Raw genomic sequence first — 114,439 nt, 5'->3', positions numbered from 1 at the left:
CACTCTCACGGTCAGATCGCTTAGCCAAATACAACCGGTTGATCCGCATCGAGGAAACTCTCGGCAATACTGCCCGGTACGACGGGTCCAAGTTGAAGATCTAGTGACTTTTTTTCAAAACAGACTTTCGTTTGGCCGCCGCGAGAAAGCAGTTTCTTCGCGCTTCATACCTTCGCCGCCGCTTTGTTGAACGGTAGCATTCTATGGGTGAGGACGGGTTTCAATTCCTCACGTTGTCCGGAAGTTCCAAAAGGCGCGCGTCGTCTTCGCTAACTGACGGCAATTGCTCAATTACCTCACGTCGCGCTTGGTCTTGGCACCGGAAGTACTGTTTGGCATCGTCAAAGTATGCCTCTGCGTCACCCCTTAACAGGTCATCATATGCCCTGACATCATCGGAATCGGTGGGCATCCAGGGCGGCGCAGGCGGCAGGCGACTGCCCGCAATAGCGGCAGAACCCCAGCTCAGAACGACCATAGCCCCCCATGTTTGTTTCAACGCATGAACGGCGCAACAACACAAATTTTATCTAGTGATTACTTGATTATTACTTTGTATCGGTTGGTAATCCATGAGGGACTGCCGGGCCAATGCACAATTCTGCAAGGCTCGATCCTATGAATTTGATGCAAGAAGCCCCTAATGTTGTCAGTGAAGACGGGCTGCGCACGCTGCTTGCCCAGGGTCATTCGGCGGATGCCGTGTGCCGGGTTACGCCCAAACGTACAGGTGCCCAGTGGTCCGGAGTTTGGACCGTGCATTGCGTCTCGCCAGATGGCGAGACGCGTCGCCTGCTCGTCACGGTACGCAACAACATGGCTGCGCGAGAGTTCAAGACAATCAACGGCCTATCCAGCTTCCTTGCCGGGCTTGGTGTCTCGATCGTCTCGATCCCGATGCTCGAAGGAAAGATCGCCTCACATCACCTTTACGACGAAGGCTAAACGACTTGCCGTCCTCGCAGCATTCCTTGCTGCCCCCGCCTATTCTGATGGCTTCGTTCTTTCCACGCAAGCCGATGGCCGACCGGAGACCAAAGCGCCCCAAACAGGCTTCGCACAAAGTTATGTCGACGGGATTGGCGCAAATCCACCTGAGCTGATCGTTTTCGCAGGGCCTGAGCCTGAAGCTCGCCTTCCTGCACCAACCCGCGCAGTTCCCCGCCCCGAAATCCTCACAGCCTTTGAAAGCACCGCCCATCGCCATGGCGGAGATGAAAACGCTCAAGGAAGCCGCAGAGCACAACACCCGCGTCACAATGTCCACCGCATCTGGCCGGAATGCGTCCGTCCTTTTCAGTCCGATAGTCAATTTCCCTTTGTGCAGTAAATGCCCTCAAAGGCGCGGCCCAAAACCGCGACAGGTCCAGTCACACCTGTGCGAAAACAGATGCCGCGCTGCGGTTCTTTCCAGGTTGTTCCCTGCCGCGGTGAGGCTTCGCTCTTACAAACTGCTGAAACGCAGGCATATATAAGGTAGCAAAAGCGACTCTAGCCGCTGCGCGAGATCTTCAAAAGCTCTGCAAATCGTCCAAAAATCGCCCGCGATAAGGTCGAAGCAGTGGCAAGATACTCTGGATGCCATTGAACACCGATGACCATGCCGTCGATTTCGCTTTCGAAGGCTTCGATGATGCCATCGTTCGACATGGCAACAGGCCGCAAACCTGCGCCCATCCGATCAACAGCCTGAACGTGGACCGAACTCACTGTGGCTTGTGTCGTGCCGATGGCGCGCCCCAATGACGTAGAGGCATCTACTGAAATCCGGTGCGCATCGGCGTATATCTGCTTTGGGTCATTGGATTTTTTGATCGGGGGATGGTCGTGAAAATCGGTTTTCCCGACAAAGCCCGCACGCAATGTGCCACCCAGCGCAACATTGATTTCTTGCATTCCGCGACAAATACCAAACAGCGGCCTCCCAAGCTTTATCGCCTCACCAGCCAGGTAAAGCGCCGTTTCATCGCGTTGTCTGTCAAATGGGCCCAGCCGATCCGAACGATCATTGACGCCATAGCGATCCGGCGCGACATTGGATTGATCCCCGGTCAGGATCACACCGTCTACGACCGCGAGAATTTCGTCAATTTCCGCAAATGAAAGCAGGGTAGGCACAATGATGGGAAGCGCGTCGCAAATTTCCATTGTTGCGGTCAGATACTTGTCATCAAGCGTTTGCACTCCTAATCCAGTCGCGCCATCCCGACCGGAATTGGCCATGATCGCGACTTTGTACATGGTACCCTTGGCGGTGATTTTGTCTGTTTGGACCGTCATTTTTAGCGGACCAGTGACTTGGCATAATGGGCTTCGATCTTTTTCTGAACAAGTTCCAGAACAATTGACATGATCCAATAGAGGACCGAGGCGGTGATCAGCATTTCCAATATTCTGAACTCCGAGCGACCAGCCGTGCGTGCGACGAACATCAAATCCCAGACCCCGACGACGCTGACCAGCGAGCTGTCTTTCAACATCGCAATGAACTGATTGCCTGTCGGGGGCACGATGACACGCATGGATTGCGGCAGGATCACCAGCTGGAAGGTGCGTAACCGTGACAGACCCAAGGCATCTGCTGCCTCCCATTGTCCGATCCCGATAGATTGAATGCCCGAGCGAAATATCTCGGTCATATATGCCCCATAGACCAGCGACAATGCCGTGATGGCTGCGGGGATCGGATCTACGACAACACCGATCTGGGGCAATCCAAGGTAAATCAAGAACAACTGCACCAATAGGGGCGTGCCCCGGAAATAAGAGGTATAGAATGCGCCGATACCCTCCAGAACACCGATACCCGACAATTTTGCCGTGGCACCGATCAAGGCGAAAATGAAGGCCAGGGTGATGGAAATAGCTGAAACATAAAGTGTCGTGACAACACCACGGGACACCAGAAACGGCAGTTTCTTTTCAATAAAGGCAAAGCTGAGATCAAAGGAATAGAACATCGAAAAAGCGAGCAGCGCCAAGCCCGCCCAGATGATGTAGGATTGGGCGCGACGGGACAGACCAAGCAGTACGTAAAACAGTCCAAAGGCAATCATAAACCCCATAACAGCGGTCGAAACCCTGCCCCACCATCCGGCCAAAGCCTCTGCGCTCATGGCCGGGCGTAACAATGATCCCAAAGTCAGCGTATTGGCGGCGATGAAAAAGAGTATGACAAGCACGGGAACCGCCAGAAACGCCGCAACCTTCAATCGCTCACTTCCGTGCGGAAACCGGCCCTTGAACAAGGTAACCATCGAAAAATCCATTCTTTTTGAATGATGTGGGAGGCGGGCATCGGAGGTGACGGGCTTTTATCAGCTATCGCTCCGATGCCCGGCCTGTGTCAGGGCAATAGAGGTGTTACTTCGTTGTGACCAGATCAACACCATGCCATTTGACGGACAATGCCGCCAAAGTGCCATCTTCCGTCATCGCTGTTACGACTTCGGCCAATCTGGCATTCATATCTGCATCACCCTTGTCCGTTACGACAGCCAGCGGTTCGTAAAATACGGGGTCTCCAAGCTGCTTGACGGGCAATCCCTTGTTGACGGCCTCTGTGACCACAGGCAGCGATTGCAGAACGGCATGAATGCGTCTTCCGTCGCCAAGAGACAGGTCATCAAATTCGTTGACTTCGGTATAGGTACGGATCTCTCCGGGCGTAACGTCATAGGTAAACTCCGGCATACCGACGACGTCGAGGTTAAGATCATGCTCCAGATAACGCTGATAGGTCGACGCGGAAACCACACCAACAACTTTCCCATCCAGGTCGCTGACCTTGGTGGCCGCTGAATCCTTGTGCACGGCAAAAACTGCGGGGCTAAAATAATACAACGCCGGAAAGTCGAGAACCTCGGCGCGTGCGGTTGTCGGGGTCATCGACCCAATAACCATATCCCATCGTCCCGACCAACGCCCTGCGGTCATGACCTCCCAACCCGGGGTCACGAATTCAACGTCAACACCCATACGTTTACCAATTTCCTTGGCGACCAATATATCGAAACCGTCCAGTTCGTTATTATCGTTCATGAAGGAATTTGGCGGATAATCAGAATTTGTCGCCACCTTCAGAACGCCCGAATTTGTAACACGGTCCAGAGCCTCTCCGGCGTTGGCGGTGACAACAGAGCAAGTTACCGAAATCACGGCTGCGAGGCCGGCAATCGCCGATCGTCTTGTTGTTAGCATTGTCTTTTCTCCCTGAGTTTTTGATTTTGATGCCACGCACCGTCCAGCAAACCATGTTACAGGACAAGTAGATTTACTTGAGCAAACTATCAGTAAACTCTATGGTTTGATCATGAAACTAGAACGACGATTCGTCCCCACCCCCCAGGAAACTCGGTCTTTGGAGGCGGTATTTCGCCTCAATTCCATCTCGTCCGCGGCCCGAGAGCTGAATCTCTCACAGCCAACAATTTCATATCATATCAGTAAATTAGAGGATAAGTGGGGTGTCAGCTTATTTCGCAACAAAAGCGGACGCATTGAATCAACCGAGTTTTTGAGATCGATTATTCCCGAAATCAGATCGGTCGCGCATCAGCTTGAGCATATCGGGTATTTGGTTGGCAGCCAGGGACGCAAGAAAGAGCTTTGCATCGGCATGCCCCCGGCTTTGGCATCCATCGTCCTGCTGCGACGGTTGGGTGATTTTCAAGCAAGCTTTCCCCAACTGAACATCCGAATCCGGGCCGCAAACCAGTTTCAAAACCTTGAACAAGAGCGGATCGACGTCACGATGCGGTTGCTCCCTCGTCCTGCCGATGCGCGTGCACAGGTTGAAACCGACTTTTTCACACCTGTCGCGAATGAACGAATGCGTCTGGTTTGTGCCCCAGACTATCTGGCGTCGATATCGGAGAACGGCAGTATACAAGAACATCGCGAACTTCTGTCGCGTGCCCAGTTGATTCACGAAGATGAAACCCAGCATTTTGCAAGGTATCTATCGACCTTCTGGCGTGATCAGGTCCTGGAGGAACGTTCAGTGCTGACGCTCAACAACGCAGATTTGATACTCCAGACTGCGATCGCAGGTCGCGGATTTGCCCTGGTACGGGAAGTCTATGTGATGGATGCATTGCGTGAGAATTTGTTGGTTGAACCTTTCCCGCATCGTTTGGATTGCGAACGGGTTTTCCATTTTGTTGCCCCTGAAGCCGTCGGTCTTGTGCCTTCCGCCCGTGCCTTCGTAATCTGGTTCGGTGACGAGCTCAGGAACATGATGCATGAACCGACCACCCAGCGTGCTGAGTAGTCTGATCTCTTATGACGCCCCCGATATGCTAGTGTTTGCGCACCTGGTGGACAGGTAAGTGACGATAATGATCTCAAAGGCATGCATGACTTTGGGCCATGCAGCTTCGGGGCAAATTCCTCTACCAGCCGCGAAAACGAGGCCAGACATCGATCACACCGCTTTCTCCTTCGACAACGTTGTAGTGGTCGAACTGCGCTGCCGTTGCGCAGGCATGGTTAGGCAGGATCCGCAGCAATGTACCAACGGGAAACACGGGTAGCGGCCCCGCTGCGCCGGGGCGCAGGGTGATAACCCCGTGTTCCTGATTGGCGCTGCCGACAATCAGATCGGAAATGACGCGCCCTTGTTCATCACAAACAACCCCGTACCCTTGATCAACATCCTGAACCGCGGTGCCGCGATCCCGTGACATGGCCATCCACCCTGCATCGATCATGATCCATCCTTTGGCGGTTTGATGCCCGATCACTGTGGTCAGAACGCTCAGCGCCAGGTCGTCAAGCGTGCATACGTCGATCCCGGCCATCACGAGGTCGAAAAATACATAGACCCCGGCACGCAATTCCGTAACCCCACTCAAATCGCGAGCGCCGTGGGCTGTTGGGGTCGAGCCAACACTGACAATCGGACAGGTCAGCCCGGCAGCACGCAGGGCCTGCGCGGCATCGATTGCGGCGCGGCGTTCTACTTCGGCATATGTTGCGTGTTTCTCGTCACCGCGCTGGGAATAGCTTGCCCCGGCATGGGTCATGACACCGCGCAGCATGCCGCCCCCTGCCAGAAGCTGACCAATTTCTATCAATTCCGGATCGTCGGGCTGCAGGCCACCACGGTGTCCATCGCTGTTGATCTCTATCAGGGCTGGCACGCCTGCCTCAACAACGGCTTGGGCCTGCGGAACATTATCAAGTATGACGGTCAAATCGCAGCCTTGCGTACGCAGCGCCTGCACCCGGGGCAGTTTTCGCGGCGCAATCCCGACTGCATAAAGAATATCCTTGTGACCCGCCGCGTGAAATTCTTCTGCTTCGGCCAATGTGGAAACGGTGATCGGCCCCCGCGTGCCGCCCCCGACACGCTTCGAGATTTCGGTGGACTTCGCCGTTTTGAGATGTGGCCGCAGCGTGACGCCCAGCGCTTGGGCGCGAGCATCCAGTCTGGTGATGTTGCGCATCATTTTTTGTTGATCAAGCAGCAGGGCGGGTGTCGTCAGCTTGTCGAGCCCGGTTTGGTCGGCGTTCATTGGGCACTCTTTCTGTTTGGGGCGATGGTTCGGATCATATCTATTTCTATGGTCAGCGCGTTGCGGTCTCAAGTCATTGCAGGCTTGTCCCGAAAAACGCAGGCTTGCCGGGCTTCTGGCACGCACCTCAGACGGCAAAGAGGTACCGGTGCTTCCCTGACCTGGACGCGCAGCGCAAAAGGCCCCGCTCAAAGGGAGATCCGTAAATACCTCCCCCGCTATTGCCAGAGCAAGAGGCCAAAAATGGCGGTATAGTTCAGAATTGAGCGCAATTGCGCCGATCCGTGAGAAAGCCCGCGCCAGCCGTTGAAAGCCTGGCCAACAAGCCCCATATCTGGATCATGATGATGTTCAGCACATATAAGAGGTTCCCGATTTACGCGGGACAACTACTGAACCGCCGGTAACCCCGGGCGGCGGCGGCAGGCATGCAGTCCACGCTCTGGGGTTTTTCGTATCAAAACAGCCATTTGTCATTGTATCGGTTTGCGCCGTGACCATCGGGAAAAACCGTTAGTCCCTGCACTTACCTCAACGATCTATATGGCATCCCCCCATTTGAAACCGGAGAACATCATGTCCGTTTACATCACCAAGAATATGGTCACCCCCAACTCAAAGCCCAGTCCAGCGCTCAAATCGATCAGGGCGATCGGTCGCATGTTTACAAGGATGAGGCATCGTTGGCTGCAACGTCAAATGACCATCGCATTGCATGAGCTGGATGACAGATTGCTCGCCGATATTGGCATCCATCGCTATGATATTCCACGCATTGTCGCGGGGTTGTCACCGAAGGAACTGCAAATGAGACCTGTCGCGCGCGCTCAACCTGCCGCAGATCCAGAGGATCAGCCCCTTTTGCGAGTCGCTTGAACCGCTTATCGCAGATGCCGCAAGCCGCAATCGTAAAAGAAAGAAAGGAACCGTGGTCGATATATCTTTCAGCTGCGGCGATCCCCAAGTACCCGGACGCGTTGACAACAAGCTATTTGAAAGCTCCGGTTCTACCGGGGCTTTTTCAACCTGCACTGCTGTCTAGGGTGCGCATGGCTACTACCCATAGGTAGCATGCAGACTGTTGGTATATGTTGTGCAATCCCCGATACAATCGGCGACCCATTCGGGGTTGTAATAGGTGTCGAGATACCGGTCCCCGCTGTCGCAGAGGAGGGTGACAATTGAACCCTGGCGGTTCTCGCGCAGCATGGCTTGGGCAACGCTCAATGCGCCCCAAAGGTTTGTTCCGGTGGACGGCCCTGCCTTTCGGCCAATCACCCCCTCCAGCCAGAGCATGGTGGCAACGCTGGCCGCGTCCGGCACCTGAAGCATGTGATCGATGACACCGGGTTGAAACGAATGTTCGACCTTGGGCCGACCGATACCTTCCACGCGGCTGGATTTCTTGGAAACAAGGCTGCGGTCTCCGGAGATGAAGCTGTCATAAAAGACTGAATTTTCCGGATCAACGACGGTGAGTTCGGTGTCATAGCCTTTGTAGCGGATGTAGCGACCCAGAGTTGCCGAGGTGCCTCCTGTTCCAGCGCTCATCACCAGATGAGACGGGATTGGATGTGGTTCGCGTGCCATCTGGGTAAAGACACTCTCAGCTATGTTGTTATTGCCCCGCCAATCTGTGGCCCGTTCAGCATAGGTAAACTGGTCCATGAAATAGCCGCCGATCTTGTGCGCCAGCTTTTCGGATGCGTCATGCATTTGCGGTGCTGCATCCACAAAGTGGATTTGACCGCCGTGAAACTCAATCAGTCTGATCTTGCTGCGCGCGGTGCTTTTGGGAACGACAGCGATAAAGGGAACACCGATCATGCGGGCGAAATATGCCTCCGACACGGCTGTACTGCCCGAGGACGCCTCGATGATTGTCGTGTCTTCCTTAATCTTGCCATTACACAGCGCATAAAGAAATAATGAACGGGCTAGACGATGCTTAAGACTCCCGGTGGGATGGGTGCTTTCGTCTTTCAGGTAAATATCGATCCCTTCAAGACGCGGCAGTGGAAGCTTGAACAAATGTGTATCCGCAGATCGATGGGCATCAGCGTTGATTTTCCCGACAGCATTCCTAACCCAGTTGTTCATTCTGTTTCCCCGTCCTGCATGAAAGCCAGCCCCAGTGGCGCTTGCTAACCTGCATACCGTTGCGCGGTGAGCCCTTCCATCGAAATTTCGGGCGTCTTGCCCAGCACGACATCGGCAACCGCCCGGCCAGAACCGCAAGCCATTGTCCAACCCAAGGTTCCGTGTCCGGTGTTCAGGAAAAGATTGTCATAACGCGTCCCCCCCAGAACGGGTGTCCCGTCGGGTGTCATAGGGCGCAGACCGGTCCAGCCCTCAGCCTTGGAAATATCACCGCCCCTGGGAAACAGATCACCGATCACGTGTTTCACCGTATCGGTTGCATGCGGACCAAGGCGGTTGGAATAACCGGCGATCTCGGCCTGACCGGCGACACGGATGCGATCGCCCAAACGAGTGATCGCGACCTTATGGGTTTCATCCATGATCGTGGATTGGGGGGCAAAGGCATCTTCAGTCACAGGCAGTGTGACGGAATATCCCTTGACCGGATAAACCGGCAGTTTGATCCCGACAGGCCCCAGGGCGCTGGTCGCATAGCTGCCCATGGCACAGACATAGGCGTCACCGGTGATCCGGCCCGCGATTTCAGTATTGACGCCTGCGATCCTGTCCTTTTCAACGGCAATGGATTTGATCGACTGGCCGTATTGAAATTCCACCCCCAATTCGATGCACTTTTCGGTCAGTGCTATGGTGAACATCCGGCAATCCCCGGTGCGGTCCGCCGTCAGGCGCAGACCACCAACAAATTTTTCGCGCACCTCTGCCAGCGCCGGCTCAACCGCGATACAGGCATCGGGGTCCAGAACCTCATAGGGGCTGCCATATTCAGCAAGAATATCCTGATCGGCCTTGGATGCCTTCAATTGTTTCCTGGTTCGGAAAAGTTGCAATGTGCCCTGCTGTCGCCCGTCATATTCTATGCCCGTATCTGCAATCAGATCGGGCATGACATCGCGCGAATAGCTGGATACCCGGACCATCCGGCCCTTATTGATGCGATAGCTTTCTTCGTTACAGTTGCGCACCATCTGCAGGCACCATTTCCACATGGTCGGACTGATCAAAGGCCAGATGAACAGCGGGCGGCGTTTCATGAACATCCATTTGACGGCTTTCATCGGGATCCCGGGCGCGGCCCAGGGCGAGGTCATGCCGTAACTCAGTTGACCGGCATTGGCATAACTCGTCTCAAGTCCCGGACCGGACTGGCGGTCGATCACCACAACTTCTGCGCCTTGCTTGGCCAGATAATAGGCGGTGGTGACACCGATGACACCCGCCCCCATGACAACAACTTTCATTAAAAAAAAACCTTTCGCCCGCAGTCTCAGGTGTGGCTCATGCCCAGACCGCTGTTATGATGATCGCGAATGGGCACAATGCTGTCAGACCAGTGCCCATCGTTCCGTTTTGCGACAACCGCACCCTCTCAATGCTCCAAAGCCGGTTGCTCCACACTGATGATGGTCAACATGCGCCGTTGGTTTTCCCGTGTGTCCCAATAAAAGCTGGCCCCTTCAGCCAGTCCAAGTAGCGCGACACCGATGGGTGTCATGACCGACACGCGCAATTGGACTATATCGGCCTCTTCAGGATAAACCAGTGTAACCGATTTTTCTTGCCCCGTGCTTTCGTCCCGATAGGTCACGGTACTGCCCATGCTTACTACATTTTTCGGCATCTTTGCGGCTGCAACGATGCGTGCCCGTCCGATCTCATCAAACAGACGGTCCGCAAGAGCCGGCTGACGCTTCATCATACCATCAGCCAGACCTTCCAGATGGGCAAGGTCGTCCGCATTGATCACGATCTTGGGATTCCGTTTGGTTGTTTTTTTCAAGGTTTGAACGGAGGTCGTCATTTGGAAGTCTCCTTTGGGTTTGTCGTGGATTGTAGGTGTTGCCCGGTCTCAGACCGAACTTGCAACATCGATGACGCAAAGCCTGCCGATGGAGCCGTCTTCAAACAATAGCGGGGCGCGTTGTCCGGCCCGCATACCGATCAAGGTTGCACCCAGCAGCGATGCAACCGGGATAACGCCACTGGTCAAACCTGATCTGGCGCGATGGACAAGCAGACCCGTCTGAGGTTCCGCTGCATCAATCCTGTATGTGACGCAGGATCCGCCTACCACCAGATCGCTTTGATGTACGTCGTCAACCGGCCGGGTATTCATCAGTTTGTTCGCAAGCACATAGGCCAGCAGTCTTGAACTGGGACGCATGGCGCATTCGCAGTCTTCAAGGTGCTCTTGCAATTTTTGATGGTCCGCAGCGGGCAAAGTTAGCGGTGTATTCCGCAACACTCTGGACAGGGACCGGGTTGGGATGGATGGCTGATCGGATTGATTGAAATCGAACATTCGTTTCTCCTCGGGCGCATTACGCCGCTTTCACGTTTCAGATATGTGAGGAGACCCCGGGAGGTATGGTAGGCGCAGACGCGCCTAGACCGCCCGGGGAAACGGGCGGTTCAGCAGTAGAAATCGAAAATGATCTACATGTTCCATCATGCCCTCAAGTTAGGTACTGCAGTGCCACAGGTCAATCCTGACAGGTGAATTTCAGCGAACCGGCGCTTTCGTGACTTAAATGGCCCATTCAACGCAGGAGCGGTTTCAATCGCGCCCTTTTCGCCCCATTGCGTTGCAAGCGCAGGTTAAAAAGACCATATCTAAGACATGATGATGGTCCCCTATCATATGAGGGTTCTGCTTTTTGCAGGACAGACACTGAACCGCCGGTAAACCCGGGCGGGCGAGCATGTTTTGCCGCTTTGACCTCGGGATTTCACAGATCAAACTGATCTTTTGATAGACGCTGATTTTGCAGCCGCTGAAAGCGATCTGGAATAACTCACCTCTTCAACGGCCTCCACTGCAAAAACCTGACGTCAGGCTCCAGTAACCTTATAGTTGGAGGATGACATGCATCCTATTTTCACTCCACGAAACACAAATGCCCAGTGCGCAACACTTGAAAACCGGCCAGACAGGGGCCTGCGCCACCGGATCGGGCTGGCTTGCGAAAGCTGGAAACGCCGGCGCATGATCTCGGCCTTGCGGGCTGTGAATGATCATTGGCTCAAGGGCGTCGGGATCGAGCGGCACAACATAGAAGATCTGGTTGACGGAGTTGTGCAAACAGACCTTCCCATCCCCGCCGCATCAGGACCGGATGGTCATAACGAACGCTATTGGCAATCGGCGGTCTAACGGCCACGATGTCCTTTGCCTGCATCATTGGTAATAATTGGTGCAGGCGTTATTGTGCACTGACGCAATCGTATCGTGCCCCCTGGGAAACTCTGATGAACATCAAACACCACCTGCGCCACCTGTTCCTGCCTGCAATCGCTCTCTCTTCCGGCATTGGCCTTGCCTTGTATCAAGCCGAGTTGCCTGAATTCTTCTCAAACAGTAAAGATTTCTCGCTCTTGCTGACCGCGTCCATCTATCTCGCTGCTGCCTGGGTGGCGAGCCGCCTCGTGGCAATGGTCCTGGACCAGATAGCTGGCAACCGGCCTTATCCCCGATTATTAAAAGATCTCATTACCGCGTTTCTGTTCCTGGCCGCCTTTGTCGCGATCGGGTCTCTTTACATGGGCCAAGGTGCTTTTGGTGCGCTCGCGGGATCCACCATCATTCTCGCACTGATTGGCTTTGCTATTCGTAACGTGGTGGCAGATACGTTGTCAGGCATCGCACTCGCCGTCGAAGCGCCTTTCCGCATCGGTGACTGGATCGACATTGATACGCTGGCACAGGGCAAAGCGATTGAAATCGGCTGGCGCACGACACGGCTTCTGACTGTCGATGGCACCTACCTGATCCTGCCAAACAGCCAGATTTCACGCCAGCGGATTACAAATTTCTCCGCCCCCAAGAAAGATTTCCGCGCTCAGGTCAACATTACACTCGATCATGTATTATCAATCGGGAAAGCACGCGAAATCATGTCCGCCGCGCTGAAAGAAGGCAAGTTGATCCAACAAGATCCGGCTCCGGATATTCGTGTGCGATCCTATGAAGAAGGCGGAATCAGCTATACGGTGCGCTATTGGGTGCCACGTTTCGAACGCATGGTGGATTGCCGTGACGAAGTGTACAGTCTGATTGATGATGCGCTGCGACAGGCCGGCAGCGTTGCGCCCTACCGTCGGATACAATTGGTCAGTGCCGCCACTGATGATGGGAGTGCCGGTGCCAAGATACAGCTTGCCCAACCCGAAGCCGGATAAAAGGTGAAAGGTTGGTCTTACATCTTCGACCAACTTGCCTTCAAACAGGGAACCCAGTGACGTGACCCAGAAAACAATTCTCGCCGCGGTTGGACAGCTCCCTCTGGACATTGACGTTCTGGGGCGGGCCTTGGCCCTTGCAACAACATCGAAGGCAAGATTGACGGTCGTTCATGTTCTCGACCTGCCCGGGGAACTCGGTGAATTGGAAAATATCCAGACACTGCTGGGCCAGGCCGCTTATGCCGCGCGCGACAGGATCGCCCTGTCCTTGGCCGATCTGGGGGCAGCACCAAACGCGTATGACATTCTCATTCGTCTGGGATCACATGCGATTGCGCTGATCGACATTTGCCACGAAATCTCGCCTGATCTGATCGTCATGCGGGCCCATCAGCGGGGAAAGATCAAGGAACCACGCCTCGGTTCGACGACAGACCGTGTCATCGCAGCAGCCGGAACGCCGGTGCTGGTGGTGAAACAGGGATTCAGGAAACCCTGCGAGAAGGTGATCGTGGCAACCAATGGCACAGATCAGGCTTTGGAAGCCTCGGCATGCGTTTTCGCGCTTTTTCCCAAGGCCAGAACAAAACTGGTTCAGGTGGTGCAAATCCCCCCGCAACTCAAGGAAGCAATGTTGCGGGTTGGATCACGTCAGGACGATTTGAAAACGCTCCGTAAAAAGCTGGTCGCCGAGGCAAAAACCAGTCTACGGGCGACTGCAGCCAAAGTGGGACCACAACTGAAACCCAAGGTTTACAAAGGTGACCCAGCAAAAGTTCTGACGCGGCTATGTCATGTGAATAACGTAGATATGATCGTTCTTGGACAGGGGCATGCCAGCCTGGTGCGACGCGCCTTTATCGGAAGTGTCTCCAGGCGACTCTTGCGCGACGCGGTCTGTGATGTGCTCATCTGGTGTCCGAAAACGCCAACAAATACCTGAACCAGACCCAAGCGCCGAAGGTACCAGTCAAGCCGGTACAACATATGCAAAAGCAATGCCTTGGTGACGTTGGCCCAATGGCAGAAAGTAGGTCGCGGGACGGCCAAAGACGTTCAACATTCACATCGCACCCAGACGCGATCAGTCTTGCGCGGTTTTTCCGTCTGCGACAGTGGCGATTTTGCCCAATGATGCCCGAATTTTCACTTTGGCCTTCAGCGCGGCAAAACGGGTCGCGGTGCGGGTCTCAACCATATCAATCAAGGCATCTGCTGATCTGCGTCCCATTTTCTGATGCGGGACACGAACCGTTGTCAAAGGAGGCATAACGATCCGCGCCAGTTCAATATCATCGAAACCTGTGATCGACACGTCCTCTGGGATGTTCAAGTTCATTGCTTGGGCGCGCCCGATCGCCCCTACGGCCAAAACGTCATTGCCACACATCACCACCGTCGGCGGTGTTGCCGTTGCCATCAGTGAAGCAAAGGCCGCACCGCCGTTTTTGATGCTATAGGGTGTTTCCACAACGCTGAGGTTCTGCGGCGGAAGTCCTCTGTCCAGAAAGGTATCCCTGATGCCTTCGACCCGGCGCAGGGCGCGATCATTTCCTTTGGTGGTTGCTGAGATCACCCCGATCTGACGATGACCGTAATCCCACACCGTCTGGGCAAGCGCCCGCATGCAGGCGCGGTTATCAAAACCGATCGCCGGTTCTGGACGGTCACGCTCGTTCGCCCAGGCAATCAACGCAGGTACGTCCCGGGTCGCAAGGTAGTCATATATTGCTGGGTCGCGTTCGTAACCGATCAAAAGCAGACCATCAGCTCCACGCGCAATCAATGCGCGAATTTGTTCTTCTTCAAGTTCGGGTCGGTAGGAGGTGCTGGACACCAACAGGGTGTATCCCCGCTTGTGCAATTGTTCTTGAAAGGCCTGCAAACCACGGGCAAAGATCGCGTTGTTCATCGTCGGGATAATTGCACCAATGGTAGAGGTGCGCCGCGCCGCCATCGCACGAGCGCCAAAATTCGGCGTATAACCAAGGGTCTGCACCACAGTGAGCACGCGGTCACGAGTCGCCTTGACCACACGTTCCGGCGCGTTGAGACAACGTGATACAGTCGCCGTCGAAACCCCCGCCGCCAGTGCCACATCGTCAAGCGTTGGTATTGTGCGTTTTGCAGGCATGTCCAACCTTTGAACAATGTTCTTAGCCTATCCTTACCCTACCCTGTCGGATTTTGAAACAGATCAGCCAAGGGCCTGTGAAACATGACCTGCTGGCGGCAGCTTTGTTGAGTTGTAAGCGCTTGCATGGGGACATTTTAACATCTAGGACATGATCAAGATCGATGTGCCCAGCTGCGGCAAACCTGTCTCGAACAGGCGCGTTCAAGGGCGAAAATCACCGATAGGACTTGTGAAAATGGCCCGAGAATACCTCAAGAAAGCAAGCCGAACGGCCACATCAGAAGCATCCGAAACCCATGAAACGGTCAAACGCATTCTCGCAGAAATCGAAGCAGGCGGAGACGCCAAGGCATTGGAATATGCGCGCAAATTCGACCGTTACGAAGGTAACCTGATCCTTACCCACGAAGAAATAGAAGCCGCTTGCGCGAAGGTCCCGGACAAACTGAAACGCGATATTGAGTTCGCCCACAACAACGTCAAACGTTTTGCCGAAGCGCAAAAGACCACTGTATCCGATGTAGAGATCGAAATTGTGCCGGGCATGATTGCCGGACAAAGGGCCATCCCCATTGATGCCGCCGGCTGTTATGTTCCGGGGGGCAGATACAGCCATATAGCGAGTGCAATCATGACAGTGACGACGGCCAAGGTTGCAGGTTGTCATCACATCACGGCCTGCTCCCCCCCACGCTCAGACACCGGAGTAAGCCCCGCAATTGTATACGCCGCGCATATTTCCGGCGCGGACAAGATCATCGCCCTGGGCGGCGTCCAGGGCGTGGCGGCAATGACCTTTGGCTTGTTTGGTCTGCCAAAGGCGAACATTCTTGTCGGTCCGGGCAACCAGTTCGTTGCGGAAGCCAAACGTATTCTGTTTGGGCGCGTGGGCATTGACATGATCGCGGGGCCCACGGACAGTCTGGTGCTTGCTGACAAGACGGCTGATGCACATATCGTTGCCACAGATTTAGTCAGCCAGGCCGAACACGGGTATAATTCACCCGTCTGGCTGGTCACGGATGACCGGGAACTGGCCAAAAATGTCATGGAAATCGTCCCCAATCTGATCGACGCTCTGCCGGAAACCAACCGCGATAACGCCCTTGCAGCCTGGCGTGATTTTGCCGAAGTCATCGTCTGTAAAGACCGCGAAGACATGGCTTCCTGTTCAGACGCATATGCCCCCGAACACCTTACAGTGCAGGCGCAGGATATTGATTGGTGGCTGGAACGGCTCACCTGCTACGGGTCGCTTTTCCTGGGCGAAGAGACCACCGTCTCCTATGGAGACAAGGCAACAGGCACCAACCATGTGCTGCCGACATCTGGTGCGGCCAGCTATACAGGCGGTCTGTCGGTTCATAAATACATGAAGATCGTCACCTGGCAAAAGGCCACACGAGAAGGCTCGAAAGAGGTGGCCATAGCCACTGCTCGCATCTCGCGGCGTGAAGGGATGGAAGGGCACGCACGCGCGGCCGAAGTACGTTTGGCCAAATATTTCCCCAATGAAGAATTTGACCTTTACCCGGAGGACTGAGCCTCGGGTATCCAATCGATCGGCTCCATTGCCCCTTCGGTCACATGGCGCGGTCGACCCGCCTGCCCGCTGTGAACAAAAGACACAAGCGCGGTTGCGCCCTCGTGTCTGTTTTACCGCCTGAAAATGCCCGTACCTGACCCACAGGCTCTATGACCTTGCAAAAAATCAACTTTTTTTGCGCTGACATCTATACCTTACGGAAATTTCGCGATACTGCACTGGCAACCTTTGACGGACGGCCGGGCAATCCGGACAGGATTCCGACACCGACCGCTGTCCAACTGCGTAGAATTCTTTGTCGAATTACCGACAGGCTACTTTGCGCAAACTGGAAGTATACTGACCCCATGGTCCTTGTCGCACACAGTTTCTAACCCTGTTCAAGCACCCATCAAGAAAGGCATCCTTTAATGAACATCGACAAAAAGATCGTAGACGATCTTGTCGCAAATGACGTCTCCTTTGTGACCACCGTGCCCTGCAAGCAGCTCGCCGGTGTCATTGATGAAGTCGAAAAGCGTGACGAAATTTTCCACATCCCCTCCAACAAGGAAGACGAGGGCATGGGACTATGTGCCGGGGCCTACATGGGGGGCAAACGCCCAATGATCATCATGCAGAACACCGCTCTCGGTGTCACGCTGAACACACTGGCTACCTTGACACAGTTCTATCGGATGCCGCTGCCGATGTTGATCAGCTATCGTGGCGAGCTGCGAGAGCCTGTTGCCTGCCAGGTCGAAATGGCTGTGCATACCAAGGCGCTGCTCGCCCAGTTGAACATTCCGACCTACCACTTCCATTGGCAAAAGGATGTCGAGGAATTCGACAACATCCTCAAATACACCTTCATGTGCAACAAACCTGTGGCGATCTTGACCGACGCCAACTTCTGGGGAGGCTATGGCGACCAATGATCCGTTCTGAAATTCTGCGCGAAATCGCGCCCATCATCCGCGATCACCTTGTTGTTTGCAACATCGGCCTGCCCAGCCAAGAGTTGCATATGATCGACGATCAGCCGACCAATTTCTATATGCTTGGCACCATGGGGCTGTCATCCTCCATCGGATTTGGTCTGGCACTGGCACAGGACAAGGCAGTCATTTCCATCGACGGCGACGGCTCTGTTCTGACCAACCTTGGCACATTGCCAACCATCGCGAACAACCCGACAGGCAATTACACACTGTTGATCATTGACAACGGTTCCTACGGGTCAACCGGCGATCAACCGACCTACGCAGGCAAGAAAACCTCTTTGACCGCTGTCGCCAAGGCTTGTGGCTGTGAAAACGTGATCGAGGTGCAGGACAAGGACCTGGGACCGGTATTGCAAGAGGCCATCGACAGCGATGAGATGACAATCATCGTGTGCAAATGTGACAGTGGCAATATCAAACTGCCCGTTATCACCCTGGATCCCGTCGTGATCCGCCATCGCTTTATGGAAGCTGTAAAAGCCTGATCAACATCAGGCCGGGGCTGTGCGCATGTCGTGCAGCCCTTGTTGCATTCCCCGACTGCGGGCGGACACAGAATACACCCCGTATCTTCAGCCAAAAATGTTGATTTTATCCGGTTTCTCGCCTGAATAGCCCGTCGAGATACCGGCACAACAAATTGTTTTATTTAAATATCTAGAGGCATCGGGAACGGGCTGGCCAAGTATTTTCAGACTGGAGACTCAGCGCAGTGCGCAGACGGACTGTCGCATTCCTCTCTCAGGTCTGGTGCTGTGTCTTGATATATTCCATCACATCTGACCTTACCGACATTTCACCACGTGCTCTTGCCCTGTTTATCACGTCGCGCACCTCATCCAGATTGCACCGTCGCAGTAAACTTTTGACCGGGCCAATCGACGCGGGACGCATCGACAGACACCTGAATCCCATGGCGGCGAGACACAGTGCCTCGACGGGCCTTCCCGCATCCTCGCCACAGAATGACAGATCAGTGTTGGTTCGGTTGCAGCGTTCGACAATCCCCTCGAGAAAGGTCAGAAAGCTGACATTCAAAGTATCATAGCGACGGCGCACACGTTCGTTTTCGCGATCCGCGGCAAAGAAGAATTGTTTGAGGTCGTTGCCACCCACTGACAGGAATTTAACGTCCTCAAAGAACTTTTCGGGGGCGAAGGCCAGACTGGGTGTTTCCAGCATTGCACCGACCTCCAGCGCCGAAGGCAGCACATGACCCAGCTTTTCTTCTCGGGCCATCGCCTTGTCGACTTCCTTTTGGGCCGCGCGGAACTCTTCAAACTGAGCAACAAAGGGGAACATCACGGTCAAGGGTCGGCCATTTGCGCCGCGGATCAGCGCCTGCAATTGCATCCGCATCACGCCGGGCTTGTCCAGACCGACGCGGATCGCACGCCACCCCAACGCCGGGTTCGGCTCTTCGTTGGGCTTCATATAGGGCAGCACCTTGTCCGATCCGATATCGAGCGTGCGAAAGACCACCCTCTTGTCCCCTGCCGCGTCCAGAACCCGTGCATAAAGTGCCGACAGTTCCGATCTTTTTGGCATCTTGTTGCGCACCAAAAACTGCAGTTCAGTACGAAACAGACCCACACCTTCCGCGCCCGAACTGCGTAGGGAAGGCAAATCTGCCATCAATCCTGCATTCATATGCAGCGCAATCACCTGTCCGCATTTAGCCTGGGCTGGTTTGTCGACGATGGCACTATAGCGTTCCTGCGCCGCCGCCTGCATCGCAATCTTGTCACGGAAGGCATTGGCCACCATATCGTCAGGGCGCAGATGCACGATCCCCTGTTCGCCGTCCACCATGATGTGATCACCATTCAGCGCATCATTGGTGATCCGGCCCGCATGTACCAGCAACGGGATCGCCAGCGCCCGCGCTACGATCGCCGCATGAGAGCCAACCGAACCATTCTCAAGCACTATACCACGAAGGCTCCGGCCATATTCCAGCAGTTCCGCCGGCCCGATGTTACGTGCCACAAGGATCGGATCCGCAGGCATTTCAGCACCGGTATCGGCACCCTGGCCTGTCAGAATTCGCAGCAAGCGGTTGGACAGATCGTCCAGATCGCTTAGCCGTTCACGCAAATAGGCATCGGTCGACTGAGTCATCCTTGCACGGGCCAGTGACTGTTCCTTTTCCACCGCCGCTTCTGCCGACAGGCCATTTTCGATGTCTTCGAGCATGCGCCGCATCCAACCTTTGGAATTGGCAAACATTCGATAGGTCTCAAGGACCTGTTGTTGATCCTTGTCTCCATTCGCAGCCATGGTCAGCATTTGATCCACGCTCATGCGCAGGGCATCAACGGCTTCGGTCAGGCGCTCTGTCTCACGCACCGGATCGTCGGCAATCGGGTTTGTCACCACAACGCGTGGTTCATGCAGCCAGACATGGCCTTCGGCGACACCCTCCTGCGCCACGATACCACGCAACAATACTGATTGAGTATGACGGGCCGACATTGCTGCACCTTCGCCGACAAAGACGCCCAACTCGGTCATCTCTGCCAACACCATGGCCACAACCTCAAGCCCATAGACCTCATCTGCCGAAAACTCGCGGGCGATTTTGGATTGCACGACCAACACACCCAAGGTTTCGCCCAGACGCTGAACCGGCAGGCCCAGAAAACTGGAATATATCTCTTCACCGGTTTCAGGCATAAAGCGAAAGCCCAGGGCCTGAGGGGCGTCCGGCGTGTTGATCACACGACGAAATTTGGCAACCCGGCCGACCAGTCCCTCGCCCAATTTCATGCGGGTTTCATGCACCGCTTCGGCGTTCAGGCCTTCGGTGGCACATAGCTCCAGCGTATCTTCGTCGCGAAACAAATAGATTGAACACACTTCGCATTGCATCGAGGTTGCAATCAGGTGGGTGATCTTGTCCAAACGTTCCTGACCGGCCGCCGCGCCTGCCATCGCGTCACGCAGCCTGCCCAAGAGCTTGCGGCTCTCTGTCTCTTTACGCTCGGCCATCTCGCCGCATCCCCCTGCAAATCAATCACATCTTACACCACAGGTGGCGAAAAAGCGAAATGGCCGAATGCAGCTATGGGGCAGTTGTTGGCCGTTTCTTTTGACCAGGATACCCAAGACGGGTTCGGAGTGCCCAAGAATTAAGCGCAAGTGCATCATGGTGCGCCGCCACCTGTTTTTGATTTTAGCTTGCCGTTAAGGAACCAGAACGCTGCCTGCGGTTTAGGACAGGTCTTGCGCCCAGGTGCATTTGCCACCCGCACTGCCTGCCTGCCCCTGCCCTTTATGTGCTTTTCAGCGCTTCAGGCAGCCTTATCCAGTTCAAAGGCATCATGCAGGGCCTGAACCGCCAGCTCCATATACTTGCGATTGATCAGCACAGAAATCTTGATTTCCGAGGTGGTGATAACCTGAATGTTGATGCCTTCGTTGGACAGCACCTGAAACATCTTGGCGGCCACGCCTGTATGGCTGCGCATGCCGATACCGACAACGGATACTTTGGCAACATCTGTATCTGCGAGCAGATCGGAGTAATTGATCACTTCACTGGATTTTGCATCATCCATGGCTTGTTTCGCACGCGCGACCTGATCGACCGGGCAGGACCAGGTCATGTCGGTACGCCCTTCTTCCGATATGTTTTGCACGATCATATCGACATTGACCCCTGCATCCGACAGTGCGGTAAAGATCAGGGCCGCAATACCGGGGCGATCGGCGACCGATACAAGTGTCATCTTGGCCTCTTCGCGGCTGAAAGCCACTCCGGCGACTACATTGCTTTCCATGATTTCCTCCTCATCACAAACGAGCGTACCAGCATCGTCTGTTTGTTCCTCAAAACTTGACAACACCCGCAGCTTGACCTTGTACCGCATCGCCAGTTCCACCGAACGGGTTTGCAGGACCTTGGCCCCAAGTGATGCCAGTTCCAACATTTCTTCAAACGAGATCTTGTCGAGTTTGCGGGCCTTCGCTTCGACTCGTGGATCAGTGGTGTATACACCATCAACATCCGTATAAATATCACAGCGTTCAGCCTCAAAGGCCGCTGCAAAGGCAACTGCCGTTGTATCCGATCCGCCGCGCCCTAGTGTCGTGATCCGCCCTTCGGGGCTTACTCCCTGAAAGCCCGCTACAATCGCGACCTTCATACCCTGGGCAAACTTTGCATTGATGTTGTCGGTCGGGATTTCCTCGATCCGCGCTGCTGAATGTGCGCTTGTGGTTTTGACAGGCACCTGCCAACCCTGCCAGGATCGTGCAGGTACATCCATTTCCTGCAAGGTCAGCGCCATCAGGCCCGCTGTCACATTCTCGCCCGAAGAAACGATCGCATCGTATTCACGCGCATCGTACATCGGGGATGTCTCGTTCACCCAGCCTACCAGCTCATTGGTTTTGCCCGACATCGCCGAGACAATGACAATTACCTCATAGCCCTTGGCCACTTCAACGCCCACGCGTTTGGCTGCGCGGCGGATACGATCCAGGGTGGCCACCGAAGTGCCACCAAATTTCATCACAAGTACAGGCATTGTCCCTCGCCTCAAACAGTCTCGCGCCATGTACGCGAGCCATCTGCCACGTGCAAGCCGACATAGTTTTCTGGTCTTATTTCCTGTCGCATTCTGGGCTGTGCAACACGAGAGGCTTCAATGAAGCAATTGAAGTGAACAGGACATTTGTTCAAAAATCATGTGCACGGCCATCCCATGTTTCGAAACATCCCGATGTCTCAAGGTTCAAGGCTTCAAATCGTGCGGCCAAGCCTTCAACCGCCTGATCAACAGTAATATCAGCACCATCACCACCCATGTCGGTTTGAACCCAACCGGGGTGATATATCCCGACTGCAATCCCATCCTGCTTCAGGTCGGATGCCAAATTGCGTCCCAGATTCAAAACCGCGGCTTTGGAAGCCCTGTAAATATAGCTGCCCCCGGGGGCGTGAGTATCCGACGCCATCTGCGAAGAGATGATGGCGATTTTCGCGGACTTCGCCTGTTTCAGATGCGGCAGAAGGGCCTGAATGCTCAGGAAAACACCGGTAACATTGGTTGCAAAGCTTTGCGCCCAGAGATCAACACCGTATCCGGTTTCCAGATCATTGCCCTTGTCCAGATAGACACCTGCATTGCAGACCAGCAAGTCAATCGGATGCCCTTCCAGTGTTTCTGCCATTTCGTTCTGGCTGGCAGGACGGGTCACATCCAGTTGCAGCTGCGACGCAACAGAGCGGCCCGTTCCGACAACTTCGTGCCCGAGATCGCGATAATGCGCGGCCAGCCCGGCACCGATGCCGCGGCTTGCTCCGGTGATCACAATGTTCATGCGCTATCCTCTTTGGCTCAGGTCAGTTTCTGTTTGGGCCGGAAAGGCAGCGGCATCAACGGCACCCCTTCGTCGAGCAATGCTTTGGCCTGGTCCAGGCGTGCCTCACCGTAAATCGAGCGCTGGGGTTTTTCGCCGGCATGCATTGCGCGCGCTTCTTTGACAAAACTGTCACCCACGTAATCCGAGGTTTCCTCGACTTTCTTGCGCATTGCCGCAATAGCCTGCTCTGATTCTCCGGCAGGTTCACTCAACACAGGCACCTGTGGCGTCTCATGTTCTTCTGATCCACGCACACGGGGGGCCATAAGCGCCTTTGTCACCTGACTGCTGCCACAAACAGCACAGGAAAGATGCCCGGATTTTTCCAGGGCATCATAGGCATCCGCCGATTTGAACCAGCTTGTCGTGTTGTGGTTCGCTTCACATTTCAAGGTGTATTGGATCATTCGGTCCTACCTGTCTCATCCTTCAACGTGGGGGGCAATCAAGGTCAGGTCAAGATCGCTTGCGGCTGCGGGGAGGATCAAACTTCAGAATCAGTTGTGCCAAATCCTCCTCTGCCACCATCTTGGCCGCTTTCTTGCGCGACACCCAGCGACGACGGCGCTGGCCGCTTTCCGGAAACTTTTTGGCCAGTGATTTGACCAGCAAGGGGAAGACCATTACCAGACAGGGCAATTCATCCCCTTCCCCTCTATTCTTACCATATGTGTAAACCCCCAACGCCGTTTCATCGGGCTTGCCACGTACACCGGCCTCTTCCCAGGCTTCCGTCGCGGCCGATACCGCGGGAGTTTTCCCTTCCATTGGCCAGCCTTTGGGCACGATCCATCGCTTGGAGCGGCGCGAGGTGATCACCAGGATCTGTACCTTGTCCCGACGGATGCGATAACACAGTGCCCCAAACTGGGTGCGCAGTTCGCCCTTGCGTGCGCCAAGAAGTGAAAGCGGGAGTTGCTTGACCATGAATTGCCTGTGGGGTCGCTTTTTGCCAACATGCCGCGCCACAGCCCATACCGCAAGCATCACCTGTTCCATTGCGCTTGTAGGGTGGCGACGCATGACGGATAATACAACAAATGACACGTATCGCCTTCTTTCTGATCACCGTTCTCGGTTTCCTTGTTCCAACTGCGGGAAAAGCCGAACAGATTACCATTTTCGCTGCGGCCAGCCTGCGTGGCGCATTGCAGGAAATCGGTGATGCTTCCGGTCACAACATCAGCCACTCTTTCGGCGGGTCCGGTACAATGGCGCGCCAGGTCGCGGCCGGAGCACCGGCGGATGTTGTGATCTTGGCGAACAAGGCATGGATGGACTGGCTGACGGCACAAGAAATCACTGGCCTGTCCTCACCGACAAAAGTGGCCGCCAACAGGCTGGTCCTGATCGGGCCGAAGGGCGCCGCGCCATTGGCAGCCCCCTCTGAGATACCGACCCGCCTGGGCACAGGACGGCTGGCAATGGGACAACGCGACGCTGTCCCCGCGGGGACATATACGCGCCAATGGCTCGTTACGGCGGGCCTTTGGGGACTTTTGCAACGATCCCTGGCCGAAACGGACAATGTCCGCGCCGCCCTTGCTTTGGTTGCGCGGGGCGATGTGGCTTTGGGTGTCGTCTATGCCACGGATGCCCGGGCCGAACCAATGGTCGATATTGTTTTTCATGTACCTCCCGAAACCCATGCGCCCATTGGGTATTTCGCCGCCAGTCTTACACCTGCCGGTGCAGTATATCTTAGCGAACTGAATGCGCCGGCTGCACAGGCCATTTTCGGCAAACACGGCTTTGGCCAGGTGGTGCAATGATCCCCGATACCGCAGCATGGGAGGCTTTGCGCCTTTCGCTTTGGGTCTCTGTCTGGGCGACGGTTCTGGCCGTGCCGCTTGCGCTGTGGGTTGCATGGTTACTGGCACGGCATGATTTCTGGGGAAAATCGTTGTTAAGCGCGCTGGTCCATTTGCCGCTGGTGCTACCCCCGGTTGTCACGGGGTATCTGCTGTTGGGTGCATTCGGACGCAACGCCCCCTTGGGCCGTGCTCTTGACAGTCTTGGCCTTGGCTTGGCCTTTCATTGGTCGGGGGCCGTGCTTGCCGCTGTCATCATGGGCTTTCCCTTGATGGTGCGGGCGATGCGTCTTGCCATCGAAGCAGTCGATCCAAAACTGGAAGAAGCTGCCGCTACTTTGGGTGCGCCTGGCTGGTCCGTCTTTGGCCGCGTCACCCTGCCACTGATTGCGCCAGGTATTCTGGCCGGTGCCGTGATGGGGTTTGCAAAGGCCATGGGTGAATTCGGCGCGACGATCACATTTGTCGCAAACATTCCAGGTCAGACCCAGACCCTGCCCAGCGCGATATGGACCGCCTTGCAAATTCCAGGTGGAGAGCATCAGGCGTCGATCATGGTGATATTGGCCTGTGTGGTGGCAATCAGTGCGGTTGTCATCTCTGAAACCCTTGCCAGGCGCGTTGCGGCAAGGATCGCAGATCAATGACCCTCGAAGTGGCAATCGTTCATCAATTGGCGGGCTTTTCCCTGAATGTCACATTTCAGGCCAAGGCCGGAATCACAGCCATTTTCGGACGTTCCGGTTCGGGTAAAACAACGGTCATCAATGCCATTGCAGGCTTGCTGCGACCTGATGCAGGCCGGATCACCCTGGATGGTGACATCCTGGTCGACAGTACAACCTTTGTTCCGCCATCTGCACGGAATTTGGGATATGTTTTTCAGGACGCCAGACTTTTCCCTCATCTCACGGTCCACGACAATCTGAATTTTGGCACCCGTTATGCGCCTGTGAATGCCAGCGGACCAAAGTTCGACGATGTGGTTGATCTGCTTGGCCTTGAGGCCCTGCTTGATCGTCGTCCTGCGAAACTATCGGGGGGCGAAAAACAGCGCGTGGCGCTTGGCCGCGCGCTTTTGAGCAAACCGCGTATGTTGTTGATGGATGAACCATTGGCCAGTCTGGATGACCCGCGCAAGCAGGATATTCTTCCCTATCTTGAACGCCTGCGTGACGGCCCGCTACAGCTTCCGATCCTCTACGTCAGCCATGCGGTGGATGAGGTTGCGCGGCTGGCCGATACGCTGGTTTTACTCAGGGACGGCAGCGTGGCGCGTGCCGGACCGATCAGAGAGGTGATGTCCGATCCCGCTGCCGTTCCCTTGTTGGGGGTGCGCGAAGCGGGAGCCGTAATTGAAGCGACGATCATGCATCATGCTGCTGACGGGCTCACCTGTCTCAGGATCGATGTGGGCGAATTGCATTTGCCCGGGGTAGAGGCCGATGTCGGGGCAAAGGTGCGCCTGCGCGTCCTGGCGCAAGATGTGATGTTGTCACTGAATACGCCACAGGGACTGTCTGCGCTTAATGTGCTTCCGGTCGTTGTCGACAGAATTCAACGGGGCGATGGCCCTGGTGCCGCCGTCAGCTTGCGCGCCGGCAAGGATCTTCTGCTTGCCCGTATCACGGCGCGGGCTGTCGCTGAACTGGGCCTCGTCATCGGTATGCCCTGTTTTGCGGTGATCAAGGCCACCAGCGTCGCACCGGTGAGCATCGGCCGCTAGCTCCGGCCTTTCGGCAAGGCCATTCTGGCTTCGAGGCGGGCCAATAATTCTCCGTGCGCTACATCTGCATCAATCGCAAGTTTTCGCAGCCCGAAATGCACATGGGCGACATCCTCGTAATAGCTGGTATAGGCATAGTTTGTCGCTGCACCAGCAACGGCGCCCAATACTGGTACCGCCTGAGCGGCGAGTTTCTGGCCCAATACAATTGCCAGCTTGGGCGCGATTTTCGCGATCACTGCCTGCATTGCCTTGCCTGACAAGGCGATCCGCGCCGACAGAAAACCCAGATCAGCGCCGTCATCGCCGGCCAATGGTCCTGCCGCGGCAAAAACCTGTACACAATCAAATTGAACGTTTTCCGAGGCCGTATCAAACCCGTGTTCCGCCGCAACACCCTGAATCACGCGCAAAAGCAGTGTCGTGGTGACCGGCAATTCAGCAAGGGCGGTGGGCAAGCCGCCGGCCCCCCCTGCGGCCCCCATCGCGGTTGTCACAGTCTGATTAAGCCAGCTTGCCTGATCAGGCACCATGAACCGGCTTGAATGCGCTGCTTTCATCGCTTGTTTCAGCGCAGCAGTTGTCGCTGCTTCCAGATTTCGGCGAATGGGTGCAGGCAGGCGTTCAACAAGATTGTCTGCCGATCCGCCAATGATGTTCAATACATTGATGCCCAGACCGCCAGCCGCCTTGTATCGGCGTGCCAGTTTGTCGATTTCGGCATCTACATCTATCGGTACCGGCACTATCGTATCTATCTGCATGAAGGCTCCCTCTTGGACATATGTGGGTGGCAGGAAAGGGAATTTCAATCCGTCCAGCGTTCGACATCCCCTTTTACCTTGTCCCATGCCCCCTCAACGAGCGCACGACCCAACACCCGCTCCGGATTTGTCGGAGGTGGCATGACGACCCCCTGCAACAGACGAAAACCGAAACGGCCGTAATAGGGCGCATCGCCCACCAACATTACCCGATTCCACCCGAGAGGCGCGGCCTGGCGCAGGCTTTCTTCGATCAACATACGACCCAACCCTTCGCCCTGCCGTGTCGGGTGCACTGCAACCGGTCCCAACAACAACGCGCTGGCCTCGCCGATGCGCACCGGCCAATAGCGGATTGCCCCGCCTAAAATACCTTGAGAGTCCCGTGCCACGTGGCTCAGCCCTGCAACAGAATCCACTCCGTCACGCAATCGATAGGACGACAGGGCCTTGCGCCCCGGCGCAAAACAGGTGTCATAAAGTGCCTCAACTTCCCAATAGTCTGCCTTGGTTTCCGGGATCAACTGGTACACGTGCGACTGGCTTTCTGGTTTGCAGTGGCGTCCGCCCTATCATGGCGTTACCCATGGGTGCAAACCCACAAAGGAATTGCAAATGTTTTACCGCCCCGAAGACGGCCACGGTCTGCCACACAACCCGTTCAACGCCCTTGTTTCGCCGCGCCCTATCGGCTGGATTTCGACACGCGCAAAGAATGGTCGTGACAATCTGGCACCCTATTCCTTCTTTAATGCGGTCGCCTATGTACCGCCTCAGGTGATGTTTGCCTCTACCGGGGTCAAAGACGATGTCGACGGAACCAAGGATTCGGTAGCAAATATCCGTGAAACCGGCGTTTTCTGCGTCAATATTGCGGAATATGCCGCGCGGGAAGCAGTGAACCTGACCTCAGCGACCCTGCCCCATGATACAGATGAATTCGCCCATGCCGGCATCGACAAGCTGGACTGCGAGACAATTGAATGCGCCCGTATCGACGGCGCTCCGGCGGCACTTGAATGTCGGATGACACAGATCGTCGAGATTGAAGGCGACGCCAATTTCGTGGTCTTCGGTGAAGTGATCGGCGTCCATATGCGTGATGATTGCATGGTAAATGGGCGGTTCGATGTGACGCAATTTCAACCGCTGTCACGATTGGGCTATCGCGATTATTCCGTAGTGCGCGAAGTGTTCGAGATTATTCGCCCCGATGACTGAGGAATGTGACAGCGGTGGCCACGAATACGGGGCCGCCCATCACTGAAATGATTTCTTATTCCCCATAACCCTCCGTCGATCCGAAAACCGCAAAGGTCGGATGCCAGTTCAGCCTGATACCCCCTAATGCCCGCCCAGAACCCCGGTGCGCACGGAATAATCCACTGCCAGCTCGTAATCGGGGTCATCGTCACTATCAACAACCAGGTGGCCCGCCTTTGTCAGGAGCGTATGGCAATCGCGGGTCAAGTGACGCAGTTTGACGTTTTTGCCGATAGTCTCATATTTCAGGGCAATCGCTTCGATTGCCTGAAGGGCAGACTGATCCACCACGCGGCTGTCGGCGAAATCGATAATCACCCGCTCGGGGTCATCTTCGACCGTAAACAACTCGGTAAAGCCGTCCGAGGAACCAAAGAAAAGCGGGCCGTGAATTTCATAGACTTTCGCACCTTCTTCGGTGGCGGATTGCCGTGTCGTTGCATGGATACGCCTTGCGTTGTTCCAGGCATAGGCGAGCGCAGAAACGATCACACCGACAACCACGGCCACAGCAAGATCCTTGTACACGGTCACAACGGTCACCAGCAGGATCACAAAGGCATCGGTCAGCGGGACCTTGCGCAGGATGGTAAGCGAATTCCAGGCGAAGGTTCCGATCACGACCATGAACATTACCCCGACCAAGGCAGCTAACGGGATTTGTTCGATCAAAGGAGACCCGACCAGAATGAAGAGCAGCAGGAACACTGCCGCCGCAATACCCGCAACCCGCGTGCGACCTCCTGATTTTACGTTGATCATTGACTGACCGATCATCGCGCAACCACCCATGCCCCCAAAAAAGCCCGTGACGGTGTTGGCCACACCTTGCGCCACACATTCCTGCGAGGCACCACCACGTGTGTTGGTCATATCACCCACAAGGTTCAGCGTCAGCAGCGATTCAATCAGGCCAATTGCCGCGAGGATCACAGCGTAGGGCAGGATAATATAGAATGTTTCCAGCGTGAAAGGTGCCAGCGCCGTACCATAAAGCCCCAGACCATCGCCAAAAGGGACATGGAGCATGGGCAAACCGCCCTGGATCGAGGCCAGATCGCCCACACGCGGCACTTCCATGCCGGTAAAAATCACCACGGCAGCAACGATCCCGATACCGGCAAGAGGCGCAGGAATAAACTTGGTAATGCGCGGCATGACCCAGATGATTGCCATTGTGGCCGCCACCAGTGTCAGCATCAGATAAAGCGGCGTGCCGGAAAGCCATTCACCGCCCGACATTCCGTGGCCTGTGTCCACCATGGTACCCGGCACCTTGAACTGACTCATCTGAGCAAGGAAAATTACGATGGCAAGCCCGTTCACAAAGCCCAGCATCACAGGGTGCGGCACCAACCGGATAAATTTGCCCCATTGCATGACACCTGCAAAAACCTGAAGCAAGCCCATGAGGATCACCGTGGCAAACAGATATTCGACACCGTGTTGCGCCACAAGAGCGACCATCACAACAGCCAAAGCGCCGGTAGCCCCAGAGATCATACCAGGCCGCCCGCCGATCAATGCCGTGATCAAACCGACAAGAAACGCCGCATAAAGACCGACCAACGGATGCACGCCAGCCACAAAGGCAAAAGCAACCGCTTCGGGCACCAGCGCCAGGGCCACCGTGAGACCTGACAGCAGTTCGATCCGCAAACGTCCAGCCGAAAAGCCGTCTTCTGGCATCCACCGAAGATCTGTGACCTCAAGGTTCTTGGTGAAACTGTGAAAAATGGAACGCGCCATGGCTGGCATCCTGTCTTGGTTGGAGTGTGTGCTTGATTGGCTGGGATGCCTGCGCGTCCCCTATCAGGCAAGTGTTAAGATGAAAAGACGCAGGCAAGCCTTATTCCTTTCGCCCGGATGCACCACCAACGAGCGCCCAAGGTTCAGGTTGAACCTGGCGCGTACCTTGTCATCAATACAGGCGAGAGTTGACGCCTGGCACTGTGGTGTCTGTCACAAGGGATTGATGGTTTAGGGGCTTTCCATGACGCGGGGTGCGAGGCAGACTGGAGAAGCCCATTATCAACCGACAACGGGCATTGCGCACATTACACGAGGGTTTCATGACATCGACAAAAATTGCAGTGATCGGCGGCTCGGGCATCTATGACATTGACGGCCTGGAAGGGGCTGAATGGGTCACGGTCGAAACCCCATGGGGAGCACCCTCAGATGCGATCCTGACGGGAACGCTGGAGGGTATCGGCATGGCATTTCTGCCACGGCACGGACGCGGTCACGTCCATAGCCCAACAACTGTGCCCTACCGCGCCAATATCGATGCATTGAAACGGTTGGGCTGTAGCGATGTGATCAGCGTGTCAGCCTGCGGTTCTTTTCGTGAGGCCATGGCACCGGGCGACTTTGTCATTGTGGATCAATTCATCGACCGCACCTTTGCCCGTGAAAAGTCTTTTTTTGGCAGCGGCTGCGTTGCGCATGTAAGCGTCGCCCATCCAACCTGTCCACGCCTTGGCGATGCCTGTGAAACCGCAGCAAGAGAAGCAGGCATTACCGTGCATCGGGGTGGCACCTATCTGGCCATGGAGGGTCCGCAGTTCTCGACTCTGGCGGAAAGCAAGATGTACCGCGAAAGCTGGGGGGCGGATGTGATCGGCATGACCAACATGCCCGAAGCGAAACTCGCCCGTGAAGCCGAACTTTGTTATGCCTCTGTCGCAATGATCACAGATTATGACAGTTGGCATCCCGACCATGGGGAGGTCGACGTGACCGCGATCATTGCCACGCTCATGGGCAATGCCGACAAGGGGCGAAACCTTGTGAGGCGTCTGCCTCGCTTGCTTGGGCAGACCCGTGGCCCCTGCGCGCAGGGATGTGACCGCGCATTGGAACATGCGATCCTGACGCAGCCCGCTGCACGTGATGCAACCCTGATGAAGAAACTCGACGCGGTGGCCGGGCGGGTGCTGTAAATGCTTGTGCTCAGTCTCTCTGCCTGTTTTTGCTAACCGGACGATAACAGGAGACTCCGCGTGCCTCTCGACCTTTGGCTGACCTTTGTTGCTGCGACGGCTGCGATGATGCTGATTCCCGGCCCGACCGTCTTGCTTGTTCTCAGCTATGCGTTGAGCAAGGGACGCTCGGTTGCCGTGGCTTCTGCCGCCGGTGTCGCCTTGGGGGATCTGATCGCGATGACTGCATCACTTGCCGGTCTTGGCGCATTGGTGCTGACCTCTGCGGCCCTGTTCGCGGCCCTGAAATGGATCGGTGCCGCCTATCTGGTTTGGCTGGGCGTCAAACTCATCCGTTCTGCCCCATCCAGAGGTCTGGCGGTGCCGCGTGCTGAAGTCAGCGCACGCCATGTCTTTGGTCATGCGACGATGGTAACGGCACTCAATCCCAAATCCATTGCCTTTTTTATTGCCTTCGTGCCGCAATTTATCCGCCTCGACGCGCCGCTGGCACCACAGTTTTCCATCCTTATCATAACTTTCGTTACCATGGGCGGGTTGAACGCCTTGCTCTACGCCCTGCTGGCCGACCGCTTGCGCAGCATCATTGCAAGACCTCAAATCATTACCTGGATCACTCGCGCCGGTGGCACCGCGTTGATCACCATGGGCATCCTCACTGCCACCTTGCGCCGGAGCACGACATGAAGAAGATCGAAGACTATATCCGCACCATTGTCGATTTTCCCCATGAGGGAATTTTGTTTCGCGATGTGACAACCCTGTTTGCGGATCCCCGCGGGTTTCGCATGGCGATTGACCAAATGCTGCATCCCTATGCAGGGCTGGAGATCGACAAGGTTGTCGGCCTTGAAGCACGTGGTTTTATTCTGGGCGGGGCCATTGCGCACCAGCTCAGCGTCGGCTTTGTGCCCATTCGTAAAAAAGGCAAGCTGCCAGGCAAGGTAATCAGCCAGGATTATACGCTTGAATATGGTGAGGCGATTGTCGAAATCCATGACGATGCCATTCAAGCCGGTGAGAAAATTCTGGTGGTTGACGATCTGCTTGCAACCGGCGGCACCGCAGAGGCGGGCATCAAATTGATTGAGCGGCTGGGTGGTGAGATCGTCTCGACCTCATTTATCATTGATCTGCCTGAATTGGGCGGGCGCAAGAAATTGGAAGCGTTGGGTATGGAAGTGAACGCGCTTTGTACCTTTGACGGTGCTTAATCGCGCAGCACTGCACCGGGATTCATGATGCCCTTGGGGTCCAACGCCTGTTTGATCGCGCGCATTGCCGACTGCTTTGCAGGATCGCCGTAGCGTTCCAGATCATCTATCTTCAGCCGTCCAATCCCGTGTTCGGCAGAGATGGAACCGCCCATTTCATGCACCAGATCATGCACTCCCTTTTTGATCTCAGGATACTGATGCATGTGCTCGGAACGGGATTTTTGCGGCAACGGAAAGACGTTATAGTGCAAATTGCCATCCCCCACATGGCCGAAGCAATTGATGCGGAAATCGTCGATACGTCCAATCACCTCTCCCGCCTTGCGGATAAAATCAGGCAGTGCACCGAGCGGCACAGATATGTCATGGCTTGATATTGACCCCACCAGCCGGTTCGCTTCTGGGATCATCTCACGGATTTGCCAGAAATCCCGCGATTGTTGGGCGTTCTGCGCGATAAGCCCATCCACGACCAACCTCGCGTCATGTGCCCCAGCAAACAACCTCTCAAGCGCGGCTTCGGGGTCCAGATCTCCGCTCAGGCCAAGTTCAATCAACACTGACCATTCCGGCGTTTTTTCAAAGGGCTGGCGAATCGTGGGCAGTTTTTCCGCCAGGAAATCAAGGCCCTGACGGTGAATGAGTTCAAAGGCGCTGATCATTTCGCCCAGTTGGGATTTGGCCATCGTCAACAGCGCAAGCGCCGCATGCGGGCTTTCCACCACAAGCAGTGCAGTGCCCGACCGTGCGGGTTTTGGCATCAGTTTGAGCGACGCAGCCGTGATCACGCCTAGCGTTCCTTCCGCACCGATCAACAGATGACGCAGATCATAACCGGTGTTGTTCTTGCGCAGGCGCGATAAACCGTGCCAGGTTTGACCATCGGGTAGAACCGCCTCAAGCCCCAGACACAGATCCCGCGCATTGCCATATCGCAACACGCCGGTCCCTCCCGCATTTGTCGACAGATTGCCACCGATCCGCGCAGAGCCTTCGGCAGCGAGAGACAAGGGGAACAACCGTTCGTTTTCGTCCGCTGCCGACTGTACGTCGGCCAGGATCACTCCTGCTTCGGCGACCAGAACGTTCTCATCCGGATAGACCGCGCGTAATCTGTTCATCCGTTCCAACGACAGAATCAGCGGCGCCGGCCCCTGAGGCAGAACCTGTCCACCCACCAATCCGGTACCACCACCATATGGCACAACGCCAACCATCGCATCGCCCGCATGGCGCACCAGTGTCGCCACCTCTTGCACATTACGGGGCAGGGCCAATACCGCGTCCTCGCGTGAAAAGAGCCCGCGCGGCTCTTCCATATAGCGCTGTTCAATCGGGCGAAAAACCTCTTCAGGCAGATCGGCAGCAAGGCGGGCCTGAAAGGCGGGGTCAGCGGGGTTTAACTTCATGGGTCATTGATCCACCCTAGGGCAACGGGATGCAAGATGCTAACCAGCAGCTGTCTTACCGCGTCTGTCGCTGCGCAAGGATGCATAGAGAACATGGGTACGCCAGCGCCCGTCGATTTGCAGATAACTTTGCGCAACGCCTTCGTATTTAAAGCCCGTTTTTTCCAACAACCCGCGTGAGGCCGTGTTTTCCGGCAGACAGGCGGCTTCGATCCTACTCAGATCCAACCGGGTGAAAGCCTGATGCACGACAGCATGGATGGCTTCGCGCATATAACCCTGTCGGGCAAATGGCTCGCCTGTCCAATATCCCAGCGTGCCCGACTGCGCCGGACCGCGACGGATGTTGTCCAAAGTGATCGCCCCCAGCAACATATCGTCTGCACGCCGGACCAGAAACAGCGGCAGGGCAGATCCGGCACTGATCGAACGCTGCGACCAATAAACCCGATTGGTAAACGCTTTTCGTGACAGATGATCGTCGGCCCAGGCGGGTTCCCATTTCGACAAATACTTGCAGCTTTTGGCACGCAGAGCCGTCCAACTGCGAAAATCGGCATGGACCGGAGGGCGCAGGGTCAACCGCTCTGTTTCAATTTTCAGTTTGCGTTTGAGCAGCAACATCAGGCGGCGCGGCGCTCCTGTAAAACCTCAAGTCCCGGTGCCTTTTCAACGGGACCATAAAGCGCCAAGGCCGCTGGTGCCTGTCCCGCCATGCGCTCGGCCAGATCGCGGACATCGCCGGTGGTGACGGCATCGATTTTTTCGATTGTTTCCCGGAGAGTCGGGATACGGCCCCAAATCTGGATCAACCGCGCCAGACGTTCAGCGCGATTTGACGGGCTTTCCAGCCCCATCAGCAGGCCAGCTTTCATTTGAGCGCGGGCGCGGGCCACTTCGGCGGGGGACATGTCGCCTGCCGCTCGCTTCATCTCGTCAATCGTGATGGTAGCAAGTTCCGGCAGTTGTTCAGCCGAAGTGCCTGCATAGATCGTCATCATTCCAGTATCGGCATAGGCCCCCGCTTGGGCAAAGATCGTGTAACACAGTCCGCGATTTTCACGAATTTCCTGAAACAGTCGCGAAGACATCCCGCCGCCAAGCGCCGAAGCATAAATTTGCGCTACATAGATGTCATCAGCCGTATAGCTGGGCGATTCAAACCCAAGCGCGAAATGCGCCTGTTCCAATTGTTTGGTCTGGCGGGTTTCACCACCCTTGAATGACGCAGCATCCATCTGGAACAATGGTTTCGCGGGCATGTCACCGAACAGGGTTTCGGCCAGTTTCACAATCTCGTCGTGATCCACCGCTCCTGCAGCCGCGAGCACCATCTGTTCAGGACCATAATGATCCTTGATAAAGCCCTGCAAATCATCGCGGCTGAAACTGGACACACGTTCGCTTGGCCCCAAGATCGTCCGGCCCAAGGCCTGACCCGGATAGGCCTGTTCCTGAAGCCAGTCAAAAATCACGTCGTCGGGAGTGTCGAGTGCCTGTCCTATTTCCTGCAGGATTACACCACGTTCGACCTCTATCTCACTGGCATCCATCACCGGATTTCGCAGAATATCCGCAATGACATCAAGCCCGAGGGCAACATCGTTTTCCAGCACACGCACGTAATAAGCCGTTACTTCGCGACTTGTATAGGCGTTGATGTAACCGCCAACATCCTCGATCGCCTCGGCAATCTGCAAGGACGTTCGGTTTTCAGTTCCCTTGAAAGCCATATGCTCAAGGAAATGCGCAATGCCGTTCTGTTGCGAGGTTTCATGGCGTCCACCTGCGTTCACCCAGACGCCGATCGATGCAGAGGCCAGGCCCGGCATGTGTTCGGTAACGATGCGAAAGCCATTGGAGAGGCGGTGTTCGTTCAGGCTCATAGGCCAAGCGCCCCTTTGATATGTAATTTCAATGCGTCAATGTCATTTGGTACGCGGGTCAGGCGCTCTTTGCGCTCAAACAGATCGGCCATGCGTGCTGGCAGCGGCGGGCGGATGCCTGTCGCCGCTTCGACCGCATCGGGAAACTTCGCTGGATGGGCCGTGGCGAGGGTGATCATCGGCGTTGTCTCATCGCGCTGTTCCTTTGCCACTTTCACCCCCACGGCCGAATGTGGACACAGCAGTTCACCGGTGGTTTTCAACAGGTTGGTAATGGTCGCGCTGGTTTCCGCTTCGCTGGCCCGTCCCGAGGTATAAATATCCTGCAAGGCCTGCATCGCTCCCTGACTGATGTCAAAACCGCCCTGCCCCAATTCCTGCATCAGTTGTGCAACCGCATTTGCATCCCGCCCATAGGCGTCAAACAAAGCGCGCTCAAAATTTGAACTGACCTGAATGTCCATCGAGGGACTGATCGAAGGTTCAACAACCCCCTTGTGATACCCTTGCCCCTTGAGGCAGCGGTCAAGGATGTCATTCTGGTTGGTCGCAACCACCAGATCCTTGATCGGCAGGCCCATGCGTTTAGCGATATAGCCTGCGAAAATGTCACCGAAGTTTCCCGTAGGCACGGTAAAGCTCACTTCCCTTGCGGGTGCACCCAAAGAAACAGCGGAAGAGAAATAATAGACCACTTGCGCCAGCACGCGGCCCCAGTTGATCGAATTGACGCCAGCCAGTTTTACGCCATCACGGAATTCAAAATCGTTGAACATATCCTTCAACCGGGCCTGACAATCATCAAAATCACCGTCGACGGCCAAGGCATGTACGTTGGCTTCGTCCGGAGTGGTCATCTGGCGGCGCTGCACCTCGCTGACGCGCCCATGCGGATAAAGGATAAAGACGTCTACATTTTCAAGGCCGCGAAAGGCCTCGATCGCTGCAGAACCTGTGTCGCCCGAGGTCGCGCCGACAATGGTGACACGCGCTCCTTTACGGCCAAGGGCTTTTTGAAACATCTGACCGATCAATTGCATCGCGAAGTCTTTGAAGGCCAGGGTGGGACCGTGAAACAGCTCAAGCAGGAAGTGGTTCGGTGCAAGCTGTACCAAGGGTGCGCGGGCCTCATGACCGAAACCGGCATAAGCATTAGCAATCAATTCGCGAAATTCAGCATCTGTAAATGTGTCACCAACGAAGGGGCGCATGACCGAAAATGCGATGTCTTCGTAGGATAGACCCGACATTGCGGCGATCTGGTCATGGGATAAGCTCGGAATTTCTTCGGGCACATATAGACCGCCGTCACGCGCCAGACCGGTCAGCATGGTGTCTTCAAAACTCAGTGCAGGCGCGTGGCCGCGTGTCGAGATATAGCGCATTTTTTCAGCTTTCGGATTTGGTACCGCGGCGGCGGCGTAAGAAGAGAACAGACATGGCCAGCCAAATGGCCGCCAATGAAAACCAGGTGATCGCATATTGCAAGTGGTCGTTCGGGATGCGGTTGGTGTCGACCGGCAAGGGTGTCACACCAGAACCATCCTGCGAAAGCTTGCGGGCGACAATCAACAGCGGTTCGGTTTGCAAAAAACCGGCCATGGCAGGAACGTCACGCGCAAACCAGATATTCCTGTCAAGATCCGGGTCCGGTGTAAAACCGTCTGACTCTTGTGGCCATTGCAGGTTGCCAATCACCTCAACCCGGCTCTGCGGAGTTGCCATGTTGTTGTCCTCCACCGGGATAAATCCGCGATCTATCATGATACGGCGGCCTTCTGTCTCGAATGCGGTTATCAAACGATAACCTGCTCCTGTCTCCTTTTGGGAAACAAGCACGCGCAATGTATCACCCGAAAACTCGCCACTGACCACAACCGGCAAATAGGCATCGGCGTCGCGGTCCGCAACGGCGGGCAATGTGACCGGGGCTGCAAAAATGCGCGCTTCAATACCTGCGATGATGTCTTGCTTCCAGCCAAGGCGTTGCACCTGCCACAACCCAAGGGAGACCAGTATCGCCGCCCCTCCGAGGCCGATGATGATGAGAAACAAGGCGCGGTTCATGGACACTCAAGCATAACAAAACACGCGAAGGGGGGTCTTCGCGTGTTTGGGTTTTCAGATATTGCGGTCGCAGATGCAACCCCGTGCATGGGGCTTATCAGCCGGGAATGCCAAAGACGTAAACGGCAAAGAACAGGAACAACCAGACCACGTCCACAAAGTGCCAATACCAGGCGGCGGCCTCGAATCCGATGTGCTGTTCAGGGGTGAAATCGCCCCGCATTGCACGGATCAGACAAACAGTCAGAAAGACTGTCCCGATCAGAACATGAAACCCGTGGAAACCGGTTGCCATGAAGAAGTTGGAATAGAATTCGTCGCCGCCAAACTCCCAACCGGAGTGCAATAGATGCGAGTATTCATAAGCCTGCAAGCCGGTAAAGGCGATGCCAAGGATGATGGAAATCGCCAGACCGGCAATCAGGTCCTTGCGGTTGTTTTCATGGACAAGGGCATGGTGCGCCCATGTCACCGCGCAACCGGACAACAACAGAATCAGCGTATTCATCAAAGGCAGATGGAAGGCATCAACCGGATAGACAAAAGGCGCTGTATACTCAGACCCTGCATAGTCCTCCATCGGGTACATGGCATGTTTGAAGAAAGACCAGAACCAGGCGAAAAAGAACATGACTTCGGAGGTGATAAACAAGATGACACCATAGCGAAGGCCAATCTGTACCACACGCGTGTGATCGCCGATCTTGCTTTCCAGCACGACGTCGCGCCACCAGCCGAACATCACATAGAGGACGGCAACAAAGCCGCCCAGAAACAGGAACGGCGTCACATCGTGCATCCAAAGCACCGCGCCAAAAAGCATGGCAAAACCTGCCAGAGCTCCCAGCAGCGGCCAACTGGACGGTGCGAGGATATGATAATCGTGATTTTTTGCGTGGGCCATGTGGTCCGTCCCTTACTAGTTCAGGTCTGTTGTTGTTTCTGCATCCAGGGCTGCATAACCCTCGGGCAGGTCAATTTCGTAGAATGTATAGGAAAGCGTGATGGTGTGTACATACTTCCCATCATCGTCATTGACGATTTCGGGATCAATGAAAAAGCTGACAGGCATTTGTACCCGTTCGCCGGGAGCGAGCACCTGTTCTGTAAAACAAAAGCAGTCGATCTTGTCGAAATAAGCGCCGGCAGCATAGGGTGTCACGTTATAGCTGGCCTGTCCTGCAATGGGTCGCGACGACGGATTGTAGGCCTCGTAAAATGCCAATCCCACTTCGCCGATACGCAATTCCATTTCGCGAACGACAGGTTTGAATTCCCAGCCCATGTGGCTGTTGACCGTTCCATCAAACCGGATCTTGACGGTCTGATCCAGAATTTCATCCGAAGCGGCTTCAACCTGTCCGGGTACACCGCCAAATCCGGTGACACGACAAAACCAGTCGTAAAATGGCACAGACGCCCAAGCCATGGCTCCCATGAAAACAACAACCGATACGGTTTGTACAACGGTTCTTGCAGGTCCAGATAAGGCCATCAATCTGTCCCCCCTGCAGTGCCGGCGGCCGGCGTAGTCGTGCCCGGCGAACGTGCAAAATCAGTCTGTGTGATCTTCACAAAGGTCAGAACCATGATCAGAAGGACGAAGCCGCCCAACATCAGGCCAACCCCCACATTACGCCCTTTGCGACGCGTGTGTATCTCGTGTTCAGCGCGCAACGCCATCACCAGCCCCCCAAACCGTAGGGCCGCAAGGTTGCTTCGATCAAGATCGCGCCGAAATGCAGGAACAGATAGAAGAGTGAAAGGCGGAAAAACTTGCGCTCTACCGCATAGTTATCTGCTTCGGCCATGACTTCGTCGCGTTGCCATATTCGATAGGCTCCCAGCAGGAACATGACATTCAAGACAACTGCGAAAGCCAGATAGACGTAGCCACCGATGGCCGTGAAACCAGTCCCAATGGCCAGCACAAACAAAAGGGCGGTATAGGCCAGAATATGACGCCGGGTCGCGGGGCGCCCATGGGTCACGGTCAGCATCGGCACATTTGCATCGTCATAGTCCGAGCGCATAAACAGGGCCAAAGCCCAGAAATGTGGCGGCGTCCACATGAAGATCAACGCGAACATCAACCATGCTTCGACAGAGAAACTGCCCGTTGCGATGATCCAGCCGATCACCGGTGGGAAGGCACCGGCGGCACCACCGATGACAATGTTCTGCGGCGTCGCGCGTTTCAGCCACATTGTATAGAAGACAGCGTAGAACAGGATCGTGAACAACAGCATGCCCGCAGCCAGTAGATTGGCACTCAGTGCCAGCATCATCACTGCCATGCCGGACAGGGCGACGCCGAGGGCCAAGGCCTCACCAGGCTGGACCTTGCCCGCCGGGATTGGGCGTTTAACCGTGCGTTTCATCACCGCATCAATATCCGCATCCCACCACATGTTCAGCGCACCCGAAGCCCCAGCCCCGATAGCAACAAATAGAATGGAAGCGAAACCGATCACAGGGTGCACGGAGACTGGCGCAGCCAGCATACCAACAAGCGCCGTGAAAACGACAAGCTGCATCACACGCGGCTTCAACAGGGCGAAATAATCACCAAGCTGTGCCTCGTATTCGCGCGCTGGGGTGTTGGCAATATCCGACATTTTGACCCGATGAAATGGAGAGCGGAGACCCCCCCGCTACGCTGTGATAAAAGGCGGGGTGATCCCCGCCCTACGGTCTAGTTCGACGCGACTTGGATCGCTGGCGCAATCCCTGCGTATTCTGCCTTGGCCTTGCCGATCCAGTCTGCATAGGCTGCTTCCGAGACAACTTTTACAGTAATCGGCATATAGGCATGTGCCTGTCCGCAAAGTTCGGAACACTGACCAAAATAGATGCCTTCCTCCTTTGCGCTGAACCACAATTCGGCCAAACGACCGGGCACCGCGTCCTGTTTTACGCCGAATGCCGGAACGGTCCATGCATGGATCACGTCAGAGCCTGTTACCTGAACCACGACGGTCTTGCCGACAGGTACAACAACCGCAGTGTCTGTGGCCAGCAGCCATTCATCGCGAGTGTAGCCAGCATTTTCCAGCTTTGCGACCATCACGTCGTTCAATACGTTGGCAACGGCACCGGCCTCTTCTTCTTCGGAGGTCAGGGTGGCCGGGGCACCGATCATGTAGCTGTCAAAACCGAAACCTTCGTCGACATATTCGTAAGACCAGTACCATTGGTTGCCGATCGCCTTGATCGTCAGGTCCGCCTGCGGGATTTCCTGCTGGCGGAACAGGATCGGCAAGGAATAGGCACCGATCAACACCAGAATCACGATGGGACCGATTGTCCATGCGATTTCGACCGGTGTGTGATGCGTAAAGGACGCAGGGGTCGGGTTACGCTTCGCGTTGAAACGGACACAGACCCAAAGAATCAGGCCGGTCACAAGAAGTGTAATGACCGTGATGATCACGAGAATCAGAAAATCCAGATCATGGATGTCCTGAGCAAGCCGCGTTACGGCGGGCTGAAAGCCCATTTCACCGTCGACCGGTGCCCCGATAACGTCAAGCCCCTCAATCTGCAGTGTATCCTGCGCCATTGCTGGCAAGGCCGCAAAGCTGGCCATAAACGCAGTCAGAGAAAAAAGATGTTTCATGTGTCGTCCTGATCTTGTGACCAAATTTGGCTATGATTTCACGTTAGGATGCCTGGTTGGCACCGCTCCCGTTGTCTTCCTGCTGCTTACAATCATATTCTAAGCTCAAGATAAAGTCTTTCGATTGCGTCAAACGGACGCGAAACAGCAAACTTATTTGCAGATACAGGATTGCCTAATGACCCAAACGCCTTTTTCGCCGTTCGAAAATGATCTGGATCGCGATACTGCGCTGATCGTTTTACGCGAAGCAACACAGGGTGCGGAAGATGGTGAGCTGTTCTTTGAACGCCGCCGTTCCGAGGCGCTGATGTTTGATGACGGACGGCTCAAGACCGCCAGCTATGATGCTTCGGAAGGTTTTGGCCTGCGCGCCGTGCGCGGAGAAGTCGCAGGCTATGCCCATTCTACAGAGATTTCCGAAGCGGCCTTGCGCCGGGCTGCTGAAACCGCGCGGCTGGCCGTCGGCAGCGGCGGTGGCACCTGGGCGGATGCGCCCGAGGGGACCAACCAGAAACTCTATACGGAAACGGATCCGATAGAGGGGGCCGCCTTTCCGGTAAAGATCGAAACACTGCGTGAGATCGACGCCTTTGCACGGGATCTCGACCCTCGGGTAGTGCAGGTCAGCGCCAGCATCGCCGCGAGTTTGCAGGAAATCGAGATATTGCGGCCTGAAGGCACATCGGTACGAGATATTCGTCCAATGACGCGGGTAAATGTATCCGTCATCGTAGAGCACAATGGACGTCGTGAAAGTGGCTCAGCCGGCGGGGGCGGACGTATCGGTCTGGTCGGGCTGTTGGCCGCCGCGGACTGGCAGGCCAAGGCCCGCGAGGCCCTGCGGATTGCAATTGTGAACCTCGAGGCGGTGCCCGCTCCGGCTGGGGTGATGGACGTGGTGCTTGGCCCTGGCTGGCCGGGTATCCTGCTGCATGAAGCCATCGGTCACGGGCTGGAGGGTGATTTTAATCGCAAGGGAAGTTCGGCCTTTGCCGGATTGATGGGCCAACAGATCGCGGCAAAGGGAGTTACGGTTCTGGACGATGGCACGATTCCCGATCGCCGTGGGTCGATTTCAGTGGATGATGAAGGCACCCCCTCCGCAAAAAATGTGCTGATCGAAGATGGCAAGCTTGTAGGTTATATGCAGGACCGGCAGAATGCCCGGCTGATGGGGGTGAAAAGCACGGGCAACGGGCGTCGCCAGTCCTATGCCCATATTCCGATGCCCCGCATGACCAACACCTATATGACGGGTGGTGAAACCGACCCGACTGATATTGTGGCCGGTTTGAAGGACGGCATATATGCCGTTGGGTTTGGCGGCGGACAGGTGGACATCACCAATGGCAAGTTCGTGTTTTCCTGCACCGAGGCCTATCGGGTTCAAGACGGTGTGGTCGGTGCCCCCGTCAAAGGTGCAACCCTGATCGGCGACGGTGCAACGGCGCTGAAACAGATCCGCGCTATCGGCAATGACCCTACGCTCGATCCGGGCATGGGGAATTGTGGTAAACAGGGGCAATGGGTGCCGGTTGGTGTGGGTCAGCCGACCTTGATGATCGGCGGATTGACGGTGGGGGGCTCGGCGGCTTGATCGCGCAAGGCCCGCCACTGCGACCTGCAAGATCGATTCCAAGCTGACGTGTATTTTCAGCAATCTGTTCATGCACTGTTAACCAGGTCCGCCTATACCTGATTCCAGCAACAGACGGAGCACCGGGATGACTGACAAGGAACTCGATCCTTCTTCCTCTCACCCCCCACTCCCACCCCCCCCGGAAGGCGAACAGTTTGCCCGTCTCCGACTGTTGCGCTCGCGCCGGGTAGGCATTGCGACCTACAAACGATTGCTGGCTGAAAACGGCACTGCACAAAAGGCTTTGGCCGCGTTGCCAGAGGTGGCCAGAGCCGCGGGCGTTGAAGACTACCGTCCCTGCCCTGAAGCGGTTGTAATTAACGAATTGCGCTGCGCCCGCGCCCTGGGCGCGCGATTGGTCGCCCTGGGGGATGCCCAATATCCCCCTGTGTTGGCCGAAATCGATGATGCGCCGCCGTTTCTCTGGACCTTGGGCAATCTTGCCCTGTTGGCGCGTCCGATGATCTCGCTTGTGGGGGCCCGCAATGCCTCGTCTCTGGGCACGCGCATGGCCAGGTTACTGGCCCGTGATCTGGGTGCCGCAGGCTATGTAGTGGTATCGGGACTGGCCCGTGGCGTGGATGCGGCGGCGCATCTGGGCGCGCTCGATACCGGCACACTGGCGGTACAGGCTGGCGGGATTGACGTAATGTACCCTGCCGAAAACACTGAATTGGCCCAATCGATTGCCAAAACCGGCCTGCGGCTGACTGAACAACCGATGGGCCTGCAACCGATGGCGCGACATTTTCCAACGCGCAACCGCATCATCTCGGGCTTGTCTCGTGCGACGATTGTGATTGAGGCCGCTGCGAAATCCGGCAGTTTGATCACGGCGCGTGACGCTTTGGACCAAGGGCGTGACGTGCTGGCCGTTCCCGGCCATCCCTTTGATGCCCGTGCGTCGGGATGCAATATGCTGCTGCGTGACGGTGCCACGTTGATCCGCTCTGCCGCTGATGTAATTGAGGTGCTCGGCACGCCCTCTGCCCCGCAACTCCCCCTTCCAACACCCAAAACCGCACCGGCAAAAAGAGGGTTACGCGAAACCGCAGCACTACATTTGCAGATTCTCGCCCGGCTTGGTCCCTCGCCCGTTGCTGAGGATCAGTTGATACGTGACCTGCGCGCACCGGCCGCCGAGGTGGCCCCGGTCCTTGTTGATCTTGAACTTGAGGGGCAAATCGCGCGACAGCCCGGTGGATTACTCAGCAAGGTCAGCTGAATCCCCGCTGCAGAACAGGCCTGTCGCTGGGACAATGCAAGGAAAGATTTCCGTAATTCATCCCAGCCATGCAGCTCTTTTGCATCGTCGATCTGCTGCGCCAGGGGGCATGTCGCTCACCTGCCGCATTGACAATCCCCCCCACAATCCCACATGTCACACCGCAAAGACCGCTCCAGTATTGATTGAAGGTGCCTGAATTTATGCCCGTAGTTGTTGTCGAATCCCCGGCCAAGGCCAAAACGATCAACAAATACCTGGGCGATAACTATACCGTTCTCGCTTCTTACGGTCATGTACGTGACCTGCCGCCCAAAGACGGGTCGGTCGACACCGAAAACGAGTTCGACATGAAATGGGAGGTTGCAAGCGACAGTAAAAAGCACGTCAAAGCGATTGCCGATGCTCTCTCCAGTGACAACGAACTGATCCTCGCAACGGACCCCGACCGCGAAGGCGAAGCCATCAGTTGGCACCTGCAGGAGGCGCTGACCAAACGCAAATCCATCAAGAAAGATACACCAGTCAGCCGCGTCGTGTTCAATCAGATCACCAAAAAGGCCGTGACCGAGGCAATGCAAAACCCGCGGCAAGTGGACATGCCGCTGGTTGAGGCATATCTGGCGCGCCGCGCATTGGATTATCTTGTCGGATTTAATCTGTCGCCGGTTTTATGGCGCAAACTGCCTGGTGCGAAATCCGCAGGGCGGGTGCAATCGGTCACGCTGCGTATCATCGTTGAGCGCGAGATGGAGATCGAAGCCTTTCGTGCCCGCGAATATTGGACCGTCAAGGCGCTGTTGACCACGCCCCGCGGTCAGGAATTCGAAGCACGGCTGACGACGCTGGCCGGCAAAAAACTGGAAAAATTTGACCTGGCCGATGCGACTCAGGCGGAAATGGCCGAACAGGCGATTACCTCACGCGATTTGAGCGTAACCAGCGTTGAAGCGAAACCGACGACACGCAATCCTTCGGCCCCGTTTATGACCTCGACCCTGCAACAGGAAGCATCGCGCAAGTTCGGCATGGGGGCCAAGGCCACGATGTCCACCGCGCAGCGCCTCTATGAAGCAGGCCATATCACCTATATGCGGACCGATGGCATCGACATGGCACCAGAAGCCGTGGTGATGGCGCGGGACGCGATCAAAGATCGGTATGGCTCGGAATATGTGCCCAAAGAACAGCGTATTTACAAAAACAAGGCCAAGAACGCGCAGGAAGCGCACGAATGTATCCGGCCCACTGACATGGCCAAGGATGCACGGTCGCTCAATCTCGCTGATGATCAGGCGAAACTGTATGATTTGATCTGGAAACGCACCCTTGCCTGCCAGATGGCCAGCGCGCGTCTGGAACGCACCACGGTCGAAGTGGGCAGCAAGGACGGCCAGGTTGGTCTGCGCGCGACGGGTCAGGTCGTTTTGTTCGACGGATTCTTGCGGGTCTACGAAGAAGGCCGTGACGACGTCGTTGACGAAGACGACAAGCGGTTGCCGCAGATCAGTGAAGGCGACAAGACTGACAAACGCTCGGTGACGCCTGAACAACATTTCACACAGCCGCCGCCACGCTATACCGAGGCAACACTGGTGAAGCGGATGGAAGAACTTGGTATTGGCCGCCCCTCGACCTACGCCAGCATCGTCACGACGATTCAGGATCGCGGCTATGTTCGGCGTGAGGGCCAACGGCTGATTCCGGAAGACAAGGGGCGGCTGGTGACAGCATTCCTTGAAAATTATTTCCGCAAATACATCGGCTATGATTTCACTGCTGACCTTGAGGATCAACTCGACCAGGTCTCGGCCAATGATGCGAATTACAAAGAGGTCCTGGGCCGTTTCTGGCGCGATTTCTCTGCCGCGATCGCAGAAACTGCTGATCTGCGCATCACCGAGGTGCTGGAAAAGATCAACGAGGTGCTGGAGCCGCATCTGTTTCCACCGCTTGAGGATGGCGGCGACCCCCGCCTGTGCCCGAACTGCGGAAAAGGACGGCTTTCGATGCGCACAGCACGATCAGGCGGGGCGTTCATCGGCTGTTCCAGTTATCCAGAATGTCGCTATACCCGTCCCTTTGGCCCGCCAAACCCCGAAGCCGAAGCATCTGCGATCCCGCCGGATGGCAAATTGCTGGGCGAGGACGACGGCGATGAAATCCGTGTATTCAAAGGGCGTTTCGGCCCCTATGTGCAACGCGGTGCCGTGACAGAAGAAAACAAGAAACCGCCACGCCAGTCGATCCCAAAGGACTGGCCACCTGAAGAACTGGATCTGGAGCGGGCATTGATGCTCTTGTCCCTGCCCCGCGAAATCGGACCGCATCCCGAAGATGGGATTATGGTCTGGTCCAATATCGGGCGCTATGGACCATACCTCAAACACGCCGCCAGCACCTCGGATCGTGGTGGCACCAACGCTAATCTGGCCGATATTGACGAGGTGTTCACCGTTGGCATGAACCGCGCCGTACAGTTGCTGGCCGAAAAGGTCGCGTCACGTGGTGGCCGCGGCGCAGCGGCCAAACCACTGCGCGAGCTTGGCGAACATCCTGTCGCCGGCGGAGCAGTGAATGTGATGAAGGGGAAATACGGCCCTTACGTCAAATGGGAAAAGATCAACGCAACGATCCCCGAAACGATTGACCCGGACGACATCACTATTGATCAGGCGGTGCATTTGATCGACGAACGTGCCGAAAAGGCAGGCAAGAAGAAGCCCGCCGCCAAGAAGAAGGCCACACCAAAGAAAACTGCGGCTAAGAAACCCGCCGCCAAAAAGAAGGCGGCGACGAAGAAGAGCGACTAAATGCCGCTTCATATCTTTGTGATTTGAAACGCTCTGCCCGCGGTGCGAGACCGGCCTGAAAGAAACGGTCGAAAGGCAGAGCAATGACACATTCAACTTTCACACGGCGCAGGATCATCGCGGGCGGCGCTGTTGCGCTTTTTGCGCCAACGCTGTTACGCGCAGAGACCGCCAACCAGCCAGGCGTCAGACGTAACGCCACCAGTTTTATCGCCCAGCGCTGGCAGGATCATTTCGACACACTGGGCAAAGGCGCAATTGTTGCGGATACCACCTCACGCGCATTGCATTTCTGGAACGGGGCGGGTGACGATTACCGCGTTTACCCCACATCGGTTCCGGCCTCTGAGGAATTGACCAAACGTGGTTATACCAAGATCGTGCGGAAAAAGGAGGGGCCGGATTGGACCCCGACCGCATCGATGATGGAACGCTTTCCAGACTATAAATACATGCCTCCCGGCCCGAACAATCCGTTAGGCACCCATGCAATGTATCTGAGTTGGCCTGCCTACATCATCCACGGCACCCATGACACACGCAAGATCGGACGGCGTTCGTCCGACGGGTGTATCGGTCTTTATAATGAAAAGATCGAGGAACTGTTTGCACTTTGTCCGGTTGGCACGCAGGTGCGCATCATCTGAAACCTGTTCCCTTGCGAAGGATTTGACACCGCAGCAATGCATCGTCACAAACATAAGAACGAAATTGACCTTCGAGAGGGAACAAGCCCATGAAAAAAGTCTATGGTTCAGCCGCCGAGGCGCTGGAGGGCGTGCTGGCGGATGGCATGCTTATTGCAGCCGGGGGGTTTGGCCTTTGCGGCATCCCCGAATTGCTGTTGCAGGCCATCAAGGAAAACGGTGCCAAAAACCTGACCTTTGCCTCCAACAACGCCGGTGTCGACGATTTTGGCATCGGAATCCTGCTGCACACCAAGCAGGTCAAAAAGATGATCAGCTCTTATGTTGGCGAAAACGCAGAGTTCATGCGCCAGTATCTGAGCGGCGAACTGGAGCTTGAATTCAATCCTCAGGGTACTTTGGCCGAGCGTATGCGCGCCGGTGGCTGTGGTATTCCCGGATTCTATACCAAAACGGGCGTTGGCACCGTCATTGCCGAAGGTAAAGAAGTGAAAGAGTTCAACGGAGAGGAATACATCCTTGAAAAGGGGCTTTTTGCAGATCTGAGCATTGTCAAAGCATGGAAGGCGGATGAGACCGGCAACCTGGTGTTCCGCAAGACAGCGCGAAACTTCAACCCACCCGCCGCCATGTGCGGCAAGGTTTGCATCGCCGAAGTCGAGGAAATCGTTCCGAAGGGGTCACTTGATCCCGACGGGATTCACCTGCCTGGCATTTATGTGCATCGCCTGATTCAGGGGACGCACGAAAAACGTATCGAACAGCGGACAACCCGCAAACGCGAGGAGGCTTGAACCATGGCTTGGGACAGAAACCAGATGGCCGCACGGGCGGCCGAAGAGCTTGAAGACGGTATGTATGTCAACCTCGGTATCGGTATTCCGACGCTGGTGGCCAACTATGTCGGCGACAAGGATATTACACTGCAATCGGAAAACGGCATGTTGGGCATGGGGCCGTTTCCTTTTGAAGGCGAGGAAGATCCCGACCTGATCAACGCAGGCAAGCAAACAATCACCGAATTGAACCGCACTGCCTATTTTGATTCAGCCACGTCGTTCGGTATGATCCGCGGTGGCAAGATTGCAGCGGCGATCCTGGGTGCGATGGAAGTTGCTGAAAACGGCGATCTGGCCAACTGGATGATTCCAGGAAAGCTTGTCAAAGGCATGGGTGGTGCCATGGATCTGGTGGCGGGCGTCGGGCGCGTGATTGTCCTGATGGATCATGCCAACAAACACGGAGACAGCAAGGTGTTAAGGGAATGCACCCTGCCCTTGACCGGCAAGGCCGTAGTAGATCGAATCATCACCAATCTGGGTGTTCTGGATGTGGTCGAAGGGGGGCTGCGCATTGTGGAATGTGCTGATGGCGTCACAGAAGCTGAACTGCGCGCAGCAACACAGGCGACGATAGTCTAACTGAACCTGACGATATATTGCACGAAAGAGAGGGCAGGAATTTCGCCTGCCCTTTTTAGTTCAACGCTGCAAAGACACAACCATCTGTGATCAACTCCGGTGGCGTCTTGCACAGCCCCTTGGCCACCTGAAACGCGGCCAGTACCTTTGGGACATAGTCACGGGTTTCGGGAAACGGCGGCACACCTTGATGTTTGCGTACCGACCCTTCTCCGGCATTATACCCTGCCAGCACCAGGATCGGATCACCGTCGAATTCCTCCATCAGCCAGTTCAGGTATTTAACGCCCCCCAGGATGTTCTGCGTGGCCAACATGCTGTCCTCGACACCAAACCGGCTGGCGGTATCAGGCATCAGTTGCATCAATCCCTGCGCCCCCGCGCGACTGATCGCATCTGCCTTACCAGAGGATTCAACGGTTATCACCGCTAAAACCAGCGCGGGCGAAACCTGTGTGCCCACGGTCGAGCGTAAAATGTCGATGCCATTCGCCTTCGCGATGTCCTGCAATTGTTGCAACCGCGGTACCGGAACCTTGTTGGATGCGCCCGCCAGTGCAGTTATCGCCGCCTGCAACCGTCCAGGTCCGGCGTTTGCAGCATCAGGCGATATTTTGTTCCAGAACCAAGCGTAATTTCCCGGTTGCGGTACCCCCGCCTGAGCGGAGGGCGCGGCGACCGCGGCGGCAGGTGCACGCGCAGATGCCGTCGGGTCGATCTGGATATTGATGCGATTGGTGTTTCCTGCTTTTGGTGGCTTCACTCGCTTGGCGCTGAAATCCGCAAACGGTTTTGGTCCCTCGGCCTGTGCCGGGCCCATGCAAATAATTCCCGCCAGAAGCGATGATGTAAGAATTCGGAACATCCCTGCCTGCTTTTATTCTTGTTGGCTCGATTTTCCAGAAATATCCCACAAAAAGGCCTCTCAAACCAGTCAATCATGGCGCAAAACATGGCGGTTTCGCCTTATTTCAGCGAAAAACCCGGAAAATTTGATTAAAGGCAAACAATAATCACATTATTTATGCTTCAACTTCAGGTACTTACAAAGCCAAAGACGTATATTTTAGATATAAACGAAAAAGTCACATTTGCCGCCAAATTTGCGCCCCATTCAGAGGGCTATATAACGTCATACCAAGTCGGACAGGTTGCCAACTGAGAGAAACGGCACCCACGAAGGACGGCAAGGTTGTGAACAACACTTACATGATCCTTGGAGGGACATACCATGATGAACTTTATCAAAAACTTCCGTGCAGACGAAGACGGCGCCGTAACAGTTGACTGGGTTGTGCTGACAGCAGCCGTTGTTGGCCTGGCCGTCGCAGCCTATTCCTCAATCTCCACAGGCGCGACAACCCTGACAGGCAACACCGCCTCATTCCTGGACGGTCGTAACCCTAATAACTAATTTGGGTTCACAAGCTCAATCCAAAGCTTTTGGGGTCGCCTTCTGCGTGTCAGAGCGCGACCCCTTTTCCATTGAACATGACTTTTTATTCAATCAGTCCTGAGGGCATCGACATGATGAAAAGAATCCGCAATTTCCGAATATCCGAAGACGGTGCCGTAACGGTCGATTGGGTAGTATTGACTGCTGCAGTTGTCGCCCTCGCGGGTGCTGTGCTTCTGAGCATCAAGGGTAGTTCCGACAATGTTGGCGAAGGTACCGGCAGCTATCTGCAAGACGTAACCGCCGGCGACGTATAGAACCATCCGATACATGATAAAGATGCCGGCCCAAAGTGGCCGGCGTCTTTGTTTGGGCAAAGCGTCCAGGCAGCCCCAGCCTTTCCACGGCACAGGCAAACAATCGCCATAATCGACCCTTATTGTTGATTTGGAAAAACAGGCAACCGGGGCCAATCCCGGTACGAAGAGTAGCAAGAGGTGAATGACATGCGGATGGTATTTGGACTGGTCCTATTGGTGGGCGTGGTGCTTGCTGGCGGGGCTGTATACTTGGCAAAGGATAGGATTGCACAGTATCAATATGCCAATGCCCGTGCTCAGGAAGCATTGGCAAAGATCGTGCCGACGAAGACAGTATATGTAGCCAAGGAGTCACTGAGATACGGGCAACGTCTGTCGCAAGAGAATGTACGCGCGGTGGATTGGCCCGAAAATGCCATTCCCGAAGGAACCTTTACTGATCTGACGGCACTTTTTCCGGAAAATACAGATGAGTTGCGCGTTGTGCTGCGTGCCATGGAAAAAGACGAGGCCATCATGGCGCTCAAGGTGACGGAACCGGGCGAAGACTCCGGTCTGACGTCACGCCTTGAGCGTGGACAGCGTGCCTTTACCATCAAGGTTGATGTTTCCAGCGGCGTGTCCGGGTTCCTGCGCCCTGGTGACAAGGTCGACGTTTATTGGACAGGTCGTACCAGCCGTGGCCGCAACGGCGATTCCGGCGAGGTCACCAAATTGATCGAAGCTGCGGTCAAACTGATCGCGATTGACCAAAGCGCTGGTGGTAATCTTGACGAGGCAACGATTGCACGCACCGTCACAGTTTCAGTAAGCCCGCAGCAAGTTGCCGCCCTTGCACAGGCACAATCAACCGGAAGCCTTTCCTTGTCTCTTGTAGGCGCAGAGGATGACACGATCGCTGCTGCCATCGAGGTAGATCAGCGTGCGCTCCTGGGCTTTGAGGATGAGGTGAAAGCCGTCGAAGTCGAAGCGGAAAAGGTATGCACCATACGTACCCGTCGCGGTGCTGACGTGGTCGAGTTGCCGATCCCCTGCACCAACTAGATCGCGAAAAACGGGCAAAACCAATTGCTTGAAACAGCGCTGCACCCTCGCAGCGCTGTTTTCTTTTGTGGTTATGTTGCCATTTACCCACATAAGCATGACCTGCGAAGATGTTGATTCTTGCAATAAAAATGAAACTGACGCAGAGTGATCCAAACGACGGGCATCAAGACCCTTCTCTGAGGCGTGATCAAAAAGGCAGGTCACATGAAAATTGACAGATTTATGAAAGCAGCCCTCGTCGGGCTGTCCCTTAGCGTCATGCCATTGGCAATGTCCACACCGGCCCCGGCCTTTGCGGAAACCTTGCGGGTCGTGAAAAAGGGTACGAATTCCACCCTCAATGTTCCAATGAACCGGGCAGTTGTGGTGGAAAGCGACATACCATTCGCGGAACTCAGCATCGCCAATCCCGGCATCGCGGATATTTCGTCCCTGTCGGACCGCACCATTTATGTGCTGGGCAAGTCCCCGGGCCTGACCACTCTGACCCTGCTGGATGCCAGCGGCCAGTTGATCACCAACGTCAATGTACGGGTCGCGGCGGATGTATCCGAATTCAAGGAACGTCTGCGCCAGATTCTGCCGGGTGAAAAAATCGAGGTACGCACAGCAAACGACGGCATCGTTCTCTCGGGCGTGGTATCGTCGACGCAGCGGCTGCAACGTGCACTTGACCTTGCTGAACGCTATGCACCCGATCGGGTTTCAAACCTGATGAGCGTCGGTGGCGTACAGCAGGTGATGATGAAGGTTCGTTTTGCTGAAATGCAGCGGAACGTTTCCAAATCACTGAGTTCTTCACTCTCGTTAAATGGCGTGTTGGGCGGCAGTACTGGTCTTAATGGCGGTACGGGCACAACCAATGCCGCGCCCGGTGTTGCAACTTCCCTGGGCGGAAACATCCCTGCTGCAAACCAGAATGCAGGTGCCGTTCTGTTCGGCTTCAATGCCGGCTCAACTCAGGTGGGCATCCTGTTGGAAGCTCTGGAACAAAAAGGCGTTGTCCGGTTTCTTGCCGAACCCAACCTCGTCGCTCTTTCCGGTCAGGAAGCGAAATTTCTTGCTGGTGGTGAATATCCGGTGCCGGTGGCGCAAGAACTCGGGGCGATCTCTATCAAATTCAAACCCTTCGGTGTTGAACTGGCCTTTATCCCCCGTGTTGTCGACAAAGACCTGATCAACCTGGAAATGCGTGCCGCTGTATCTGCGATTGATCCCACAAACGGTATTTCCTTGGGCAACGGCATTGAAATTTCCGGCTTTACCCGCCGCGAGACCTCCTCCACGGTTGAATTGCGCGACGGCGAAAGTTTTGCGATTGCCGGATTGTTGACGGACGACTTTACCGACAATTCCAGCCAGCTGCCCTGGATCGGTGATGTACCGGTTTTGGGTGCATTGTTCCGTTCCGCAGAATATCAACGCAATCAGACCGAATTGGTGATCATTGTGACAGCCCATCTTGTTTCACCTACACGGGGCGAAGCGCTGGCGCTGCCAACCGACCGGATCAAGCCTCCCACTGAAAAAGACCTGTTCCTGTTTGGCCGCACCTCCGAAGGCACCCGCACACCCAAGAAAGGTGCTGCCGGAGAGGTTGCCAAACAAGACTTTGGCGGGTCATATGGGTATGTACTGGACTAATCAGATGAAAACCCAAATGCGCACAAAATTGAAATTTTCAGGTATCATGGCAGCACTGGCGACAGTGATTGGCTGCGCGCCGAGTTCTGATCCGGTATACACTCAATTTTACCGCGAAGCGGGCGCATTGACAGACACTGGATATTTCGGCAACGCAACGCTGAACAACCGTTTGGTTATGACAGGCGAACGGCAGTATACCTTTGATCTTGCGAACCGATTTGCCTCTGAAGTTCAGTCCATGGTCAACTTCGCGTTCAACTCAGCGCAGCTTGATGCGCAAGCGCAGGCAATATTGCGCCAACAGGCTGGCTGGATCAAACAATTCCCCGAAATCCGTTTTCGCGTATACGGACATACAGATGCTGTCGGGTCTGACAGCTATAACCGCGCCCTTGGCAAACGCCGCGCGGATGCTGTGGTCCATTATCTTACAGGTCAGGGCATCAGCCGCTCCCGACTTGAGGCGGTTGCCTCTTTTGGTGAAACCCAGCCATTGATTGTGACCCAAGGCCGCGAACGCCGGAATCGGCGTACTGTGACCGAGGTGAACGGCTTTGTTTCACGGCATCCTACCGTTCTTGATGGCAAATACGCGCAGATCATCTATCGCGATTATGTCGCCAGTGCGGTGCCCCCAACGACTTTGGGCAGTTCAGTTCTTACCGAAGAATAAATAATACAGTCTTGATGACCCGGCCCTGCCCCTGTTGAACAGGGACAGGTGTCTTTGATCCGGCCTCACCAATCCCGTGAGAAGAACAGGATCGTTTCAACATACCCAACAATCGAAACCTTTTGGCCCCAATCTTGCCCCAGTTGGCTGCAATATCTCGCCCTATAGGACAAATGTGTCTGCGCAAAATGCCAGGCATGGGTGATCGCAAGGGGTGAAAATCTGCACAAAGATGCAGCGTACACCTTTGCTGAACCCTTGTGAGCAAAGGATATAAGGCTATGAGTAGTGTAATGCCGCAACCTCAGACAACGCCGATTGTGGCCTGTACTGTCAGCCGCGATGTGCAAAACTTTGATCTGTTGATCGAAGATATGGAAGAAGTCCTGGGAGAAAGCTGGGGCGACCTCGGTTTTGCAGAAGCATTGGCATTCTTTGGCCAGCCCGAAGCAGAGGCCATGGAATTTATCGCTCTCGCGATGGATGAATCCGACGAAGAAAACCTTGTATTGATGACCGAGATCATTGAACAGGCGAAGAACCGGGACATCAAGGTGATCCTCATCGCTGAAGATGTGACGCCTGCCGCCCTTCATTCATTGTTGCGCAAAGGGGCGGATGAATTCGTTCCCTACCCCCTGCCCGAAGGTGAACTGGCACAGGCCGTGCAACGTTTGCGCTCCGATGGCAAACCACCCGTAGTGGAGACAGTGCAGGCGCCGACACTGGAAGCAGGGGCGCGAAAAGACGGCGCTTTGATCGTTGTGCATGGCCTCGCTGGTGGGACCGGATCCACGACCATGGCCGTGAACCTGGCCTGGGAACTGGCCAACGTGGACAAGAAGAACGCACCGTCGGTCTGCCTTTTGGATCTGGATCTGCAATTCGGTTCAGTTGCCACATTCCTCGATCTGCCCCGTCGTGAAGTTGTCTATGAAATGTTGTCAGAGACAGAAAACATGGATGAAGAGATTTTTGGCCAGGCATTGCTGACATATGAAGATGTCTTGCAAGTCTTGACCGCGCCTACGGATATGTTGCCGCTTGACCTGATTACATCCGAAGACGTGACACGCGTCCTTGAAATGGCACGCAACCAATTTGACTATGTCATTGTCGATATGCCCTCGACCCTTGTTCACTGGTCCGAAGCCGTGCTGAACATGGCGCATGTCTATTTTGCGATGGTCGAACTCGATATGCGCAGTGCACAGAACACGCTGCGGTTCAAACGCGCCTTGCAGTCCGAAGAACTGCCGGTGGAAAAGCTGCGGTATGTCCTGAACCGTGCGCCCAAATTCACTGACCTAAACGCCAAGGGCCGCGTCAAACGTATGGCTGAGTCACTGGCCATCTCGATTGATGTTCAATTGCCCGACGGAGGCAAGCCCATCACCCAGGCCAATGACCACGGTATGCCACTGGCCAATTCAGCCCCCAAAAGCCCGCTGCGCAAAGAACTGATGAAACTGGCTGCTTCCATTCACGATCTCAAGAACGATCAGGCTGAAGCCGCTTAATCATTCACGGAAAGAAACAAAATGTTTTCCAAATACAAGAAACCAGGTGCAAAAGCCGCTCCGCAAAAACCGGTCGAGATTATTGATAACGTCACCTCGATTGAAGAGAAAAAGCCCGCGGCCTCCATGCGCAAGGCTTTGGCCCCAGCAAAGGCCGCACCGGTTGATAAGGAAGTAAAGCGCAAGCAGCGTATGTCTGACATCAAGCTTGAGCTGCACCGCGCGCTTTTGGACAACCTCAATCTTGCCGCACTCGAACACGCCACCGAAGCGGATTTGCGGCAGGAAATCAACGAGATCGCTGTTGAAATCCTGGCTGAAAAGTCGATCGTCCTGAACCGAGAAGACCGCATGACGCTCAACTCCGAGCTTTATGACGAAGTTACGGGGCTGGGGCCGCTTGAGACATTGCTCAAGGATGAAAGCGTCAACGATATTCTCGTCAACGGCCCGCAACAAATCTTTGTTGAACGCGACGGCAAGCTGGAACTGACAGACATCACATTCAAGGACGAACGCCATCTGTTGCGGATCATCGATAAAATCGTATCCGCCGTTGGCCGTCGGGTCGATGAATCAAACCCCTACGTGGATGCCCGTTTGCAGGATGGTTCACGTTTCAACGCCATGGTCCCACCAATCGCGGTGGATGGATCGCTGGTTTCCATTCGGAAGTTCAAAAAAGACAAACTAGGCATCGACGACCTGGTGAATTTCGGGGCCTTCACCGAAGAAATGGCAGCCTATTTGCAGGCCGCTGTTGCGACACGGCTGAATATCATTGTTTCCGGCGGTACGGGGTCAGGTAAAACCACCACGCTGAACGCGCTGTCTTCGTTCATCGACAATTCCGAGCGCATCCTGACGATCGAGGATACGGCGGAACTTCAGCTGCAACAGACCCATGTTGGCCGGATGGAAAGCCGCCCGCCAAATGTCGAAGGCAAAGGCGAGGTTTCGCCGCGCGACTGTTTGAAAAACGCCCTGCGGATGCGCCCTGACCGGATCATCGTCGGGGAAACCCGCGGCGAAGAAGTGATCGACATGTTGCAGGCCATGAACACCGGCCACGATGGCTCCATGACCACAATCCACGCGAACAGTGCGCGCGATGGCGTGTCTCGACTGGAAAACATGATTGCCATGGCGGGTATTGAAATGCCGCTCAAGGCCGTCCGTTCCCAGGTGTCCTCTGCTGTGAACCTCATCGTACAGGCCTCGCGCTTGCAAGACGGTTCGCGGCGCATGACCTCGATCACGGAAATCACCGGCATGGAAGGTGATGTGATCTCGATGCAGGAGATTTTCCGCTATCAGCGCGTCGGCCTGACGCCCGAAAACAAGATCATCGGCCATTTCACCGCCACCGGTGTACGCAGCCACTATGCAGAACGGTTCCGCATGTGGGGCTATGATCTGCCATCTTCCATCTACGAACCAATCGCGGCCCAATAACCATATGCCCCGATGCCTGAAACCATGTGCAAAAAAGCGCAATAAGGATCAACGAAATGTCTGCTGAACCAATTATCTATGGCCTGATTTTTGTCGGTGTGCTGGTGCTGGTCGAAGGCCTGTATCTCGTGGCCTTTGGCAAATCCATCAGCCTGAACAGTCGCGTGAACCGCCGGCTTGAGATGCTGGAGAAAGGGTCGCGCCGGGAAGAGGTATTGGAAAAGCTGCGCAAGGAAATGGAGCAGCATATGGATGCCAAGTCCATTCCGCTGTATTCCTTGTTGTCCGACAAGGCACAGAAGGCCGCAATTGCCTTTACACCGCAACAATTGATCATGTTGATGGGCGGCCTGGCGGTTATCGCCTTTCTGGGTCTGACCATCGGTACCGAGACCGAACCAGCGGTCCGGGCCTTGCTTGCTGTCGGAATCGGTATTGGCGCAGTCTATTTCTGGGTGTCGTCCAAGGCCAGCAAACGCATGGCCATGATCGAGGAACAACTGCCAGACGCAGTTGAATTGATGGTGCGCTCCTTGCGGGTGGGTCACCCCTTTACCAGTGCGATTTCTATCGTCGCAAAGGAAGTCCAGGATCCTCTCGCCTCGGAATTCGGGGTGATCGCGGATGAGGCTGCCTATGGCCGAGATGTCGGCGAAGCGCTGAAAGACATGGCCGAACGCCTGGATATGCAGGATTTGCGCTTTCTCGCGGTTGCCGTAACAATCCAGCAGCAATCCGGGGGTAATCTCGCTGAAATTCTTGCCGGTCTGGCCAAGGTGATCCGTGCCCGCTTCCGACTGTTCCGTCGCGTCAAGGCAATCACCGCTGAGGCGAAATGGTCAGGCAAGTTCCTGTCCGCCTTCCCGATCGTGGCCTTGATCGTGATCAAGGTCTCTGATCCGCATTATTACGACGCGGTGCTGGATCACCCGCTCTTTATCCCGGCATGTTTCCTGGTTGGCATTTTTCTTGCTGCGAACCTGTTCGTGATGCGGATCTTAACAGACATCAAAGTGTAAAGGGGAACCGGACATGATTACTGCAATCAACGATCAGATCACCGCACTTCTGGGACCCATGGGTCTGATTATCATCGTCGGCGTTCTGGGGTTAAGCCTTGTTGCCGTGACTGTCATCATGATGCTACGTCAGCCCGAAGATCCCCTTGAAAAGCTCAAACGAGCCTCAAACACCGGATCCTCAAAAGACGACGGTAAAAACCAATTGCGTCACGCGGGCGGCAACCAACAGCTGCAGAAATTCGCCAAGTTTCTGGAACCCGAAGACGTGGCCGAACTTTCTGCCAAGCAACTTGAATTGCGCCAAGCCGGCTACCAAGGCCGCGATGCCGTTCGGATGTTTTATTTCGCCCAGATGACACTGGGCCTGCTGGGGCTGGTGGCAGGCATCATTTACATCAATTTTCTGGGCGGTGGCGAAGGGCTGAGCACGCAGAAAACCATGATGTGGACCATCGGTCCCGGTGCTGCTGGGTACTACCTGCCAAAATACTGGGTGACCCGCCGTGTTGCCGCCCGCAAAGAGGAAATCACCCGTGGGTTTCCGGATTCGCTTGATATGATGCTGGTTTGCGTCGAAGCAGGGCAGTCTCTGGATCAATGTATTGTGCGCGTGGCCCGGGAACTCAAGGCATCCTACCCTGCATTGGCAGAAGAGTTCGAAGTGGTCGCTTATGAAATGAAGGCCGGTAAAGACAAGATTACCGTTCTCAATGACATGGGCGAACGCTGTGGCGTTCAGGATGTATCGTCCTTTGTAACGGTGCTGGTACAATCCGCTGCCTTTGGCACCTCGATCTCGGATGCATTGCGGGTTTACGCCGCAGAGATGCGCGACAAGCGCGTAATGCGCGCGGAAGAAGCCGCAAACAAGTTGCCAACCAAGATGACACTTGCCACTATGGGCCTGACCGTGCCGCCGCTTCTGATCATTCTGGTCGGACCGTCGGTACATGGCATCACAGAACTGGGCAAAATGTCAGGACCGGGGCAATAAAACACATATCGGTTGAGCGTGTCCTTTTCGGCGCTCTGGCACTCCTTTCAGCTATCGGATTGGCCGCCTGTTCGCCGGGTGGCTTTTCTGCTGCGGGGGATCAGGTCTTTGCCCCGGGTGTCAATCAAAATGCGGTTGCGGAGGACGGGATCGAAGTGGGGCACCGTTTGATGGCAGCAGGACAGTTTGAACTGGCAATCAAGTCTTTTAATCGGGCGGCTCTTGAAAACGGTCTGGACGTAGAGGTTCTTTCCGGTCTGGGCAGCGCCAATCTTGGCCTTGGCCGTTTGGGACAGGCGGAAAGCCTGCTGCGACGCGCAGTCAAAAAAGATGCAAAGCAGCCGGAAGTCTGGAACAATCTGGGTGTTGTCCTGATGGAACGGGGCAAAACCGTAGAGGCCGAACAGATTTTGCGCCGTGCCTATGCGCTTGATAATGGCGAAAGTGACGCAATTCGCGACAATTTGAGGTTAGCACTCGCAAAATCAGAAAACTCTGATACTTTACCTCTTGACGACGAAAATTACAAATTGGTGCGGCGAGGCTCGGGTGACTACCTGATCAGTCCGACACTATGATAGTCGTGGCCGCAAAGGCCGAGGCAGAGCAGTAAAAAGGACGCTAAAATGCGCCACCCTATCCTATTGGCCCTCTGCGTTGCAGGGGTTACCGCAGTTGCAGGCTGTGGTGAAAAGAACGCGAATGATACCGTCGAACGGGCATTCGAAGACGTTGATGCACTGGATGGCAACGATATTTCAGATGTCATGCTGACGGTCGCCGACCCGAACGAAGCTGTGACCTACTTCCAGCGCGCAACGGCCAAGGACCCTGATCGCATAGACCACCAACGCGGACTTGCCGCGTCACTGGTGAGAGCCAAACGTGCAACCGAAGGGGCCAGCGCATGGGGCAAGGTCGTCAAGATGCCCGAGGCCACGGCCGATGACAGCGTCGAACAGGCCGATGCACTGATCCGTGCCGGTGACTGGGCTGCAGCAGAAAAGGTTCTGGACGCCGTCCCCCCAACCCATGAAACCTTCAAGCGCTACCGTCTTGAAGCAATTGTTGCCGACAGCAACAAGGAATGGAAAAAAGCCGACAGCTTTTATGAAATTGCCGTCGGTCTTACGACAACCCCCGGTGCGGTGATGAACAACTGGGGATATTCCAAGCTGACCCGTGGTGATTACCCCGCCGCGGAACGTCTTTTTTCTGATGCCATCCGGCAGGATCCCGCATTGTTCACCGCGAAGAACAACCTGATTCTCGCACGCTCTGCCCAACGTGACTACACCTTGCCGGTGATACCGATGGATCAGTCGGAACGTGCGCAATTGTTGCACACAATGGCCCTTTCTGCAGTCAAACAGGGTGATGTGGAAACCGGAAAGAGCCTGCTGCGTGAAGCAATCGACACCCACCCCCAGCATTTCGAAGCCGCGGTCCGTTCGCTGCGCGCGCTAGAGAACGGCTGACCTCATGGCGATTGATGCCACACATGCGATGTGGTTTTTGCCCTTCGTTCTGCCGATTTGCCTATATGTGGCCTTCACCGACATGGCCCAGATGAAGATCACCAACCAGTCTGTTGTCCTTTTGGCGCTGGTCTTTTTGGTGATCGGCGTATTCCTGATGCCCTTCACCGCCTATCTCTGGCGTTTGGCCGCATTGCTGATTGTACTGGTGGTGGGCGTGATCCTGAACGGTGCAGGTGCCATGGGCGCAGGCGACGCAAAGTTTGCAGCCGCCGCCGCCCCCTATATCGCATTGGGTGATTTGCGTTTGTTGATGGCGTTGTTTGCTGCGGCCCTGTTGGCTGCTGCGGTGGCGCACAGAGGCGCAAAATATACGCCCTTGCGCGAACTTGCCCCACATTGGGTGAGCTGGGATCGCAAGAAGTTTCCCATGGGCCTCGCCCTTGGTCCGGCGCTCGCGATCTATCTCCTATTGGGTACGCTCTATGGATCCTAAAGCATTACAGCGCGGTTCTACACTCCTGGATCGCATCTCCTCGCTCCGGGAAGAGGCGGTAAACAAACCCCGATTCTCCATAGAAAAGCCGGAATTGAGCATTAGACGCCATATTCGAACCCCACTCTGCATTGCCCGCGCACGCCTGCCCGAAGGAACCGCACCATGAACATGCAAACATCCACAGTAATGGCACCTCCTCCGCCCAAACGGCTTGAGGATATGCAACTGCCTATCGTGATGATGCGCGACATCATCATCAAGACGATCTTTCGCAAGAACATCGACCTTGTCAGCGAATTGGCTTCTGCTGTCTGTTTGCCTATTCCGATCACGCAGGAACTGGTGGACATGGCCCGCGAACAACGCCTGATCGAAGCAACAGGTACCCTGAATGCCAATAATGGTAACGAGATGGGCTATCAACTGACCGACGCAGGCAAGGCGCGCGCGCTTGATGCTCTGGCACAGTCCGAATATTTCGGCCCGATGCCCGTGCCCCTTGATGTTTACAGCGCACAGGTCAAACGCCAGTCCGTGCGCAATATCCAGGTCACCAGGGATCAACTGATCGGCGCGATGGGTCATCTGGTTCTGCCCGACAGCCTGCTGGACCATCTTGGCCCCGCTGTCTCTGCGGGCCGCTCGATCCTGATGTATGGCCCGCCGGGCAACGGCAAATCTTCCATCTCCAACGGCATCCGCGATGCCTTGGGTGACAAGGTCTATGTGCCCTTTGCCATTGAATATGCGTCACAGGTGATCACAATTTATGATCCTATCGTTCACTCCAAAGCCGAAGAGAACGTTCAGGATCCCCACTCGCTGCGCCGTGTCACGCGCTTTGACACCCGCTATGTCTGCTGCGAACGCCCCACAGTGATCACAGGTGGCGAACTGACAACTGACATGCTTGATCTGGTTTATAACCCGACGGCAAAAACCTACCAGGCCCCACTGCAACTGAAATCGACCGGCGGTATTTTCATTGTCGACGACCTTGGACGCCAAAAGGAAACACCGCAGAGCATCGTCAACCGCTGGATCGTTCCCCTTGAAGAATCCAAGGATATTCTCGCCCTGCAATCGGGAGAAAAATTCGAGGTGCCTTTCGATACGCTGGTGATTTTCTCCACCAACTTCCACCCGAACAAGATTTTCGATACCGCCGCCCTGCGCCGTATCTTTTTCAAGATCAAGATCGACGGTCCGAACCAGGAAAACTATCTCAAGATTTTTGCCATGGTCGCCCGTAAACGCGGCATGCCATTGGACGAGGCCACCCTGGTTTACCTGCTCAAGACAAAATACCCGACGATCGACAACATCTATGCCAACTACCAGCCGATTTTTCTGATTGATCAGATGATAGCAATCTGTGATTTCGAAGGCATACCCTATCAAATGTCGCCGGAACTGGTGGAACGGGCATGGGCAAACATGTTTGTCAAAGACGAAGTGATCGTCAAATGACGCGCCGATAGCAGGACGATTTATGATCACAGTGGCAGGGTGCGGTCGCATGGGTGCCGCCATGCTGGATGCGTTGCGTGCGGCAGATTTCAAGGCAGGCGGTTTTGATGTGGTGCCCGCGCAGGCCGCTCACATCACAGATCAAATCACCGAATGCGCCGCTGGAACAGAAACGCTGATCACCGTGGTGCGCGACAGGGCCCAAACCGATGATGTCCTGTTCGGCGCTCAGAATTTCCTTGCCGCAGCGCCCTTGAAACGCATCATCCTGTGCTCCACCCTCTCGCCACGATATGTACTTGGCCTGCGCAACAGGATACCCCGCCATATCGTCCTGATCGACGCCCCGATGTCAGGGGCACAAATCGCCGCACGTGAAGCTCGCCTCAGCTTCATGCTCGGCGGCGGCGAAACGGAACTTGATGCCGCGCAACCGCTGTTTAACGCCATGGGACGTTATTTTCACCGCATGGGCGGCTACGGTACAGGCATGCAGGCCAAGGTCCTCAACAATCTTTTGGCAGCATCAAACACGGTAATGACACGGCTGGTGCTGGACTGGGCCGATCAGCTCGGACTGGAGGAAACCAGACTGCTGCAACTGATCAATACTTCCTCAGGCCAGAACTGGTTTGCCAGCGGCTTTGAAGACATCGAATTTGCCCGCGACGGCATGGCCGATGACAATACCATCGGCATTCTGGTCAAGGACGTGGCAAGCGCAATCGACGCAGCCCCGCCAGGATCCGACCTTAGCTTGCCGAACCAGGTGAAATCACTGCTGCAAGATCTCAAACCACGCAAACAACCTTCATCTTGCCGCTAAACTCCGGGGGAGTCAGCGTCAGCTGACGGGGGCTGGCCCCCGTTCCAACTCATGCTATCTAGCAAAGCATGTGCCAGGTACCGCAACTCTTCCAAGACTGGTTCGCGACCAGGGGCTGGGCGATCCACCCGCATCAACAACAGATGTTGGCGCGGGCTGATGCTGCGTCGCTTTTGCTCATTGCTCCGACAGGTGGCGGCAAAACACTGGCCGGGTTCCTGCCGACATTGATTGATCTCGCCCAAGCCCCCCATGACGGCATGCACACGCTTTACATCTCGCCGCTCAAAGCCCTGGCATCGGATATTCAACGCAACCTCATCACCCCTATCCACGAGATGTCTCTCCCCGTGACCATTGACGCACGCACGGGCGACACCGCGCAGTCGCGGCGCAGGCGTCAGCGGGCGGACCCTCCGCACATCTTCTTGACCACACCAGAAAGCCTCGCCCTGCTGATCAGTTACGAAGATGGCGCGCATATGTTCAAGGGGCTCAAACGCGTGGTCATTGACGAAATACACGCCCTGGCGGACTCAAAACGTGGCGACCAGTTGATGCTGGCGCTGGCGCGGCTGCAAACATTCTGTCCCGATCTCAAACGTGTCGGGCTTTCGGCGACGGTAGAAGACCCCGCAACCATCGCACAGTACATGGCGCGCCACCCAGACGGCTGCGACATTCTGCTGGCCGACCCCGGTCCGGCACCCGACATCGCAATGCTTGCCACTGACACGCCACCGCCATGGTCCGGCGGCGGTGCGGCCTATGCAATTGCGGCAGTGATGGAACAGGTCAAGCAACATAAAACCACGCTGATCTTTCACAACACCCGTGCCCAGGCTGAAATCTTCTTTCATAATCTGTGGCTTGCAAACGATGATGGCCTGCCTATCGGGATCCACCACGGTTCCCTCGACCCTGCGCAGCGCAGGGCCGTCGAAGCGGCAATGGTGCGTGGGGATCTGCGCGCCATCGTCTGCACCGGCAGCCTTGATCTTGGCATCGACTGGGGCGATGTGGATCTTGTAATCCAGATAGGGGCCCCCAAGAACGTCAAACGTCTGGTGCAACGCATCGGGCGGGCCAACCACCGCTACAACGCCCCGTCCAAGGCGCTTCTGGTGCCAGCCAACCGCTTTGAAGTGGTTGAATGTGTCGCTGCACTTGACGCGGTGCGGGCGGGCGAACTGGATGGTGACCCACGTGGCCCCGGCCCCCGCGATGTTCTGTGCCAGCATATCCTGATAACTGCTTGTGCCGGTCCATTTGATGCCGGTGCTCTCTATGCAGAAATGACAACGGCCGGGCCGTATTGCACGCTGGGCCGCGCCGAATTTGATGCCTGCCTCGATTTTTGTGCAACGGGGGGCTATGCCTTGAAGGCCTATGACCGATGGCAACGTCTGTTGCAACGTTCTGATGGACGCTGGCAACTACGCGACCCCCGCAGCAGCCAGCGTATCCGCATGAATATCGGCACCATTCAGGACAGTGACACGCTCAAGGTCCGCATGCGCCGCAGCCGCGGTGGCAAGCCCCTTGGCGAGATCGAAGAAGCCTTTGCCGCGACCCTAACCCCCGGTGACACCTTTCTCATTGGCGGACAGATTGTGAAATATGAAGGGCTGCGCGACATGACAGTTGAGGTCAGCCGCGATGGGCGAAAAAAGCCCAAGATCGCAACCTTCACCGGGACCAAATTTGCTACTTCGACTCAGCTTTCTGCCCGCGTGCTGGACCTCTTCACAGGTAGCGACTGGCCCGACTTGCCGGCCCATACCGCCGAATGGCTTCATCTGCAACGCAGCTTCAGTGCGCTCCCGCAACCGGGCCGCTTGCTGATCGAAAGTTTCCCCCATGAAGGTCGGGAACAAACAGTGATTTACGGTTTTGCGGGACGCAACGGGATGCAAACGCTAGGGCTTTTGCTGACCAAGCGCATGGAAGATTTGGGACTGCACCCGCTTGGCTTTGTCGCCACCGACTACGCCTTGCTGATCTGGGGATTGGACCAGGTCCAGAATGCGCCTGCCCTGTTCGATCTGGCGGCGTTACACAAGGGGCTTGATACTTGGCTGGCCGGGAATGCGGTGATGAAACGCAGTTTTCGCGCCTCGGCGACGATCGCTGGATTGATTGAACGGAACAGCCCCCAGTCGCGCAAATCCGGACGACAGACGACATTTTCCAGTGATATTCTCTATGACACTCTGCAAAAATACGACCCTGATCATCTGATGTTGCAAATCACCCGCGAAGAGGCCCTGCGCGGCTTGGTCGACTTTGGTAGAATCGAAGAGATGATGACGCGGATTGGCGGCCGTATCGACCATCGTCACCTGCCGCATGTGTCGCCCTTGGCCGCACCGCTGTTTCTTGAAATGGGCCGCGTTCCCGTCAAGGGGGCGGCGGAGGAACGGTTGCTGGCCGAAGAAGCCGGGCGGCTGATGGAACTCTCGGGCTTGGCGCAAATTCACCCTGCTCCCGCGCCCTAGACACACCCCAAGAGGGCACCCTGTCATCCCTTGCCAAGAACATCGTTTTCCAACATGAACAAAGGATGAAGGCACATGACTTCACCCTTGCCGGTGTGCAACTGAAAGCACTGAATACCGGGGCGCTCTGGTGGCCGGAGAAACATCTGTTATGTGTCAGCGACTTGCATCTGGGTAAATCAGAGCGCATCGCCCGGCGCGGCGGCACAGTGTTACCGCCCTATGAAACCCGCGACACCTTGACCCGACTGGCAGCCGATCTGGCCCTGACCGCCGCGCAAACTGTTGTATGTCTGGGTGACAGTTTTGATGATCCGCAAGCCGCGCGCGCGCTACGGGCAGAGGAAAGCCTGTTGATCACCAGACTCCAGCACGGCCGTCATTGGATATGGGTCGAGGGCAATCATGATCCCGGGCCGATTGATCAGGGGGGCAATCATCAAAGTGAGATACAGATTGCCCAATTAAGCTTTCGTCATATTGCAACTGCGGGTGCCAGCGGCGAAGTCTCGGGGCATTTTCACCCCAAGGTATCTGTTGCCATCGGGGGAGGCCGGGTCACGCGGCCCGCCTTTCTCTATGACCGTGACCGTCTGATCCTGCCCGCCTATGGCACCTACACCGGTGGTCTGAACAGCACGTCGAATGTCTTTCGCCAGCTGATGCAGCCGGACGCCTGTGCCGTGATGACTGGCAGGACCGCTATCGCCATACCAATGCCGCGCACCGCAAGGTGACCCGGGTACTTTCACAGGAGTGGCCTGGCGACAGGCTGATATTGCAGTGAAGTTTTCCGGACTCTATAGGCCTTTCGCGCCCATCAGAGCATGAAAGTCAGGCCGTCATGCGGGCAATCAAGACACCAAACCATGCTGAAACTCCGGTCAAGAGCCCACCCCATATCGTGTCAACCACAACCTGTTGCATCGACCAATCACGCAGTGTGGCAAAATTGGTGAATTCATATGTGCCATATGCAAACATCCCCAACAGCGCACCACCCCACAAAGCGGCCAAGGGATCGCCATCACGCAGGGCCGGTACCGAGACAAACCAAAGCATGCCAGCAACATACCCCAGGTAAAACAACAAGGCCGGCACCACGCGGAAAGGATCTGCATAAAGATGCATAACATAGCGATCGAACACGGGTTTCACGATGTAGCGCAGGCCGAAAGCGTCAGCCCCAAGAAAGAAAATCAGCGTGACGATATACAGGATCAAGATTTTCACAGCACTGTTTCCTTCATCACGGACGGGTATATTTTTGAGGGTATGAATGGCGATCAGCCTTCATCCGGTTAAAGCTCTGGATCATTTCGTCAATCTGCCGGTCAAGGGGAGAGTCGCCCAATAGGGCAGCGTCTGCAGCAGCTTTAACAGCAAGGTCAAACGGCGCGGAAAATGCACTTCAAATCGACGCCCATCCAACCCCGCAATGATCCTTTGTGCTGCAATCTCGGGAGAGACCATCGCTGGCATGTTGAAATCATTGCGCTGGGTCAGGCGGGTATCCACGAACCCTGGTGAGATCAGCCTGACATCAATCTGCCCTGCCAGCTCTGCCCGCAGGGATTCGACCAGATTGATCACCCCCGCCTTGGAAGCTGAATAAATCTGTCCCTGTGGCAGACCGATGTATCCTGCAACCGAACCACAGAACGCCAATTGACCGCCCCGGCGCAATAAACCCGGTGCCGTCTGAGCAATGTGAAAACAGCCCATCAGGTTCACCGTCACGATTTGGGCTGCGGTGTCAGGGTCCAGATCGGCGATCTTGCCAGGATCATATAGAGCGGCCAAATGTACGATTCGGTCCAGGGGACCCAAGCCGGCAATCTTGGCAACCGCTGTATCAACGCTGCTGCGGTCACCGACATCCATTGAAATCGCCACGTGGTCCGGGCCCAATTCTGTTGCCAGTTCATTCAATCGCCCCGACCCGCGCGCAGAAAGGATCATTCGTGTGCCCCGCCTGGCCCAGTCGCGGGCAAGTGCCGCCCCGATGCCTTCGCTTGCCCCGATGATCCATGTGGTCCGCCCCTCATGCATGAGCGAGTTCCACCTGAACAACATCGGTTTGTCCTGTTGCAAAGGAGGCTGAGCACACACCCAGATAATATCGCCAGTTGCGCAGGAACTGTTCATCATAGCCCAGCGCCGTGATACGATCTGTCATACGATTCAAACGGTCATTCCATATCGCACAGGTGCGCGAATAATCTGCGCCAAAAGCGAAGGTATCCACAACTCTGAGCCCTGCGCTGTTTGCCTGTTCGGCAATCATTGCATTCGACAGCAACATGCCGCCCGGAAATGTGTAGTGGCGGATGTAATCCGACGTGCTGCGGTAGGTGTCAAAATACGCGTTTGGCACGGTGATTGCCTGCACCATGGCACGCCCTTGATTTGCCAGACGTGCCTTGAGGGTACCAAAATAGGCCGGCCAGTATTTCTGACCAACGGCTTCGATCATCTCAATTGAGACAATGCTGTCAAATTTTCCTTCGCATTTGCGGTAATCCTGTAGCCGGATGTCGGCGCGGCCATCCAGCCGCGCATCGGCATAGCCTTTTTGACTGGGCGAAATGGTCAAACCCGTTACCTGGCGGCCTGTTTCGACCGCGCGCTCGGCAAACCCGCCCCAACCACAGCCGATTTCCAAAACTGTTTCAGCGCTGTCGATACGGTCCAATATGCGATCGTATTTGCGATTCTGGCCGCGAAACAGATCCTGGTCCGCATCGGTAAAAAGTGCCGAGGAATAGGTCATCCCTTCATCCAGCCACAATTGATAAAATTCATTCCCGACATCGTAATGTGCACGAATATTGCGCGACGCCCCTTTCAAGGAATTCGCTCGTAACAGCCGGTTCACAAACCGGAATTTCAGATTATTCCAGAACCCGCCATACATATATCCCTGAAAATGCTCCACGTTGCGCAGGGCGACTTCAGTCAGGGCCGAAATTGAAGGTGTGTCCCATAAACCGGCAACATAGGTTTCCCCCAGACCGATATCTCCACGTGCGGCAACGGCGGTCACGACAGACCAGTCATAAATCTGCATTTCCGCGACAGGGCTGCCGGCACCGAAATCATACAGATCGCCCTCGGGCGTTTGCAGGTGCAAACTGCCCACCTGAATTCTGCCGCAGCTTTCTAAAAAATCATGTTTTATGCGTTTGGTGAACATGTGCATCAGGTAACCTCGGATTCTGGCGGTTTGGGACGGGTGCGGTATTTGGCGCCTTTCAGTTTCAAGCGGAGCGCCTGCCAATGGATCAAGATCATGACACGCAGTGCACCAAATGGTCGCCGCAGACTGGCCCGCAATATCCCCCGATTTGTCAGGGGGGCGCGCAGACCGGATAAAGAGGCGATCACACCCTCTGCCCCGTTATGGTGCAATATGGTGATGGCGATGCGATCTGATCGAATATCAAATTTGAATTCATAGCTGCCTTTCACATCTTGAAACGGCGAAACATGCAGCGCTTTGGGTGTCGTGATCCGGCTAACGTTTGTGATCTCGGCAAATTCCGGCAGATGACACAGATAGGAATGTCGATCGCCAAAGGGGGTCGAAACCTCGGCGATTACGGCAATCAAGGCGTCATCGCGAAAAGCCAACCAAAAGCTGACAGGATTGAAACCATAGCCGAGAAAACGCGGTTGCGTCAATAAACGCATGCCAATTGTTGATTCGTCGACATCATGTGCGCTCAACACCGCACGCGCCCAGGAGGAACCTTTCCCAGCCGCCAGAGCGCCGCCGTGATCAGAGTCATGCACCGAGAACAGGTTGAAGCGGTTACGCGAGAACAAGCCTGGTTGTTCTATCGTCGCTTCGGGATCGATCCATACAAAATCAACACCATAGCTGAACCGGTTGCGGATTTCACCGCGCCGTCTGTGCGTCGTCACCGCCGCAATATGATGCGGTTGGTACATCATGCGAGCTGGCGATTCAGCAGACGTTGAATGCGGACTGCGCTTGCGAAACCGTCCTCATGAAAGCCATGGCGCGTATAAGCACCGGCGAACCATGTGTTGTTGTGCCCCTGCATTTCTGTCAGGCGCTGTTGCGCCGCCAAGGCAGGCCCGTCAAACACCGGATGGCGAAACAGCTTTTGGTCATAGATCAAATGTTCCGGTACGGTTTCTGATGGGTTCAATGACACAAAGAGCGGATCATCCTGAGCGATATTCTGAAGACGGTTCATCCAATAAGTGACGCCGATAACAGGTTCCGGCCGGGTTGTGTCGGCCTTGTAGACCCAGCTTGACCAAGCGGCCTTGCGTTGCGGCATTTGATTTGCATCGCAATGCAGGACCATTTGGTTGTGCTGAAACCGGATCGCAGAAAGGGTTGCTTGTTCCTGAAAGGTAGGCCGGGCAAGCACGCCCAAGGCCTGATCCGCGTGACAGGCGAAAATGACATGATCAAAGCAAGCCGGTTCCCTGTCTGCGCAATAAATGGTGCTTTGTACACCATCACGCGCGACCTGTTGCACGGGGGTGCCGGTTCTGATCACAACCCCTTGGCCGCGCAGATGACGCTCCAGGCGGGTCACATAGGCGGTGCTGCCGCCATCGACCGTCCACCATTGATGCTGGCCACTGGGGCTCAACAATGCATGATTGCGAAAGAACCGCAGCAGCGCATGGGCCGGAAAGCCGCGAATGCCTTCTGGTGGTGTTGACCATATCGCACCACAAATGGGCATCAGGTAGTAGCGTTCGAACCAGCTTCCCATCTTGAGTTCGGACATCAATGCGCCAATCGTGGTGCTATCATCCTTGACCAGACCTTCAGCCTTGGCATTGAATCGCAAGATGTCTCGCAACATCCGTGCGAATCCGGGCCGGAGCAAGTTACGCTTTTGTGCGGTCAAAGACCGTAGGTCGCGTAGCCCGTATTCAATGCCGCCCCCATTGATCGTCGCACCAAAGCTCATGTCGCTTTTCACAACCGGAACATCAAGCGTTTGGAACATTCGCGTCAGATGCGGATAATTTGCGTAGTTGAAGACGATGAATCCGGTATCCACCGGTTGATTACCATTGCGCCCGGCAATGACAGTACGCGCATGCCCTCCCAGCTTTGGTGCGGCCTCATAGACAGTGACGGCGTGTTGAGGTGCAAGCAGATATGCCGCAGCAAGCCCGGAAATACCGCCACCGATGACAGCGATGCGTTGGGTATTTGTGGGAGGCGCGTCAAAAGACATTCTTGTTCCTTGCAGTGGTTTTATTCTGATACGCTGTGAAAAAGTTTTCGGATCACAATTGATCCAAAATTTATCTGCGGACGTAGTATGGGTATGTCGATGATTGACCTATATTCCGTTCCAAGTGCCCATCTTCTGTGTTGTCGGGCGACAAAGGATATGTCGAAAGTGCCGCCTGCTCCCCCCATTTCAACACAGACGGCCTGTATGATCGCGGTTCGGGATAACCGGGATCGGGCGGCCTTTGCTCTGCTTTTTGATCACTTTGCCCCACGCCTGAAAGGTTTTGTGATGCGTTCGGGCAGTGGCGCAGCGCAGGCCGAGGAGATTGTGCAAGACGTGATGTTGACGGTCTGGCGCAAGGCAGATCAGTTTGATCCCGCACGTGCACAGGTCTCGGCGTGGATTTATCAAATAGCCCGCAACCGCCAGATTGACTTGCTGCGCAAGGAACGCCGGCCGGTTCCCGAAGATTTGTTCAAAGGGGCGGTATTCGAACCTGACGCCAGTGAGGTCTTGGTCGTCGAACAAGAGGCAGAATACCTAAAGGCCGCATTGCGCCAACTGTCTCCCGAGCAGCGCACGATCGTCGAAAAGGCCTATCTGGGTGAGTTGACTCATCAGGAAATCAGCACCGAGATGGGGCTCCCGCTTGGAACTATCAAATCACGGATCCGGTTGGGTCTTGACCGTTTACGTCATGTGTTAAAGGACATGCGATAAGATGAACGCAATCACACACCATAGTCCAGATTCCTTGCTTGCGGCATTTGCCGCCGGCGTGCTGGAACACCCTTTCGCATTGGTTGTTGCAAGTCATATTTCGATGTGTCTGGACTGCCGTGCCACCTTTGAAGCCCATTTGGCAATCGGGGGTGCTGTCTTGGAAAGCGGCGCGACGGCAGTTCTGTCCAGTGACCTCAAAGGCGCTACCCTGTCTCAGCTTGACCATCCTGTCACGCCTCGACCTGAATACGGACGCAAGGGAATTTTTCCTTCGCCGGTGGTGGAGGCATTGAAGGGACAGACGCCGCGGTGGAAATCACTCGGAATGGGCGCGCGTCAAAGCATCCTGTCGCAAGGGAGCGAAGGCTCTGTCAGGTTACTCTACATCCCGCCGGGTCAGGCGGTGCCCGACCACAGTCACAACGGCATGGAACTCACCTTGGTGTTGCAAGGCAGCTTTAGCGACAGCACGGGGCGTTTTGGCGTCGGTGATCTGGAAGTTGCAGATCACAGTCTGGAACATTCGCCCAAAGCTGACGACGGCGCAGCATGTATCTGCCTCGCCGCAACAGATGCGCCACTTCGTTTTGCAGCGCTGTTGCCACGGTTGCTGCAGCCGTTGTTCCGTATCTGACTTTTCTGTTTCAACGCACTTCGGGGACGGTGCACCATGCCACTGTTGTTTTGGCAACACACACCTCGATCGACAACGGCGTTGCAGATCATTGCAGAAAGTGCTGTACCGCATCCCCTTGCGTTTCCAGTGCTTTGCGCATCTTTTCAAAGGCCGCTGCCTCAAGTTGGCGCACCCGCTCCTTGCTCAGGCCCAGTTCATCACCCAGACTTTCAAGAGTGCGGGCTTGGTCGCGCAGCTTTCTTTCGCGTACGATATACCGTTCGCGATCCGTCAGGTTCACCAAAGCCTGGAGCAACCATTCGCGGATTTTCTCCCGATCCTGTGCATTGCCTACGGTTTCGGCGGCCTGATCGGTTTCATCTTCCAACGCATCAATCCATTCGCGGCCCTCATCCTCTGAGGATTGCGTGGCATTCAGGGAATAGTCCGAGCCTGAAAGCCGCCCCTCCATCATTTCAACGTCCCGCAGGGGCACCCCGATCTCTGTTGAAATCAGCTGCCGCAATTGATGGCCGTCCAGCTTTACGCCCGCACTGGCTGACTCCCGTTCCAGGCGGGCCTGCACCCGGCGCATGTTGAAAAACAGTGATTTCTGAGATGACGTCGTACCGGTTCGGACCATGGACCAGTTCCGCATCACATAATCCTGGATGCTCGCCTTGATCCACCAAATGGCGTATGTGGAAAACCGCACACCGCGGTCAGGGTCGAATTTGTCCGCAGCCTTCATCAGACCAAGGCCGGCTTCCTGAATCAAATCGTTCATTGGCGCGCCATAGCGTTTGAATTTGGAGGCCATCGAGATTGCCAAGCGCATATAGGCCGTGATCAGTCGATGCAGGGATTGCTCACAACGATCATCCCGCCAGGCGTAAGCAAGCTTCAGTTCGGTCTCTGCATCCAGCATTTCCGCCTTCATCGCAGTTTGGGTAAAGTTAACCTCCCGCACATTCGCCAACGCCATCCCGTCCCCCTTCAACTTCTGCCCTTGCAAATTCCCTGATATGATACCTACGCACGGGGGCCGGGTTTGGTTCACAAGAAAATGGAAAAGAGTGGGTTTTCCGACGCTTCACACCCTTTGGCATGACATTTGCCAAAGGGTGACAGGCCAAACCACAAGACACCACTCAAGCGGGCATTTGCCATTGGGCAAACCGTCTTCACAGGCATTCCGGTGACACCTCGTATCGGTATCCGCTCCTATTTGGTGCCCAACCTCGGCTTCATCCGCTCTCGGCTTCCTCACGAAACCGTTTGGATGAGGTCCTGCCCTGCGGCTTTACCTTTCATCATTCAGACCTAGATGCGGTGAATGAACACTGTCAGATCATCAATCTTCAGCTTGTCGCGCTTGTTGCGGATCATCGCAACACTTCCCGTATTTTTCATCCTGTCTGCATGTACAGATCCGGCACCGCGCGGCGGCGGTGACATTCTGGTTTTAGGCGATTCCATCATGGCCTGGAACAGCCTGGCAAATGCGTCGATTCCGGACGCGATGCAAAGAACCCTGGGCCGTCGCGTGGTAAGCAAGGCCGTGCCTGGCGCTCAATTTGACAATTCTTCCGCGGTCGCAGCTGCCGTCGGGCTCGATATTCAACGGCAATTTCCCGGTGGGCGCTGGAACTGGGTCGTCGTCAATGGCGGTGCCAATGATCTGGGGGCCGATTGTGGCTGCGGCGCCTGTGGGCAGACTGTCGATGCCTTGATCAACCCTGATGCAATGCAGGGGTCAATCCCATCCTTTATCCAAAAGTTACGCCAGAGCACCGGCGCGCAGGTGATTTGGATGGGATATTATGCCGGATCGGGCCAGACCTCGTTCAAGGGTTGCCGCGACGATCTGGTTGAAATTGAAAAACGCCTGGCACGCTGGGCAATGTCACGGCAGGGCATCACATTTCTGGATTCCGAAGATGTGATAAACCGCAACGATCCGGCATTGTTTGCATCCGACAACACCCATCCATCGGTCAAGGGATCAGCGCTGATCGGTGCTTATCTGGCACAACAAATAAAGGCGCGCACCACATCCGCCGTGCCGAATAAACCTTCCTTGTACAGCAGCGACAGGGCGCAGGCCGATTAGGGGAATGGAACGTCCCTCATGGGGCCGTGTGCCTTTGGCAAAAGCGATCTGGCGATCCTATGCGGTCAACCCTTCCGGTTCATCCAGCCCGTTGGCTCTGCAACAGGCGGTGACGGTATTGGCCAGCAGACAAGCGATGGTCATCGGGCCGACCCCGCCGGGAACAGGTGTGATGGCACCAGCGCGCGCGGAACATGTGTCATAATCCACGTCACCCACCAGCTTGGTCTTGCCCTCACCCTTTTCCGGCGCATCAAGCCGGTTGATGCCCACATCAATGACTGTCGCCCCTTCCTTGATCCAGTCGCCGGGCACCATTTCAGGACGACCAACAGCAGCTACGACGATGTCGGCACGACGCACCACATCAGCCAGATCCTTGGTGCGCGAATGGGCGATGGTAACGGTGCAACTGTCATTTAGCAAAAGCTGCGCCATCGGCTTGCCCACGATGTTGGAACGGCCGATGACAACCGCATCCATGCCGGAGATTGAACCGTGATGGTCACGCAACATCATGAGGCAACCCAACGGCGTACAAGGCACCATGGATTTCTGCCCGGTGCCTAACAGACCAACGTTTGAGATATGAAAACCATCGACATCCTTGGCAGGATCAATGGAATTGATGATCAAGTCTTCGTTGAGATGTTCAGGCAGCGGGAGTTGACACAGAATACCGTGAATTTCAGGGTCGGTGTTCAATTGATCAATCACAGCAAGCAGGTCTTTTTCAGAAGTGTCGGCATCCAGTTTGTGTTCGACCGATTTCATTCCGACCTCAACGGTCATTTTGCCCTTGGAGCGCACATAGACCTGAGAAGCAGGATCTTCGCCCACCAGCACAACCGCCAGTCCCGGTGTGATGCCGTGGTCATTTTTCAGGCGGGTCACGTGCTCGGCGACCTGACCGCGCACGCGGGCGGCAAACTCTTTGCCGTTGATAATCTTTGCTGTCATTTCAATCCTTTCGGTGGATTTCACCCTCCCTACGCAATCTCTGTAGGGTGGGTAAAACCCACGCGTCCCTTAGAACAAGCCTTCAACTTCGCCAGCATCATTCAAGCCAATGCTTTCCGCAGATGGCACGCGTGGCAAGCCGGGCATCGTCATGATCTCGCCGCAGATGGCGACCACAAAACCTGCCCCAGCCGAGAGGCGCACCTCCCGTACCGGAATGTCAAAACCCGTTGGCGCGCCACGGCGTTCAGGGTCCGTGGTAAAGCTGTACTGGGTTTTTGCCATGCAGACCGGCAAGTTGCCATAGCCCTGGTCTTCCCAATCCTTCAACTGGTTCAGGATTTTTTGATCCATCTTCGCTGAATCGGCTCGGTAAATCTTGGTGGCGATGGTGTTGATCTTGTCAGACAAGGACATTTCGTCCGGATAAATCGGCGTGAAGTTGCTTTCGCTCGTTTCAATGGTTTCGACAACTTTGGCGGCAAGGTCGGCGGAGCCTTCAGAACCCAGTTCCCAATGCCGCGACAGAACCGCTTCGGCACCCTGAGTTGCCACATAGTCCTTCACCGCCTGCACTTCGGCATCGGTATCGGTGACAAAATGGTTGATCGCCACGACTACAGGCACGCCAAAGGATTTCATATTTTCGATATGGCGTCCAAGGTTTGCACAGCCGCTGTTCACAGCTTCGACATTCTCTGTCCCCAGATCGGCCTTGGCAACGCCGCCGTTCATCTTCATTGCGCGCACGGTGGCCACGACAACCACACAGGACGGTGCAAGACCGGCCTTACGACATTTGATGTTAAGAAATTTTTCGGCACCAAGGTCAGCACCAAAGCCCGCTTCGGTCACAACGTAATCTGCCAGTTTCAAGGCGGTTGTCGTCGCAATTACCGAATTACATCCATGTGCGATATTGGCAAAAGGACCTCCATGAACAAAGGCGGGGTTGTTTTCGAGCGTTTGCACGATATTTGGCTGCATGGCGTCCTTCAGCAGAACTGTCATCGCGCCGTGCGCCTTGATGTCACGTGCAAATACCGGTGTGCGGTCGCGTCGATAAGCCACGATCATCGCTCCCAAACGCTCTTGCAGGTCGGCAAGGTCTTTGGCCAAACAGAGGATCGCCATTACTTCGGATGCAACCGTAATGTCAAAGCCGGTTTCACGGGGGAAGCCGTTGGCCACGCCACCCAATGAAGCGGTGATTTGGCGCAGGGCACGGTCGTTCATGTCGACCACGCGGCGCCAGACAACGCGACGGGTGTCGATCTCAAGCGCATTTCCCCAGTAAATGTGGTTGTCGATCATCGCCGACAGCAACGAATGCGCCGAAGTGATCGCGTGGAAATCGCCGGTAAAGTGCAGGTTCATTTCTTCCATCGGAACAACCTGCGCGTAACCACCACCGGCCGCCCCGCCCTTCATCCCGAAATTCGGTCCCAGGGATGCTTCGCGAATACAGACGGCGGCTTTCTTGCCGATGCGGTTCAGGCCATCACCCAGGCCCACGGTTGTCGTCGTCTTGCCTTCGCCAGCCGGAGTAGGATTGATCGCTGTGACAAGGATCAGCTTGCCATCCTTGCGATCCTGAACGGAATTGATGAAGGCCTGGCTAACCTTGGCCTTGTCATGGCCATAGGGCAGCAGATCCCCGCTGCCGATGCCCAGTTTTGCACCAATCTCCTGAATGGGTTGTTTTGACGCTGCGCGTGCTATTTCGATGTCGGTTTTATAAGCCATTCAGAATCCCCTGATACAAGTCGTTGTCGCATAGTCATAGCCGCCTGCCCCCTTGAATTGAGGTTGCGTTTCCGACATTTCCACCTTCCGAAGCGGCGAGGCACTATTGCAGCGTTCCATTCGCGCGCGAGGGTTTGCCCGCTTACGGTGCCCAGGCGCGTTGGGCGGGAATATGCAGAAACAGTTTATCGCCAACCTTCAGTTCTCCCTGACGTTCCACCCAGGCGCAGACACCGCGCCGTCCTCTGGCCGCTGCCAGAAATGCTTTGCCGTGACCGGGTTCGTCTTTTTCTATCTCGCGTGCGGGAAAATTGCATGGGCCGTTCAGCATGTCGACTACAATTGTGGTTCCGTTTTCCGCCTGAAGTCTGGAACTTGGGGGTACATGGGTGAAATCCGCAATGCCTTCGATAACGATGGATGCGCCAAACTGAGCCGGGTCCAGTGCGGCAACACCCATGTCGGCCGCGATCTCGGCGATCTCTTCGCTGGACAGGACCGAAAACTGGCGCACATTTCGGATTTCGGTGCCTTTGGGATGTTGGGTCTGCACACGCACACATGACGCTCGTGTCAGACCGGCATGATAATCGCCTGCGAACCCTTCATAACTGGCAAAGGCCTCGCGGACCGGTTCAGATCGAATGTTGCTACGGTTTTCAGGCACCTTCCCCAACCAGACGATTCTGGCGGTATGATCCGTCGTCACAAGTTCGGGCATCAAGTTTCTCCTGCGATGGGGGTCACAATGCTTTCGGGCGTGCCAAAAGAAAAGGCCCCGCGAATGCGGAGCCTCATGACTTTTTGTGGCGATACCTGAACTGACATTGATCAGACCGAGGGTTCGGGCTCCATCCCGCCATCATCAGACGGCGTTTTCTTACCTTTTCCCTTTGCCTTGGGAATGGCTGTCAGGCTTGGTTTGTCGCCTTTGCCATCCTCATCATCGTCATTCTCGGAAACCGGAGGCAGCCCGTCCATGACACGTTGGATTTCGCCGCCAGTCAGGGTCTCATATTCCAGCAGCCCCTGCGCCAGTCGTTCAAATTTTTCTTCGTTTTCCTTGATCAACCTGGCCGCCCATTCATAGCCATCCTGAATGAACCCCTGCACTTCTTTCTCAACCAGTTCCTTGGTATTGGCCGAGACCGAAAATCCACCGGTGCTTCCCTGATAGCCTTGAGCAGCTTCGGAATAGTCGATGTTGCCGACCTTGTCAGACATGCCCCACTGCAGGACCATCGCACGTGCAAGCGCAGATGCTTGCTGGATATCGCCTGCCGGACCATTGGAAACCGCTTCTTCACCGTATTTGTGAATTTCCGCAGCCTTGCCTGCCATAGTCATGGCAAGCCGCTGGTGGCATTCATCCTTGAACATGTTCAACCGGTCCATTTCGGGCAGGCTCATCACCATGCCCAATGCCCCGCCGCGCGGAATGATCGTGGCCTTGTAAACAGGATCACATTTCGGCAGCAACATGCCAACCAATGCGTGACCGGCCTCATGGTAGGCAGTCATTTCCTTTTGTGCAGCCGTCATCACCATAGAGCGTCGCTCTGCCCCCATCATGATCTTGTCCTTGGCGGATTCAAAGTCGATCATGGTAACAAAACGACGGCCAAGGCGCGCCGCGCCCAATGCTGCCTCATTCACGAGGTTGGCCAGATCCGCCCCTGAAAAACCGGGAGTGCCACGGGCAATGATACGTAGGTCTACGTCTGGGCCGAGCGGCGTCTTGCGGGCATGCACACCAAGAATTTTCTCGCGCCCCTTGATGTCAGGATTGCCAACAGTAACCTGCCGGTCAAAACGGCCTGGCCGCAGCAAGGCGGGGTCCAACACATCCTTTCGGTTGGTCGCCGCAATGATGATCACGCCTTCGTTGGCTTCGAAACCATCCATTTCAACAAGAAGCTGGTTCAGCGTCTGCTCGCGTTCGTCATTGCCACCGCCATACCCGGCCCCGCGGGACCGGCCGACTGCGTCGATTTCGTCGATGAACACGATACAAGGCGCGTTCTTTTTGGCCTGTTCAAACATGTCGCGCACACGGGATGCACCGACACCAACAAACATCTCGACAAAGTCCGAGCCTGAAATTGTAAAGAACGGCACGCCCGCCTCGCCTGCAATTGCGCGCGCCAGCAGGGTCTTACCCGTACCGGGAGGGCCTTCAAGAAGGGCACCTTTGGGAATTTTCCCGCCAAGACGTGAAAACTTTTGCGGGTTACGAAGAAACTCTACGATCTCTTCCAGTTCTTCCTTGGCTTCGTCAATGCCGGCAACATCGTCAAAGGTCACACGGCCATGTTTTTCGGTAAGCATCTTGGCTTTGGATTTACCAAAGCCCATCGCTCCGCCTTTGCCCCCGCCCTGCATCCGGTTCATGAAATAGATCCAGACGCCGATCAGCAGGACGATCGGCAGCAATGACATCAGAAAGGTCTGAAAACCGGATTGCTGTTGTGGGCGTGCCTGCAAGGGGACATTGTTGTTGATCAAAAGATTGGTGATCTCTGCATCTTCCGGTTTGATCGCGATATAATCGACACCGTCAGCTTTACGAAAGCGCACCTGTTCACCGTCCAGTGTCGCGTTGCGTACTTCGCCACCTTCAACCGAACTCACAAATTCGGAATAGGTCACCTCATTGCTTTGCAAATTACCGCTGGAGCCGCTGAACAGGTTGAACAACGCCAACACAAGCAACATTAGTACGACCCAAAACGCAAGATTGCGAACATTTCCCAAGGAAATTCTCCTAAATACTTTTGCCCCGCTTGTCGAAACGGACCATCTGGAACACATGACGTGCACCGCTTGCACTACAAGATAGACAGGAAACGCTCAGGTTCAATGCGATAATAGTGTCGCGAAGAAGTCATCGGGCGTTTCGTCCAGCTCCGCATGCCAGATTTTTGCACAGCCTGCCAGTGGTGCCGCCACCAAAATTTCACCACGCCACACGGCTGGTGTAGATTGCAAAACCACATAGGGCCTGCCCGTGATCCGCCAGTCAGAACATTGTTTGAGGCCGCTTGCCCCAAGTGCACGCACTTTGAGGTGGTCATCCATCTCGTCCGGCAGGACAAGCGACAGCTTCCAGCGGTCATCCCAAAGTTCATTTGTTGCGGCTTCAAGGTCTCGCACTGCGTTATATTCGCGGAAAATCCAGATCCGCCCGCCAATGCGTCGAATGTGACAGCCGCCTACCGTCGCAGCCTGTCCAGTCTCCAGCGCAGTAAAAACATTGGCCAAGGCCCCGCGGCGCGGCGCGTAGACACGGCCCGTGATCCAATTGATCGCCTTGATCATCAAACGTCGCCGGATCTCGGCCGGTTGTAGCCTGAAGCCGACTTCGGCCAACACAACAGCACCTGCCTGTACTGACACCACATGTTTGGCCGCCAGAAAAGTCTGCCACTCCAGCGATTTTCGTGCTTCTGCCATGTTTTCGGCGACTTCGCCCAATGCTTCGGCATCAATGCCCAGAGGGTTCAGGAGTTCCAGTACTTTGCGCGCCTTGATGCGGTCAAACACCTCGTTTTCATTGCTTGGGTCATTGATCCAGCGCACAGCGCCTTCCCTGAGGTATGCGCGCAGTATTTCCCGTCGCGCCTTTAGCAGGGGTCTCACCCAGGTGACCCCATGGCGCAAAACACGGTGCTGGATCGCTGACAGCCCGTCCACACCGGAGCGGCGCGCAAGCCGCATCAAGACCGTTTCGGCCTGATCATCTACAGTATGCCCCGTAGCGATTGTCGTGATTCCGTGCCGTTTGGCCCAATCTGCCATATGTTCATAGCGTGCAAGACGTGCTGAATTTTGCAGATTGCCCGCACCGGCCCATTTGCCCCAGACCAAGGTATCGTGCGGCACACCGATGCTGGCGCAATACCGCGACACAAAAGCCGCCTCATCTGCGGCTTCGGGGCGCAGACCGTGATCGACAGTCACAGCACGCAAGCTGATGCTTTCGGTTTTACAGAAGGCTTGAAGCAGCTTCAGCAGCGCCATGGAATCGCTGCCCCCTGAAACGGCAACCCCCAGCAGCCTGGGCGGATGAGGTAGGAACGCCTCTGACAACAATTTGGCCAGGGTTTCCGGCATGTTTCAAGAACAGCCGATGTTTCTTCGCTGGTTCAGCGCTTGTTCCGCCGCCGGATTACCCGGAAAGCGTAGATCAACTTCATTCAATGTTACGCAGGCCTCCTGGGTTTGTCCCAACACACCCAATGTGCGCCCCAGTTCATACAGGGCGTTCGGTGCGATGGCCCCTTCAGGATCTGCGCTGAAACTGGCAAGGTAAGCGCGTGCCGCTTCGCGCACGTCACCCAGCTTTTCCAGTGCCTCGCCGCGTCGCAGGTCAGCTTCTGCTGCTAATGGGCCACCCGGATAGGTCTGATTGAAGGTCGCAAAGAAGTCAGCGGCGGCGCGAAAGTCACCGGATGCGAGCGCCTCCTGCGCCCGCTTGAAGTCTGCCTCTTCTCCAACCGCGAGTGAGGCGGTTTGGGATGGCGTCGCCGGTTTGGTCAAGGGTGCCGCGGTGCTTGTCTGGTCCGCGCCACCCAATGTGGTGGTTTCCCCTAATGTCGAGATGTCGCCGCCCTCAAGTTCCACAAGACGGAATTCCAGGTCGCCGATGCGGGCAGTACCATCCGCAACAATACGGTTGATCCGGTTTTCCAATTCTTCGGTCTTGGCTGTCAGACGTTGGAGTTCACTTTCCATCGTACCCACCCGTTCAAGCACGGAATTGCCCGAAGTGTTCACACCTCCGCTGCCGGAGGTCGACAATTCGCGCCGCAGCTTTTGAACTTCGGTGTACAGAATGGTCAATTCCTGACGTACATCCGCCAGAGTCTGGGCATCCTGCGCCATCAGCGATACGGGGCTCACCATTATCGCCAGTACAAGTGTCGCGAAAAAACGCAATCTCATGGGTATGGTTGTCCTTCGTTTGATCATCTTGGAAACATCTGGCCAGGGTTGCAGCGGTTAACTCGTGAGGCCACCGGCAAGAACAGTCACAGCGCGACGGTTTTTGGCATAGCAGGCTTCGTTCGAGCAAATTTCGATCGGCCGCTCCTTGCCATAGCTCACAACCTTCAGACGCGATGCAGGAACACCTTTGGAGATCAGATACTCCTGTGCCGCATTGGCACGGCGCGCGCCAAGTGCAAGGTTATATTGACGTGTCCCTTGTTCATCGGCATGGCCTTCTATGACAGCTTGATAATCGGTGTTGGTCAAAAGCCACGACGCCTGCCCATCCAGTGTCGTACGTCCCTGGTTGGTCAGTGTCGATTGGTCGACCTCAAACAGCACCCGGTCCCCGACCGCTTGCTGGAAATAGGCCGTCGATGCAGGATCATTCGCGCTGCCGGGAATGATCCCTCCTGTTGTGCCGGTGTTCGTGCCTGCATCAAGACTGTCCGAACCAAAACGATCCGGGTTTGTACAGGCTGTCAGGCCGAGTGCTGCAATCAGCAAGCTATAGGTCAAAAATCGCTTCATCTTGGGTCTGCCTCGTCTCTTTGTTTTTCTAAATTTACCATAAGTATGGTCGAGAGGGAATTCTACGGCCATCATCCTTGAGTGTTATCACTTCTGCAAGGGTGACCACGACGGATCGGAGCCACCCGAAGGCGTGCTGACAGGGCGCAGATTGCGGCCCGAAATATCCACGGAATACAAAGTGGAGGAACCAGCCTCGCCTTGGGTTTCGCGTGCGAACATGATCACGCGTCCGTTCGGTGCCCATGTCGGTCCTTCATCCAGAAAAGATGCCGTCAGCAACCGTTCCTGTGATCCGTCCAGACGCATCACGCCGATGTGAAACCGCCCTTTATTCTGCTTTGTAAAAGCAACCAAATCCCCACGCGGTGACCAGACCGGGGTACCATATCGCCCCTCACCGAAGGAAATTCGCTGCGCTTCGCCACCCGTCGCCGGCATAACGTAAAGTTGTTGGGTGCCTGACCGATCGCTTTCAAACACGATCCGGCTGCCGTCGGGTGAATAGCTGGGCGCTGTTTCAATCGCTGGCGTATTGGTCAATCGTACCGATTGACCAGAGTTGATGTCCATTGAGTAAATGTCGGTGTTGCCGCCTTGCGAAAGCGAATACACTACTGTCTGCCCCGAAGGCGAGAACCGCGGCGCAAAGCTCATCGTGCCTTCCGCGCTTTCCAGAACGCGGCGCTGAACCGATCCGATATCAAGCACATAGATGCGCGGAAATCCGCTTTCGTATCCGGTATAGAGCACCCGGTCACCCGTCGGGGAGAAACGCGGCGCCAGCACAATCGCACCAGAATCGGTAAGGTATTGGACGTTGGCCCCGTCATAATCCATAATCGCGAGCCGCTTCTTGCGATCGTCCTTTGGACCGGTTTCGGAAACGTAAACTACACGGCTGTCAAAATAGGGGCCTTCGCCGGTGATGCGGGCATAAACTGCATCCGATACCTTGTGCGCCATACGGCGCCAGCCATCGACCGTGCCCGAAAATTGCAAACCACTGCCCAGTTCCGCACCGGAAAACACATCATACAGGCGGAACTTCACATTAAGCGTATTGCCTTGTACGTTCACCGCCCCTGTGACCAGTGCCTGCGCGTTGATCGCCTTCCAGTCGGCAAATTGGACGCTGGCATTGAAATCACTGATGGTTGAAATGTAAGCCGAGGACGGGATTTCACGAAATAGCCCGGTGCCGGTCAGATCCGCCGCGACCACGCGCGCCAGATCAACAGCCATTTTCCCTGCTTCCGGGCTTTCTGCCTGAAAGGCCGGCACAGCTACGGGCAAGGGTTCGATGATCGCCTCATCAATAATGATGCGCAGCGGCTCTTGTGCCTGTGCAACGCTTGAATTCGGAGAGGCACCGGTGAGGATCAGGCCAAGGGACAGGAAAAGGCTCAATAACAATTGTTGCATCAGATGTGCATCCTTTCGGGAATGTACGTGGCATATGTGTGGCGTGTCTCGACTGGCTTGCGCAGGGGAATTTTTACCCGGATCGCCCCTTCATCATGCACGCCACCTTGTATGTGAAACACCATCGTCAAAATCCCATTTTGCTGGGATCAAAGGTCATTTCGATATTCTGCCATTGGCTGAATTTGCCTTGCGGAAGGTTGTACCCTTTTGACCCGCACAGGATGATAGCCCGGCGCGCACTGTCATAGACGCGTTTTGCCGAAGCATCCGATCCCCCCGATGAGCTGATTTTTCGTATGCTTTCAGTGACCGGCGTCCCGTTCTGGTTCATCTTGACCGCTATGACAACGATCGTGCCCAGCGCCTCGGTCGAGAGCGATCCAATATTCCAGCATTTTGCGATCTGGGCGCGTAGGGCGTCCTTTTCACCGCTGGACAGGGGCGGGCCGCTTGGCGGTGCAACCGGTTCCTGGGCAGCGGCAAGAGCGGCCAGGACATCATTGTTGTCCACAGCATCAGCAGCAGGCGTCGCGGGGTTTTCGCTGGGCGTCTGGGAGGGCTGCGCTGCCTGTACGACCGGTGCCGCAGGCCTCCTGCCCGGTGGACGGGTTGACGCCGCAGGGGCGGAGGTTGCTTCTGTCACGATTTCTGCCACCGCTTCTTCTGGTGCCGTCGCCTCCTGGCTTTCCTGCTCTGGTGTTTCACCCGCCGCATCCGGTGCCACGGCTTCCTGTTCTTGAGGGTCTGCTGTCGCTTCGGGATCAGGCTGTGCCACGGGTTCCGGTGCAACACGTTCCACCGGACGCGGCGCTGCTTCGGGAGCGGTTTGTGGCACCAATACGGCGATGTCACCAACCGGTTCGGACAAATCCTGTGGCGGTTCCTCGACCTGTGGCGCCTCCTCTGCGACCTCTGGCGTTCTGTCCTCTGGTGGGCTGTCTGTCTGCACCGGTGCCGGCTGTTCGATCACCTGATCAGGCGCGCTACTGATTTCCGGCTGATCTGTGCTTGTCTCAGGCGCTGCAGGTTGCGCCACTTCCGTGACCGACTGCGGAGATTGTCTTGCCGCGATCATCGCATCAAAATCCGCACCAGAGATCACCGATACTTCTGTCATTTCGAATGGTTCGGGATCGCGCGCAAAAAACCCGCCCAACAGCAACCAGGCAATCAACCCCAGATGCCCCGCGCCAGAAATATATTGACCGGTGTGCAAGGATCAGTTCCCCGATGTGTCGCTGCCGTCCAGCGCAGGCCCGCCGATGTCAGTGACAAGACCTATGTTGGAAAAGCCACCGGCGTTCAATGCGCCCATGACTTCCATGACGGCACTATAGGGCACCGCGCCATCCGCACGCAGGAATACCCGGTCGCTCGCCCGCTCGGCTGCGATTCCGCGCAATCGTGTGACAAGCTGGCCACGTTCGACAGTAGTGGTCTGGATCTGCACCTCACCCGCTGCAGTAACTGTCACGGTCAGCGGTTCCTCCTGTTCGGTCGGCAAAGCACCTGCCGCCGATTTGGGCAATTCAACCGGAACACCGACCGTCAACAAAGGTGCTGCAACCATGAAAATGATCAACAACACCAGCATGACGTCCACAAAGGGCGTGACGTTGATTTCCGCCATCGGCTGCGCACGGCTTCTGCGTCTTCCGCGCCCGCCGCTCTGTTTCTTGATCGCGCCCGCCCCCATGGTTCAGGCGTCCACTTGGCGGCTGAGGATGGTCGCAAATTCATCTGCAAAGGCTTCGTGATTGCCGATGATCCGCTCACTGTCCGCGTTCAGCTTGTTATAAAAAATCACCGCAGGTATCGCCGCCAGCAATCCCAGACCCGTGGCCAACAACGCCTCGGCGATGCCGGGAGCCACGACGGCGAGATTGGTATTCTGCTGTTCCGCAATCTCGATAAAGGCGTTCATGATCCCCATCACCGTGCCGAACAGACCGATAAACGGGGCCGATGATCCGACCGTGGCCAGCACGGTGAGACCCTTTTGCAAACGGTCGCTTTCCTTGGCAATCGCCACATCCATGCTGCGATCAATCCGCGCCGTCGCCCCGGGTATCAATCCGCCATCGTCCCGATGCGAGCGTCGCCACTCTGTCATCCCCGCAGCAAACACCTTTTCGGCGGCGCCGTCCGGATCACTGCCTATCTGGTCAAACAAGCCGTCCAGGGGCTCCCCCGACCAGAAAGCCTTGTCAAATCCGTCTGCACCTGCGCGTGCCGCGCGATACTGGATCGACTTCTGAATGATGATCGACCAGGACCAGAACGAAGCAATGATCAAGACGATCATCACCAGTTTGACCGCAAATGTTGCCCGCGCAAACAGCCCCCACATGGAGAAGTCAATCTCCTGCGCCAATGCCAGCGTCTCTGCTTCCATGATATCCGCTCTATTTCTACTATTGTGCCGCTCTATGCGGCTGACTGCCTCAAGGCCTCGTTTTCGAGGCTCATTTGGGGAGAATCTAGCGGAGTACAAGTCCGAAAGCCAGCGGAATGGCGTTAACCCGCCGGATCCTGCAGTAGTGAGCGGAGTTTTGCTGGCAAACGCACCGGTTTGCCATCGGTGTTCATGCAAACTGCTGTGACCTTGGCGCGAAAAATCACATCCCCTTCGCGCAGTACTTCCTGATCAAACATCCAGCGCACCGCCCCCTTGGCATGATGGGTGGTTCGCACCTCGAGGCGGTCTCCAAAACGGGCAACGCCCAGGTAATCCGCCTCGACCCTGGTGACAACAAACACCAGGTTCTCCTCTCGCATCGCCCGCTGGTCTACCCCCATCTGTTCGACAATATCAGAGCGCGCCCTTTCGATATATTTGAGGTAGTTGGCGTAATAGACAATGCCCGCCATATCCGTGTCTTCGTAAAAGATGCGCAGGGCGAAGGAATGGCTCATTGCGCCACCTCGATACGCGCCGCAAGACGCAAGGCATGAGAGGCATCTCCTGCGGCAACAGGCAGGACAGGATCATAGGCTGCTCGGATCAGCGCCGCGATGTCAGGGTGCAGCACCGTTGCCTCTTTAACCATCATCAAGGGGGAGCGATCTTGAAAGGCGCTGTCGGACCACAACAGCATCGCCTGGGCAATCTGGCTCAACACCAAGGTCTGGGCCGGCACCTCGCGCAAATGACGATCCATGCACAGGAAAATAAAGCAAGCCTTGATCGCTCCGCGATCGTCGAAACGGAAAAACCGGTACTGGTTGGCATCACCCGCTTCCAGCCGCGCCACCTGTGAGGCAAGATCAGGCACCAGCTTCTCCAGACCCGGAACCTCCATCAGCTCTGCCCAGTTGCTGAAAAAGAACATCATCAGGTTTGATCCCAATTCCGCATCCATGTCGCCCATCTCATGCCCGGCCAGTTCGCAGGTTGCGGAAATCGCGGCCTTCACCACCGCCAGGGTCGCATCCTCCACACCAAAAACCACAGGGCATATGGGCCGCCCCCAGCGTGCAAATGCGAAACTGCCATCACTCCGGGTAAACAAACCCTCGACCTGTGCAACGTCCATCTTCATCTTGCCTTTAAACTCATATCCACCGGTTCATCCGAACAAATCACTCTGCGACTTAGGCGCAACCAATCCCAGATGGGTCCAGGCCTTTTGCGCCAGCATGCGCCCGCGCGGCGAGCGCTGGATCAATCCTTGCTGCAACAGAAACGGTTCAATGACTTCTTCCAAGGCATCGCGACTCTCGCTCAATGCCGCTGACATGGTTTCGATTCCCACCGGGCCGCCCTGGTAATTTTCTGCGATCAGCCGTAAATAGCGCCGGTCGGCCCCGTCCAGCCCCAGATGATCAACTCCCAGGCGTGTCAGCGCCATATCAGCAAGCTCTTGCGTGACCCGTCCGTTCCCCTCCACAACAGCAAAATCCACTACACGGCGCAACAATCGCCCTGCAATCCTCGGCGTGCCTCTTGCCCGTTTTGCGATCTCGCGCGCCCCGCCCTCGTCAGCAGGTGCGCCCAGTTTCCGTGCATTGCGGTCCACAATAATGAACAATTCATCCTCGGTATAGAATTGCAGCCTTGTGGGAATGCCAAATCGGTCCCGCAACGGCGTCGTCAACAGACCCATACGTGTTGTCGCACCGACCAGAGTGAAGGGCTGCAATTCTATGCGCACCGTGCGTGCGGCAGGTCCCTCACCGATCACCAGATCCAGTTCAAAGTCCTCCAGCGCGGGATAGAGCACCTCTTCGACAGCAGGATTCAATCGGTGGATTTCATCAATAAACAACACGTCGCGCGCTTCCAGATTGGTCAGAATCGCAGCAAGGTCACCGGCCTTGGCCAGAACCGGCCCCGAGGTCATGCGAAACCCGACCCCCAATTCACGCGAAATGATCTGTGCGAGGGTGGTCTTGCCCAGCCCGGGTGGGCCATGGAACAAGGTATGATCCATCGCTTCCTCACGCTGTTTGGCAGACTGTATGAACACGGCCAGATTCGACCGTGCCTCGGCCTGCCCAACGAATTCCGACAACATCTGCGGACGCAGGGCACGGTCAAAATCTTCTGGCAACATTTCAGGCCTTACGGTGGGATCAATCTCGGTCACAGTCATCCTTTACGTGCGTCAGGCCCGTCCCGGCCTGTTGCATCACCCTAGCCTTTGGGGGCAAGTAGTTTCAACGCCGCGCGGATCAGATCCGGCGTTTGTGCATCCGGCATGTTGCCTGCAGCCTCGGCGACAGCACCTGCTGCATCACCGGGAGCATATCCAAGATTGGCCAGCGCCGACAGCGCCTCTGCCTGCGCAGACGGGTTTGACGGCGTTGCTTTTTTGGCCCTGGTACTCTGTTCGATAACTTCGGCTTCCACGCCACCCTGTGCATCGGCCAGAGTCCCTGACATTGCCATCACGCCGGGTGCCTTGTCTTTCAGGTCAAGCACAACCCGCTGGGCAATCTTGGGTCCAACCCCTTTGGCGGCCTTCACCGCATTCCAATCCCCCAGGGCAATAGCACGGCTCACCCCGTCCGGCCCAAGTGCCCCGAGGATCGCCAAAGAAGCCTTGGCGCCGATCCCCTGTACCGAGGTCAGCAGGCGATGCCATTCCTTCTCTACCAGCGTCTGAAATCCAAACAATTGCAGGACATCCTCGCGCACCAGCAAATCTGTATAGAGCGCCGCTGCCTCACCGGTTCCGGGCAAACCAGCGAGGGTGCGATCAGAACAATAAACCAGATAGCCCACACCGCGCACATCAATCAGAACGTGGTCGGCGGCGCGGTATTCTATACGACCGGTGATCTTGCCAATCATGCAGTGGCCCTCGCCACAGCCGCCGCCAGGGAGCTGGCTCCGCCGTGATGCGCATGACAGATTGCAATCGCCAGGGCGTCGGTCGCATCCGGCCCGTGCAGGACCACACCGGGCAATTGCACCTTGACCATATGGGCCACCTGTCCCTTGTCCGCATGCCCCACGCCCACGACCGTTTTCTTGACCTTGTTGGGCGCATATTCCCCGACCGGCAGTCCGGCCTGTGCCGGAACCAGCATCGCGATGCCCCGCGCCTGACCCAGCTTCAATGTACCTGCACCGTCCTTGTTGACAAAGGTCTGTTCAATTGCCGCCGACAATGGCCGATGGACAGTGAAGACCTCGGTCAATTGCAAGTGGAGGGACAACAACCTTTGCGCCAGATCGTTGCCCTGGGAATGACACACCCCGTTTGCCACATGAGAGATTCGATTGCCCGTCACGTCGATTACGCCCCAGCCGAGGTTACGTAACCCCGGATCAATGCCGATTATCCGCATTTGGTCCTGCCCTCAGAAAAATTGTTGCTTTTTTGGTGCACTAGCACGAAACGCGAACATCCGCCAAGCATTTGTGCAGAAGTTCGATTGCGACCTGCGTTGCGTCGCAAACGGATCACAGGCCCGCTTTTGCCCATCCAAAGGCTCTGGAACTGCCCGTCCGGAACACAATTTTGCCTTAATTTCCGGTGTTTTATCTGCCTTCCCGACCTATGCAGAAAACGCAGATCACGCATGCGCTTATTGCCATTGCGAAGCGAATCCATTCTGCCTATCTGGCCCTCATACCGCCGAGGAAATCGGCATAACAAATATGTATAAGGACGGCTCAAATGGCAGCTTTTGACACAACCCGCACAGCATACGGCTCAGCTTCAGCCGTTTCTTCCTTCTTCTCTCGCAGCCTCGCCGCTGTCGTTGCATGGAACGACGCGCGCGTCACGCGCGCAGCACTGGCCGCTTTGTCTGATCGCGAACTGGATGATATCGGTCTGGTACGTGGGGACATCGACGCGGTCGCGCAGCCAGAGTTCTTCCGCTAAACACGACGGATAGTCCGGCCCCCTGCACCGCCCGCCTTTCGGGGATGTCGACAAATTAAAAAAGCCGCGCTCTGACCCTCAGAAAGCGCGGCTTTTTCATGCCTTGGAGATAGCAGTTGTTCGTCATGTCCGGCAATCGGACGAAATTTCTAGCGCATTACCGTTCCGACAGATCCGGCAACCGATTGGGTGACGGGGTCAATTGCAAGCGCCCTGGCCCCGACCTTTTCAATCACAGTACCGTTTTCCAATTTGGACAGCCGTTCGTTGTAGGTCACGGGGCCAACAGCGGAAAGCGCGAAAATCTTGAACCCGAAAAATCCGATGGCAAGCAGCAGCACGAATTTGATCGCAACACCGCCTCCCATGCGGCGGCGCTTGGCCTTGACGACGATCAACCCATCCTTGCCGATCTTCGTAGAATATCCATGCGTCATTTTTTTATGCTTGCGCCCAAGCGTGTTCAGGCGGTTTACAAAATGATCGTGGGTCTCAACCATGACAGTGGTCTTTCATCTAACAATCGGCCCCCACCGCTGTTAACGATATACTAACCACGAAATGTGGCAAAATCTGGGCAAGTGCCCAGATTAAACCGTAAAACCCCATGAATTTAGGTCTTTTTTTGAAGGGTGAGAGTGGTCCAGTCAACAATGCTTTGACTATGGATAAGATTGATGCCGGATTGCGCATAAACCGCGATCACTTCATCCGCCTGTTCGTTAAGGATACCGGATAGAATCGCATAGCCCCCCGGTTGCATTGCCGACGCCATATCGGGCGCGAGCGCGATCAGCGGCCCCTTCAGGATATTTGCAAATACCAGATCAAAAGGCGCAGCCGCCGCGAGAACGGGATGGTCAAAGCCCGCAGCTTCGACACAGGTAACACGGTCGGTGAGCCCGTTGGCCACAACATTGGCCTGCGCGACCTCTACCGCAACCTCGTCAATGTCGCTGGCCAGCACCATCTCGGGCCAAATTCGTGCCGCTGCCATGGCAAGCACCGCCGTGCCGCACCCCACGTCAATCACACGCCTACCGACAAACCCATCGTTCGCCAGGCGGTCCAGCGCTCGCAGGCAGCCCAGGGTGGTACCATGGTGTCCCGTTCCAAATGCCATCGCAGCTTCGATCAGCAAAGGCTCACAATCAACCGGCACTTTATCCGCATCATGAGAGCCATATACAAAAAAGCGACCGGCCTCGACAGGAGCCAGTTCACGACGCACATGGGCGACCCAATCGGTGTCGGGAAGTTCTGAAACGACAAATGGTTTTGCCTTCATCGCCACCGCCAATACGGCAAGTGCTGTATCATCGGGTAGCGCTTCGAAATAGGCACCGACTTCCCACAAACCTGATCCGTCCTCCATCTCAAAGACGCCTACGCCGGTCGGTTCCGGTTCCAGCCGTTCCATCGCTTCGCCCAGCGCATAGGCAGCGTCACGTCCTGTCAGTGTCGTCAAAGCGGTGAAGGTCGCCATTCTCATCTCCGGTGTTGGTCAGGTTTCGCGTAGGCCTGTGTGTATTCGGGGTCAAGGGTGATGTCACCTGACCCGGCCAGCTCCCGCAATTTGCAAGCATTTCACAAGATCGAAGGACCGGTATGAAGAGTTACAACCCGTTGCCGTGACCGCAAAACAGGATTGTCCTATCCACCAACAGGGAAATCATCATCACCAATTAGGCAGACCTCCCCACTGAAAGGGCTGGTGCGGCCGGCTCCCTGTCGCATGCTATACCGCAACCTGTGGGATACCATTGCTGAAAACGGTTTCATTTCCCGGCGTCGGATGCCGAGGGACAAGCATTGCCAAGCCAAAAGAAACCGCTGCCATCGCCGCCGCCAGAAAGAACACGGCAGCAGGGGACACCAGCCAGAGCAAACCTAACACAACCGGCAAAAACACCGCTGCGATGTGGTTGATGGTAAAGGCAACAGCAGCCGTAGGCGCGATGTCAGCAGGATCCGCAATTTTCTGAAAATAGGTTTTTTGTGCCATTGCCAGTGCAAAAAACATATGGTCCAGCACATACAGGGTGGCAGCCACTATGACGCCCCAACCCAGAAAATAGACACCGCCATAACTGAGAAAGACCAATACCAGTCCAATATATTCAAATCCCAAGGTACGTCGTTCGCCAAAATATCCAACAGCCCGCCCAAGAAGTGGTGCAAACAAGATGTTCACCACCAAATTGATTAAATAAAGCGTAGTGATTTCGTGCACTTCAAAGCCGAACCGTTCCACCATCATGAAACCGGCAAAGACCATGAAAATCTGGCGGCGTGCACCGCCCATGAATTGTAGCGCATAATACAACCAGTACCGCTTGCGCAGAATCATGGTCTTGTGTTGCGGCGTCGGAGATTCAAACTGAGGATAGGCCAGCATTGCAAAGACCGCGATCATGACGGTCACGCCGCCCCCGATCATATAGACGCTATTGTAGGACAGATTGAAGGTTTCCCACAGCGCCATGATTGCAAGATAGGCAAGGAGCGTGGCAAAAGAGCCAGCAGCCAGCAACCAGCCCAGCATTCGCGGTGCATCCTCGATCTTGAGCCATTGCAACTGCAAGGATTGGTTCACCGTTTCAAAATAGTGAAACCCGATAGAACTCAGCATCGTCAGCGTCAAAATCCCGGCCAGAGACGGGAACCAAGCGGTAAAGGCTGTCGCAACCCCCAGCAGGATCAAGGACACCAGCCCCAGCACCTGTTCTCTCACAAAAACGATGATCGCAATTACGCCTACAGCCAGAAAGCCGGGTATCTCGCGAACCGTATGCAACAGACCGATGTCTGCGCCGTCAAACCCCGCAACCTCAACAACAAAATTGTTCAACAAGGCAGCCCAGGTATTGAACGCAATCGGCATCGCCAATGCCAGCAAGAATAACAGCGAAACCGGTCGACGCCAAAACGGTAGGGCTTTGGCCTCTTCAAGGGAGATGTATTGAGCCATTCGTCACCCTTACGCCTGTCCCACAAAAAAGACGATATGGAAAACACCCCATGCAGAACGCTTTCAAATGTCGTGCGCGCCCTTGTAGCACAACAGATGCCGCCTTTTGCCTGCTCGTGAATCCGCCACCATTTACTGGCTTTGTCTCCCTTGCGCGCCGACGGCGGGATGTCGTTACCTGTCCATGTTTGAAGGCAAGCACAACTAACGGTTTTTACAGTTAGGAAGCACCAGATTCAGGATGTTGCTACACCGTCAATAGAAACTCTGAGGATCGATATCGACTGCCAGGCGCAGATCGCCCTTCAAACGCAACTGTCCGACCCAGTCTGCCAAGGCGTCCTGCAACGGCGCGGATTTTTCGGCTTTTACCAGCAGGCGCACGCGATGCCGCCCCCGAACGCGTGCGATTGGGGCCGGTGCCGGCCCGAACACCTGCGCACCGATGCGGCGCAGGGCACCATCCTGACGGGCCAGCAGGTTGCCTGCATCGAAAGCTGCGGCCGCATCCGAACCTGACAGAATTATCCCTGCCATACGCCCGTAGGGGGGAACTCCTGCCTGTCGTCGCTCCGCCGCCTCTGCCGCCCAAAACTTTTCTTCGTCGCCGGCCAGGATCGCGCGAATGACGGGGTGTTCCGGCTGATAAGTTTGAAGTAACGCCATGCCCGGTGCCTCGACACGGCCTGCACGCCCGGCAACCTGACGCATCAGCTGAAACGTCCGTTCCGCTGCCCGCAGATCGGATCCCATCAATCCAAGGTCCGCATCAATGACGCCAACAAGGGTCAGATTGGGAAAGTTATGCCCCTTGGCCACCAATTGTGTGCCGATAACAATGTCAGCCGCCCCGTCAGCGATGCCGGCGATCTCGGCTTTGAGAGCACGTGCAGAACCGTACATATCCGAACTCAAGGTCGCAATGCGCGCCTCTGGCCAGATTGCTGCCGCTTCTTCTCCGAGCCGCTCAACCCCCGGTCCGACAGGTGCAAGTTTGCCCACCGCCTCACAGCTTGGGCAGGCGTCGGGCATCGGTTTGCTTTCACCACATTGGTGACAGACCAATCGTTTCAGAAAGCGGTGCTCGACCATACGGGCATCACAATCGTCGCAACCGATCTGATGCCCGCACGCCCGACACAGGGTGACCGGTGCATAGCCACGGCGGTTGATGAACAACATCGCCTGTTCACCTTTTTCCAGACGCTTGTTGACCTCTCCCTGTAAGGAAGGTGAAACCCAACGATCACTTGGCAGGCCTTCGCTGCGCATGTCAATCGCCCCCATCGTCGGCATCACTGCCGGACCAAAACGGGAGGTCAGTTCAAGCCGATTGTATTTGCCGGCTTCGACATTTGCCCAACTTTCCAATGACGGCGTAGCAGAGGCCAGCACCACCTGCGCCCCACAAATCGCTGCGCGCAGCACTGCCATGTCACGTGCATTGTAAAGGACCCCTTCTTCCTGCTTGTAAGAGGTGTCGTGTTCTTCATCGACGACGATGAGACCAAGGTTCTGAAAAGGAAGAAACAGTGCCGAACGCGCCCCGATCACCAATTGGCACTGCCCTTGACCGACCATCCGCCAGATACGCCGCCGCTCGGTCATGGTTGCACCAGAATGCCATTCGGCAGGTTTTGCCCCGAACCTTTCCTGAACACGGGTCAGGAACTGTTCCGTCAGCGCGATTTCCGGTAACAAGACCAACGCCTGCCGTCCTGTTTTCAATGCAGCAGCCACAGCTTCAAGATATACTTCGGTCTTGCCAGATCCTGTGACCCCGCGCAGCAGCGTCGTGCCATATCTCCCTGCACGCACGCCTTGGGCAAGTGCGGCAGAAGCGGCAGCTTGATCCTCTGTCAGAGATTTGCTGGGGCGGCCTGCATCCATAGGCATAAACGGCAGATCGCGCGGGCTGTCTTCTTCAAACACTGTGTCCTGAGTGACCAATCCCTTGATCACCGATGCGGTCACGCCCGACATCTCGGCGAGTTCCTTTAACGTAAAGGAAAGATCACCGTATTCGTCCAAAGTCGCCAGCACACGCCGCCGTGCATCCGTCATTTTGGACGGTTGCTTATCCCCTCTCCGGTAAATTTTTCGCATGGAAGGCGGGTCACCCAACCCCGGCGCTCTTGTCGCCAGACGCAGCATCGCAGGCATCGGCGTCAGCGTATAAGCCGCTGCACGTTCCAGGAACGAACGCAACTCAAGGCGCATCGGTGCAGCGTCCAAAACACGGATAACGTGACGCACCTTGGCATAATCATAATCGCCCTGCCCCGGTCCCCAGACCACGCCCAACACCTTGCGAGGACCAAGAGGCACTTCGACAAATGCGCCTAGATGGCAGCCGCCTTCGGGTGCTTTGTAATCCAGCGCACGCCCCAGAGGCTGTGTTGTCAACACAGCAATCAGATCGCCATGGTCGAAGAATTCAGGGCTGTCCACCAAAGGGTCCACATCGCTAAAAGAGGGTTTCAGGTCGCCAAATCATAGGCTAGACCCAAGATCAACGCATCCCCTCTCAACCGCAAGGACAGCTCGCATGAAATTTTTCGTAGATACCGCCGAAATCGACGCCATTGCCGAACTCAATGATCTGGGCATGGTCGATGGGGTCACGACCAATCCTTCTTTGATCCTGAAATCCGGCCGCGACATCATGGAAGTCACCAAGGAAATCTGTGATCTTGTCCAAGGTCCCGTCAGTGCCGAAGTCGTCGCCATGGAAGCAGATGCGATGATCGCTGAAGGTCGCAAACTGGCCGAGATTGCCGATAACATCGCCATCAAGCTGCCGCTGACATGGGACGGGTTGAAGGCCTGCAAGACCCTGTCAGGCGAAGGCCGCATGGTCAACGTCACCCTGTGCTTTTCCGCCAATCAGGCCTTGCTCGCTGCCAAAGCCGGTGCGACTTTTATCTCGCCATTCATCGGGCGTCTGGACGACATAAATGTTGATGGTATGGACCTGATCCAGGACATCCGTACAATTTATGACAATTATGGTTTTGAAACCAACATTCTCGCCGCCTCGATCCGCTCGGTCGCGCATGTGCACGATTGCGCGCTGATCGGCGCAGACGTGATGACTGCGCCGCCTGAAGTCATCAAGAAGCTGGCAACCCATCCTTTGACAAATGCAGGTCTGGACCAGTTCATGAAAGACTGGGCGAAGACCGGCCAGAACATCCTCTGATCCGACAGACCCGGCACCTTCCAAAGCCGCTGGAGCGTCGGTGCAGGCTGACACCGATCAGCCACAGGTGGCCAATAGCACAACTTGGGGGCAGATTTCTCTCTGCCTCCATGTTATAGGACCGCAAACAGCACGAGACTGATATGAGTAGCAATCCCAAGATCGATGACGCCTTGCGAGAGGCGATCATTTCCAAACCCGACGTTATTCTGGATGACAACGATGTCATGCAAGCGTTGATCGCAGCCAATGAAAAAGCGATGGGCGGCAATATCGTCGATTTGCGTGGCATCGCCATGGAACGGCTCGAAGCACGGCTTGACCGGTTGGAAGACACCCACCGTAGCGTGATTGCTGCTGCCTACGAAAACCTTGCCGGTACCAATCAGATCCACCGCGCCATCCTGCGCATGCTTGATCCGGTCGAATTTGAACCCTTCCTGCGCAATCTGGGTGGTGAAGTCGGTGACATACTGCGCGTTGATGCCGTGAAACTGGTCCTTGAATCGGTACAGAACGACAATGATCCAGCGGTGCAGCGTCTGGGCGATGTGCTGAGCGTCGCAGAACCGGGCTTTATCGACGATTATTTGACCAACGGTCGTGGCGGCATCGCACGACAAGTCACCCTACGCGGTGTTCAGGACGGGTCAGAACAGATTTATGGCGAAAAGGCAGACTGGATCCGATCGGAAGCCTGTCTGAAACTTGATTTTGGCGCGGGTCGCCTGCCTGGGGTCCTGGTGCTCGGGGCCGAAGATCCGCATATGTTCGGACCGCAGCAGGGTACCGATTTGCTGACATTTTTCACCGGCGTTTTCGAACGCGCCATGCGCCGCTGGTTGTCTTGAGCCGCGCCGAACACGCCAACGACATCAGGCTGATCAGCCCTGCAGCACGTGACGCATTGCAAACGTGGCTGAATCACCAGCGCAGCCTGAAGGGCGCCGCGGAAAACACCATCACCGCCTATCAGGGCGATGTTGCGGATTTTCTCGCTTTCATCACCGCCTTCAAGGCAGAATCCCAAGGGTTGGCCGCGCTGGCACAGATCACGATCACCGACATGCGCGCATGGATGGCACGCACGCGCGGCCCTGACGTTGGCCCACGTTCAATGGCACGAAAGCTGTCGGCCGTCAAAGCGTTCTACCGTTGGCTTGCGTCGCGTGAAGGGTTTGAACCAACCGCCGTCTTATCGACACGTGCACCGAAGTATCAAAAGAAATTGCCACGTCCTCTTGCGGTCGATGCAGCCAAGGCTTTGATCGATTGTGTGGAAATCCAATCTGATCGGCCCTGGGTTTCAGCGCGTGATGTCGCGGTATTGACCCTGCTCTGGGGATGTGGGCTGCGCATTTCCGAGGCGCTTGCGCTGACGGGACGCGATGCTCCATTGCCTGAGTCCTTGCGGATTTTCGGCAAGGGGGGCAAGGAACGCATGGTACCGGTCTTGCCGGCGGCACGCGAGGCAGTTGAAAACTACTCACGCCTGTGCCCCTACCCCAAAACGCCCGATGCACCGCTTTTCAGGGCGATCAGAGGCGGGCCTTTATCCGCGCGCAGCATTGCCAAGGTGATGGCTGATGCGCGGATGCAACTGGGCCTGCCCGCAACGGCAACCCCACATGCCATGCGCCACAGTTTTGCTACACATCTGCTGGATGCCGGCGGCGATTTGCGTGCAATTCAGGAATTGCTGGGCCATGCATCGCTGTCGACCACGCAGGCCTATACGGCCGTGGATACGGCGCGATTGATGGAAGTCTACAATCGCGCGCACCCCAAAGCAGGTTAACGCATTCTCAATAATGCCGTATACCTGTCTTTCAAATGGGAAGCAGAGGTTTACACGGACAAGGCGGCCGAAAGGTCGAATGAGCTGAAAGTGAACGCGCAGTAACTTCCCAAGCGTTTCACGCCTGACGCTATCGTCCTAATCCTTCGACAAAACCCTGCGCAGCGACGGAGGGATCAACCTCTCCCGCTGCAACCTGATCGCTTAACTGGGCCAATGCCGCGCGCGCCTCCGGTCCCTGCAACTGCGCCAGCAACCGCTGTTTGACGTCTTCTTCAAACCAATATCGCGCCTGCGTTGCCCGCGCCTGATCCCAGAACCCGTTTTCCCGACGCCAGGCCACCAGTGCTTTCATGCTGTCCCAGGCCTGCGCCAAACCATCCTCTTGCAAGGCTGAGACAGCCATTGCACAGGGGTAACCGTCAGGATCTTGCGGACGCTTTCGCAACAATTTCAACGCCCCGGCATAATCGGCCTGTGTGCGCCGCGCCGCAGGTTTCAGATCACCATCCGCCTTGTTCACCAGTATGATATCCGCCATTTCCATGATACCGCGTTTCACACCCTGCAGTTCGTCGCCGCCTGCGGGTGCCAGCAAAAGCAGGAATAAATCGGACATTTCCGCAACAACCGTTTCTGACTGCCCGACACCGACGGTTTCGATCAATACAACATCAAACTCAGCGGCTTCGCACAGGCGCACGGCCTCGCGGGTCCTTCGCGCCACTCCTCCCAGATGCGTCTGGCTCGGCGAGGGCCGAATAAAGGCCGCCGGCTCGCGGCTGAGCAAATCCATGCGTGTCTTGTCCCCCAGAATTGAACCTCCTGACCGCGACGAAGACGGATCAACCGCAAGTACCGCAACCCGCAGCCCCTGGCCAATCAACATCATGCCAAAGCTTTCGATAAATGTAGATTTTCCGACACCGGGAGTACCGGAAAGACCGATGCGCAAGGCTTGGCGGTCCTGCGGCAAAGCAGCCAAAAGCGCCCCGGCTTGAACCCGGTGATCGCCACGGCCTGATTCAATCAAAGTGATGGCGCGCGCCAGGGCACGCCGTTCACCTGCGCTGACACGCTTTGCTAAATCTGAAATATCCATAAGGCATCTTTTGCGGGAGGTGGCGGAATTGTCCATCCCCTCCTGCAGGCTGTCTTGGGTCTTGGCCTTGGCGGTGGATTCGCCGATAACGGGTCTATGTCAGTCACCTTGCCCATCGATGTCGTCTTGCCGCAGGTGATCCAAGCTTTGCGTCACCATCACCGCGCCGTGCTGCAAGCGCCACCAGGTGCCGGTAAAACCACCCGCGTACCATTGGCAATTCTCGACGCCGGATTGACAAAGGGGCGTATCCTGATGCTGGAACCGCGCCGCCTTGCTGCGCGCGCTGCGGCAGAGCGTATGGCGCAGACTCTGGGCGAAAAGGTGGGCGAAACCGTAGGCTACCGAGTGCGGGGAGCCTCTGCAATCAGCAAGGGAACACGAATAGAAGTTGTCACCGAAGGCATCCTGACACGCATGTTGCAAGATGCACCGGATTTGCCGGATGTCGGGGCTGTGATTTTTGATGAATTTCATGAACGCTCCCTGAATGCCGATCTGGGCCTCGCTTTATGTCTGGAAGTTGCAGAAGCATTGCGGGACGATCTGATGCTGGTGGTAATGTCGGCAACTCTGGACGCCGCCCCGGTCGGGGAATTGATTCAGGCTCCTGTGGTGACCTCTGAAGGGCGCAGTTTTGAGGTGGAATCCAGATGGCTTGACCGCCCGATCGGTAGCCAAATGCTTGAACAGGCGACGGCCAACCTCGTTCTTGACGCACTGGCAGAGAGCCCTGGTTCCGTTCTGGTTTTTCTACCGGGGGAGGCAGAGATCCGACGCGTTGAAAGACTGTTAAAGTCCGACCTGCCCGAGGGTTGCAAACTGGCCCCTTTGTTTGGCGCAATGTCGTTCAAGGCGCAAAGGGAAGCCATCGCGCCGGTTGCCAAAGGGCGCAAGGTGGTGCTGGCCACCTCTATCGCGGAAACGTCATTGACCATCGAGGACATCCGGATTGTCGTCGACGCAGGGCGTGCCCGTCGCGCGCGCTTTGATCCGGCATCCAGCATGTCCCGGCTGGTTACCGAAAAGGTTTCCAAAGCCGAAGCCACCCAGCGCGCCGGGCGCGCTGGGCGCATGTCTACGGGAGTGGCTTACAAACTTTGGACAAAAGGCGAAGAAGGCGCCTTGGCCGCCTTTGCACCCGCCGAGATCGAGATCGGGGATTTATGCAGCTTTGCCTTGGAACTGGCGGTCTGGGGTGCCAGGGCATCAGATCTGAATTTCGTGACACCTCCCCATGAAGGACGACTGACCGAGGCCCAGGCCGTGTTGCAGATGCTGGGCGCGCTCGATTCCGAAGGACGGATTACACCGCACGGCCGAACCCTGGCGCGCATACCCCTGCATCCCCGTCTTGCCCATATGGTCGATCGCGGCGGACCGCGTGCGCCACTCCTTGCTGCCCTGATTGCCGAACGCGACCCCTTGCGCGGAGGCGGCATCGATCTGTCACTGCGCATGGAGGTCCTTGAAGGCAAACAAACACGAGCGGCAGCCGACCACGCCGCGATTGCCCGCATTCGCCAGGAAGCAAAACGACTGATCCGAGGAAAAAACACCACGGGGCCGAACAGCATCGGTCCGCTCGCCGCCCTTGCCTATCCCGACAGAATTGGCCTGCGCCGCAAGGGCGAGGCTCCACGTTTCGTGCTTTCGAGCGGCAAAGGCGCGATGATGACTGACACTGATGGCATGGCGACAGAACGTCTGATCGTGGCCACCGACCTTGACGGCGATCCGCGAGAGGCCAGGATTCGCCAGGCGGCACGGCTGTCAGAAGCTGAGTTGCGTATGCTTTTTGCCGATCAGATCGGTTGGCATGACCTGTGTATCTGGTCCCGCCGCGAAGGGCGCGTTTTAGCCCGCCGTCAGGAACGTTTCGCCAGCCTGGTTCTGGATGACCGCAACTGGGCCGATGCGCCGACGCAGGAAGTTGCCCGCGCGATGTTGGAGGGCGTGCGGCAATTGGGGCTAAATCCGGCCCCTGCCGCCGCGCGATTTCTGGCGCGTGCGCGCCTGATCGGCGAAGATTTTCCTGACTTTCGCGAGGCGGCCTTGATGGACAGTCTGGAAGACTGGTTGCTGCCCCATCTGGACGGCATCAAGACAGGTGCCCAGTGGAAAACATATGATCTATTGCCAGCCCTGCGCGCACGGCTGGATTGGGACCAACTACAGATACTGGACAAGGCAGCGCCAGCGAATTTCGAAACCCCGTTGGGGCGCCGGGTGCCGATCGACTATGAGGGTGATGTCCCGGAAATTGCCCTGCGCCTGCAGGAATTGTTCGGCGTGACCCATCATCCACAGGTGGCGGGTCAACCACTCAAGATCACGCTGTTGTCCCCCGGACAACGCCCGGTACAAGTGACAATGGATTTGCCGGGCTTCTGGCAGAATTCCTATGCCGATGTCCGCAAGGACATGCGCGGACGCTACCCGCGCCACCCCTGGCCAGAGGATCCGACGCAAGCCGACCCCACCCTGCGCGCCAAGCGACGTGGCAGCTGATCTGATCGCGCAGCAATGTTGAAAGGTCATTGTCTTGGGGCTCTGCCCCAAACCCCGCGGTATTTCCGGCCAAAAAGAAAGAGGGGCAATACCTGGTTATCCAGCTGCACCGTCCATCAATTACCGGCGTGAGATGCCCCGCCGAGACCTGTTGAAAGGCCTATCCAGCGGTGCGGTTTCAATCCGGGTGTCAGTTGACCCTGACCCAGGTGTTCAAAATTGGAAAATGCAGCATTTCGGCGGCAGGAGGTTTTCAAGGCCGGGGCACGGAGCGTGGGAATCGCGGTCGGCGACACTGCATTTGCCGTTTTCCTGAGCGCATGTCTTGCGCAGCGCAGAGCCGATGCGTCGGGTTATTAGGTGGCATCACACGCAATGCATGTGCGCCGAGCGATGACCACATCGGCGAAAAAAGCGGTCCGTTTCTTTGCAGGGCTGCGCAGAAACGACAGTCACATCCTTTTGTTCGGACCGAATCCCTGCTCATAGAACCGGTACCAGTTTCTGCCCATGATCCCGTCGATTTCGTCACCTGCCATCCCCGTGGCAATCAACCCGCTGCGGATATTGCCGAAGTCACGGTTGTCGTTGAACCAAACCGGCATCCGCGGAAAGCCCGCCTGACCGGCAGAGCCCTCGCCATAGTCAATATCTTTGGTCCAGCGGCCCACACGCATCCATTCGACAATGCTGTCCGGTTGATCCTGGCAAAGGTCGGTGCCGATGCCGAGATTTTCAGCGCCATAGCGCGCGGCGGCCTCGGCAATCATGGCGCAGAAACCTTCGAGGCTGCACTCGGAACCATCTGCCAGGTGGTGGGGATAGACCGAAAAGCCGAGCATACCGCCTGTGGCGGTCAGCGCCTTGAGCACGCGATCGGATTTGTTGCGCAGAGCGGCGTGCCACCAATGCGGATTGGCATGAGTGATGGCGATGGGTCGGGTGGAGTGATCGATGGCCTCCAGGGTCGAGCGTTCGCCGGAGTGGCTCATGTCGATGACCATGCCGACACGATTCATTTCCGCCACCACGGCGCGCCCCATTCGGGTCAGTCCTGTATCGTCTTCTTCGTAACAGCCCGAGGCAAGCAGACTTTGATTGTTATAGGTCAATTGCATGAAACGGATGCCGAGCTGGTGACAGATCTCTACCAGTCCGATGTCATCTTCAATGGGGCTGGGATTCTGGAACCCAAAGAAAATGGCGGTGCGATCGCTTTCCTGTGCAAGGATGATATCCGCGGCGGTTGTCCCCTTGAATATCAGATCGGGGTGATCCTCGAACCAGCGGTTCCAACGTTCCAGGTTCAGCACCATTTCACGGAAACTCTCGTGGTAGGCGATGGTGACATGCACCGCGTCCACGCCGCCTGCCCGCATCTGTTCAAAAATGCGCGGCGAGAAATTAGCGTATTGTAGATTGTCGACCAAGGGTGTTTTCATGATTGCAGGATGGACCGGAAGCGTCAAACGCTCAATCACTAAAGCGACGTCGCGCAGCAGAACCGCGCCCCGCCAATTTGCGATGCACCTTGCGCCTGTTTAAATGGGTTTGGCATCATGATGGAGACCGGCCCCGTGCAACACCCCAAAACAATCGAATATTTCTATTCCGCGCATTCCGCTTTCGCCTATCTGGGGGCCTGGGAATTGCAACGGATTGCAGACGCGGCCGGAGCCGAGATCATCCACCGCCCCTTTGATTTTGCCCCTGTGATGGCGGCAGCAGGGGGCCAGAATATCCAGAAGCGCAGCCGCAGCCACATTCATTACTTCTTTGGCCGCGAGATCCGGCGCTGGTCGGAACTACGAAACTTACCCCTGTTGCGGCATCGCCCGACATACCACGACCACCCTCTTGCGCTGGCCAATGGCGCGATCATAGCAGCGGGGGCGGATGCGGGCAGGATGAGTCGCGCCATATTGCAAGCTCATTGGCGCGATGATGCCGACTTCGCGGATCCTGAAACGCTACGCTGTCTGGCTGATACCCTGGGACTGGACGGCGACAATCTGATACATGCGGCCGGATCCGCGACCATTCAGGCCCAGCACCGTGCCAATACGGAAGAGGCGATTGCACGATCGGTCTTTGGCTCTCCGACCTATTTTGTAGAGGGGGACATGTTTTATGGTCAGGACCGCCTGTTTATGGTCGAACGGGCATTGCAGACGCCATTCGGCCGGTAACGGCAACACGCGCAGCCTTACGCTGGCCAAAGCGCTGGGTTAGACAATTATCATCGGCGATTCAGAATCGGGAGTTCAAATGGGCAATTCGCAACACCAAAGCTATGATGTCGTCATCGTTGGCGGTGCAATCTACGGTTCCTCGGTGGCATGGTGGCTGACGCAAATGCCCGGATTTCAAGGCCGTATTCTGGTTGTCGAGCGCGACCCATCCTATACCAACGCATCGACCAGCCACACAAATTCCTGCATCCGACAGCAGTTTTCCAACCCGTTGAATATACAGATTTCACGCTTTGGTGCCGAGTTCATAAAGAACTTTCGCACCTTTATGGGTGGGGGGGGCGACGTGCCTGAACTGGCAACGCACAACTTCGGGTATATGTATCTGGCTGACACGGCGGAATTCGCACACACATTACGGGAAAGCCAGTTGATCCAGACGGCACAGGGTGCACATACGCGCCACCTGAGCCGCGACGAAATTGCCGCCGCCTATCCCTTTTATCAACTGGATGATATTCTGGCTGCCAACCATAATCTGGTGGACGAAGGTTATTTCGACGGCGGAACCATGTTTGATTGGTTCAAGCGCATGGCTCAGCGCAATGGCGTGGAATACATCCACGATGAGGTTATCAGCATGACCTTGAATGCCGCGGGCACCGAGGTAACCCACGTAACATTGAAATCCGGCGATACCATCGGATGTGGCACGGTGGTCAATGCTTCGGGCCCGCGCGCCGTTGCGACAGCAGGGATGGCGGGGATCGACCTTCCCGTGCGTCCGCGCAAACGCTACACATATATTTTTGATGCAGCACAGCCGCTTGATCGCGATTTACCGCTGACGATTGATCCTTCTGGTGTCCACATGCGAACCGAAGGGCGGTACTACATGGCCGGCGGCCCACCGGATGATGACCCCGATGTGGACTTTGACGATTTCGGATTTGATCACAGTCTTTGGGAATCCAAGTTCTGGCCAGCGATTGCCAACCGCGTGCCCGCCTTTGAACAGATCAAGGTGATCAACGAATGGGTCGGTCATTATGCCTATAACACGCTGGATCAGAACGCGGTGATCGGACACCATCACATTGTAGCAAATTTCATCTTTGCCAACGGGTTTTCAGGACATGGCTTGCAGCAATCCCCAGCGATGGGGCGTGGCATCGCAGAATTGATCGCTTACGGCGAATACCGAAGTCTGGATCTTGCGCCGTTTGGCTATGACAGGATCGCAAACCAACAGACATTTTTGGAAAAAGCGGTCATCTGAAACCGCCAGACAGGAGGAAATACGATGAAATTCAAGAAACTGGTACTGACGGGCGCAGCTGGGCGGCTTGGATCCTATCTGCGTGAACCGCTGAGCAAGATGTGTGATGAACTGGTCAGCACCGACATTGTTGACGACATCGGCACGCTTTATCCCGGTGAGCATTTCGTACAGGCGGATATTGCAAAATATGATGAGGTTTATCCGTTGCTGGAAGGGGCGGATATGGTTGTCCATTTCGGCGCAATTGTGGATGAACGCCCATTCGAAGCAATGCTGGGGCCAAATTTTATCGGCAGCTACAACATCTGGGAAGCAGGCCATCAGCAAGGCGTGCGTCGTGTTGTCTATGCCTCGTCGATCCATGCCGTGGGGATGTATCCCAAGACCGAATTCATCAATACCGAAATGCCGCATCGTCCCGACACATTTTATGGTCTGTCCAAGTGTTTCACCGAAGATCTGGGTCGGATGTACTGGGAAAAGAGACAGATGGAATCTGTGCATCTGCGCATCCTGTCCGCCGCGCAGGTGACCAACCCCAGGGCGCTGGGATCCTGGCTGTCATATGACGATCTGATCCAGCTTGTAACCCGTGCCGTCGATACCCCTGTGGTCGGTTTTACTATCGCATATGGTGTATCAAACAATGATCGCGCACCGGTCGACAATGCCTCTGCCTCCTTTCTGGGTTATCGCCCGAAAGACAATGCCGAAGAATACGCCGAAACCATTCTGGCAGAAGCAGAAGTCGCAGACCCTATGGATATTGGCACGATGAGACACGGCGGTCCGTTTGCGTCAATACCACTGGGGCAGAGTGCGGTTGGCAATATGGGTATCATTGACGATCGCAAGAAAACCTGACCTGCCAAACCTGCCGATGTCACAGTGTTTTGGGCAAAAAATCCGGGCGGGTTTGACCCTTTCCCATGCTGCTGGAACCAGGGGCGCGCATTGTTCAAATGCACGCCCCTCTTTTCAATACCTTAGCCAATAATGCTGTTTAACGTCGTCGAGGGACGCATGACTGCTGCGGTTTTCGCCGCATCCGTGCGGTAATAGCCACCCAGGTCAACCGCAGGCCCTTGCACGGCGGCCAATTCCGAAAGGATCGCTGCCTCGTTGGCAACAAGCGCTTCGGCGACAGGGGCGAAATGCGCAGCCAGGTCGCTATCCTCGGATTGTGCCGCCATTGCCTCGGCCCAGTAGCGGGCAAACCAATAGTGGCTGTCACGATTGTCCGGCTCACCTACCTTGCGCGAGGGTGACCGTCCGTTGTCGAGGATCCCTTGGGTCGCAACATCAACCGCCTGCCCCAAAATCCGCGCCTTTTCGTTGTTCTTGGTATCGGCAAGAAACGTCAGGCTTTCACCAAGCGCACAGAATTCGCCCAGACTGTCCCAGCGCAGGTGGTTTTCCTCGTTTAGTTGTTGGACGTGTTTGGGCGCAGAACCGCCCGCGCCGGTTTCGAACAATCCACCGCCATTCATCAGTTTCACAATCGACAGCATCTTGGCGGAGGTGGCCAACTCAAGGATCGGGAACAGATCGGTCAGGTAATCGCGCAGCACGTTGCCGGTGATGGCAATTGTGTTATTGCCCTTTGTGATGGTTTCAAGGGAGGCACGGGTGGCCTCACGTGGGGCCATTATTTCGAATTTATCCGCAACACCTTTGGCCTCAAGGATCGGCTTTACATAGGCGATCAGTTCCGCATCATGGGTGCGATCCGCGTCCAGCCAAAAGATTGCGCGGCAACCCTCGGCCTTTTGACGATCAACCGCAAGGTTCACCCAGTCTTCGATCGGGGCTTTGCGGGCAGAAGCAGACCGCCAGATGTCGCCCGCTTCAACCTTGTGCTCGTGCAGCACGGTGCCATCATCGAGGATCATCTTGACGGTGCCTGCGGCAGGAATCTCGAATGTGGTGGGATGAGAACCGTATTCTTCGGCCTTTTGCGCCATCAACCCGACGTTTTGAACGGTTCCTGCGGTGGCGGGATTCAGCTTGCCGTTTTCTTTGAAGAACTTGATCGTTTCATCATACACCGGCGCATAGGAATTGTCGGGGATCACGCAATTGGTATCGGATTCCTTGCCATCCGGCCCCCAACCCTTGCCGCCAGCGCGGATCAGTGCTGGCATCGACGCATCGATGATGACATCGGATGAGACATGCAGGTTGGTGATACCCTTATCGCTGTCAACCATATACATTGGCGGGCGGGCCGCCATGCAGGCCTCAATATCGGCCATGATTTCGGCGTTGCCTTCGACCCGCGCCAGCAAATCACCAAGTCCGGAATTCGGGTTTACGCCAAGGTCGGCCATCGCCGGCCCGTGCTTTTCAAACACCGGTGCAAGAAAGGCCTTGACCGCGTGGCCAAAGATGATCGGGTCGGAAACCTTCATCATCGTCGCCTTCATGTGCAGTGAGAACAACGTGCCGTCGGCTTTGGTTTTCTCGATCTCGTCAGCAAGAAAGGTTTGCAGAGCGGCGGCAGACATGAAAGTCGCATCAACCACAGTGCCCGCTGGGTAAGTGACAGCCTCTTTCAAGACAGTCTCACCAGCGCTTGTTTCCAACACGATTTTCGCAGTGGTGTCTTTCTCCAGCGTCGTCGAGACCTCGTTTGAAAAGAAATCGCCCCCCGACATGGATGAGACCTGTGTCTTGCTTTGCGCTGTCCACTCTCCCATACGGTGCGGGTTCTTCTGGGCAAAGCTTTTCACCGCTTTGGCCGCGCGACGGTCCGAGTTGCCCTCCCGCAGGACCGGATTCACCGCCGACCCCTTCAGCCCGTCATACTTGGCGCGGATCTTTTTTTCGGCATCGCTCTCAGGTGCCTCGGGATAATCCGGCACTGCAAAACCCTGAGACTGCAGTTCCTTAATCGCGCCAACAAGTTGCGGCACAGAGGCAGAGATATTCGGCAGCTTGATCACGTTGGCATCCGGAGTTTTAACGAGTCTGCCCAACTCGGCGAGATCGTCTGACTGTTGTTGATCCGCGCTCAAATGCTCTGGAAAAGCAGCAAGAATACGACCGGCCAAACTAATGTCCTTGGTGCCAACAGAGACCCCCGCGGCGGCTGCAAATTTCTGAATGATCGGAAGGAAAGAAGCTGATGCCAACTCCGGCGCCTCGTCCACTTTGGTGTAGATAATGTCGGACATGGGAATCTCCTGAATGACTGGTTTGCCGTCTCTTACCCCATGTACCCGCATTCGCCAACTGTATACCAGTGTATACAGTCAAGAAATGTAAAGAACCCGCTTCTGACAGAGACAGCCTTTCCGGGCCAAATCAACGGCAGGGCTGTTTGAACTTTCATAAAAGTGCAGAATTGCCGTTGGCATGTTGATGTGCCTCCTGCTGCTCCCTCATTCAGAACGAGAGTTTGCGGGTTGGGGTCTCATTTTCTTCGCGGTCGGTTTGGGCAAGCGCGCTGAACGGTCTTGGGATCGACACGGTGCCGGAACGTCCACAGGACGGAATCGTGGCGGCAGTAGACAGCCTGTCCGCGGTAGCATCTTGTCGAGTGGTGAACATCGGCAATTCCGACAAGGTCAAGCTGTTGAACTTCATAGAAACCATCGAGAATTTGCCCGGGAAAAAAGCCATCCGCAACCAACTGCCGATGCAAATGGGTGATTTTCCGGCGACGAGTGTGAACGCAACGCCCTTGCAAAGCCTGACGAGATAGCGTTCACAAACGGATGTCCGCGATGGTATTGCACGATTTGTCGATTGGTACCGTGATTATTACAATGTCTGAGGTCACTATGCATTCTTTCTGCCTTGATACGTCGAAGCTCGCTGTGATTGGTCTTGGGTATGTTGGATTGCCGCTGGCTGTAGAATTCGGCAAACATCGTCCTGTTGTCGGGTTTGACATCAACATCAACCGTATCTCGGCGTTGAAGGCCGGGCATGACTCGACGCTTGAAGTGGATGATGACGAACTTGCAAGCGCCGCAAATCTGAGTTTTTCGAATGCGCCTGAGGACATCGCCAATTGCAACGTCTACATCGTCACGGTCCCTACCCCGATTGACACCCACAAGCGCCCAGACCTCACGCCATTGATCATGGCATCCGAAACCATCGGCAAAGTGCTAAAGCGCGGTGATATCGTGATCTATGAATCGACGGTCTATCCCGGTGCCACCGAAGAGGATTGCGTGCCGGTGCTCGAAGCCGTGTCGGGCCTGCGGTTCAACGAGGATTTCTTTGCTGGCTACAGCCCGGAGCGGATCAACCCCGGCGACAAGGCCCATCGTTTGACGACAATTACCAAGGTGACATCGGGATCGACCCCAGAAGTTGCGGAATTCGTAAACGGACTTTATGCATCTATCGTCACGGCCGGCACGCACAAGGCCCCGTCTATCCGCGTGGCCGAGGCAGCCAAGGTCATCGAGAACACCCAGCGTGACCTGAACATCGCGCTGATTAACGAGCTTGCCGTGATTTTCAACCGTATGGGCATCGACACCGAGGCGGTGCTCGAGGCTGCAGGAACCAAGTGGAACTTCCTGCCGTTCCGTCCCGGCCTTGTCGGGGGGCACTGCATCGGGGTCGATCCCTACTATCTGACGCACAAGGCCGAAGCGATTGGCTATCACCCCCAGATCATCCTGGCCGGGCGGCGTTTGAACGACGGGATGGGTGCCTATGTGGCGGCACAACTGGTCAAGGCACTACTGAAAAAGCGCATTCATGTTCAAGGTGCGCGCGTGCTCATGATGGGTTTGACTTTCAAGGAAAATTGTCCTGATTTGCGTAATACCCGCGTAATCAATGTCATTACCGAATTGCAGGACTATGGCATCGAAGTGGATGTGTTCGATCCTTGGGTCGATGTCGCCGAAGCTGAGTACGAATACGGCATTACCCCGATTAGTCAGCCCGACGCCAACGCCTATGACGGGATCGTCCTGGCGGTTGCCCACCAAGAATTTTCAGAGATGGGGATGGCCGGCATGCGAAGCCTCGGACGCAAAGACCACGTACTCTATGACCTGAAATATGTCCTCCCCGTCGATCAAAGCGATCTGCGGCTGTAATGGGGAGATCCCAAATGAAACGATTGTCCTTGCCTACGCAGCTGTTATGTCGCGCCCCGGCACATAGGTGCAATCCGGTAAAACAGTAATGACCTCATTGCCGCGCTGGACCCCAACGGTTCGGTCACGATCATCGGCAGCCATTATCCCGATACCGGTCTCTTTAGAAAACTCAACGCTGTGATTTGCCCTTAAACCAAACTCCGACCTTTGCGCCGCATTGACCCTGCCCCCTGAAATCAGGCCACCCAGGTGTTAGTAATCCGTCCAAGAAAAGGATGGACCATGAAACGCAGATTTTCAGACGAACAGATCATTGGCATGATCAAGGAGTACGAGGCAGGCGTGAAAGCGCAGGAGCTTTGTCGCCGCTACGGCACCAGTGATGCAACCTTCTACAAATACAAGGCAAGGTTTGGCGGCATGAACGTGTCGGATGCCAAGAAGCTGAGGGCGCTGGAAGACGAGAACAACAGGCTGAAGCGTATGTTGGCGGATGCGATGCTGGATAATGCTGCCCTGAAGGATCTCGCGACAAAAAACTACTGACGCCTGATGTGAAGCGACGAGCCGTGCGCGATGTGATGGATCGGCACGGCTTGTCCGAGCGTCGGGCGTGCGAATTGGCTGATCTGCATAGGTCGGTCTTTCAGTATCAAAAGCAAGATCAGGGTGACGACGCCCTGCGCAAGAGGTTGCGCGAACTGGCGAATGAACGTCGTCGGTTCGGCTATCGTCGTTTGGGCATCTTGCTGGCCAGGGAAGGGTTTAAGGTGAACCACAAGAAGCTGTTCAAGCTCTATCGCGAGGAAGGGCTGGCGGTGCGCCGCAGGCGGTCACGCAAGCGGGCTTTGGGCACACGTCGCCCCATTCTGGTGCCGGATCGCGCCAACCAGCGTTGGTCGTTGGATTTTGTCTCCGACGCCTTCGAAGATGGGCAGCGGTTCCGTGTGTTATGCATTGTAGATGACTGCACCCGTGAGGCGTTGGCAACTGTCGTGGATCGTTCTTTGTCCGGCGCGAGGCTGACGCGTGAATTGGACGATCTGATCCTGCGTCGCGGTCAGCCCGATATGATTGTCAGTGATAATGGAACAGAAATGACGTCTCATGCTGTGCTGAGATGGTGCCAGGATACCGGAGTTGGCTGGCATTACATCGCGCCGGGGAAACCGATGCAGAATGCTTTTGTCGAGTCATTCAACGGCAGGCTGCGGGACGAATGTCTGAATGAGCACATATTCGGCAACCTCGCCGAGGCTCGAAAGATCATCGAAAGCTGGAGGATCGATTACAACATCCAGCGACCACACACATCACTTGGCGGGCTGGCCCCAGCCGTTTATGCCAATCTCAACCGTGCCACCCGGCCTGCTTCGCTTGAGCTATGCAAAAGCTCCGCTCAGCAGGCCTTGACCGCAACATAATCACGAGAAAGAAACAGGAACGGATTCTCTATCCATACGGCCCGGTTCAGGGGGCTGGGTCAGCACGTCATCTATGTTGAGGAGCTGCACGTGCACGGTCTCCATGCGGCGTTCGTGGCCAACACACGTGCTTCCGATTGAGCATTTCTGCTTTAGCAATTGCCTACTGACATCCGCATACCAATGCTTTCGCTCATTCGCGAAGAACCACGACAACCCATTGTTTTAACTTGAAATCCCTTCCACATCGCGGCCACCACAGGGGAAAACAGCTCCTGAGTTTCGCCCCCCCATGCCCGATACCAACGGCAATTTCGCTCCTCCGCCCGAAAAGCTCACCACCGATGAGCGACTGGCGGAACTTTCCCGGATCCTCGCTGCAGCCGTGGACCGCGCCAACCCACCAAAAATTAACGAGAATTATTCGCACGACGGAGACAGTTCGCTGGACATCCTCGCCCTTGTTCGTCGTCGTCGTCACCAGTTGCGAACCCGAGTTGGAGAGGACGAATGACAAAAACCAGAATGAAATCAGTAGGAAAGAGAACGGGCCTTGGCCCTGCGCAGGACCACGCTGTCCTGGCGGACCTGGTCGCGCTCAAGGCGATGACCGTGCCGGAGCTTCGCGAGAAATGGGCGGCGATCTTTGACGCGCCCGCGCCGAACACCAGCCGCCAGAACCTCGAACTGCGGCTTGGCTAAACAAGCCAAGGAATCCATCTCGTTTGCCAAGCTGACACTGGGGCAAATCGCGGCGGGTCTTGGCGTCCCCACATGGGTGGTGGATGGTGACTTGTCTCAGGCCAACTATTCGTCTCTGCGGGCTGCTCTGCTGCCCTTCAGGGCCAAGGTGGAACAGTATGTCTATCACACGCTGGTCCCCCAATTTCTCAACCCGGTTTTCCGTCGTCACATCACCGACGCCTATCTAGCAGACCGTCTGGACTTACCCGATCTGGCCCCCGCGCTGAAGGCTGAGTGGCTGCCACCGCGTCCGATGCAGGTAGACCCGGCCAAGGATATGCAGGCGGCGAAAGAGGCGCTGGCACTGGGCCTGACATCCCGCAAGCAAGCCGTGGCATCGCTGGGCTGGAATATCGCTGAGCTGGACCAAGAGATCGCAGACGACCGCGCCCGGGAAACTGAGCTGGGCCTGTCCTTCAGTGGCAAGGAGTCGTCCGATGACTGAGCGCGGCAAATACCATGACAAGTATCTGCGCCAGCTTGCAGCGGACGCCAGCGACCGGATTACCGGGCCGCGCCTGACCGTTCGCATCGACAAGGCCACCGTCGCCCGCTGCCCGGCAACTGGTGAGCTGGTGGCCCGCGATTCCGACACATTCAAGAAATTGGAGCACCGCCTTGCCCCTTGATGATCTGCACATCCGCGCCGCAACCCGGCCCAATTCCTATGACCCTGAAACGCGCACCGTCACCGCCGTGATCGCAACGGCGAACCCGGTGCAGCGCCGGGACGCCCGGGGCCCGTTCAACGAAATTCTGACCGCTGGCACGCTTGATCTGTCGGCGGTTGAAGGCTTGGCCGTCTTGGACAATCACCGCACAGCGTCCGTGCGTGACACCTTGGGCCGGGTACTGGGATGACGCCACCAAGCTGGTCACGACCGATGATGACACCGGGGCCAACCCGCCTGTCGGCATTGCCGTCACCGTCGCTGGTAACCCCAGTGGGTCCGTGAACGTCCGTCTGAACGGCTGAGACAATGGGTATGGCCACCACCTTCAACACGGACTTGGAGCGCCTTCGGGCGGCCCTTGATACCGTGGCGAAGCTGGTGGTGGCTGACCCAACTTATGCGCCACTCTTTACCCGTCTAGAAGCTGAGATCGCGCAGGAAGAGGCATTGCTGGCCGATGACGTTGTGGCCCGTGCCCGAGCCGTTGCAGCTCAGAACGCCACCCGCTGAATCAAGCCCCTCACATGGGCCAATGTTGCCCCCTTGCCGTACCGTTCCCGGTCAAGGGCGTGTCCAAACAGGTCGCG

Annotated in this window: 117 protein-coding genes and 2 pseudogenes (2 of these 119 cut by a window edge); 61 read left to right on the top strand and 58 right to left on the bottom strand. The window is 56.0% G+C overall.

What is annotated here, in order from left to right:
- Both eno and OS190_RS16680 read left to right on the top strand, forming a co-directional pair.
- Positions 1–104 (top strand): annotated as a pseudogene (gene eno, locus OS190_RS16685) (phosphopyruvate hydratase); its annotated part reaches 148 nt to the left of the window's first position; the annotation flags it as partial.
- 514 nt (positions 105–618) lie between these two features.
- Complete coding sequence (locus tag OS190_RS16680; RefSeq protein WP_267159855.1) at positions 619–945, top strand: hypothetical protein; 327 nt, start codon at positions 619–621, stop codon at positions 943–945.
- Positions 946–1,491: 546 nt separating this feature from the next.
- Here the strand turns inward: OS190_RS16680 and OS190_RS16675 are convergent.
- From OS190_RS16675 to OS190_RS16665, 3 genes are all read right to left on the bottom strand, one after another.
- A complete protein-coding gene (locus OS190_RS16675) occupies positions 1,492–2,280 on the bottom strand; it encodes a gamma-glutamyl-gamma-aminobutyrate hydrolase family protein (protein WP_267159854.1) in 789 nt (262 codons plus the stop codon).
- Between the two features lie 2 nt (positions 2,281–2,282).
- Positions 2,283–3,257, bottom strand: coding sequence for an amino acid ABC transporter permease (locus OS190_RS16670; protein ID WP_267159853.1), 975 nt, complete (start codon positions 3,255–3,257; stop codon positions 2,283–2,285).
- Between the two features lie 106 nt (positions 3,258–3,363).
- Complete coding sequence (locus tag OS190_RS16665) at positions 3,364–4,200, bottom strand: transporter substrate-binding domain-containing protein (protein WP_267159852.1); 837 nt, start codon at positions 4,198–4,200, stop codon at positions 3,364–3,366.
- Between the two features lie 112 nt (positions 4,201–4,312).
- Between OS190_RS16665 and OS190_RS20580 the strand changes: the two are divergent.
- Together OS190_RS20580 and OS190_RS16660 are read left to right on the top strand one after the other, a co-directional pair.
- Positions 4,313–4,501: pseudogene (locus OS190_RS20580) on the top strand (helix-turn-helix domain-containing protein); the annotation flags it as partial.
- Between the two features lie 15 nt (positions 4,502–4,516).
- Positions 4,517–5,272, top strand: coding sequence for a LysR substrate-binding domain-containing protein (locus OS190_RS16660; protein ID WP_267159851.1), 756 nt, complete (start codon positions 4,517–4,519; stop codon positions 5,270–5,272).
- A gap of 121 nt (positions 5,273–5,393) precedes the next feature.
- On the opposite strand, the gene OS190_RS16655 is transcribed toward OS190_RS16660, so the two are convergent.
- Positions 5,394–6,518 (bottom strand): alanine racemase, encoded by a 1,125-nt coding sequence (locus OS190_RS16655; protein WP_267159850.1) that lies wholly within the window; start codon positions 6,516–6,518, stop codon positions 5,394–5,396.
- 576 nt (positions 6,519–7,094) lie between these two features.
- Between OS190_RS16655 and OS190_RS16650 the strand changes: the two genes are divergently transcribed.
- Entirely contained in the window at positions 7,095–7,394 is a 300-nt protein-coding gene (locus tag OS190_RS16650) for a DUF1127 domain-containing protein (protein WP_267159849.1), read from the top strand.
- 180 nt (positions 7,395–7,574) lie between these two features.
- Here the strand turns inward: OS190_RS16650 and OS190_RS16645 are convergent, their stop codons facing one another.
- The 4 genes from OS190_RS16645 to OS190_RS16630 all read right to left on the bottom strand — a co-directional run bounded on the left by OS190_RS16645 (position 7,575) and on the right by OS190_RS16630 (position 10,983).
- The gene (locus OS190_RS16645) at positions 7,575–8,618 is read right to left on the bottom strand and encodes a PLP-dependent cysteine synthase family protein (protein WP_267159848.1); all 1,044 of its coding nucleotides are present in this window, start codon (positions 8,616–8,618) and stop codon (positions 7,575–7,577) included.
- A gap of 44 nt (positions 8,619–8,662) precedes the next feature.
- A complete protein-coding gene (locus tag OS190_RS16640) occupies positions 8,663–9,922 on the bottom strand; it encodes a D-amino acid dehydrogenase (RefSeq protein ID WP_267159847.1) in 1,260 nt (419 codons plus the stop codon).
- A 128-nt stretch (positions 9,923–10,050) separates the two neighbouring features.
- Positions 10,051–10,482, bottom strand: a complete 432-nt coding sequence (gene rnk, locus OS190_RS16635; protein WP_267159846.1) for a nucleoside diphosphate kinase regulator — start codon at positions 10,480–10,482, stop codon at positions 10,051–10,053.
- Between the two features lie 48 nt (positions 10,483–10,530).
- Positions 10,531–10,983: a GreA/GreB family elongation factor gene (locus OS190_RS16630; RefSeq protein ID WP_267159845.1), complete on the bottom strand. Its 453-nt coding sequence runs from the start codon at positions 10,981–10,983 to the stop codon at positions 10,531–10,533.
- 564 nt (positions 10,984–11,547) lie between these two features.
- Between OS190_RS16630 and OS190_RS16625 the strand changes: the two genes are divergently transcribed.
- From OS190_RS16625 to OS190_RS16615, 3 genes are all read left to right on the top strand, one after another.
- Positions 11,548–11,835, top strand: coding sequence for a hypothetical protein (locus tag OS190_RS16625; RefSeq protein ID WP_267159844.1), 288 nt, complete (start codon positions 11,548–11,550; stop codon positions 11,833–11,835).
- Between the two features lie 95 nt (positions 11,836–11,930).
- On the top strand, positions 11,931–12,860 hold the full coding sequence (locus OS190_RS16620; protein ID WP_267159843.1) for a mechanosensitive ion channel family protein: 930 nt from the start codon (positions 11,931–11,933) through the stop codon (positions 12,858–12,860).
- A gap of 61 nt (positions 12,861–12,921) precedes the next feature.
- Entirely contained in the window at positions 12,922–13,806 is an 885-nt protein-coding gene (locus tag OS190_RS16615) for a universal stress protein (RefSeq protein WP_267159842.1), read from the top strand.
- 141 nt (positions 13,807–13,947) lie between these two features.
- On the opposite strand, the gene OS190_RS16610 is transcribed toward OS190_RS16615, so the two are convergent.
- Positions 13,948–14,997 (bottom strand): LacI family DNA-binding transcriptional regulator, encoded by a 1,050-nt coding sequence (locus OS190_RS16610; protein WP_267159841.1) that lies wholly within the window; start codon positions 14,995–14,997, stop codon positions 13,948–13,950.
- A 238-nt stretch (positions 14,998–15,235) separates the two neighbouring features.
- On the opposite strand from OS190_RS16610, the gene hisD reads away from it, so the two are divergent.
- From hisD to comE, 3 genes are all read left to right on the top strand, one after another.
- Positions 15,236–16,543: a histidinol dehydrogenase gene (gene hisD, locus OS190_RS16605; protein WP_267159840.1), complete on the top strand. Its 1,308-nt coding sequence runs from the start codon at positions 15,236–15,238 to the stop codon at positions 16,541–16,543.
- Positions 16,544–16,956: 413 nt separating this feature from the next.
- Entirely contained in the window at positions 16,957–17,463 is a 507-nt protein-coding gene (gene comD, locus OS190_RS16600; protein WP_267159839.1) for a sulfopyruvate decarboxylase subunit alpha, read from the top strand.
- A complete protein-coding gene (comE, locus tag OS190_RS16595) occupies positions 17,460–18,014 on the top strand; it encodes a sulfopyruvate decarboxylase subunit beta (RefSeq protein ID WP_267159838.1) in 555 nt (184 codons plus the stop codon). The genes comD and comE overlap by 4 nt, the downstream gene beginning before the upstream one ends.
- A gap of 256 nt (positions 18,015–18,270) precedes the next feature.
- Here the strand turns inward: comE and ptsP are convergent, their stop codons facing one another.
- From ptsP to OS190_RS16570, 5 genes are all read right to left on the bottom strand, one after another.
- Complete coding sequence (ptsP, locus tag OS190_RS16590; RefSeq protein ID WP_267159837.1) at positions 18,271–20,520, bottom strand: phosphoenolpyruvate--protein phosphotransferase; 2,250 nt, start codon at positions 20,518–20,520, stop codon at positions 18,271–18,273.
- A gap of 302 nt (positions 20,521–20,822) precedes the next feature.
- The gene (locus tag OS190_RS16585) at positions 20,823–22,061 is read right to left on the bottom strand and encodes an aspartate kinase (protein WP_267159836.1); all 1,239 of its coding nucleotides are present in this window, start codon (positions 22,059–22,061) and stop codon (positions 20,823–20,825) included.
- A gap of 151 nt (positions 22,062–22,212) precedes the next feature.
- On the bottom strand, positions 22,213–22,857 hold the full coding sequence (locus OS190_RS16580) for an SDR family oxidoreductase (protein ID WP_267159835.1): 645 nt from the start codon (positions 22,855–22,857) through the stop codon (positions 22,213–22,215).
- 17 nt (positions 22,858–22,874) lie between these two features.
- The gene (locus OS190_RS16575; protein ID WP_267159834.1) at positions 22,875–23,306 is read right to left on the bottom strand and encodes a DUF1178 family protein; all 432 of its coding nucleotides are present in this window, start codon (positions 23,304–23,306) and stop codon (positions 22,875–22,877) included.
- Positions 23,307–23,355: 49 nt separating this feature from the next.
- The gene (locus OS190_RS16570; protein ID WP_323370732.1) at positions 23,356–23,886 is read right to left on the bottom strand and encodes an NUDIX hydrolase; all 531 of its coding nucleotides are present in this window, start codon (positions 23,884–23,886) and stop codon (positions 23,356–23,358) included.
- 53 nt (positions 23,887–23,939) lie between these two features.
- Between OS190_RS16570 and modA the strand changes: the two genes are divergently transcribed.
- From modA to modC, 3 genes are read left to right on the top strand one after another with little or no spacing between them, the layout of a single operon-like run.
- On the top strand, positions 23,940–24,671 hold the full coding sequence (modA, locus tag OS190_RS16565; protein WP_267159833.1) for a molybdate ABC transporter substrate-binding protein: 732 nt from the start codon (positions 23,940–23,942) through the stop codon (positions 24,669–24,671).
- The gene (gene modB, locus OS190_RS16560) at positions 24,668–25,357 is read left to right on the top strand and encodes a molybdate ABC transporter permease subunit (RefSeq protein ID WP_267159832.1); all 690 of its coding nucleotides are present in this window, start codon (positions 24,668–24,670) and stop codon (positions 25,355–25,357) included. The genes modA and modB overlap by 4 nt, the downstream gene beginning before the upstream one ends.
- Positions 25,354–26,436, top strand: coding sequence for a molybdenum ABC transporter ATP-binding protein (gene modC, locus OS190_RS16555; RefSeq protein WP_267159831.1), 1,083 nt, complete (start codon positions 25,354–25,356; stop codon positions 26,434–26,436). Before modB ends, modC begins: the two co-directional genes overlap by 4 nt.
- On the opposite strand, the gene OS190_RS16550 is transcribed toward modC, so the two are convergent.
- Both OS190_RS16550 and OS190_RS16545 read right to left on the bottom strand, forming a co-directional pair.
- Positions 26,433–27,200, bottom strand: coding sequence for an EcsC family protein (locus tag OS190_RS16550; RefSeq protein WP_267159830.1), 768 nt, complete (start codon positions 27,198–27,200; stop codon positions 26,433–26,435). The two genes, modC and OS190_RS16550, sit on opposite strands and share 4 nt — an antisense overlap.
- 44 nt (positions 27,201–27,244) lie before the next feature.
- The gene (locus OS190_RS16545; RefSeq protein ID WP_267159829.1) at positions 27,245–27,733 is read right to left on the bottom strand and encodes a GNAT family N-acetyltransferase; all 489 of its coding nucleotides are present in this window, start codon (positions 27,731–27,733) and stop codon (positions 27,245–27,247) included.
- Positions 27,734–27,815: 82 nt separating this feature from the next.
- On the opposite strand from OS190_RS16545, the gene OS190_RS16540 reads away from it, so the two are divergent.
- Positions 27,816–28,421 carry a flavin reductase family protein gene (locus tag OS190_RS16540; RefSeq protein ID WP_267159828.1) on the top strand — a complete coding sequence of 202 codons (606 nt, stop codon included), beginning with the start codon at positions 27,816–27,818 and terminating at the stop codon, positions 28,419–28,421.
- A 123-nt stretch (positions 28,422–28,544) separates the two neighbouring features.
- On the opposite strand, the gene OS190_RS16535 is transcribed toward OS190_RS16540, so the two are convergent.
- Positions 28,545–30,212 carry a SulP family inorganic anion transporter gene (locus OS190_RS16535; protein ID WP_267159827.1) on the bottom strand — a complete coding sequence of 556 codons (1,668 nt, stop codon included), beginning with the start codon at positions 30,210–30,212 and terminating at the stop codon, positions 28,545–28,547.
- A 323-nt stretch (positions 30,213–30,535) separates the two neighbouring features.
- On the opposite strand from OS190_RS16535, the gene OS190_RS16530 reads away from it, so the two are divergent.
- Genes OS190_RS16530 through OS190_RS16520 form a run of 3 tightly spaced genes read left to right on the top strand, consistent with a single transcriptional unit; the run spans position 30,536 to position 32,622 of the window.
- Positions 30,536–31,408 carry an S-methyl-5'-thioadenosine phosphorylase gene (locus OS190_RS16530; RefSeq protein WP_267159826.1) on the top strand — a complete coding sequence of 291 codons (873 nt, stop codon included), beginning with the start codon at positions 30,536–30,538 and terminating at the stop codon, positions 31,406–31,408.
- Between the two features lie 60 nt (positions 31,409–31,468).
- The gene (locus OS190_RS16525) at positions 31,469–32,095 is read left to right on the top strand and encodes a LysE family translocator (RefSeq protein ID WP_267159825.1); all 627 of its coding nucleotides are present in this window, start codon (positions 31,469–31,471) and stop codon (positions 32,093–32,095) included.
- A complete protein-coding gene (locus OS190_RS16520; RefSeq protein ID WP_267159824.1) occupies positions 32,092–32,622 on the top strand; it encodes an adenine phosphoribosyltransferase in 531 nt (176 codons plus the stop codon). The genes OS190_RS16525 and OS190_RS16520 overlap by 4 nt, the downstream gene beginning before the upstream one ends.
- Here the strand turns inward: OS190_RS16520 and OS190_RS16515 are convergent.
- The 10 genes from OS190_RS16515 to coxB form a co-directional block, all read right to left on the bottom strand.
- Positions 32,619–34,034 (bottom strand): FAD-binding oxidoreductase, encoded by a 1,416-nt coding sequence (locus tag OS190_RS16515; protein WP_267159823.1) that lies wholly within the window; start codon positions 34,032–34,034, stop codon positions 32,619–32,621. The two genes, OS190_RS16520 and OS190_RS16515, sit on opposite strands and share 4 nt — an antisense overlap.
- A gap of 39 nt (positions 34,035–34,073) precedes the next feature.
- The gene (locus tag OS190_RS16510) at positions 34,074–34,658 is read right to left on the bottom strand and encodes a GNAT family N-acetyltransferase (RefSeq protein WP_267159822.1); all 585 of its coding nucleotides are present in this window, start codon (positions 34,656–34,658) and stop codon (positions 34,074–34,076) included.
- Positions 34,658–35,920 carry a M16 family metallopeptidase gene (locus tag OS190_RS16505; protein ID WP_267159821.1) on the bottom strand — a complete coding sequence of 421 codons (1,263 nt, stop codon included), beginning with the start codon at positions 35,918–35,920 and terminating at the stop codon, positions 34,658–34,660. Before OS190_RS16505 ends, OS190_RS16510 begins: the two co-directional genes overlap by 1 nt.
- Positions 35,917–37,305 carry a threonine synthase gene (thrC, locus tag OS190_RS16500; protein ID WP_267159820.1) on the bottom strand — a complete coding sequence of 463 codons (1,389 nt, stop codon included), beginning with the start codon at positions 37,303–37,305 and terminating at the stop codon, positions 35,917–35,919. Before thrC ends, OS190_RS16505 begins: the two co-directional genes overlap by 4 nt.
- 4 nt (positions 37,306–37,309) lie before the next feature.
- Positions 37,310–37,987, bottom strand: coding sequence for an SURF1 family protein (locus OS190_RS16495; protein ID WP_267159819.1), 678 nt, complete (start codon positions 37,985–37,987; stop codon positions 37,310–37,312).
- Between the two features lie 97 nt (positions 37,988–38,084).
- Positions 38,085–38,891: a cytochrome c oxidase subunit 3 gene (locus OS190_RS16490; protein WP_267159818.1), complete on the bottom strand. Its 807-nt coding sequence runs from the start codon at positions 38,889–38,891 to the stop codon at positions 38,085–38,087.
- 15 nt (positions 38,892–38,906) lie between these two features.
- Entirely contained in the window at positions 38,907–39,482 is a 576-nt protein-coding gene (locus tag OS190_RS16485) for a cytochrome c oxidase assembly protein (protein ID WP_267159817.1), read from the bottom strand.
- The gene (locus OS190_RS16480) at positions 39,482–39,670 is read right to left on the bottom strand and encodes a cytochrome c oxidase system small membrane protein (protein ID WP_267159816.1); all 189 of its coding nucleotides are present in this window, start codon (positions 39,668–39,670) and stop codon (positions 39,482–39,484) included. Before OS190_RS16480 ends, OS190_RS16485 begins: the two co-directional genes overlap by 1 nt.
- A complete protein-coding gene (cyoE, locus tag OS190_RS16475; RefSeq protein ID WP_267159815.1) occupies positions 39,670–40,605 on the bottom strand; it encodes a heme o synthase in 936 nt (311 codons plus the stop codon). Before cyoE ends, OS190_RS16480 begins: the two co-directional genes overlap by 1 nt.
- 77 nt (positions 40,606–40,682) lie before the next feature.
- Positions 40,683–41,606: a cytochrome c oxidase subunit II gene (gene coxB, locus OS190_RS16470; protein WP_267159814.1), complete on the bottom strand. Its 924-nt coding sequence runs from the start codon at positions 41,604–41,606 to the stop codon at positions 40,683–40,685.
- 178 nt (positions 41,607–41,784) lie between these two features.
- Between coxB and tldD the strand changes: the two genes are divergently transcribed.
- The 6 genes from tldD to OS190_RS16440 all read left to right on the top strand — a co-directional run bounded on the left by tldD (position 41,785) and on the right by OS190_RS16440 (position 49,354).
- Positions 41,785–43,206, top strand: coding sequence for a metalloprotease TldD (tldD, locus tag OS190_RS16465; RefSeq protein WP_267159813.1), 1,422 nt, complete (start codon positions 41,785–41,787; stop codon positions 43,204–43,206).
- Between the two features lie 127 nt (positions 43,207–43,333).
- Positions 43,334–44,473, top strand: a complete 1,140-nt coding sequence (dprA, locus tag OS190_RS16460) for a DNA-processing protein DprA (protein ID WP_267159812.1) — start codon at positions 43,334–43,336, stop codon at positions 44,471–44,473.
- Positions 44,474–44,676: 203 nt separating this feature from the next.
- Positions 44,677–47,286 (top strand): type I DNA topoisomerase, encoded by a 2,610-nt coding sequence (gene topA, locus OS190_RS16455; RefSeq protein WP_267159811.1) that lies wholly within the window; start codon positions 44,677–44,679, stop codon positions 47,284–47,286.
- An 83-nt stretch (positions 47,287–47,369) separates the two neighbouring features.
- Complete coding sequence (locus OS190_RS16450) at positions 47,370–47,933, top strand: L,D-transpeptidase (RefSeq protein ID WP_267159810.1); 564 nt, start codon at positions 47,370–47,372, stop codon at positions 47,931–47,933.
- 89 nt (positions 47,934–48,022) lie between these two features.
- On the top strand, positions 48,023–48,727 hold the full coding sequence (locus tag OS190_RS16445) for a CoA transferase subunit A (protein ID WP_267159809.1): 705 nt from the start codon (positions 48,023–48,025) through the stop codon (positions 48,725–48,727).
- A gap of 3 nt (positions 48,728–48,730) precedes the next feature.
- Complete coding sequence (locus OS190_RS16440) at positions 48,731–49,354, top strand: 3-oxoacid CoA-transferase subunit B (protein WP_267159808.1); 624 nt, start codon at positions 48,731–48,733, stop codon at positions 49,352–49,354.
- 55 nt (positions 49,355–49,409) lie between these two features.
- Here OS190_RS16440 and OS190_RS16435 read toward each other — a convergent pair whose 3' ends face one another.
- The gene (locus OS190_RS16435; RefSeq protein WP_267159807.1) at positions 49,410–50,219 is read right to left on the bottom strand and encodes a lytic transglycosylase domain-containing protein; all 810 of its coding nucleotides are present in this window, start codon (positions 50,217–50,219) and stop codon (positions 49,410–49,412) included.
- Between the two features lie 366 nt (positions 50,220–50,585).
- On the opposite strand from OS190_RS16435, the gene OS190_RS16430 reads away from it, so the two are divergent.
- From OS190_RS16430 to pdeM, 16 genes are all read left to right on the top strand, one after another.
- Positions 50,586–50,768, top strand: coding sequence for a hypothetical protein (locus tag OS190_RS16430; RefSeq protein WP_267159806.1), 183 nt, complete (start codon positions 50,586–50,588; stop codon positions 50,766–50,768).
- Positions 50,769–50,881: 113 nt separating this feature from the next.
- Complete coding sequence (locus tag OS190_RS16425; RefSeq protein WP_267159805.1) at positions 50,882–51,067, top strand: hypothetical protein; 186 nt, start codon at positions 50,882–50,884, stop codon at positions 51,065–51,067.
- A gap of 189 nt (positions 51,068–51,256) precedes the next feature.
- Complete coding sequence (cpaB, locus tag OS190_RS16420) at positions 51,257–52,114, top strand: Flp pilus assembly protein CpaB (RefSeq protein WP_267159804.1); 858 nt, start codon at positions 51,257–51,259, stop codon at positions 52,112–52,114.
- 207 nt (positions 52,115–52,321) lie between these two features.
- Positions 52,322–53,761: a type II and III secretion system protein family protein gene (locus OS190_RS16415; protein WP_267159803.1), complete on the top strand. Its 1,440-nt coding sequence runs from the start codon at positions 52,322–52,324 to the stop codon at positions 53,759–53,761.
- Positions 53,748–54,437, top strand: a complete 690-nt coding sequence (locus OS190_RS16410; protein WP_267159802.1) for an OmpA family protein — start codon at positions 53,748–53,750, stop codon at positions 54,435–54,437. The genes OS190_RS16415 and OS190_RS16410 overlap by 14 nt, the downstream gene beginning before the upstream one ends.
- 281 nt (positions 54,438–54,718) lie before the next feature.
- Positions 54,719–55,957, top strand: coding sequence for a CpaE/TadZ family protein (locus tag OS190_RS16405; protein ID WP_267159801.1), 1,239 nt, complete (start codon positions 54,719–54,721; stop codon positions 55,955–55,957).
- 21 nt (positions 55,958–55,978) lie between these two features.
- Complete coding sequence (locus tag OS190_RS16400; RefSeq protein WP_267159800.1) at positions 55,979–57,412, top strand: TadA family conjugal transfer-associated ATPase; 1,434 nt, start codon at positions 55,979–55,981, stop codon at positions 57,410–57,412.
- A 56-nt stretch (positions 57,413–57,468) separates the two neighbouring features.
- Positions 57,469–58,431 (top strand): type II secretion system F family protein, encoded by a 963-nt coding sequence (locus OS190_RS16395; protein ID WP_267159799.1) that lies wholly within the window; start codon positions 57,469–57,471, stop codon positions 58,429–58,431.
- A 13-nt stretch (positions 58,432–58,444) separates the two neighbouring features.
- Positions 58,445–59,428, top strand: coding sequence for a type II secretion system F family protein (locus tag OS190_RS16390; protein WP_267159798.1), 984 nt, complete (start codon positions 58,445–58,447; stop codon positions 59,426–59,428).
- Positions 59,429–59,481: 53 nt separating this feature from the next.
- Complete coding sequence (locus tag OS190_RS16385; protein ID WP_267159862.1) at positions 59,482–60,006, top strand: tetratricopeptide repeat protein; 525 nt, start codon at positions 59,482–59,484, stop codon at positions 60,004–60,006.
- A gap of 48 nt (positions 60,007–60,054) precedes the next feature.
- A complete protein-coding gene (locus OS190_RS16380; protein WP_267159797.1) occupies positions 60,055–60,906 on the top strand; it encodes a tetratricopeptide repeat protein in 852 nt (283 codons plus the stop codon).
- Positions 60,907–60,910: 4 nt separating this feature from the next.
- Positions 60,911–61,402 carry a prepilin peptidase gene (locus tag OS190_RS16375; RefSeq protein ID WP_267159796.1) on the top strand — a complete coding sequence of 164 codons (492 nt, stop codon included), beginning with the start codon at positions 60,911–60,913 and terminating at the stop codon, positions 61,400–61,402.
- Between the two features lie 165 nt (positions 61,403–61,567).
- Positions 61,568–62,875 carry a DUF8689 domain-containing protein gene (locus tag OS190_RS16370; RefSeq protein ID WP_267159795.1) on the top strand — a complete coding sequence of 436 codons (1,308 nt, stop codon included), beginning with the start codon at positions 61,568–61,570 and terminating at the stop codon, positions 62,873–62,875.
- Between the two features lie 22 nt (positions 62,876–62,897).
- On the top strand, positions 62,898–63,701 hold the full coding sequence (locus OS190_RS16365; protein ID WP_267159794.1) for an NAD(P)-dependent oxidoreductase: 804 nt from the start codon (positions 62,898–62,900) through the stop codon (positions 63,699–63,701).
- Between the two features lie 68 nt (positions 63,702–63,769).
- Positions 63,770–66,199 (top strand): ligase-associated DNA damage response DEXH box helicase, encoded by a 2,430-nt coding sequence (locus tag OS190_RS16360; protein WP_267159793.1) that lies wholly within the window; start codon positions 63,770–63,772, stop codon positions 66,197–66,199.
- 65 nt (positions 66,200–66,264) lie between these two features.
- On the top strand, positions 66,265–66,936 hold the full coding sequence (pdeM, locus tag OS190_RS16355; protein ID WP_267159792.1) for a ligase-associated DNA damage response endonuclease PdeM: 672 nt from the start codon (positions 66,265–66,267) through the stop codon (positions 66,934–66,936).
- A gap of 97 nt (positions 66,937–67,033) precedes the next feature.
- Here pdeM and OS190_RS16350 read toward each other — a convergent pair whose 3' ends face one another.
- The 5 genes from OS190_RS16350 to OS190_RS16330 all read right to left on the bottom strand — a co-directional run bounded on the left by OS190_RS16350 (position 67,034) and on the right by OS190_RS16330 (position 71,433).
- Positions 67,034–67,432 (bottom strand): DUF2177 family protein, encoded by a 399-nt coding sequence (locus OS190_RS16350; RefSeq protein ID WP_267159791.1) that lies wholly within the window; start codon positions 67,430–67,432, stop codon positions 67,034–67,036.
- 81 nt (positions 67,433–67,513) lie between these two features.
- Positions 67,514–68,251, bottom strand: coding sequence for an SDR family NAD(P)-dependent oxidoreductase (locus OS190_RS16345; RefSeq protein WP_267159790.1), 738 nt, complete (start codon positions 68,249–68,251; stop codon positions 67,514–67,516).
- Entirely contained in the window at positions 68,244–69,401 is a 1,158-nt protein-coding gene (locus OS190_RS16340; RefSeq protein ID WP_267159789.1) for an SAM-dependent methyltransferase, read from the bottom strand. The genes OS190_RS16345 and OS190_RS16340 overlap by 8 nt, the downstream gene beginning before the upstream one ends.
- Positions 69,401–70,156, bottom strand: coding sequence for a DUF1365 domain-containing protein (locus tag OS190_RS16335; RefSeq protein WP_267159788.1), 756 nt, complete (start codon positions 70,154–70,156; stop codon positions 69,401–69,403). Before OS190_RS16335 ends, OS190_RS16340 begins: the two co-directional genes overlap by 1 nt.
- Entirely contained in the window at positions 70,153–71,433 is a 1,281-nt protein-coding gene (locus OS190_RS16330; protein ID WP_267159787.1) for an NAD(P)/FAD-dependent oxidoreductase, read from the bottom strand. The genes OS190_RS16335 and OS190_RS16330 overlap by 4 nt, the downstream gene beginning before the upstream one ends.
- 159 nt (positions 71,434–71,592) lie before the next feature.
- Here OS190_RS16330 and OS190_RS16325 point away from each other — a divergent pair, with 159 nt between their 5' ends.
- Together OS190_RS16325 and OS190_RS16320 are read left to right on the top strand one after the other, a co-directional pair.
- Positions 71,593–72,156 (top strand): sigma-70 family RNA polymerase sigma factor, encoded by a 564-nt coding sequence (locus OS190_RS16325; protein ID WP_267159861.1) that lies wholly within the window; start codon positions 71,593–71,595, stop codon positions 72,154–72,156.
- A 1-nt stretch (position 72,157) separates the two neighbouring features.
- Positions 72,158–72,793, top strand: coding sequence for a ChrR family anti-sigma-E factor (locus OS190_RS16320; RefSeq protein WP_267159786.1), 636 nt, complete (start codon positions 72,158–72,160; stop codon positions 72,791–72,793).
- An 88-nt stretch (positions 72,794–72,881) separates the two neighbouring features.
- Here the strand turns inward: OS190_RS16320 and OS190_RS16315 are convergent, their stop codons facing one another.
- Positions 72,882–73,760 (bottom strand): RNA polymerase factor sigma-32, encoded by an 879-nt coding sequence (locus OS190_RS16315; protein WP_267159785.1) that lies wholly within the window; start codon positions 73,758–73,760, stop codon positions 72,882–72,884.
- Positions 73,761–74,111: 351 nt separating this feature from the next.
- Between OS190_RS16315 and OS190_RS16310 the strand changes: the two genes are divergently transcribed.
- Positions 74,112–74,888, top strand: coding sequence for an SGNH/GDSL hydrolase family protein (locus tag OS190_RS16310; RefSeq protein WP_267159784.1), 777 nt, complete (start codon positions 74,112–74,114; stop codon positions 74,886–74,888).
- A gap of 57 nt (positions 74,889–74,945) precedes the next feature.
- On the opposite strand, the gene folD is transcribed toward OS190_RS16310, so the two are convergent.
- The 16 genes from folD to ruvC form a co-directional block, all read right to left on the bottom strand.
- The gene (gene folD / locus OS190_RS16305; protein WP_267159783.1) at positions 74,946–75,848 is read right to left on the bottom strand and encodes a bifunctional methylenetetrahydrofolate dehydrogenase/methenyltetrahydrofolate cyclohydrolase FolD; all 903 of its coding nucleotides are present in this window, start codon (positions 75,846–75,848) and stop codon (positions 74,946–74,948) included.
- Positions 75,849–75,917: 69 nt separating this feature from the next.
- Entirely contained in the window at positions 75,918–77,594 is a 1,677-nt protein-coding gene (locus tag OS190_RS16300) for a formate--tetrahydrofolate ligase (protein ID WP_267159782.1), read from the bottom strand.
- A gap of 142 nt (positions 77,595–77,736) precedes the next feature.
- A complete protein-coding gene (locus tag OS190_RS16295) occupies positions 77,737–78,315 on the bottom strand; it encodes an MOSC domain-containing protein (RefSeq protein ID WP_267159781.1) in 579 nt (192 codons plus the stop codon).
- Between the two features lie 110 nt (positions 78,316–78,425).
- Positions 78,426–80,348, bottom strand: coding sequence for an ATP-dependent zinc metalloprotease FtsH (gene ftsH / locus OS190_RS16290; protein ID WP_267159780.1), 1,923 nt, complete (start codon positions 80,346–80,348; stop codon positions 78,426–78,428).
- A 102-nt stretch (positions 80,349–80,450) separates the two neighbouring features.
- Positions 80,451–81,707: a tRNA lysidine(34) synthetase TilS gene (tilS, locus tag OS190_RS16285; protein WP_267159779.1), complete on the bottom strand. Its 1,257-nt coding sequence runs from the start codon at positions 81,705–81,707 to the stop codon at positions 80,451–80,453.
- 3 nt (positions 81,708–81,710) lie between these two features.
- Positions 81,711–82,538 (bottom strand): tol-pal system protein YbgF, encoded by an 828-nt coding sequence (gene ybgF, locus OS190_RS16280; RefSeq protein WP_267159778.1) that lies wholly within the window; start codon positions 82,536–82,538, stop codon positions 81,711–81,713.
- Positions 82,539–82,595: 57 nt separating this feature from the next.
- Positions 82,596–83,114, bottom strand: a complete 519-nt coding sequence (gene pal / locus OS190_RS16275) for a peptidoglycan-associated lipoprotein Pal (protein WP_267159777.1) — start codon at positions 83,112–83,114, stop codon at positions 82,596–82,598.
- Between the two features lie 87 nt (positions 83,115–83,201).
- Positions 83,202–84,539: a Tol-Pal system beta propeller repeat protein TolB gene (gene tolB / locus OS190_RS16270; RefSeq protein WP_267159776.1), complete on the bottom strand. Its 1,338-nt coding sequence runs from the start codon at positions 84,537–84,539 to the stop codon at positions 83,202–83,204.
- 127 nt (positions 84,540–84,666) lie between these two features.
- Positions 84,667–85,758 carry a cell envelope integrity protein TolA gene (gene tolA / locus OS190_RS16265; protein WP_267159775.1) on the bottom strand — a complete coding sequence of 364 codons (1,092 nt, stop codon included), beginning with the start codon at positions 85,756–85,758 and terminating at the stop codon, positions 84,667–84,669.
- Positions 85,759–85,761: 3 nt separating this feature from the next.
- Positions 85,762–86,238 (bottom strand): protein TolR, encoded by a 477-nt coding sequence (gene tolR, locus OS190_RS16260; protein ID WP_267159774.1) that lies wholly within the window; start codon positions 86,236–86,238, stop codon positions 85,762–85,764.
- A gap of 3 nt (positions 86,239–86,241) precedes the next feature.
- Entirely contained in the window at positions 86,242–86,937 is a 696-nt protein-coding gene (gene tolQ / locus OS190_RS16255) for a protein TolQ (RefSeq protein WP_267159773.1), read from the bottom strand.
- A 122-nt stretch (positions 86,938–87,059) separates the two neighbouring features.
- Complete coding sequence (locus OS190_RS16250; RefSeq protein WP_267159772.1) at positions 87,060–87,458, bottom strand: YbgC/FadM family acyl-CoA thioesterase; 399 nt, start codon at positions 87,456–87,458, stop codon at positions 87,060–87,062.
- A complete protein-coding gene (locus OS190_RS16245; RefSeq protein WP_267159771.1) occupies positions 87,455–88,078 on the bottom strand; it encodes a hypothetical protein in 624 nt (207 codons plus the stop codon). Before OS190_RS16245 ends, OS190_RS16250 begins: the two co-directional genes overlap by 4 nt.
- A gap of 33 nt (positions 88,079–88,111) precedes the next feature.
- Positions 88,112–89,131 (bottom strand): Holliday junction branch migration DNA helicase RuvB, encoded by a 1,020-nt coding sequence (ruvB, locus tag OS190_RS16240; protein ID WP_267159770.1) that lies wholly within the window; start codon positions 89,129–89,131, stop codon positions 88,112–88,114.
- Between the two features lie 47 nt (positions 89,132–89,178).
- Positions 89,179–89,838, bottom strand: coding sequence for a Holliday junction branch migration protein RuvA (gene ruvA / locus OS190_RS16235; RefSeq protein WP_267159769.1), 660 nt, complete (start codon positions 89,836–89,838; stop codon positions 89,179–89,181).
- The gene (ruvC, locus tag OS190_RS16230) at positions 89,835–90,338 is read right to left on the bottom strand and encodes a crossover junction endodeoxyribonuclease RuvC (RefSeq protein WP_267159768.1); all 504 of its coding nucleotides are present in this window, start codon (positions 90,336–90,338) and stop codon (positions 89,835–89,837) included. The genes ruvA and ruvC overlap by 4 nt, the downstream gene beginning before the upstream one ends.
- A gap of 332 nt (positions 90,339–90,670) precedes the next feature.
- Between ruvC and OS190_RS16225 the strand changes: the two genes are divergently transcribed.
- Positions 90,671–90,880 carry a DUF1127 domain-containing protein gene (locus tag OS190_RS16225; RefSeq protein ID WP_267159767.1) on the top strand — a complete coding sequence of 70 codons (210 nt, stop codon included), beginning with the start codon at positions 90,671–90,673 and terminating at the stop codon, positions 90,878–90,880.
- 149 nt (positions 90,881–91,029) lie between these two features.
- Here OS190_RS16225 and OS190_RS16220 read toward each other — a convergent pair whose 3' ends face one another.
- From OS190_RS16220 to OS190_RS16205, 4 genes are all read right to left on the bottom strand, one after another.
- On the bottom strand, positions 91,030–91,380 hold the full coding sequence (locus tag OS190_RS16220; protein WP_267159766.1) for a hypothetical protein: 351 nt from the start codon (positions 91,378–91,380) through the stop codon (positions 91,030–91,032).
- A gap of 113 nt (positions 91,381–91,493) precedes the next feature.
- Positions 91,494–92,366, bottom strand: coding sequence for a 50S ribosomal protein L11 methyltransferase (locus OS190_RS16215; protein WP_267159765.1), 873 nt, complete (start codon positions 92,364–92,366; stop codon positions 91,494–91,496).
- A 252-nt stretch (positions 92,367–92,618) separates the two neighbouring features.
- Complete coding sequence (locus OS190_RS16210) at positions 92,619–93,851, bottom strand: MFS transporter (protein WP_267159764.1); 1,233 nt, start codon at positions 93,849–93,851, stop codon at positions 92,619–92,621.
- A gap of 255 nt (positions 93,852–94,106) precedes the next feature.
- Positions 94,107–96,302 (bottom strand): primosomal protein N', encoded by a 2,196-nt coding sequence (locus tag OS190_RS16205; protein ID WP_267159763.1) that lies wholly within the window; start codon positions 96,300–96,302, stop codon positions 94,107–94,109.
- 97 nt (positions 96,303–96,399) lie between these two features.
- Here OS190_RS16205 and fsa point away from each other — a divergent pair, with 97 nt between their 5' ends.
- The 3 genes from fsa (at position 96,400) to OS190_RS16190 (ending at position 98,851) form a co-directional block, all read left to right on the top strand.
- A complete protein-coding gene (gene fsa, locus OS190_RS16200; protein ID WP_267159762.1) occupies positions 96,400–97,053 on the top strand; it encodes a fructose-6-phosphate aldolase in 654 nt (217 codons plus the stop codon).
- A gap of 143 nt (positions 97,054–97,196) precedes the next feature.
- Entirely contained in the window at positions 97,197–97,904 is a 708-nt protein-coding gene (locus OS190_RS16195) for a DUF484 family protein (protein ID WP_267159761.1), read from the top strand.
- Between the two features lie 23 nt (positions 97,905–97,927).
- Positions 97,928–98,851, top strand: coding sequence for a tyrosine recombinase XerC (locus OS190_RS16190; RefSeq protein ID WP_267159860.1), 924 nt, complete (start codon positions 97,928–97,930; stop codon positions 98,849–98,851).
- A gap of 130 nt (positions 98,852–98,981) precedes the next feature.
- On the opposite strand, the gene meaB is transcribed toward OS190_RS16190, so the two are convergent.
- Positions 98,982–99,953 (bottom strand): methylmalonyl Co-A mutase-associated GTPase MeaB, encoded by a 972-nt coding sequence (gene meaB, locus OS190_RS16185; RefSeq protein ID WP_267159760.1) that lies wholly within the window; start codon positions 99,951–99,953, stop codon positions 98,982–98,984.
- 96 nt (positions 99,954–100,049) lie between these two features.
- Here meaB and hrpB point away from each other — a divergent pair, with 96 nt between their 5' ends.
- Entirely contained in the window at positions 100,050–102,464 is a 2,415-nt protein-coding gene (gene hrpB, locus OS190_RS16180; RefSeq protein ID WP_267159759.1) for an ATP-dependent helicase HrpB, read from the top strand.
- Between the two features lie 452 nt (positions 102,465–102,916).
- On the opposite strand, the gene OS190_RS16175 is transcribed toward hrpB, so the two are convergent.
- On the bottom strand, positions 102,917–103,906 hold the full coding sequence (locus OS190_RS16175) for a membrane dipeptidase (protein ID WP_267159758.1): 990 nt from the start codon (positions 103,904–103,906) through the stop codon (positions 102,917–102,919).
- Between the two features lie 135 nt (positions 103,907–104,041).
- On the opposite strand from OS190_RS16175, the gene OS190_RS16170 reads away from it, so the two are divergent.
- The 3 genes from OS190_RS16170 to OS190_RS16160 all read left to right on the top strand — a co-directional run bounded on the left by OS190_RS16170 (position 104,042) and on the right by OS190_RS16160 (position 106,802).
- Entirely contained in the window at positions 104,042–104,653 is a 612-nt protein-coding gene (locus tag OS190_RS16170; RefSeq protein WP_267159757.1) for a 2-hydroxychromene-2-carboxylate isomerase, read from the top strand.
- Positions 104,654–104,732: 79 nt separating this feature from the next.
- Positions 104,733–105,935 (top strand): NAD(P)/FAD-dependent oxidoreductase, encoded by a 1,203-nt coding sequence (locus OS190_RS16165; RefSeq protein ID WP_267159756.1) that lies wholly within the window; start codon positions 104,733–104,735, stop codon positions 105,933–105,935.
- A gap of 24 nt (positions 105,936–105,959) precedes the next feature.
- Positions 105,960–106,802 carry an NAD-dependent epimerase/dehydratase family protein gene (locus tag OS190_RS16160; RefSeq protein ID WP_267159755.1) on the top strand — a complete coding sequence of 281 codons (843 nt, stop codon included), beginning with the start codon at positions 105,960–105,962 and terminating at the stop codon, positions 106,800–106,802.
- 122 nt (positions 106,803–106,924) lie between these two features.
- On the opposite strand, the gene OS190_RS16155 is transcribed toward OS190_RS16160, so the two are convergent.
- Positions 106,925–109,114, bottom strand: coding sequence for an NADP-dependent isocitrate dehydrogenase (locus tag OS190_RS16155; RefSeq protein WP_267159754.1), 2,190 nt, complete (start codon positions 109,112–109,114; stop codon positions 106,925–106,927).
- A gap of 323 nt (positions 109,115–109,437) precedes the next feature.
- On the opposite strand from OS190_RS16155, the gene OS190_RS16150 reads away from it, so the two are divergent.
- From OS190_RS16150 to OS190_RS16105, 10 genes are all read left to right on the top strand, one after another.
- Positions 109,438–109,644: a hypothetical protein gene (locus OS190_RS16150; RefSeq protein WP_323370731.1), complete on the top strand. Its 207-nt coding sequence runs from the start codon at positions 109,438–109,440 to the stop codon at positions 109,642–109,644.
- A 64-nt stretch (positions 109,645–109,708) separates the two neighbouring features.
- Positions 109,709–111,007, top strand: a complete 1,299-nt coding sequence (tviB, locus tag OS190_RS16145) for a Vi polysaccharide biosynthesis UDP-N-acetylglucosamine C-6 dehydrogenase TviB (protein ID WP_267159753.1) — start codon at positions 109,709–109,711, stop codon at positions 111,005–111,007.
- Between the two features lie 285 nt (positions 111,008–111,292).
- Positions 111,293–112,434, top strand: a protein-coding gene (locus OS190_RS16140; protein WP_267159752.1) for an IS3 family transposase whose coding sequence is annotated in 2 segments (ribosomal slippage) — positions 111,293–111,539 and positions 111,539–112,434 — 1,143 coding nt in all. Because the reading frame shifts where the segments join, the coding sequence is not laid out codon by codon here.
- 292 nt (positions 112,435–112,726) lie between these two features.
- Positions 112,727–112,948, top strand: a complete 222-nt coding sequence (locus OS190_RS16135) for a hypothetical protein (protein WP_267159751.1) — start codon at positions 112,727–112,729, stop codon at positions 112,946–112,948.
- A complete protein-coding gene (locus OS190_RS16130) occupies positions 112,945–113,136 on the top strand; it encodes a hypothetical protein (protein WP_267159750.1) in 192 nt (63 codons plus the stop codon). The genes OS190_RS16135 and OS190_RS16130 overlap by 4 nt, the downstream gene beginning before the upstream one ends.
- Complete coding sequence (locus tag OS190_RS16125; RefSeq protein ID WP_267159749.1) at positions 113,129–113,623, top strand: phage portal protein; 495 nt, start codon at positions 113,129–113,131, stop codon at positions 113,621–113,623. Before OS190_RS16130 ends, OS190_RS16125 begins: the two co-directional genes overlap by 8 nt.
- Complete coding sequence (locus OS190_RS16120; protein ID WP_267159748.1) at positions 113,616–113,807, top strand: hypothetical protein; 192 nt, start codon at positions 113,616–113,618, stop codon at positions 113,805–113,807. Before OS190_RS16125 ends, OS190_RS16120 begins: the two co-directional genes overlap by 8 nt.
- Entirely contained in the window at positions 113,797–114,039 is a 243-nt protein-coding gene (locus OS190_RS16115; protein WP_267159747.1) for a hypothetical protein, read from the top strand. The genes OS190_RS16120 and OS190_RS16115 overlap by 11 nt, the downstream gene beginning before the upstream one ends.
- Entirely contained in the window at positions 114,011–114,154 is a 144-nt protein-coding gene (locus OS190_RS16110; protein ID WP_267159746.1) for a hypothetical protein, read from the top strand. The genes OS190_RS16115 and OS190_RS16110 overlap by 29 nt, the downstream gene beginning before the upstream one ends.
- Positions 114,155–114,158: 4 nt before the next feature.
- Positions 114,159–114,362 (top strand): hypothetical protein, encoded by a 204-nt coding sequence (locus OS190_RS16105; protein ID WP_267159745.1) that lies wholly within the window; start codon positions 114,159–114,161, stop codon positions 114,360–114,362.
- Here the strand turns inward: OS190_RS16105 and OS190_RS16100 are convergent.
- Positions 114,344–114,439: the end of a DUF6538 domain-containing protein gene (locus OS190_RS16100; protein WP_267159744.1), read on the bottom strand. The gene runs 1,176 nt beyond the window's last position; 96 of the gene's 1,272 nt are visible here — the last part of the coding sequence; the start codon falls outside the window, past its right edge; its stop codon occupies positions 114,344–114,346. The genes OS190_RS16105 and OS190_RS16100 overlap by 19 nt on opposite strands.

Origin of the sequence: Sulfitobacter sp. F26204, from assembly GCF_026410305.1 — a bacterium.
In the GTDB taxonomy this organism is placed as follows: domain Bacteria; phylum Pseudomonadota; class Alphaproteobacteria; order Rhodobacterales; family Rhodobacteraceae; genus Sulfitobacter.
This window is presented reverse-complemented; position numbering and strand designations above follow the sequence as displayed.

Bases quoted from the DNA above. Each gene is read 5' to 3' on its own strand.
- OS190_RS16245 (WP_267159771.1), bottom strand. From the start codon at position 88,078: ATGGACGTTGCACAGGTCGAGGGTTTGTTTACCCGGAGTGATGGCAGT.
- ruvC (WP_267159768.1), bottom strand. From the start codon at position 90,338: ATGCGGATAATCGGCATTGATCCGGGGTTACGTAACCTCGGCTGGGGC.
- OS190_RS16165 (WP_267159756.1), top strand. From the start codon at position 104,733: ATGGGCAATTCGCAACACCAAAGCTATGATGTCGTCATCGTTGGCGGT.
- OS190_RS16480 (WP_267159816.1), bottom strand. From the start codon at position 39,670: ATGGCGTTGCGCGCTGAACACGAGATACACACGCGTCGCAAAGGGCGT.
- tolQ (WP_267159773.1), bottom strand. From the start codon at position 86,937: ATGGAAGCAGAGACGCTGGCATTGGCGCAGGAGATTGACTTCTCCATG.
- OS190_RS16335 (WP_267159788.1), bottom strand. From the start codon at position 70,156: ATGATGTACCAACCGCATCATATTGCGGCGGTGACGACGCACAGACGG.
- OS190_RS16105 (WP_267159745.1), top strand. From the start codon at position 114,159: ATGGGTATGGCCACCACCTTCAACACGGACTTGGAGCGCCTTCGGGCG.
- OS190_RS16645 (WP_267159848.1), bottom strand. From the start codon at position 8,618: ATGAACAACTGGGTTAGGAATGCTGTCGGGAAAATCAACGCTGATGCC.
- OS190_RS16215 (WP_267159765.1), bottom strand. From the start codon at position 92,366: ATGGCGACCTTCACCGCTTTGACGACACTGACAGGACGTGACGCTGCC.
- OS190_RS16550 (WP_267159830.1), bottom strand. From the start codon at position 27,200: ATGCAGATAGATACGATAGTGCCGGTACCGATAGATGTAGATGCCGAA.
- OS190_RS16425 (WP_267159805.1), top strand. From the start codon at position 50,882: ATGATGAAAAGAATCCGCAATTTCCGAATATCCGAAGACGGTGCCGTA.
- dprA (WP_267159812.1), top strand. From the start codon at position 43,334: ATGACTGACAAGGAACTCGATCCTTCTTCCTCTCACCCCCCACTCCCA.
- OS190_RS16210 (WP_267159764.1), bottom strand. From the start codon at position 93,851: ATGGCTCAATACATCTCCCTTGAAGAGGCCAAAGCCCTACCGTTTTGG.
- OS190_RS16445 (WP_267159809.1), top strand. From the start codon at position 48,023: ATGAAAAAAGTCTATGGTTCAGCCGCCGAGGCGCTGGAGGGCGTGCTG.
- OS190_RS16345 (WP_267159790.1), bottom strand. From the start codon at position 68,251: ATGCATGAGGGGCGGACCACATGGATCATCGGGGCAAGCGAAGGCATC.
- cpaB (WP_267159804.1), top strand. From the start codon at position 51,257: ATGCGGATGGTATTTGGACTGGTCCTATTGGTGGGCGTGGTGCTTGCT.
- folD (WP_267159783.1), bottom strand. From the start codon at position 75,848: ATGACAGCAAAGATTATCAACGGCAAAGAGTTTGCCGCCCGCGTGCGC.
- OS190_RS16375 (WP_267159796.1), top strand. From the start codon at position 60,911: ATGGCGATTGATGCCACACATGCGATGTGGTTTTTGCCCTTCGTTCTG.
- OS190_RS16395 (WP_267159799.1), top strand. From the start codon at position 57,469: ATGTCTGCTGAACCAATTATCTATGGCCTGATTTTTGTCGGTGTGCTG.
- topA (WP_267159811.1), top strand. From the start codon at position 44,677: ATGCCCGTAGTTGTTGTCGAATCCCCGGCCAAGGCCAAAACGATCAAC.
- OS190_RS16300 (WP_267159782.1), bottom strand. From the start codon at position 77,594: ATGGCTTATAAAACCGACATCGAAATAGCACGCGCAGCGTCAAAACAA.
- OS190_RS16575 (WP_267159834.1), bottom strand. From the start codon at position 23,306: ATGATCCAATACACCTTGAAATGTGAAGCGAACCACAACACGACAAGC.
- OS190_RS16620 (WP_267159843.1), top strand. From the start codon at position 11,931: ATGAACATCAAACACCACCTGCGCCACCTGTTCCTGCCTGCAATCGCT.
- pal (WP_267159777.1), bottom strand. From the start codon at position 83,114: ATGAAGCGATTTTTGACCTATAGCTTGCTGATTGCAGCACTCGGCCTG.
- modB (WP_267159832.1), top strand. From the start codon at position 24,668: ATGATCCCCGATACCGCAGCATGGGAGGCTTTGCGCCTTTCGCTTTGG.
- OS190_RS16330 (WP_267159787.1), bottom strand. From the start codon at position 71,433: ATGTCTTTTGACGCGCCTCCCACAAATACCCAACGCATCGCTGTCATC.
- OS190_RS16360 (WP_267159793.1), top strand. From the start codon at position 63,770: ATGTGCCAGGTACCGCAACTCTTCCAAGACTGGTTCGCGACCAGGGGC.
- OS190_RS16380 (WP_267159797.1), top strand. From the start codon at position 60,055: ATGCGCCACCCTATCCTATTGGCCCTCTGCGTTGCAGGGGTTACCGCA.
- OS190_RS16680 (WP_267159855.1), top strand. From the start codon at position 619: ATGAATTTGATGCAAGAAGCCCCTAATGTTGTCAGTGAAGACGGGCTG.
- OS190_RS16535 (WP_267159827.1), bottom strand. From the start codon at position 30,212: ATGGCGCGTTCCATTTTTCACAGTTTCACCAAGAACCTTGAGGTCACA.
- OS190_RS16320 (WP_267159786.1), top strand. From the start codon at position 72,158: ATGAACGCAATCACACACCATAGTCCAGATTCCTTGCTTGCGGCATTT.
- comE (WP_267159838.1), top strand. From the start codon at position 17,460: ATGATCCGTTCTGAAATTCTGCGCGAAATCGCGCCCATCATCCGCGAT.
- modA (WP_267159833.1), top strand. From the start codon at position 23,940: ATGACACGTATCGCCTTCTTTCTGATCACCGTTCTCGGTTTCCTTGTT.
- ruvA (WP_267159769.1), bottom strand. From the start codon at position 89,838: ATGATTGGCAAGATCACCGGTCGTATAGAATACCGCGCCGCCGACCAC.
- hisD (WP_267159840.1), top strand. From the start codon at position 15,236: ATGGCCCGAGAATACCTCAAGAAAGCAAGCCGAACGGCCACATCAGAA.
- OS190_RS16315 (WP_267159785.1), bottom strand. From the start codon at position 73,760: ATGGCGTTGGCGAATGTGCGGGAGGTTAACTTTACCCAAACTGCGATG.
- rnk (WP_267159846.1), bottom strand. From the start codon at position 10,482: ATGACGACCTCCGTTCAAACCTTGAAAAAAACAACCAAACGGAATCCC.
- OS190_RS16295 (WP_267159781.1), bottom strand. From the start codon at position 78,315: ATGCCCGAACTTGTGACGACGGATCATACCGCCAGAATCGTCTGGTTG.
- OS190_RS16450 (WP_267159810.1), top strand. From the start codon at position 47,370: ATGACACATTCAACTTTCACACGGCGCAGGATCATCGCGGGCGGCGCT.
- tldD (WP_267159813.1), top strand. From the start codon at position 41,785: ATGACCCAAACGCCTTTTTCGCCGTTCGAAAATGATCTGGATCGCGAT.
- OS190_RS16485 (WP_267159817.1), bottom strand. From the start codon at position 39,482: ATGGCCTTATCTGGACCTGCAAGAACCGTTGTACAAACCGTATCGGTT.
- OS190_RS16370 (WP_267159795.1), top strand. From the start codon at position 61,568: ATGAACATGCAAACATCCACAGTAATGGCACCTCCTCCGCCCAAACGG.
- tilS (WP_267159779.1), bottom strand. From the start codon at position 81,707: ATGCCGGAAACCCTGGCCAAATTGTTGTCAGAGGCGTTCCTACCTCAT.
- OS190_RS16520 (WP_267159824.1), top strand. From the start codon at position 32,092: ATGAAGAAGATCGAAGACTATATCCGCACCATTGTCGATTTTCCCCAT.
- OS190_RS16570 (WP_323370732.1), bottom strand. From the start codon at position 23,886: ATGCTTGCGGTATGGGCTGTGGCGCGGCATGTTGGCAAAAAGCGACCC.
- OS190_RS16490 (WP_267159818.1), bottom strand. From the start codon at position 38,891: ATGGCCCACGCAAAAAATCACGATTATCATATCCTCGCACCGTCCAGT.
- OS190_RS16530 (WP_267159826.1), top strand. From the start codon at position 30,536: ATGACATCGACAAAAATTGCAGTGATCGGCGGCTCGGGCATCTATGAC.
- tviB (WP_267159753.1), top strand. From the start codon at position 109,709: ATGTCTGAGGTCACTATGCATTCTTTCTGCCTTGATACGTCGAAGCTC.
- meaB (WP_267159760.1), bottom strand. From the start codon at position 99,953: ATGGATATTTCAGATTTAGCAAAGCGTGTCAGCGCAGGTGAACGGCGT.
- OS190_RS16250 (WP_267159772.1), bottom strand. From the start codon at position 87,458: ATGAGCCATTCCTTCGCCCTGCGCATCTTTTACGAAGACACGGATATG.
- tolB (WP_267159776.1), bottom strand. From the start codon at position 84,539: ATGCAACAATTGTTATTGAGCCTTTTCCTGTCCCTTGGCCTGATCCTC.
- OS190_RS16410 (WP_267159802.1), top strand. From the start codon at position 53,748: ATGTACTGGACTAATCAGATGAAAACCCAAATGCGCACAAAATTGAAA.
- OS190_RS16390 (WP_267159798.1), top strand. From the start codon at position 58,445: ATGATTACTGCAATCAACGATCAGATCACCGCACTTCTGGGACCCATG.
- OS190_RS16195 (WP_267159761.1), top strand. From the start codon at position 97,197: ATGAGTAGCAATCCCAAGATCGATGACGCCTTGCGAGAGGCGATCATT.
- OS190_RS16580 (WP_267159835.1), bottom strand. From the start codon at position 22,857: ATGAACATTGTGATCACCGGAGCAAGCCGCGGCATCGGTGCCGGGCTG.
- OS190_RS16220 (WP_267159766.1), bottom strand. From the start codon at position 91,380: ATGGTTGAGACCCACGATCATTTTGTAAACCGCCTGAACACGCTTGGG.
- OS190_RS16610 (WP_267159841.1), bottom strand. From the start codon at position 14,997: ATGCCTGCAAAACGCACAATACCAACGCTTGACGATGTGGCACTGGCG.
- thrC (WP_267159820.1), bottom strand. From the start codon at position 37,305: ATGCGCTATATCTCGACACGCGGCCACGCGCCTGCACTGAGTTTTGAA.
- OS190_RS16670 (WP_267159853.1), bottom strand. From the start codon at position 3,257: ATGGTTACCTTGTTCAAGGGCCGGTTTCCGCACGGAAGTGAGCGATTG.
- OS190_RS16625 (WP_267159844.1), top strand. From the start codon at position 11,548: ATGCATCCTATTTTCACTCCACGAAACACAAATGCCCAGTGCGCAACA.
- OS190_RS16340 (WP_267159789.1), bottom strand. From the start codon at position 69,401: ATGCACATGTTCACCAAACGCATAAAACATGATTTTTTAGAAAGCTGC.
- OS190_RS16225 (WP_267159767.1), top strand. From the start codon at position 90,671: ATGGCAGCTTTTGACACAACCCGCACAGCATACGGCTCAGCTTCAGCC.
- OS190_RS16120 (WP_267159748.1), top strand. From the start codon at position 113,616: ATGACTGAGCGCGGCAAATACCATGACAAGTATCTGCGCCAGCTTGCA.
- cyoE (WP_267159815.1), bottom strand. From the start codon at position 40,605: ATGTCGGATATTGCCAACACCCCAGCGCGCGAATACGAGGCACAGCTT.
- OS190_RS16630 (WP_267159845.1), bottom strand. From the start codon at position 10,983: ATGTTCGATTTCAATCAATCCGATCAGCCATCCATCCCAACCCGGTCC.
- tolR (WP_267159774.1), bottom strand. From the start codon at position 86,238: ATGGGGGCGGGCGCGATCAAGAAACAGAGCGGCGGGCGCGGAAGACGC.
- OS190_RS16640 (WP_267159847.1), bottom strand. From the start codon at position 9,922: ATGAAAGTTGTTGTCATGGGGGCGGGTGTCATCGGTGTCACCACCGCC.
- OS190_RS16515 (WP_267159823.1), bottom strand. From the start codon at position 34,034: ATGAAGTTAAACCCCGCTGACCCCGCCTTTCAGGCCCGCCTTGCTGCC.
- coxB (WP_267159814.1), bottom strand. From the start codon at position 41,606: ATGAAACATCTTTTTTCTCTGACTGCGTTTATGGCCAGCTTTGCGGCC.
- hrpB (WP_267159759.1), top strand. From the start codon at position 100,050: ATGTCAGTCACCTTGCCCATCGATGTCGTCTTGCCGCAGGTGATCCAA.
- OS190_RS16365 (WP_267159794.1), top strand. From the start codon at position 62,898: ATGATCACAGTGGCAGGGTGCGGTCGCATGGGTGCCGCCATGCTGGAT.
- OS190_RS16505 (WP_267159821.1), bottom strand. From the start codon at position 35,920: ATGAGCCTGAACGAACACCGCCTCTCCAATGGCTTTCGCATCGTTACC.
- OS190_RS16665 (WP_267159852.1), bottom strand. From the start codon at position 4,200: ATGCTAACAACAAGACGATCGGCGATTGCCGGCCTCGCAGCCGTGATT.
- OS190_RS16440 (WP_267159808.1), top strand. From the start codon at position 48,731: ATGGCTTGGGACAGAAACCAGATGGCCGCACGGGCGGCCGAAGAGCTT.
- OS190_RS16435 (WP_267159807.1), bottom strand. From the start codon at position 50,219: ATGTTCCGAATTCTTACATCATCGCTTCTGGCGGGAATTATTTGCATG.
- OS190_RS16160 (WP_267159755.1), top strand. From the start codon at position 105,960: ATGAAATTCAAGAAACTGGTACTGACGGGCGCAGCTGGGCGGCTTGGA.
- pdeM (WP_267159792.1), top strand. From the start codon at position 66,265: ATGAAGGCACATGACTTCACCCTTGCCGGTGTGCAACTGAAAGCACTG.
- OS190_RS16675 (WP_267159854.1), bottom strand. From the start codon at position 2,280: ATGACGGTCCAAACAGACAAAATCACCGCCAAGGGTACCATGTACAAA.
- OS190_RS16415 (WP_267159803.1), top strand. From the start codon at position 52,322: ATGAAAATTGACAGATTTATGAAAGCAGCCCTCGTCGGGCTGTCCCTT.
- OS190_RS16310 (WP_267159784.1), top strand. From the start codon at position 74,112: ATGAACACTGTCAGATCATCAATCTTCAGCTTGTCGCGCTTGTTGCGG.
- OS190_RS16405 (WP_267159801.1), top strand. From the start codon at position 54,719: ATGAGTAGTGTAATGCCGCAACCTCAGACAACGCCGATTGTGGCCTGT.
- OS190_RS16325 (WP_267159861.1), top strand. From the start codon at position 71,593: ATGTCGAAAGTGCCGCCTGCTCCCCCCATTTCAACACAGACGGCCTGT.
- OS190_RS16540 (WP_267159828.1), top strand. From the start codon at position 27,816: ATGTTTTACCGCCCCGAAGACGGCCACGGTCTGCCACACAACCCGTTC.
- OS190_RS16510 (WP_267159822.1), bottom strand. From the start codon at position 34,658: ATGTTGCTGCTCAAACGCAAACTGAAAATTGAAACAGAGCGGTTGACC.
- ybgF (WP_267159778.1), bottom strand. From the start codon at position 82,538: ATGAGATTGCGTTTTTTCGCGACACTTGTACTGGCGATAATGGTGAGC.
- OS190_RS16175 (WP_267159758.1), bottom strand. From the start codon at position 103,906: ATGAAAACACCCTTGGTCGACAATCTACAATACGCTAATTTCTCGCCG.
- OS190_RS16135 (WP_267159751.1), top strand. From the start codon at position 112,727: ATGCCCGATACCAACGGCAATTTCGCTCCTCCGCCCGAAAAGCTCACC.
- OS190_RS16155 (WP_267159754.1), bottom strand. From the start codon at position 109,114: ATGTCCGACATTATCTACACCAAAGTGGACGAGGCGCCGGAGTTGGCA.
- OS190_RS16400 (WP_267159800.1), top strand. From the start codon at position 55,979: ATGTTTTCCAAATACAAGAAACCAGGTGCAAAAGCCGCTCCGCAAAAA.
- modC (WP_267159831.1), top strand. From the start codon at position 25,354: ATGACCCTCGAAGTGGCAATCGTTCATCAATTGGCGGGCTTTTCCCTG.
- OS190_RS16430 (WP_267159806.1), top strand. From the start codon at position 50,586: ATGATGAACTTTATCAAAAACTTCCGTGCAGACGAAGACGGCGCCGTA.
- OS190_RS16130 (WP_267159750.1), top strand. From the start codon at position 112,945: ATGACAAAAACCAGAATGAAATCAGTAGGAAAGAGAACGGGCCTTGGC.
- OS190_RS16495 (WP_267159819.1), bottom strand. From the start codon at position 37,987: ATGAACCGCGCCTTGTTTCTCATCATCATCGGCCTCGGAGGGGCGGCG.
- OS190_RS16655 (WP_267159850.1), bottom strand. From the start codon at position 6,518: ATGAACGCCGACCAAACCGGGCTCGACAAGCTGACGACACCCGCCCTG.
- OS190_RS16650 (WP_267159849.1), top strand. From the start codon at position 7,095: ATGTCCGTTTACATCACCAAGAATATGGTCACCCCCAACTCAAAGCCC.
- fsa (WP_267159762.1), top strand. From the start codon at position 96,400: ATGAAATTTTTCGTAGATACCGCCGAAATCGACGCCATTGCCGAACTC.
- comD (WP_267159839.1), top strand. From the start codon at position 16,957: ATGAACATCGACAAAAAGATCGTAGACGATCTTGTCGCAAATGACGTC.
- OS190_RS16585 (WP_267159836.1), bottom strand. From the start codon at position 22,061: ATGCCTGTACTTGTGATGAAATTTGGTGGCACTTCGGTGGCCACCCTG.
- ptsP (WP_267159837.1), bottom strand. From the start codon at position 20,520: ATGGCCGAGCGTAAAGAGACAGAGAGCCGCAAGCTCTTGGGCAGGCTG.